Source organism: Pseudomonas sp. GW821-FHT07G10, assembly GCF_059418545.1.
On record NZ_JBWKQB010000025.1, the window covers coordinates 1 to 95628 of the forward strand.

Annotated in this window: 90 protein-coding genes, 1 tRNA gene and 5 pseudogenes; 35 read left to right on the forward strand and 61 right to left on the reverse strand. The window is 57.6% G+C overall.

The genetic code is table 11. The features are described from left to right. Nucleotides 1–87: 87 nt before the first annotated feature. The 7 genes from tadA to treP all read right to left on the reverse strand — a co-directional run bounded on the left by tadA (nucleotide 88) and on the right by treP (nucleotide 9720). Nucleotides 88–585: a tRNA adenosine(34) deaminase TadA gene (tadA, locus tag AC07O1_RS23240; protein ID WP_495090270.1), complete on the reverse strand. Its 498-nt coding sequence runs from the start codon at nucleotides 583–585 to the stop codon at nucleotides 88–90. Then, nucleotides 585–1961 carry a multicopper oxidase family protein gene (locus tag AC07O1_RS23245; RefSeq protein ID WP_494991952.1) on the reverse strand — a complete coding sequence of 459 codons (1377 nt, stop codon included), beginning with the start codon at nucleotides 1959–1961 and terminating at the stop codon, nucleotides 585–587. The genes tadA and AC07O1_RS23245 overlap by 1 nt, the downstream gene beginning before the upstream one ends. Nucleotides 1962–2283: 322 nt before the next feature. Next, the gene (locus AC07O1_RS23250; RefSeq protein ID WP_495090271.1) at nucleotides 2284–2580 is read right to left on the reverse strand and encodes a PTS sugar transporter subunit IIB; all 297 of its coding nucleotides are present in this window, start codon (nucleotides 2578–2580) and stop codon (nucleotides 2284–2286) included. A gap of 2 nt (nucleotides 2581–2582) precedes the next feature. Beyond that, nucleotides 2583–5117 carry a phosphoenolpyruvate--protein phosphotransferase gene (ptsP, locus tag AC07O1_RS23255; RefSeq protein WP_495090272.1) on the reverse strand — a complete coding sequence of 845 codons (2535 nt, stop codon included), beginning with the start codon at nucleotides 5115–5117 and terminating at the stop codon, nucleotides 2583–2585. A 61-nt stretch (nucleotides 5118–5178) separates the two neighbouring features. Then, nucleotides 5179–6402, reverse strand: a complete 1224-nt coding sequence (locus tag AC07O1_RS23260) for a maltoporin (protein WP_495090273.1) — start codon at nucleotides 6400–6402, stop codon at nucleotides 5179–5181. Nucleotides 6403–6497: 95 nt separating this feature from the next. Further along, nucleotides 6498–8147, reverse strand: coding sequence for an alpha,alpha-phosphotrehalase (treC, locus tag AC07O1_RS23265; protein WP_495090274.1), 1650 nt, complete (start codon nucleotides 8145–8147; stop codon nucleotides 6498–6500). A gap of 130 nt (nucleotides 8148–8277) precedes the next feature. Further along, nucleotides 8278–9720: a PTS system trehalose-specific EIIBC component gene (treP, locus tag AC07O1_RS23270; RefSeq protein ID WP_495090275.1), complete on the reverse strand. Its 1443-nt coding sequence runs from the start codon at nucleotides 9718–9720 to the stop codon at nucleotides 8278–8280. Nucleotides 9721–9952: 232 nt separating this feature from the next. On the opposite strand from treP, the gene treR reads away from it, so the two are divergent. After that, on the forward strand, nucleotides 9953–10657 hold the full coding sequence (gene treR / locus AC07O1_RS23275) for a trehalose operon repressor (protein WP_494991946.1): 705 nt from the start codon (nucleotides 9953–9955) through the stop codon (nucleotides 10655–10657). Between the two features lie 10 nt (nucleotides 10658–10667). On the opposite strand, the gene AC07O1_RS23280 is transcribed toward treR, so the two are convergent. The 9 genes and pseudogenes from AC07O1_RS23280 to AC07O1_RS23320 form a co-directional block, all read right to left on the reverse strand. Then, nucleotides 10668–10808 (reverse strand): hypothetical protein, encoded by a 141-nt coding sequence (locus tag AC07O1_RS23280; protein WP_495090276.1) that lies wholly within the window; start codon nucleotides 10806–10808, stop codon nucleotides 10668–10670. Nucleotides 10809–10926: 118 nt separating this feature from the next. Further along, nucleotides 10927–11856, reverse strand: a complete 930-nt coding sequence (locus AC07O1_RS23285; protein WP_495012370.1) for a malate dehydrogenase — start codon at nucleotides 11854–11856, stop codon at nucleotides 10927–10929. A gap of 678 nt (nucleotides 11857–12534) precedes the next feature. Then, a complete protein-coding gene (gene repC / locus AC07O1_RS23290; protein ID WP_495090277.1) occupies nucleotides 12535–13485 on the reverse strand; it encodes a replication protein C, IncQ-type in 951 nt (316 codons plus the stop codon). Next, a complete protein-coding gene (locus tag AC07O1_RS23295; protein WP_495090278.1) occupies nucleotides 13466–13798 on the reverse strand; it encodes a hypothetical protein in 333 nt (110 codons plus the stop codon). Before AC07O1_RS23295 ends, repC begins: the two co-directional genes overlap by 20 nt. Then, a pseudogene (locus AC07O1_RS23300) lies at nucleotides 13770–14096 on the reverse strand (Arm DNA-binding domain-containing protein); the annotation flags it as partial. The pseudogene AC07O1_RS23300 and the gene AC07O1_RS23295, both read right to left, overlap by 29 nt. A 307-nt stretch (nucleotides 14097–14403) precedes the next feature. Then, nucleotides 14404–15981 carry a glutamine-hydrolyzing GMP synthase gene (gene guaA / locus AC07O1_RS23305; protein ID WP_495090279.1) on the reverse strand — a complete coding sequence of 526 codons (1578 nt, stop codon included), beginning with the start codon at nucleotides 15979–15981 and terminating at the stop codon, nucleotides 14404–14406. 96 nt (nucleotides 15982–16077) lie between these two features. Then, nucleotides 16078–17547, reverse strand: a complete 1470-nt coding sequence (gene guaB / locus AC07O1_RS23310; protein ID WP_495011128.1) for an IMP dehydrogenase — start codon at nucleotides 17545–17547, stop codon at nucleotides 16078–16080. A 176-nt stretch (nucleotides 17548–17723) separates the two neighbouring features. After that, the gene (locus tag AC07O1_RS23315; RefSeq protein ID WP_495011129.1) at nucleotides 17724–18272 is read right to left on the reverse strand and encodes a sugar ABC transporter ATPase; all 549 of its coding nucleotides are present in this window, start codon (nucleotides 18270–18272) and stop codon (nucleotides 17724–17726) included. A gap of 151 nt (nucleotides 18273–18423) precedes the next feature. Further along, nucleotides 18424–19191 carry a sulfite exporter TauE/SafE family protein gene (locus AC07O1_RS23320; RefSeq protein WP_495090280.1) on the reverse strand — a complete coding sequence of 256 codons (768 nt, stop codon included), beginning with the start codon at nucleotides 19189–19191 and terminating at the stop codon, nucleotides 18424–18426. A 101-nt stretch (nucleotides 19192–19292) separates the two neighbouring features. Between AC07O1_RS23320 and AC07O1_RS23325 the strand changes: the two genes are divergently transcribed. The 4 genes from AC07O1_RS23325 to leuA all read left to right on the forward strand — a co-directional run bounded on the left by AC07O1_RS23325 (nucleotide 19293) and on the right by leuA (nucleotide 24472). Continuing rightward, complete coding sequence (locus AC07O1_RS23325; RefSeq protein WP_495090281.1) at nucleotides 19293–20195, forward strand: LysR family transcriptional regulator; 903 nt, start codon at nucleotides 19293–19295, stop codon at nucleotides 20193–20195. 34 nt (nucleotides 20196–20229) lie between these two features. Continuing rightward, nucleotides 20230–21609 (forward strand): exodeoxyribonuclease VII large subunit, encoded by a 1380-nt coding sequence (xseA, locus tag AC07O1_RS23330; protein ID WP_494992143.1) that lies wholly within the window; start codon nucleotides 20230–20232, stop codon nucleotides 21607–21609. A 3-nt stretch (nucleotides 21610–21612) separates the two neighbouring features. Beyond that, nucleotides 21613–22434 carry a peptidoglycan DD-metalloendopeptidase family protein gene (locus AC07O1_RS23335; RefSeq protein ID WP_495090282.1) on the forward strand — a complete coding sequence of 274 codons (822 nt, stop codon included), beginning with the start codon at nucleotides 21613–21615 and terminating at the stop codon, nucleotides 22432–22434. 364 nt (nucleotides 22435–22798) lie between these two features. Next, entirely contained in the window at nucleotides 22799–24472 is a 1674-nt protein-coding gene (leuA, locus tag AC07O1_RS23340) for a 2-isopropylmalate synthase (protein ID WP_495090283.1), read from the forward strand. A 175-nt stretch (nucleotides 24473–24647) separates the two neighbouring features. On the opposite strand, the gene AC07O1_RS23345 is transcribed toward leuA, so the two are convergent. From AC07O1_RS23345 to trmJ, 21 genes are all read right to left on the reverse strand, one after another. After that, nucleotides 24648–25439, reverse strand: coding sequence for an amidohydrolase (locus AC07O1_RS23345; protein ID WP_495090284.1), 792 nt, complete (start codon nucleotides 25437–25439; stop codon nucleotides 24648–24650). Beyond that, nucleotides 25427–26575 (reverse strand): pyridoxal phosphate-dependent aminotransferase, encoded by a 1149-nt coding sequence (locus AC07O1_RS23350; protein ID WP_495024642.1) that lies wholly within the window; start codon nucleotides 26573–26575, stop codon nucleotides 25427–25429. Before AC07O1_RS23350 ends, AC07O1_RS23345 begins: the two co-directional genes overlap by 13 nt. 224 nt (nucleotides 26576–26799) lie before the next feature. Next, nucleotides 26800–28269, reverse strand: coding sequence for a ribosome biogenesis GTPase Der (gene der / locus AC07O1_RS23355; RefSeq protein WP_495011131.1), 1470 nt, complete (start codon nucleotides 28267–28269; stop codon nucleotides 26800–26802). Nucleotides 28270–28452: 183 nt separating this feature from the next. Continuing rightward, nucleotides 28453–29604 carry an outer membrane protein assembly factor BamB gene (gene bamB / locus AC07O1_RS23360; protein ID WP_495090330.1) on the reverse strand — a complete coding sequence of 384 codons (1152 nt, stop codon included), beginning with the start codon at nucleotides 29602–29604 and terminating at the stop codon, nucleotides 28453–28455. Continuing rightward, entirely contained in the window at nucleotides 29597–30238 is a 642-nt protein-coding gene (locus AC07O1_RS23365) for a tetratricopeptide repeat protein (RefSeq protein WP_494991934.1), read from the reverse strand. Before AC07O1_RS23365 ends, bamB begins: the two co-directional genes overlap by 8 nt. A gap of 40 nt (nucleotides 30239–30278) precedes the next feature. Then, complete coding sequence (gene hisS, locus AC07O1_RS23370; protein ID WP_495090285.1) at nucleotides 30279–31568, reverse strand: histidine--tRNA ligase; 1290 nt, start codon at nucleotides 31566–31568, stop codon at nucleotides 30279–30281. 23 nt (nucleotides 31569–31591) lie between these two features. Continuing rightward, the gene (gene ispG, locus AC07O1_RS23375) at nucleotides 31592–32701 is read right to left on the reverse strand and encodes a flavodoxin-dependent (E)-4-hydroxy-3-methylbut-2-enyl-diphosphate synthase (protein ID WP_494991932.1); all 1110 of its coding nucleotides are present in this window, start codon (nucleotides 32699–32701) and stop codon (nucleotides 31592–31594) included. A 3-nt stretch (nucleotides 32702–32704) separates the two neighbouring features. Next, on the reverse strand, nucleotides 32705–33718 hold the full coding sequence (locus tag AC07O1_RS23380) for a RodZ domain-containing protein (protein WP_495090286.1): 1014 nt from the start codon (nucleotides 33716–33718) through the stop codon (nucleotides 32705–32707). Continuing rightward, a complete protein-coding gene (pilW, locus tag AC07O1_RS23385; protein ID WP_495090287.1) occupies nucleotides 33718–34476 on the reverse strand; it encodes a type IV pilus biogenesis/stability protein PilW in 759 nt (252 codons plus the stop codon). The genes AC07O1_RS23380 and pilW overlap by 1 nt, the downstream gene beginning before the upstream one ends. Before the next feature lie 12 nt (nucleotides 34477–34488). Beyond that, nucleotides 34489–35637, reverse strand: a complete 1149-nt coding sequence (gene rlmN / locus AC07O1_RS23390; RefSeq protein ID WP_494991929.1) for a dual-specificity RNA methyltransferase RlmN — start codon at nucleotides 35635–35637, stop codon at nucleotides 34489–34491. 28 nt (nucleotides 35638–35665) lie between these two features. Continuing rightward, complete coding sequence (gene ndk, locus AC07O1_RS23395) at nucleotides 35666–36091, reverse strand: nucleoside-diphosphate kinase (protein WP_347901853.1); 426 nt, start codon at nucleotides 36089–36091, stop codon at nucleotides 35666–35668. A 90-nt stretch (nucleotides 36092–36181) separates the two neighbouring features. Further along, complete coding sequence (gene iscX / locus AC07O1_RS23400; protein ID WP_419118411.1) at nucleotides 36182–36382, reverse strand: Fe-S cluster assembly protein IscX; 201 nt, start codon at nucleotides 36380–36382, stop codon at nucleotides 36182–36184. A gap of 14 nt (nucleotides 36383–36396) precedes the next feature. Then, the gene (gene fdx, locus AC07O1_RS23405; RefSeq protein WP_493136123.1) at nucleotides 36397–36738 is read right to left on the reverse strand and encodes an ISC system 2Fe-2S type ferredoxin; all 342 of its coding nucleotides are present in this window, start codon (nucleotides 36736–36738) and stop codon (nucleotides 36397–36399) included. Nucleotides 36739–36741: 3 nt separating this feature from the next. Beyond that, the gene (gene hscA / locus AC07O1_RS23410; RefSeq protein ID WP_495090288.1) at nucleotides 36742–38604 is read right to left on the reverse strand and encodes a Fe-S protein assembly chaperone HscA; all 1863 of its coding nucleotides are present in this window, start codon (nucleotides 38602–38604) and stop codon (nucleotides 36742–36744) included. Nucleotides 38605–38655: 51 nt separating this feature from the next. After that, nucleotides 38656–39177, reverse strand: a complete 522-nt coding sequence (hscB, locus tag AC07O1_RS23415; protein ID WP_495090289.1) for a co-chaperone HscB — start codon at nucleotides 39175–39177, stop codon at nucleotides 38656–38658. An 8-nt stretch (nucleotides 39178–39185) separates the two neighbouring features. After that, complete coding sequence (iscA, locus tag AC07O1_RS23420) at nucleotides 39186–39509, reverse strand: iron-sulfur cluster assembly protein IscA (RefSeq protein WP_494991925.1); 324 nt, start codon at nucleotides 39507–39509, stop codon at nucleotides 39186–39188. A gap of 53 nt (nucleotides 39510–39562) precedes the next feature. After that, nucleotides 39563–39949 (reverse strand): Fe-S cluster assembly scaffold IscU, encoded by a 387-nt coding sequence (iscU, locus tag AC07O1_RS23425; RefSeq protein ID WP_003443374.1) that lies wholly within the window; start codon nucleotides 39947–39949, stop codon nucleotides 39563–39565. A gap of 96 nt (nucleotides 39950–40045) precedes the next feature. Next, nucleotides 40046–41260, reverse strand: a complete 1215-nt coding sequence (locus AC07O1_RS23430; protein WP_494991924.1) for an IscS subfamily cysteine desulfurase — start codon at nucleotides 41258–41260, stop codon at nucleotides 40046–40048. A gap of 50 nt (nucleotides 41261–41310) precedes the next feature. After that, a complete protein-coding gene (gene iscR / locus AC07O1_RS23435; protein ID WP_494991923.1) occupies nucleotides 41311–41802 on the reverse strand; it encodes a Fe-S cluster assembly transcriptional regulator IscR in 492 nt (163 codons plus the stop codon). A 207-nt stretch (nucleotides 41803–42009) separates the two neighbouring features. After that, the gene (gene cysE / locus AC07O1_RS23440) at nucleotides 42010–42786 is read right to left on the reverse strand and encodes a serine O-acetyltransferase (protein WP_494991922.1); all 777 of its coding nucleotides are present in this window, start codon (nucleotides 42784–42786) and stop codon (nucleotides 42010–42012) included. Between the two features lie 2 nt (nucleotides 42787–42788). Beyond that, a complete protein-coding gene (trmJ, locus tag AC07O1_RS23445) occupies nucleotides 42789–43559 on the reverse strand; it encodes a tRNA (cytosine(32)/uridine(32)-2'-O)-methyltransferase TrmJ (protein ID WP_495090290.1) in 771 nt (256 codons plus the stop codon). Nucleotides 43560–43864: 305 nt separating this feature from the next. On the opposite strand from trmJ, the gene suhB reads away from it, so the two are divergent. After that, nucleotides 43865–44680, forward strand: a complete 816-nt coding sequence (gene suhB / locus AC07O1_RS23450; protein WP_494991920.1) for a type III secretion system regulator SuhB — start codon at nucleotides 43865–43867, stop codon at nucleotides 44678–44680. A gap of 234 nt (nucleotides 44681–44914) precedes the next feature. Here the strand turns inward: suhB and AC07O1_RS23455 are convergent, their stop codons facing one another. The 6 genes from AC07O1_RS23455 to queA all read right to left on the reverse strand — a co-directional run bounded on the left by AC07O1_RS23455 (nucleotide 44915) and on the right by queA (nucleotide 51145). After that, nucleotides 44915–45463, reverse strand: a complete 549-nt coding sequence (locus tag AC07O1_RS23455) for a glycine zipper 2TM domain-containing protein (RefSeq protein ID WP_494991919.1) — start codon at nucleotides 45461–45463, stop codon at nucleotides 44915–44917. Nucleotides 45464–45583: 120 nt separating this feature from the next. Continuing rightward, nucleotides 45584–46498 (reverse strand): protein translocase subunit SecF, encoded by a 915-nt coding sequence (gene secF / locus AC07O1_RS23460; RefSeq protein ID WP_495090291.1) that lies wholly within the window; start codon nucleotides 46496–46498, stop codon nucleotides 45584–45586. A gap of 9 nt (nucleotides 46499–46507) precedes the next feature. After that, complete coding sequence (gene secD / locus AC07O1_RS23465) at nucleotides 46508–48376, reverse strand: protein translocase subunit SecD (RefSeq protein ID WP_495090292.1); 1869 nt, start codon at nucleotides 48374–48376, stop codon at nucleotides 46508–46510. Nucleotides 48377–48438: 62 nt separating this feature from the next. Further along, a complete protein-coding gene (gene yajC, locus AC07O1_RS23470) occupies nucleotides 48439–48777 on the reverse strand; it encodes a preprotein translocase subunit YajC (RefSeq protein ID WP_495011136.1) in 339 nt (112 codons plus the stop codon). A gap of 182 nt (nucleotides 48778–48959) precedes the next feature. After that, entirely contained in the window at nucleotides 48960–50075 is a 1116-nt protein-coding gene (gene tgt / locus AC07O1_RS23475) for a tRNA guanosine(34) transglycosylase Tgt (RefSeq protein ID WP_494992141.1), read from the reverse strand. Nucleotides 50076–50080: 5 nt separating this feature from the next. Then, the gene (gene queA, locus AC07O1_RS23480; RefSeq protein ID WP_495090293.1) at nucleotides 50081–51145 is read right to left on the reverse strand and encodes a tRNA preQ1(34) S-adenosylmethionine ribosyltransferase-isomerase QueA; all 1065 of its coding nucleotides are present in this window, start codon (nucleotides 51143–51145) and stop codon (nucleotides 50081–50083) included. A gap of 108 nt (nucleotides 51146–51253) precedes the next feature. Between queA and AC07O1_RS23485 the strand changes: the two genes are divergently transcribed. The 4 genes from AC07O1_RS23485 to AC07O1_RS23500 all read left to right on the forward strand — a co-directional run bounded on the left by AC07O1_RS23485 (nucleotide 51254) and on the right by AC07O1_RS23500 (nucleotide 53671). Beyond that, a tRNA-Leu gene (locus AC07O1_RS23485) sits at nucleotides 51254–51338 on the forward strand. Nucleotides 51339–51489: 151 nt separating this feature from the next. Continuing rightward, nucleotides 51490–51819, forward strand: coding sequence for a hypothetical protein (locus AC07O1_RS23490; protein ID WP_495090294.1), 330 nt, complete (start codon nucleotides 51490–51492; stop codon nucleotides 51817–51819). A 476-nt stretch (nucleotides 51820–52295) separates the two neighbouring features. Further along, on the forward strand, nucleotides 52296–52667 hold the full coding sequence (locus AC07O1_RS23495) for a DUF6124 family protein (RefSeq protein WP_495090295.1): 372 nt from the start codon (nucleotides 52296–52298) through the stop codon (nucleotides 52665–52667). 236 nt (nucleotides 52668–52903) lie between these two features. Then, nucleotides 52904–53671 carry a hypothetical protein gene (locus AC07O1_RS23500; RefSeq protein WP_495090296.1) on the forward strand — a complete coding sequence of 256 codons (768 nt, stop codon included), beginning with the start codon at nucleotides 52904–52906 and terminating at the stop codon, nucleotides 53669–53671. A gap of 828 nt (nucleotides 53672–54499) precedes the next feature. Here the strand turns inward: AC07O1_RS23500 and AC07O1_RS23505 are convergent. The 6 genes from AC07O1_RS23505 to AC07O1_RS23530 all read right to left on the reverse strand — a co-directional run bounded on the left by AC07O1_RS23505 (nucleotide 54500) and on the right by AC07O1_RS23530 (nucleotide 61169). Further along, entirely contained in the window at nucleotides 54500–55480 is a 981-nt protein-coding gene (locus AC07O1_RS23505) for a hypothetical protein (protein WP_495090297.1), read from the reverse strand. 599 nt (nucleotides 55481–56079) lie between these two features. Continuing rightward, nucleotides 56080–57336 carry a hypothetical protein gene (locus tag AC07O1_RS23510; RefSeq protein ID WP_495090298.1) on the reverse strand — a complete coding sequence of 419 codons (1257 nt, stop codon included), beginning with the start codon at nucleotides 57334–57336 and terminating at the stop codon, nucleotides 56080–56082. A gap of 498 nt (nucleotides 57337–57834) precedes the next feature. Further along, a complete protein-coding gene (locus tag AC07O1_RS23515) occupies nucleotides 57835–58944 on the reverse strand; it encodes an ImmA/IrrE family metallo-endopeptidase (protein ID WP_495090299.1) in 1110 nt (369 codons plus the stop codon). Between the two features lie 10 nt (nucleotides 58945–58954). Beyond that, entirely contained in the window at nucleotides 58955–59656 is a 702-nt protein-coding gene (locus AC07O1_RS23520) for a hypothetical protein (RefSeq protein ID WP_495090300.1), read from the reverse strand. Between the two features lie 674 nt (nucleotides 59657–60330). Then, nucleotides 60331–60963 (reverse strand): Fic family protein, encoded by a 633-nt coding sequence (locus tag AC07O1_RS23525; protein ID WP_495090301.1) that lies wholly within the window; start codon nucleotides 60961–60963, stop codon nucleotides 60331–60333. Then, nucleotides 60960–61169, reverse strand: a complete 210-nt coding sequence (locus tag AC07O1_RS23530; RefSeq protein ID WP_124355758.1) for a hypothetical protein — start codon at nucleotides 61167–61169, stop codon at nucleotides 60960–60962. The genes AC07O1_RS23525 and AC07O1_RS23530 overlap by 4 nt, the downstream gene beginning before the upstream one ends. Nucleotides 61170–62190: 1021 nt before the next feature. Here AC07O1_RS23530 and AC07O1_RS23535 point away from each other — a divergent pair. Both AC07O1_RS23535 and AC07O1_RS23540 read left to right on the forward strand, forming a co-directional pair. Further along, nucleotides 62191–62907 carry a hypothetical protein gene (locus tag AC07O1_RS23535; protein WP_495090302.1) on the forward strand — a complete coding sequence of 239 codons (717 nt, stop codon included), beginning with the start codon at nucleotides 62191–62193 and terminating at the stop codon, nucleotides 62905–62907. Nucleotides 62908–63162: 255 nt separating this feature from the next. Next, entirely contained in the window at nucleotides 63163–63492 is a 330-nt protein-coding gene (locus tag AC07O1_RS23540; protein ID WP_495090303.1) for a hypothetical protein, read from the forward strand. Between the two features lie 332 nt (nucleotides 63493–63824). Here the strand turns inward: AC07O1_RS23540 and AC07O1_RS23545 are convergent, their stop codons facing one another. Together AC07O1_RS23545 and AC07O1_RS23550 are read right to left on the reverse strand one after the other, a co-directional pair. Then, nucleotides 63825–64124 carry a PBECR2 nuclease fold domain-containing protein gene (locus AC07O1_RS23545; protein ID WP_495090304.1) on the reverse strand — a complete coding sequence of 100 codons (300 nt, stop codon included), beginning with the start codon at nucleotides 64122–64124 and terminating at the stop codon, nucleotides 63825–63827. A gap of 20 nt (nucleotides 64125–64144) precedes the next feature. Then, nucleotides 64145–64963: a helix-turn-helix domain-containing protein gene (locus AC07O1_RS23550; protein WP_495090305.1), complete on the reverse strand. Its 819-nt coding sequence runs from the start codon at nucleotides 64961–64963 to the stop codon at nucleotides 64145–64147. 171 nt (nucleotides 64964–65134) lie between these two features. Here AC07O1_RS23550 and AC07O1_RS23555 point away from each other — a divergent pair, with 171 nt between their 5' ends. From AC07O1_RS23555 to AC07O1_RS23565, 3 genes are all read left to right on the forward strand, one after another. Continuing rightward, the gene (locus AC07O1_RS23555; RefSeq protein WP_495090306.1) at nucleotides 65135–66583 is read left to right on the forward strand and encodes an alanine/glycine:cation symporter family protein; all 1449 of its coding nucleotides are present in this window, start codon (nucleotides 65135–65137) and stop codon (nucleotides 66581–66583) included. 163 nt (nucleotides 66584–66746) lie between these two features. Continuing rightward, the gene (locus tag AC07O1_RS23560; RefSeq protein ID WP_495090307.1) at nucleotides 66747–67733 is read left to right on the forward strand and encodes an asparaginase; all 987 of its coding nucleotides are present in this window, start codon (nucleotides 66747–66749) and stop codon (nucleotides 67731–67733) included. Between the two features lie 481 nt (nucleotides 67734–68214). Continuing rightward, nucleotides 68215–68586 (forward strand): DUF6124 family protein, encoded by a 372-nt coding sequence (locus AC07O1_RS23565; protein WP_495090308.1) that lies wholly within the window; start codon nucleotides 68215–68217, stop codon nucleotides 68584–68586. 95 nt (nucleotides 68587–68681) lie between these two features. On the opposite strand, the pseudogene AC07O1_RS23570 reads toward AC07O1_RS23565, so the two are convergent. Next, nucleotides 68682–68768 (reverse strand): annotated as a pseudogene (locus AC07O1_RS23570) (hypothetical protein); the annotation flags it as partial. Between the two features lie 170 nt (nucleotides 68769–68938). On the opposite strand from AC07O1_RS23570, the pseudogene AC07O1_RS23575 reads away from it, so the two are divergent. The 4 genes and pseudogenes from AC07O1_RS23575 to AC07O1_RS23590 form a co-directional block, all read left to right on the forward strand. Beyond that, nucleotides 68939–69075: pseudogene (locus AC07O1_RS23575) on the forward strand (IS5/IS1182 family transposase); the annotation flags it as partial. A gap of 217 nt (nucleotides 69076–69292) precedes the next feature. Further along, complete coding sequence (locus AC07O1_RS23580; RefSeq protein ID WP_495090309.1) at nucleotides 69293–70723, forward strand: acyltransferase family protein; 1431 nt, start codon at nucleotides 69293–69295, stop codon at nucleotides 70721–70723. A 92-nt stretch (nucleotides 70724–70815) separates the two neighbouring features. Beyond that, a pseudogene (locus AC07O1_RS23585) lies at nucleotides 70816–71247 on the forward strand (transposase); the annotation flags it as partial. An 84-nt stretch (nucleotides 71248–71331) separates the two neighbouring features. After that, nucleotides 71332–71739 carry a hypothetical protein gene (locus AC07O1_RS23590; RefSeq protein ID WP_495090310.1) on the forward strand — a complete coding sequence of 136 codons (408 nt, stop codon included), beginning with the start codon at nucleotides 71332–71334 and terminating at the stop codon, nucleotides 71737–71739. Nucleotides 71740–71935: 196 nt separating this feature from the next. On the opposite strand, the gene AC07O1_RS23595 is transcribed toward AC07O1_RS23590, so the two are convergent. Beyond that, entirely contained in the window at nucleotides 71936–72877 is a 942-nt protein-coding gene (locus AC07O1_RS23595; RefSeq protein ID WP_495090311.1) for a LysR family transcriptional regulator, read from the reverse strand. A gap of 175 nt (nucleotides 72878–73052) precedes the next feature. Here AC07O1_RS23595 and AC07O1_RS23600 point away from each other — a divergent pair. Both AC07O1_RS23600 and AC07O1_RS23605 read left to right on the forward strand, forming a co-directional pair. Further along, nucleotides 73053–73196, forward strand: a pseudogene (locus tag AC07O1_RS23600) (3-oxoacyl-ACP reductase); the annotation flags it as partial. A gap of 66 nt (nucleotides 73197–73262) precedes the next feature. Continuing rightward, complete coding sequence (locus AC07O1_RS23605) at nucleotides 73263–73469, forward strand: tautomerase family protein (RefSeq protein ID WP_494991900.1); 207 nt, start codon at nucleotides 73263–73265, stop codon at nucleotides 73467–73469. Between the two features lie 38 nt (nucleotides 73470–73507). On the opposite strand, the gene msrA is transcribed toward AC07O1_RS23605, so the two are convergent. The 3 genes from msrA to msrB form a co-directional block, all read right to left on the reverse strand. Continuing rightward, nucleotides 73508–74233, reverse strand: coding sequence for a peptide-methionine (S)-S-oxide reductase MsrA (msrA, locus tag AC07O1_RS23610; RefSeq protein ID WP_495090312.1), 726 nt, complete (start codon nucleotides 74231–74233; stop codon nucleotides 73508–73510). 106 nt (nucleotides 74234–74339) lie between these two features. After that, the gene (locus AC07O1_RS23615; RefSeq protein ID WP_495090313.1) at nucleotides 74340–76151 is read right to left on the reverse strand and encodes a cytochrome c biogenesis protein DipZ; all 1812 of its coding nucleotides are present in this window, start codon (nucleotides 76149–76151) and stop codon (nucleotides 74340–74342) included. Between the two features lie 43 nt (nucleotides 76152–76194). Next, nucleotides 76195–76713, reverse strand: a complete 519-nt coding sequence (msrB, locus tag AC07O1_RS23620; RefSeq protein ID WP_495011151.1) for a peptide-methionine (R)-S-oxide reductase MsrB — start codon at nucleotides 76711–76713, stop codon at nucleotides 76195–76197. Nucleotides 76714–76868: 155 nt separating this feature from the next. Between msrB and AC07O1_RS23625 the strand changes: the two genes are divergently transcribed. Both AC07O1_RS23625 and AC07O1_RS23630 read left to right on the forward strand, forming a co-directional pair. Next, nucleotides 76869–77585 (forward strand): response regulator transcription factor, encoded by a 717-nt coding sequence (locus tag AC07O1_RS23625; RefSeq protein ID WP_494991896.1) that lies wholly within the window; start codon nucleotides 76869–76871, stop codon nucleotides 77583–77585. Beyond that, nucleotides 77582–79108 (forward strand): sensor histidine kinase, encoded by a 1527-nt coding sequence (locus AC07O1_RS23630; protein ID WP_494991895.1) that lies wholly within the window; start codon nucleotides 77582–77584, stop codon nucleotides 79106–79108. The genes AC07O1_RS23625 and AC07O1_RS23630 overlap by 4 nt, the downstream gene beginning before the upstream one ends. Nucleotides 79109–79182: 74 nt before the next feature. Here the strand turns inward: AC07O1_RS23630 and AC07O1_RS23635 are convergent, their stop codons facing one another. Both AC07O1_RS23635 and AC07O1_RS23640 read right to left on the reverse strand, forming a co-directional pair. Beyond that, nucleotides 79183–80787: a 5-guanidino-2-oxopentanoate decarboxylase gene (locus AC07O1_RS23635; protein WP_495090314.1), complete on the reverse strand. Its 1605-nt coding sequence runs from the start codon at nucleotides 80785–80787 to the stop codon at nucleotides 79183–79185. Nucleotides 80788–80916: 129 nt separating this feature from the next. After that, nucleotides 80917–81837, reverse strand: coding sequence for a LysR substrate-binding domain-containing protein (locus tag AC07O1_RS23640; RefSeq protein WP_495090315.1), 921 nt, complete (start codon nucleotides 81835–81837; stop codon nucleotides 80917–80919). 220 nt (nucleotides 81838–82057) lie between these two features. On the opposite strand from AC07O1_RS23640, the gene AC07O1_RS23645 reads away from it, so the two are divergent. From AC07O1_RS23645 to AC07O1_RS23685, 9 genes are all read left to right on the forward strand, one after another. After that, complete coding sequence (locus AC07O1_RS23645) at nucleotides 82058–82852, forward strand: ABC transporter ATP-binding protein (RefSeq protein ID WP_495090316.1); 795 nt, start codon at nucleotides 82058–82060, stop codon at nucleotides 82850–82852. A gap of 49 nt (nucleotides 82853–82901) precedes the next feature. Then, entirely contained in the window at nucleotides 82902–83675 is a 774-nt protein-coding gene (locus tag AC07O1_RS23650; protein WP_495090317.1) for a transporter substrate-binding domain-containing protein, read from the forward strand. Between the two features lie 51 nt (nucleotides 83676–83726). After that, complete coding sequence (locus AC07O1_RS23655; RefSeq protein ID WP_495090318.1) at nucleotides 83727–84437, forward strand: ABC transporter permease; 711 nt, start codon at nucleotides 83727–83729, stop codon at nucleotides 84435–84437. Between the two features lie 24 nt (nucleotides 84438–84461). Next, complete coding sequence (locus AC07O1_RS23660) at nucleotides 84462–85151, forward strand: ABC transporter permease (RefSeq protein WP_495090319.1); 690 nt, start codon at nucleotides 84462–84464, stop codon at nucleotides 85149–85151. A gap of 52 nt (nucleotides 85152–85203) precedes the next feature. Continuing rightward, complete coding sequence (locus tag AC07O1_RS23665; protein ID WP_495090320.1) at nucleotides 85204–86385, forward strand: pyridoxal phosphate-dependent aminotransferase; 1182 nt, start codon at nucleotides 85204–85206, stop codon at nucleotides 86383–86385. A 61-nt stretch (nucleotides 86386–86446) separates the two neighbouring features. After that, nucleotides 86447–88192, forward strand: a complete 1746-nt coding sequence (locus AC07O1_RS23670) for an amidohydrolase (protein ID WP_495090321.1) — start codon at nucleotides 86447–86449, stop codon at nucleotides 88190–88192. Further along, nucleotides 88192–89115, forward strand: coding sequence for a CobW family GTP-binding protein (locus tag AC07O1_RS23675; protein ID WP_495090322.1), 924 nt, complete (start codon nucleotides 88192–88194; stop codon nucleotides 89113–89115). Before AC07O1_RS23670 ends, AC07O1_RS23675 begins: the two co-directional genes overlap by 1 nt. Nucleotides 89116–89384: 269 nt before the next feature. Beyond that, nucleotides 89385–89639, forward strand: coding sequence for a type II toxin-antitoxin system prevent-host-death family antitoxin (locus AC07O1_RS23680; RefSeq protein WP_494991892.1), 255 nt, complete (start codon nucleotides 89385–89387; stop codon nucleotides 89637–89639). Then, complete coding sequence (locus AC07O1_RS23685; protein WP_495090323.1) at nucleotides 89636–89890, forward strand: Txe/YoeB family addiction module toxin; 255 nt, start codon at nucleotides 89636–89638, stop codon at nucleotides 89888–89890. The genes AC07O1_RS23680 and AC07O1_RS23685 overlap by 4 nt, the downstream gene beginning before the upstream one ends. 9 nt (nucleotides 89891–89899) lie before the next feature. Here the strand turns inward: AC07O1_RS23685 and AC07O1_RS23690 are convergent, their stop codons facing one another. Continuing rightward, nucleotides 89900–90034, reverse strand: a complete 135-nt coding sequence (locus AC07O1_RS23690) for a hypothetical protein (protein WP_495090324.1) — start codon at nucleotides 90032–90034, stop codon at nucleotides 89900–89902. Here AC07O1_RS23690 and AC07O1_RS23695 point away from each other — a divergent pair. Both AC07O1_RS23695 and AC07O1_RS23700 read left to right on the forward strand, forming a co-directional pair. Next, nucleotides 90033–90536: a hypothetical protein gene (locus tag AC07O1_RS23695; RefSeq protein ID WP_495090325.1), complete on the forward strand. Its 504-nt coding sequence runs from the start codon at nucleotides 90033–90035 to the stop codon at nucleotides 90534–90536. The genes AC07O1_RS23690 and AC07O1_RS23695 overlap by 2 nt on opposite strands. Nucleotides 90537–90642: 106 nt before the next feature. Further along, on the forward strand, nucleotides 90643–91347 hold the full coding sequence (locus tag AC07O1_RS23700; protein WP_495090326.1) for a hypothetical protein: 705 nt from the start codon (nucleotides 90643–90645) through the stop codon (nucleotides 91345–91347). A 140-nt stretch (nucleotides 91348–91487) separates the two neighbouring features. On the opposite strand, the gene AC07O1_RS23705 is transcribed toward AC07O1_RS23700, so the two are convergent. After that, nucleotides 91488–92552 (reverse strand): hypothetical protein, encoded by a 1065-nt coding sequence (locus AC07O1_RS23705; protein WP_495090327.1) that lies wholly within the window; start codon nucleotides 92550–92552, stop codon nucleotides 91488–91490. A 1-nt stretch (nucleotide 92553) separates the two neighbouring features. After that, nucleotides 92554–93789 (reverse strand): MBOAT family O-acyltransferase, encoded by a 1236-nt coding sequence (locus tag AC07O1_RS23710; protein WP_495090328.1) that lies wholly within the window; start codon nucleotides 93787–93789, stop codon nucleotides 92554–92556. Nucleotides 93790–94365: 576 nt separating this feature from the next. On the opposite strand from AC07O1_RS23710, the gene AC07O1_RS23715 reads away from it, so the two are divergent. Then, on the forward strand, nucleotides 94366–95499 hold the full coding sequence (locus AC07O1_RS23715; RefSeq protein ID WP_495090329.1) for a hypothetical protein: 1134 nt from the start codon (nucleotides 94366–94368) through the stop codon (nucleotides 95497–95499). Nucleotides 95500–95628 lie beyond the last annotated feature (129 nt).

Consider the following 95628-nt stretch of genomic DNA (forward strand, 5'->3'; position numbering starts at 1 on the left):
CCCCCCCCCCCCCCCCCCCCCCCCCCCCCCCCCCCCCCCCCCCCCCCCCCCCCCCCCCCCCCCCCCGCTCCCACATTTGATTTGTGTTTAGTCTGCTGACTTGGCCCGACGCGCCTTGAAAAACTCGCTCAGGACCGTGCCACATTCTTCGGCCAGGACCCCACCTTCGAACAACACCCGATGGTTGAGGAAGTCCTGGCTGAAGAACTGCCCCTGGCTTTGCACAATCCCCGCCTTGGGCTCCAGCGCCCCGTACACCACCCGCGCAATTCGCGAATGCACGATCAAACCGGCGCACATGCTGCACGGCTCCAGCGTCACATACAGCGTGCTGCCCGGCAGACGGTAATTGCTCGCAGCCTGCGCCGCTGCACGGATCGCGACCATCTCGGCATGTGCGCTGGGGTCGCTGCCGCTGATCGGGCAATTGAAGCCGCGACCGATGATTTCACCGTCCTGCACCAGCACCGCGCCCACTGGCACTTCCCCGAGCGCGGCGCCTTCGGCGGCCAGGGCCAGGGCTTCGCGCATGAAGTCCTGATCACGGCTGCGATCAATGATTTTCGGTTGACGCATCTGGCGCATCAGGAGACCTCGATGGCGGCCATCAGACCGGTTTCCATATGGTCGATCACATGGCAGTGGAACATCCACACACCCGGATTATCCGCCACCAGCGCGACACGGGCGCGCTCGTTTTTACCCAGCAGGTAGGTGTCAGTGAAGTACGGAATGATCGTCTTGCGGTTCGAGGAAATGACCTTGAAGCTCATGCCGTGCAAATGGACCGGGTGCTGATACTGAGTCATGTTTTTCAATTCGAATATGTAGCTTTTGCCCTTCTTGAGCGTGGCAATCGGGCGGTCGGCGCAGGTCTTGTCGGTGATGTCCCAGGCCTTGCCGTTGATCTGCCACAGACTCGGCGGTTTGCCATTGTCCACGTTCACCGAGACCGAGCCAACCCACTCGAAGTTGAAGTTGAGTTTTTCGGCGTTGGCGATGTCTGGCTCGGAGATCGGATTGGCCGGCAGCGCCGGTGGCCATTGGGTCGGGGCATCAGTGTTGGCCACCGAACGGAAAGTGCCGATACGTACCGGCCCGTTGCGCAGGGAGAGCTCTTCGCCGGCTGGCGGTGCCTTGATCGCCAGGCAGATACGCATGCCAGGTCCCAGCCAGTATTCCTTGCCCAGCGGTCGAGGCTCGATGGGGTTGCCGTCCAGCGCGTAGATCTGCGCTTCGACGCCGGGAATGTTGATCCGATAGGTCAGGGTGTTGTCGAGGTTGAGCAAACGCACCCGCGTGACCTGCCCGGCCGGGAGGTCGACCACCGCCTGCGATACGCCGTTGATGGTCGCCAGCCGGCCGGCCGTCCCGCCACGTGCAGCTTCGCGGGGAACGCTGAAGGCAACGAACGCGCCCTCTTCGTCGACATGCCAGCTCTTCAGGCTCAGGGTCCGCTCGTACTTGAAACCGGTGGGTTCACGCTCTTCGACGATCAACGGCCCGACCAGCCCGCGGCCCAGCTCCTTGCTGCTGTTCACATGCGGGTGATACCAGAAGCTGCCGGCGTCCGGCGCACGGAATTTGTAATCGAAATATTCGCCGGGCAAGACCGGCAATTGCGAGACGTAGGGTACGCCGTCCATCTCCAGCGGCAGGCGAATGCCATGCCAATGAATGGTGGTGGCGACCGGCAAATGGTTGATGAAGCGCACCCGCAGCCACTCGCCCTGGCGCACTCGCAACTCGGTACCCGGCGCCGAGGGGCCAAAGGCCCACGCTTCGGTTTTGTGCCCGGCAACCAGTTCTACGTCCAGCGGGGCGGCGATCAGCTCGTAGTCGTGACCTGCATCGGCGTCAGCCATCTTCCCCAGCCAATAGCGCGACGCGCCACCAGCCCCGACGCCAACCACTACAAGACCGGCCAGACCACCGAGTATCTGTCGACGGGAAAAGGACATGGATTCAACTACCTCACGTATCAGCAGCGGGCCTGAGCCCGCAAAAAGGCGAATACGATACACCTGCAGATGAGAAACAGTAAGGGCGCAAAGGTTTGTGTCGTCTGACAGGACGCCTTCGCGGACAAGCCACGCTCCCACACTTGATCGCATTCCCCCTTTAAGACTGCGATCTAATGTGGGAGCGTGGCTTGCCCGCGATCGGCCGCGAAGCGGTCGTAAAACCGGTGAATGCGTTCTGTCTGACAAACCGCGGTGGTAGATTTCAGGACTGCTTCGCAGCCCGGCGGGAGCAAGCCCCGCCACAAAAGCCGTTCTGCGGTTACGCCTCTAACCCCACCACCAAATGCACAACCCCACCCGCCAACACCATCACCGCCGGGACACCGGCCGCACGCAAGGCCACCGGGTCCATTTGCGTGTCATCGTGCAGCTCCACCCGCACCCGCGTCAGGGCAATTCGTTGCCGGGATTTGAGGTTATTGGCACCACCCAATGCGGCCACGACTTCTGGCTCCAACGATGAAGAGCTCTGCGGATCAATAACAACCTTGGGCTGATCCACCACCAGATCCGGTGTCAGGGCTTTCCAGAACGCCCGCTGCATTTTCTCGAACATATTCAGTTCTCCAGAACCAATGAGGTGACGACTGCCGTCTGTTGATGCCCGTGCAAGGCTTCACGCACCTGCTCGGCGCTTTCCAGACTCAAGACCCGTTGAGCAATGGCCTGGCATTCCCTCAGGTCCACTTCGCGGATTGTCGCTTTGATCGCCGGAATCAACGGCACACTGACCGACAGCTCATCCACTCCCAGCCCCAGTAACAGCGGCACCGCCAGGGTCTCGGAGGCCAGTGCGCCGCACACCCCGACCCACTTGCCGTGGGCGTGAGCGGCTTTCACGGTGTTGGCGATCAGGCGCAGTACTGCCGGATGGAGACTGTCGGCCTGGCTGGCCAGCCGCGGATGATCACGGTCCATGGCCAGGGTGTATTGGGTCAGGTCATTGGTGCCGATGGAGAAGAAGTCCACTTCGGGAGCGAACAGATCGGCCATCAACGCCGCGGCTGGAACTTCGATCATGATGCCGAGCTTGGGCAATGCCTTGAGCCCCAGTGTCAGCGCTTCCTCTTCGAGCATCTGCCGGGCCTGGCGCAGCTCGGACAGCTGGGTGACCATCGGCAGCATGATGTGCAAACGGGCCAGCCCGGCGCAGGTCAGGATCGCTCTGAACTGCTCACGCAACAGCTCGGGACGCTCCAGGCACAGGCGAATCCCGCGCATGCCCAGGAACGGATTGGCCTCACTCTCCATCGGCACGTAGGCCAGCGGTTTGTCGCCGCCAACGTCCAGGGTGCGCACCACCAGATTGCGCTCCGTCCCCAACGCGCGGGCGATGGCACTGTAGGTGACCGCTTGTTCATCATGGCTTGGTGCACTGTTGCGCTCCAGATAGAGAAACTCCGAACGCAGCAGACCGACACCCTCACCGCCCAGCGTCACCGCCTGCTCAACCTCTGGCAGCGAAGCGACGTTGGCCGTCACCTCGAAGTGATGACCGTCACGGGTACAGGCTGCCAGTGAAGCGTGTTCGAGTTCGCGCTGACGCCGTAGCTGTTGCTGCTGACGTTTGGTCTGTAACTGTTCGATAGCCGACAGATCCGGGTCCAGGTGCAGCTCGCCCTTGTCGGCATCGAGCAAGACTTGAGTGCCGCTGGCAAGCTGCAGCACTTGCGCCGGTAACCCGCACAAGGCCGGCAGGCCAATGGCCCGGGCGAGAATCGCCACATGACTGGTGGCGCCGCCGCCCACGGTGACAAAGCCCAGCACCTTGCCGGTATCAAGGCCTGCGGTCTGCGAAGGCGTCAGTTGTTCAGCGATCAGGATCGCCTGCTCCGGCAAGACCCAGGCGTTGTCCTGCACACCGAGAATCAGTTTGAGCACCCGCTGGCCAACGTCCGCCAGGTCCAGAGCGCGCTCGGCCAGTAATGGACTGCCCAGGCTTTTGAACAGCTGCGAAGTCGTCTCGGTCGAACTGCGCCAGGCGAACGCGGCACTTTTCCCTTCAGCGATCAAGGCGTGGGCCTGCTCCAGCAAGCCTGGGTCTTCCAGTAATTCCTGATGCGCCTTGAAAATCTCCGCTTGCGCACTGCCTGTCGCGTTGTCGCGCAAGCGTTGCAATGCTTGCGCAGACTGGAGCAATGCACGCTCCAGATGCCTGCGCTCTTCGGCTTGATCCGAGCCTGACTCAACCACTTCAAGGGTCTGCTCCGCCACTTGGACTACCTGCCCGAACGCCGAGCCCGGCGAGGCACAGACGCCACGCAACAGCTTCGCCGAAGACGCTTCAACCAGCGTAACCGGCTCACTCATCGCCACCGCAACGACCGTTTCACCACAACCCGCCGCCAGCAACTCGGCCAGGGTCTTGATCGCCAGCTCGGCATCCTCGCCCACCGCACTGACCTGCAAGGTATCGCCCTGCGCGGTCTGCAACGCCATGATCGCCACCAGGGATTTGGCGTTGGCACTGGCCTGTTGTTTATGCAGACAAATGCTCGCCGAAAACCCCTTCGCCGCCTGGGCAAATACCGCCGCAGGACGTGCATGCAAACCGTTCAGGTTGGGCAGGGTCAGCGGTTTGGAGAACCGCGCTTCGCCCTCTTCCTGCGCCACACTGGTACGCGGATCGCCCAGGCTCAGGCGCAACACCGGCTGCGCGCATGCCACCAGACCGCTGTCCGGTGTCAGCAGACTGAAGGGCTCGCCGCTGACCACCAGCATCAAGGTCAGCAGGCTGCGGGCATGCAAGCCAACGTTGTCGGCGTCGAACTCGATCAATGCCTGCCCGGCCTCAACCCGCTGGCCCTCTTCCACCAACCTTTTGAAACCCTTGCCGGCAAGGTTCACCGTGTCCAGACCAATGTGCATCAACACCTGCACACCGCTGTCGTCGGTGATGCTGACCGCATGGCCACTCTGTTGCACATTGCTGACCACCCCGGCCAGCGGCGCGCAGAGGGTTTGCGACGTCGGATCGATGCACAGGCCGTCACCGATCAGACGGCTGGAAAACACCGGGTCCGGCACTTGATCGAGCGGCATCAGCACCCCGGACAAGGGCGCTAGCAGTTGCAAATGTTGGGTTGTGGCCATGACTTCACCTGCTGTTTTGTTCTTTTAAGTGCTGATGGAGCACGCGCCCCGACAGCATCGCTTATTTCCACCAGTACTCGACCTGCAAACCGACATTCGAGCCATGCAACGCCGTACCGAAAGCGCCGGTATCGGACAACGCCGAACCCGCCGCCAATTCGTTCGCCGCGCGTTTGGCTGCTTCGTTCCAGCTGGCATAGGTGTAATACAGGCGCACTTCCGGGCGCGCCCAGAAATCCGGGCCCTTGGGCGACCAGGTCGGGGCGAAGGTGAACTTGCTCAGTTTACGCGTGCCGCCGGGGGCCTCGACCTGATCGTGACCGAGTTCGGTGACCAGTTTGAACTGTTCAGTGATGGCATAGGCCGGACGAATGCCGAGGGAAATCCAGTTCTGATCGTTGCCGTCCGGGCGAATGTCTTTCTGATAGACCGCTTCGACCTGGCCACCGAAGCGCGGTGTCACTTGCCAGTCGAAGAATTCCACCACACGGTAGCTCTTGTTGCTGTCGTCGAGGCCGACATTGCCGGTATAGCCCAACCCGGTGCCAGGACCTTCGCCGTACTGGAATGCCAGTTTGTTCTTGCCGCCCAAAAAGTCTTTCTGTACATGCTGGGTGGTAATCGCCCAGCCACTGTGAGCGTCGCGACTACCCGGTTTGTCGATGTAGCTCAGGCCGAACTCCAGCTCACCACCGGGGTTGGTCTTGAACCCGGCGACGTTGAAGTCGTGCCGGCTGATGTAGTCCTTCTGGAACAGGTTGTCCTTGCGCGAGAAGGCGTAGCTGTACTTCAGATCGCCGATCAGTACGTCCTCGACCCCACCGCCCGTGGCGCTCTGGTTCCAGTAGTAGAAGTCGGAAATATGGATGTCATTACGCTTGTAGTAACGCCGACCGGCCCACAACGAACCGCCGTTCAGGCTGGGCATCTTCGACCACTGTGCATACATCTGCGGCATGCGCACCGAGCCGTTGTTGCCCTGGAACGTCAGGCTGCGATCGTATTGGTTAAACAGCGACGCCATGCCATCGACGCTGAGCACCGAACCGTCGTCGAGGGTAAACAAGTCCTGACGCAACTCCAGCTCCGCATACTGTTCGCATTCGTTGCCGAGCCGGTATTTCGACTGCGCGCCGGGCAATTGAAAGCACGACTGCGAACTGCTGTTGACCGAGGTCCCCACGCCGCTGCGCAAGTAACCGGCGAACTCCAGGGCCTGGGCCGAAAACGGCAATGCCAGGCATACGCACGATGCTGCAAGGCTGCGATTTATGGTTATTTTCATGAGCCACCCCATTATTTTTATTGTGTTTGCTCTGCAAAAGCGGCGCGCAACACTCCCCCGCTCGGCGCTCTGCGAGTTGTTTGAAACAGTGCTTGTCAGTGGTCGGTCAGGTGCAGGACGAACGACTCGTAAGGCCGCAAGAAGAGCTGTCGGCTGCGCGTTGGGCAGTTGCCATAGTTACTGATTACCAGGCGCTGCCCCATCCCGTCAGTGATCACCCCTTCCGGCAAATCAACTTCGCAGGCCGCGGCATAGAAGTTGTTCACCACCAGCAAGCGTTCACCGTCACCTTCGCGCAGGTAGGCCCAGACCTGGGTGTGGTCGGCCAGGAGCTGGCGATACACGCCGTCCTGAATCAGCGACTCGGTGCGGCGCAAAGCGATCAGTTGGCGGTAGTGATGCAGCACCGACGCCGGGTCGTCGAACTGCTGTTCGACGTTGATCAGCGCCGCGTTTTCCGGCACGCCGATCCAGGGCTCGGCAGTGCTGAAACCGGCGTGGGCTTGAGCGTTCCATTGCATCGGCGTCCGGCTGTTGTCCCGGGACTTCTGCATGATCGCCGCCATGTTTTCAGCCTCGGATTCACCGGCCTCACGCTTGAGGCGATAGATGTTCAGCGTCTCGACATCGCGGTACTGCTCAATGTGATCAAAACCCGGATTGGTCATGCCCAGCTCTTCACCCTGGTACACAAAAGGCGTGCCCTGAAGGAAGTGCAGCGCGGTGCCGAGCATCTTCGCCGAGACCACTCGGTGTTCACCGTCATCACCAAAACGCGAGACCACCCGCGGTTGATCGTGGTTACACCAGAACAGTGCATTCCAGCCACCGCCGGCCTGCATGCCGGTCTGCCAATCGGAGAGGATGCGTTTGAGATCGAGGAAATCGAAATCGGCGCGTATCCATTTCTGCTGGTTCGGGTAATCGACTTTCAAATGGTGAAAGTTGAAGGTCATCGACAACTCGTTCGAGTCGGGACGCGAATAACGAATGCAGTGTTCAAGGCTGGTGGAGGACATCTCACCAACATTGATCAGGTCGCTACCTTCGAAGACTTCGCGGTGCATTTCCTGCAAATAGTCGTGGACGTTCGGGCCATCGGTATAGAAGCGTCGACCGTCACTGTTGTCCTCGGGAAAGTCCGCCGGTTTCGAGATCAGATTGATCACGTCCAGACGGAACCCGCCCACACCTTTGTCACGCCAGAAGCGCATCAGCTTGAAGACTTCAGCACGGACCTGCGGGTTGTCCCAGTTGAGGTCGGCCTGGGTGTGGTCGAACAGGTGCAAAAAGTACTGCCCGGTTTGCGCCTCGTATTCCCAGGCCGAGCCGCCGAACTTGGACTCCCAGTTGTTCGGCTGATCGCGCCAGATATAAAAGTCGCGGTACGGATTATCGAGACTGCTGCGGGCCTGCTGGAACCACGTGTGTTCGATGGAGGTGTGGTTGACCACGATATCGAGCATCAACTTGATACCGCGTTTGCCCGCCTCGGCAATCAACAGCTCACAGTCAGTCATGGTCCCGTAGCTCGGGTCGATGGCGTAGTAATCGCTGATGTCGTAACCGTTGTCGCGCTGTGGCGACCGCAGGAACGGCGTGATCCACAGGCAGTCGACGCCCAACCATTTCAGGTAATCGAGCTTGGCGACCACACCGAGCAAATCGCCCGTAGCGTTGCCTGCGTGGCTGTGAAAACTCTTCGGGTAGATCTGGTAGATCACCGAGCGCTGCCAGTTCTGCATGGAGGATTCCTTCAATTGGTTTTGTACTGGCCCTGAGGGCCTCATCGCGAGCATCGGAACGCCGCCCGGCCCGCTCCCACATTGGAATGCGGTCAACTGTGGGAGCGAGCTTGCTCGCGATAGCGATCCATCAGGCGACTCGATACCCAGGCCGGACGATCTTCATGCTCAAGCCACAGGTCAAAACGAACGGTACGACCATGGCGATGACCATGCCGATCACAAACATCGGAATGAATTGCGGAATGATCGAAATGAACCCTGGCAGCCCGCCGACGCCAATCGCCGAGGCCTGGACCTTGTTCAGGGAAAGAAAGATGCCGCCCAGCGCCGAACCGGTCAGGGCGGCGTAGAACGGAAATTTGTAGCGCAGGTTGACGCCAAACATCGCCGGCTCAGTGATACCGAAGTAGGCGGAAATCGCCGAGGTCGAGGCCATGCTCCGATCCCGCGCATTACGGCTCATGTAGAACACCGCCAGCGCCGAACTGCCCTGGGCCAGGTTGGACATGACGATCATCGGCCAGATGAAGGTGCCGCCCTGAGTCGAGATCAACTGCAGGTCCACGGCGAGGAACATGTGGTGCATGCCAGTGATCACCAGCGGTGCATAGAGCAGACCGAATATCGCCCCGCCAACCATCGGCGCCAGGTCGAACAGGGTGACCACGCCTTCGGTGATCAAAATCCCCAGGTGACGGGTCACTGGGCCGATCACCGCCAGCGCCAACACCCCGGTCACGACGATGGTGGTAATCGGCACCACCAATAGTTGAATGGCATTCGGCACGCGTGCCCGCAGCCACTTTTCAATGACGCTCATGACGTAGGCGGCCATCAGGATCGGCAGGATCTGGCCCTGATAGCCGACCTTCTCGATCTTGAACCAACCGAATATATCGAAGTACGGCAGGCTCTGGCCGTCCAGCCCCGCTACCGCCTTGCCATAGTTCCAGGCATTGAGCAGATCGGGGTGCACCAGCATCAGGCCCAGCACGATGCCGAGGATTTCACTGCCGCCAAAACGCTTGGCCGCCGACCAGCCCACCAGCGCCGGGAGGAACACGAACGAGGTGTTGGCCATCAAATTGATCAGGCTCCAGACACCGTCCAGCGTCGGGTACGCCTCAAGCAGTGTCTTGCCGGCGATGAACATGCCTTTGGCGCCGATCAGGTTGTTCACGCCCATCAGCAGGCCGGCAATGATCAGTGCCGGCAGAATCGGCATGAACACATCGGAGAACACCCGCACCAGACGCTGCATGGCATTGGTCTTGTCGGCGCCCTTTTGTTTCACGTCGGCGATGGTCGACGCGGCGAGGCCGGTCTTTTGGCGTAGCGCGGCATAGACCTTCTCGACCTCGCCGGGACCGATGACCACCTGAAACAGGCCGCCGGTGAAAAACGAACCTTTGACCAGATCGATCTGGTTCAGCGTCGCGCTGTCGACCCGACTCGGGTCTTTGAGCGCCAGCCGCAGTCGGGTGACACAGTGCGCAGCTTGTTCGAGGTTGTCTGCACCACCGAGGCTCTGAAGGATCTCGCTGGCGATATTCGGATAATCGTGGCTCATGCTTTTTCTTCCACTTGGATTCTTGTTATTGGAGAGCGCTATTGGCAGTACGCCGAAGTGAAAAGTACTCGTCTGTACGAGTTAAAGCAACAACTCGTACAGACGAGTTACGATTTGTTTATCCTGAACCCGACCAGCGGTGAGTTTTCCTGTGCGATCCATCTACATGGACAAACCCCAACTCTGCCCTTAAGGTTCCAGACCTTGAGCGCAGCGGGCACAGAGCCATCCCATGAGTAAATACAACCAGATCTACACCGATCTGCTTGCCAGCATCACCACCGAACGTCTGGAACGTGGCGCGCGGCTGCCCTCTGAAACCGAATTGATGGACAGCTACCAGGCCAGTCGCGGCACTGTGCGCAAGGCCATAGAGCAACTTCAGGAACGCGGCTTCGCCCAGAAAATCCACGGCAAAGGCACCTTTGTTCTGTCGCCCAACCCGATCGAATTCCAATTGGGCGGAATTGTCAGTTTCCAGGAAACCTACCCGCGGCTGGGCAACGACGTCAGCACCGAGGTGGTCGAGTTCAGCCAGTTCCCCCTCGAAGGCGCCCTGCTCGAACACATCCAGGCGCAAGAAGGCAGCCTGATCACCCGTATCAAGCGCGTACGCCGAATCGACGGCAAGCGAGTGATCCTCGACATCAACCACTTTGTCGCCGATGTGATCCCAGGCCTGAATCGCGAGATCGCCGAGCACTCGATCTACGCCTTCATCGAGCAAACCCTGCAACTGCAAATCAGCTATGCCCAGCGGACCATCGAAGCGGTACCGCGCAGCAAGGATGACCAACAACACCTGGATCTTGAGGGCCAGAGCCATGTCATCGTGGTCAGCAACCAGACCTTTCTGCAGGACGGTCGCCAGTTCGAGTACACCGAATCACGGCATACGCTGGACAAGTTCTACTTCTCGGACGTTGCGCGGCGCTGAGAGGAGTGCGTCAAACCAGCGCCTGCCACTCGGCGCTCAGGGCCACAACCCGGCGTGACTCCTTGACGAGATTGACGCTTTGCGCGATCCGGGCGACGTCGATCACCGGTTGTTCGAGGCTGTAGCCGCCCTTTGCATCCAGCCAGCTCAATACCTCAGCCAGGTGCCAGACGGATGTCTTGCCCTCATTACACCAGGTAACACCATGACCCCGAGCGCCAGGGACCGGCGCTCCACTCCCCGTTGCGCCCCACCTCATATAACCCCGCTCACAAAGCATTCATTTCAGCAATATCGCGCACCACCTGATCTGCAGAGCGGTCGAACATCGCCTGCTCCTGCGCATCCAGAGACAACTCGATCACCCGCGCAACCCCATCCTCCGCCAGCACACAGGGGACACCCATGGCAATACCAGTTCGCCCGTACTCGCCCTCGAGAATCGCGACCGTCGGCAAAATGCGGTTTCGCCCATTGGCGATAGCATCCACCATCTGTGCAATTGCCACGCCCGGCGCATCGCAGGCGCTCCCCACCTTCTTCAAACCCAAAATCTCGCCGCCACCCTGACGTGTGCGCTCCACAATCTGCTCTATCTGCTGATTGGACAGGAAGTGAGACAGCGGCACCGAACCGACCGCACAGTATCGCATCAGCGGCACCATGCTATCGCCATGCCCTCCCAGCACCAGCGCCGTGATATCCCGAGCAGAAAACCCTGTCTCCTCGGCAATGAAACACTTCATGCGCGCTGTATCCAGTACCCCCGCCTGCCCGAACACCCTGTTGCGTCCCAGCCCACTGAGACACCAAGCCCGATAGGTCAGCACGTCGACCGGGTTCGACACCACCAACACCGTCGCCGCCGGAGCATGACGATTAATATCCAGCATGATGCTATCGAGAATTGGCAGATTGATACTCAATACATCCTGACGCGACTGACCAGGCTTGCGGGGCACACCCGCCGTAATCACCACTAGGTCAGAATCCTGCAGCAATTCGGCATTGGACCCGCCGTAAACCCTGGTATCAGAACCTGACTCAACTGCCGCCTGCCAGACGTCCAGCGCCTTGCCCTGTGCCAACTCACCCTGCACATCAATCAACATCAACTCACGACAGAACTCTTCCCGGGCGATGATCTGAGCCGCCGCCTCACCCACCATACCGGCACCCACAATTGATAGCTTGTTCACCTCACACCTCCCAGCGGCTCGCGCCACCAGCAACACGCCCGCCTATACAGAGAAGTATTACCCGCTAATGCTAAAAGACCACCCGAAGGTGGCCTGTATTTGTTTTACCTGCTTTTCGCCATTCCCATGGCGGCATTACTTTAGCCTCTGATAACCCCCATAGGCCGAGCCGTGCGGCCTTAGCGGACTGCTCCGGGTCTATCGCAGCCCTTTGCCATCGTCCGCAATGGGTCGTTCTTTGCCGGTCATGGCCACGCAGCGTGATGGTCAAATCCGATGCAAATGATTGGTCAGGTCGAGTGCCAATGGGTGGGCAGATCTGTGCAATTATCCATTTTGAGCAATTTCCGGGGTCTAAGAACCCTACCGCGCACCAAGCCCTTGAAAGCGCCGTTGATGGCTCTTCGGGTCTCCTGGTAAGCACAACGAACAATCCAGCCCACGGCCTTTCCTTTTGGTGTCCAAAGGCCGTAGGCCGATAAAGTTGCAAGTGATGGGCTGCGCCTCGAGGCGCGGCGCTTCGCGCGCAGAGTAGAAGCTTCTTAGAACTTCTTAGAGCGGAATTTCGCGAAAGGACTGGAAGCCAGACAGAGCACGATTTTGCGCCCATATTTGGCACGTGATTTATTTCCACCTAGGCCGGGGGTAGTTTCCACTTAGGCCGGGGGATGTTGCCACCTAAGCCGGGGCTTGAGTTAAGTCGTGATACTCGCTGGGCGTCTCACAACCTGAATACTGCTCGATTAGTGGCATACTCTTTGGTCGGCTGACCAACACTAGCCCACTGCTCATCTGTTCGATGGACCAGCCATAGCCGTCATGCAGGCTCCGCGTTTGATCCGCGATCTCGTGCAATGCCGCCCGTAACTGGTCGCGCTTCTTGCTACGGTCTGAGGCGGCGAATCTAGCCCAAGCCGCACCGCCCCAAACATGCGGTGCAATGGTATCGAGGTGTGCCCCATTTCCGTTACCCAACGCCCGACCTAGCCGGATATTCGAGCAAAGCCAGGCATGTAGAATTTTCGCCACTCCTGTCTCCAGCTCGTTGCGCTCGAACAGTGAGACTTTGACGTACTGTCCATGAAAAACTGCATCCGTTAAACGCGGGTTTGCTGCGATATGGATTTCACCGGTTTTATGGTTAAAGCTGACCGAGATCAGGTTGCAGCGCCGGTCCCATCCCGTTTGGTGGTTGATCTCCCGAACCTGTGTATTGGCTAGACGATTCAAGCTCTCTTTTGCCGCCTTCAGCGCCCGCCCACTCTCAGGGTCTTGATATCCAGCATCAATAAGTAGGCTTCGCAGGCTGGTGCGTTTGCTCGCCAACGGTGCTCCGTCATCGTGATTAAATTCCAATGCAAGGCGTAGCTGCTTATTGATTGGCCCGGCTGAGGTGCTTTCGATCACAAGCTTTGCAATGCCAAGCTGAGCCGTTAGGGCGTACAGAATTGACTGGTCATCGGCTCCAAGTTGCTCAAAACCCTGAAATCCGATCTCTAGCTTACCGAAGCGGCGCGGCTCGAGGAGCAAGCGTCCTCGTTTTTTACCCTTGGTAGGCACGAACAGCCCGTCAAAGACGTGGGCGGGGTCAAGTAGGGCGTAGGCTGGTTTAATATGTCGCTGCGACAAGCCGCGCCCTCTTGGCCTTGGGCTGTTTCTCCAGCACGGCGGGCTTCAGTACACCACCCTCATGCCGACGGAACCAACGCTCCTGAAAGGGTGTGCCGTAGTTGGCTTTGCTGACACCATAGCGGACAAAGCAGCCACGCTGACTGTCCTCGACTCCCCATTCCTCAGACTCGCCTTGCGTCATGCCGGACAGATACGATTGCCACCGGATGTTATCGACCAACACGGACGACCCTCGACTGGCCTGCTGCTGGTCGCCTGCGCCCATCATGACTGCGCCCTTACCCGCGTAGCCATTTCTCGGCCCACGCATCAAACGTTTCTGCACCCTTGGTACGAGCCTTAGCACGGGCCTTTTCTTTGGCTGGTGACTTACCGGCCGAAACCATCTTTTTAGCCTCACCCAAGCGCTCTCTAGCTTCCGCAAGTGTGATGCCGCCCACGCCATAGCGACCGAACGTAACGGTCTCCTGACGGCCGTTGATGGAGTAGTTGTAGCGAAATGAGATTGAACCCGCAGGGGTAACAGCCACGTAAAGTCCATCGCGGTCGTTAACTTTGTAGAGTTTTTCTTTCGGTTTGAGATTACGTAGCTTGGTATCGGTCAGCATGGCGCTCGCGGATTCCGTTCAAAAAATACCATGCTCGGAAAACACCCCAAGACCGCAAGGAAACCCAATGAAACCGGGCGGATGATGAGATTTGATACCATGCTGCCCCCTACAGAGACGACATGGTATCGAACACCGAGCATGGCATTGCGCTCAGTCAATGCCCCTTACCGTGCCACACAAACACGGTGCTTGGCGATGCACAGAGCTGCCAGAATTTGCCAGACCAAAAAAGCCGAAAGCCCGCATTTACGCGGGCTTCAGGGTGCTTCTTGCTACTTGGTGCCGGTCAGTGCCAGACGCCCAATCATTCCCACTCGATGGTCGCAGGCGGCTTGCTCGACACGTCGTAAGTGACGCGGGAGATGCCTTCGATTTCATTGATGATCCGGCCGCTGACGGTTTCCAGCAGCTCGTAAGGCAGGTGCGCCCAACGTGCGGTCATGAAGTCGATGGTTTCTACTGCACGCAGGGCCACGACCCAGGCGTAACGACGGCCGTCGCCGACCACGCCTACCGATTTCACCGGCTGGAACACTACGAAGGCCTGGCTGACTTTGTGGTACCAGTCGGCCTTGCGCAGCTCTTCGATGAAGATATGGTCCGCGCGACGCAGCAGGTCTGCGTATTCCTTCTTCACTTCACCCAGGATCCGCACACCCAGGCCCGGGCCCGGGAACGGGTGACGGTAGACCATGTCGTACGGCAGGCCGAGTTCCAGGCCCAGACGACGGACTTCGTCCTTGAACAGCTCGCGCAGGGGTTCAACCAGCTTGAGGTTCATTTCGTCCGGCAGGCCACCCACGTTGTGGTGCGACTTGATCACGTGAGCCTTGCCGCTTTTCGCGCCAGCCGACTCGATCACGTCCGGGTAGATGGTGCCCTGGGCCAGGTACTTGATGTTGTCCAGCTTGTTGGACTGGGCATCGAACACGTCAATGAACGTACGGCCGATGATCTTGCGTTTTTTCTCAGGGTCCGACTCGCCGGCCAGGTTGTTCAGGAACTGCTCTTCAGCGTTGGCGCGAATCACTTTGACGCCCATGTTCTCGGCGAACATGGCCATCACTTGCTCGCCTTCGTGCAGACGCAGCAGGCCGTTGTCGACGAAGACGCAGGTCAGTTGGTTGCCAATGGCTTTGTGCAGCAACGCGGCAACTACCGAGGAGTCAACGCCGCCGGACAGGCCGAGCAGTACGTTGTCGGTGCCGACCTGGGCGCGAATGTTGGCGATGGCGTCCTCAGCAATTTTCGAAGGCGTCCACAGGGCTTCGCAGCCGCAGATGTCGAGGATGAAACGCGAAAGGATGCGACCGCCCTGCTTGGTGTGGGTCACTTCCGGGTGGAACTGCACGCCGTAGTAGCCGCGGGTGTCGTCGGCCATGCCGGCGATCGGGCAGCTCGGGGTGCTGGCCAGAATGTGGAAGCCTTTCGGGATTTCGGTAACTTTGTCGCCGTGGCTCATCCACACATCGAGACCGAAGACGCCATCGGCATCGACATGGTCTTCGATGCCGTCCAGGACGCGGCTCTTGCCGACCACGTCGACACGGGCGTAACCGAACTCACGCAGCTCGGAGCCTTCAACCCGGCCGCCCAGTTGCTCGGCCATGGTCTGCATGCCGTAGCAGATACCGAAAACCGGTACGCCGAGGTCCCAGACCGCTTGTGGCGCGCGTGGGCTGTCGGCTTCGTGCACGGACTCCGGGCCACCGGCGAGGATGATCCCGCGCGGCGCGAATTCGCGGATCGCTTCGTCGTCCATGTCGAACGGATGCAGCTCGCAGTAAACGCCGATTTCACGCACGCGGCGGGCGATCAGCTGGGTGTACTGGGAACCGAAGTCGAGGATCAGGATGCGGTGAGCGTGAATGTCGAGGGCCATGATTCAGTCTCGTCTAAGTAATTCAAAAACAGTCTTGATTCAGAAACAACTCGGGGCTGAAAACAGCCCCGGTTACTTAACGTTTTGCTGGAAGCATCAACCTACGCGGTAGTTTGGCGCTTCTTTGGTGATCTGCACGTCGTGGACATGCGATTCAGCCATGCCGGCGCCGGTGATGCGCACGAACTCTGGCTTGGTACGCATTTCTTCGATGTTGGCGCTACCGGTATAACCCATGGAAGAACGCAGGCCGCCCATCAGCTGGTGGATGATGGCGCTCAGGGTGCCCTTGTACGGAACACGCCCTTCGATGCCTTCCGGAACCAGCTTCTCGGCACCCGCGGAGGAGTCCTGGAAGTAACGGTCGGAGGAGCCTTGAGCCTGGGACATGGCGCCCAGCGAACCCATGCCACGGTATGCCTTGTACGAACGGCCCTGGAACAGTTCGATCTCGCCTGGAGCTTCTTCGGTACCGGCGAACATCGAGCCCATCATCACGCAGGAAGCACCGGCAACGATGGCCTTGGACAGGTCACCGGAGAAACGGATGCCGCCGTCGGCGATCAGAGGGACGCCAGTGCCTTCAAGGGCAGCGGCGACGTTGGCGATGGCGCTGATTTGCGGCACACCAACACCGGCAACGATACGCGTGGTGCAGATCGAGCCAGGGCCGATACCGACCTTGACCGCGTCAGCGCCGGCTTCGGCCAGGGCCTTGGCAGCAGCGCCGGTGGCAATGTTGCCGCCGATCACCTGGACTTCGGGGAAGTTCTCTTTGACCCAGCGAACGCGGTCGATCACGCCTTTGGAGTGACCGTGGGCGGTGTCGACCACCACCACGTCAACGCCGGCAGCAACCAGTGCCGCGACGCGATCGCCGGTGTCTTTACCGGTACCGACCGCAGCGCCGACACGCAGACGACCCTGGTCGTCCTTGCTGGCCAGCGGGTAGGCCTTGGCTTTTTCGATGTCTTTGACGGTCATCATGCCTTTGAGGGCAAACTTGTCGTCGACGATCAGGACCTTTTCCAGGCGGTGCTTGTGCAGCAGCTCGCGGACTTCGTTCTTGTTGGCGCCTTCGCGAACGGTGACCAGACGCTCTTTCGGCGTCATGACTTCACGAACGGTAGCTTCCAGACGGGTTTCGAAACGCACGTCACGGGAGGTGACGATGCCGACCAGATCGCCATCGTGCAGCACCGGAACGCCGGAAATGTTGTGCATGCGGGTCAGTTCGAACAGATCACGTACCGTGGCGTCAGCCTCGATGGTGATCGGGTCCTTGACCACGCCGGCTTCGAACTTCTTGACCTTGCGCACTTCGGCAGCTTGCTGCTCGACGGTCATGTTCTTGTGAATGATGCCGATGCCGCCTTCCTGAGCCATGGCAATTGCCAGACGGGCTTCAGTGACGGTGTCCATAGCGGCGGAAACCAGTGGAATATTCAGCTCGATGCCACGGGTAAGACGGGTTTTGAGACTGACTTCGTTAGGAAGAACCTCGGAATAACCGGGCACTAAGAGAATGTCGTCGAAGGTCAGAGCTTCTTGGCTGATACGCAGCATCGCGGGGGCTCCCGAGCGGGAAAATGGAAGCGCGCCATTATACTCAGACACCCCCTTCGGCTCAATGTAAAACTCCGCCTATTATCGGCGGGGTGATGGGAGGGCCATTTGAAGACCGCAGCGTCTGCATCGCGAGCAAGCTTCACTCCAACAGGAGCGACTTTGTTCTAACCTGGTTAAAGCTCGACCTTGACCCAGGTCACCGGCTGATCAAGCCATTCGGCAAACTCATCGAGAAAGCTCTGTTTGAATCCCGCTTCGGCCCAGTTATTAAAGATGAAGCCCAGATTGGAAAAACCGCATTCCTGCAAAAACAGAAAGCCGTTGATGTCGTCTTCATGGCCACATTCCGGGCAGGTGAAGTTATCCGTGCGTCCGGGCATCCAGTCTTCCAGGCTGTCGAACAGGGCTTCACCCACTTCTTTTCGGCACTCAGCGCAGCCAGCTTCTTCGAGAAAGCCTTTGGCCGGTGTATAGATGCAGCGCTTGGTGATGATCTCCAGACCATTCACCGGCTCACCGAAAGGTAACGCCTCAGGGTGCAGCACCACGCTGCAAGCCCCCGGCGCAATCGCATGGGCCATGCGATTGCCCGTACGACCGCAGGTGGTCAGTTCTTCTTCGATGATGTTCTTGCGCACCAGCCAACGCACGATCGCCCGCGCTCGGGGTTCGTGCACCGGCAGTGTGGAAATTTTCGGGACGATGATGCTTTGGGAGTTCATGGTGGGGCCTGAAGCGTTGAATGAGATTTTTGCGTTGTCCGGTCAGCCGTCTCGCCGGCAAGTCTCCTGCATGAATCGATAAATCTGCAGGAGCAAGGCTTGCCCGCGAATGGATCTGGCGGCCGGCAGCTTAATCCCTGACACCATCAGGTCAAGTACTCAGATAACGAGTGATCAAGGCAATGCCGCTGGCCAGTACCAGCCAGGTCACCAGCCGCACAAAGGCGTCTCGGGACAGCTTCATGGTCAATCGGCGACCGATCAACAGTCCCAGCGCCATTGCTGGCAGTAAACACAGAGCCAACAACAGTAAGGGTAGTTCGGCATACACACCCGCGAGCGTAAACAGACTCAAACGCACCACCGTGCTGCAACTGATCAGCGCACTCTGGGTCGCCCGCGCGGCATCCTTCGGCAAACGGCTGTTCAAATAGATCGCATATAAAAAGCCGCCACTGCCAAACAACGCACCAAACAACCCGCCCACCGTGCCCATCGGGATCGACCACCCGGCAGCAAGCTGAGCGGGACGGATTTTCACCGACAGGCTGTAGATCGCATAAGCACTGATAAACAGCCCCATGAGCAGCAACAACACTTCGGCTTTGAGATTAAGCAGAAAAATCACCCCCAAGGTGCAACCCACGGCCATGCACGGCAGCAGCCTCAGTAACTCAGGCTTGACCACATTGCGTCGTGAAGGCAACAAATTGCCAAACGCCGCGACAAAATCCAGCAACACCAGCAGCGGCACAATCTTCGACAGCGGCATGAACAGAATCAATATCGGTCCCGCCACTAGCGCCGTGCCGAAGCCGGCGATGCCGAACACGATATAGGCCAGGGCTATGCCCAGCTCGATCACCAGCCAATCCACCGCGCCGAACGGCCATTGATTTAACAGTGCGACAACACTCATCGGTATGACTTCCTTGATCCTTTCAGAATGACTTTAGTCAGTGACGAGCCTTGCGACTAATATCTTCAAAGCCATCAACCCATCTCGAAAAGGCATGACTCGTGATTTCAACCCGTCAACTGCGCTATTTCGTCGAAATCGCCGAATGTGGCAGCTTTAGTGCCGCTGCCGAGCGTTTGTTCATTGCTCAATCGGCCTTGAGTCGACAAATCAAGGAACTGGAAGTCCAGCTGCAGACCCCGTTGTTCGAACGTACCGCTCGCCAACCACGCCTGACGGCTGCGGGTGAGGCTTTTTATCAGCGAGCCAGAAACCTTTTAAGCGAACTGAACAAGGCCAGTGAAATAGCGACTCAGATAGGCAACGGTCAACTCGGCACCTTGCGTCTGAGCCACTCCAGCACGGTGCCGATGAGCGGCCGCCTGCTGCAAGGTATCAGCAGCTATCTGGAACATTGCCCCGGCGTGTCCATGGACATCGTCAAACTCTCGTCCGACGCGCAACTCGAAGAACTGGCGGAGGGTCGGTTGGACATCGGTCTGTTGCGTCTGCCGGTATTACGCCAGCGAGAAGGGGTGCAGATTGCATCGCTCTATAGCGAGCGCCTGTTGCTCGCCGTACCACCCGACCATTCTTTGGCGATGAATACACCTGAGCAAGGCATCGATCTGTCTCAACTCAAGGACCAGGATTTTATCTCCATCCCCCATCCGCAACGTGGCGGGCTCAGCTATTTATCCGCTGAACTGTGCATGCGCCAGGGCTTTTTTCCCAAGGCCGCCCGCGTGGTGTCGCGCAAAACCACGCAGCTGCAATTGATCCAGGCCGGTTTCGGCATTGCCCTGCTACCTGAGTCGATGCAAGACATCGCACCGGCGAATATTCACTTCCTGCCCCTGGCCGACCCGGATTGCCAAAGCACCGTCGCCCTCGCCTATCGACAGAATCCGACGCCGTTGGTAGAACAATTCGTACAGCACTTCAGCAACGCCTTAGATTCGTAGAGATTGTCAGCCGAATGCCTTTAAACTGCGCCCCATGATTAAAGATCCCTTTGCAAGACTCGGCCTCGACCGTGAAGTCCTGACCGTCAGCCAGCTCAACGGCCGTGCACGGGTGTTGCTGGAAGACGTGTTCAGCAACATCTGGGTCGAAGGCGAAATCTCCAACCTCGCCCGCCCGGCCTCCGGTCACGTGTATTTCACCCTCAAGGACAGCGGTGCCCAGGTGCGTTGCGCGCTGTTCCGGCAGAATGCCGCGCGGGTTCGTCAGGTGTTGAAGGACGGCCTGGCGGTCAAGGTGCGCGGCAAGGTTTCGTTGTTCGAAGGCCGTGGCGACTATCAACTGATTCTCGACACTGTGGAGCCTGCCGGCGATGGCGCGTTGCGTCTGGCCTTCGATGCACTGAAGGAAAAACTCAGTGCCGAAGGCCTGTTCAGCGCCGAACGAAAAGTGCCGCTGCCTGCCCATCCACAACGCATCGGTATCATCAGCTCACCAACCGGCGCGGTGATACGCGACATCATCAGCGTATTCCGCCGCCGTGCCCCGCAAGTCCGGCTGACCCTGATCCCGACTGCCGTGCAGGGCCGTGAAGCCACGGCGCAGATCGTTCGCGCCCTGCAGCTGGCCGACGCCCGCGGCTTCGACGCGCTGATCCTGGCGCGCGGCGGCGGTTCGCTGGAAGACCTCTGGTGTTTCAACGAAGAAGCCGTCGCCCGTGCGGTGGATGCCTGCGTGACACCCATTGTCAGCGCCGTAGGCCATGAAACCGATGTGTCGATCAGCGACTTCGTCGCCGACGTCCGTGCGCCGACGCCTTCCGCCGCCGCTGAATTGCTGGCACCGGATTCCAGCGATCTACAACGCCGGGTCGAAAGCCTGCACCGCCGCCTGGTGATGCGTATCCGCGATCGGCTGATGCGCGACCGCCTGCGTCTGGAAGGCATGGCGCGTCGCTTGCGTCATCCCGGCGAACGCCTGCGCCAGCAAGCGCAACGTCTGGATGACCTGGACATGCGCATGCGCCGCGCTTTCGAGCGCAGCCTCAATATCCGTCGCGAGCGGCTGATCCGCCTGGAAACCCGCCTCGCCGGGCAGCATCCCGGTCGGCAGCTGGCCATGCTGCGCCAACGCCTCGAAAGCCTCGCCGAACGCTTGCCGCGTGCGATGCGCGAAGGTTTGAAGACCCGTCGCCTGCAACTGCAAAGCCAGATGCAAACACTGCATGTGGTCAGCCCGCTGGCGACCCTCAGCCGTGGTTACAGCATTTTGCTGGACGAGCGCGGCCAGGCCATACGCAGCGCCGCACAGACCCACACCGGTCAGCGCCTGAAGGCCCGGCTCGGCGAAGGTGAATTGCAGGTGCGCGTCGAAGACAATCACCTGACGCCTGTCACCCTTTCTTTACTGGATTGATCCATGCTGCGTTTTCTTGGCCCCCTGCTGTTACTTTGCTTGTCTTTCAACGCCCATGCCGACAGTTACATCACCCGTCTGCTGAACAAACCGGTGCCCGGTGGCGTCGCAGTCGTCGATCTCGGTCCTTCGGCTCAAGTGCCAAAAGCCAGCTATCAGGACAAACCGTTGCTGGTGATCAAGGAACAGAACAACTGGCTGGCGATTGTTGGCGTGCCTTTGACGGCCAAACCGGGCAGCCAGCAGATCAGTGCGGGCGGCCGCAGCCTGAGTTTCACCGTCGGCAACAAGCACTACCCGGAACAGCGCATCACCCTGAAAAACCAGCGGCAGGTCAATCCAGACCCGGCAGATCTGAAACGCATCGACGCTGAATTGGCCGAACAGATTCGCGCCTACCGCAGCTTCAGTCCGAACACACCGAGCAACCTGTTACTGGACAAACCGGTCGATGGCCCGCTTTCCAGCAAGTTTGGTGTGCGCCGTTTCTTCAACGGTGAGGAGCGCAATCCCCACGCCGGGCTGGACTTCGCCGTGCCCGCGGGCACACCGATCAAAACCCCGGCCGCCGGCAAGGTGATCCTGATCGGCAACTATTTCTTCAATGGCAATACAGTGTTCGTTGACCACGGCCAGGGCTTTATCAGCATGTTCTGCCATATGTCTAAAATCGACGTGAAGGTAGGCCAGCAACTGGCCCGCAGTAGCGTGGTTGGCAAAGTCGGCTCCACCGGCCGGGCGACCGGACCACATATGCATTGGAACGTAAGTTTGAATGACACCCGGGTTGATCCGGCGATCTTTATCGGTGCCTTCCAGCCGTAATCGCCGCCGATTCAGGGATCGTTCCCACGCAGAGCGTGGGAACGATCATTGCTGACCTTTTAACATCAACGCAATTAATCCAACGACAAGAACAATTTAGCGCCACAAAATCTCGAAACACGCCTCAAAAACAGAAATTATCTCAATTTTTTTCACCAGCTTGCCATCCTTCACCCCAATGGTTAGGGTTGAAGGCATGAAAACCTCTCACACCCTCATTCAGCGTCGTCAACACCGCAGCCTCTGCCTCGTCAGTGCACGACTGCCAGGGTGAATCGCGGTGCCTCGTCCCCTGCTTCATCCATAGAAAATTTGATTCAACGGCAGGCCGCCTCTTTTCGGCCAACTCAATAAGGATTTCCTGATGACCATGCTCAAAGACCCGTCTTCGAAATACCGCGCGTTCCCTACCATCAACTTGCCGGACCGCACCTGGCCATCGAAAACCATCACCTCCGCGCCGATCTGGTGCAGCTCCGACTTGCGCGACGGCAACCAGTCGTTGATCGAGCCGATGGACGCGGTCAAGAAGCTGCGCTTCTGGAAAACCCTGGTCGCCGTTGGCGTGAAGGAAATCGAAGCCTCCTTCCCTGCTGCTTCGCAAACCGATTTCGACTTCGTACGGACCCTGATCGAAGGTAACCACATCCCGGACGACACCACCATCCAGGTGCTGACCCAAGGCCGTGAAGACCTGATCGAGCGCACGTTCGAATCCCTGCGCGGCGCGAAAAAAGCCATCGTTCACTTGTACAACGCCACCAGCCCATCCTTCCGCAAGATTGTCTTCAATCAGGACAAGGAAGGGATCAAGGCAATCGCCGTGAACGCCGCCAAGCTGTTCGTCAAATACGCAGCCCGGCAGCCGGAAACCCAGTGGACCTTCGAATACTCGCCAGAGACCTTCAGCGCCACCGAGCTGGAGTTCTCCAAGGAAGTCTGCGACGCCGTGATCGAGGTCTGGAACCCGACGCCTGAAAACAAGGTGATCCTCAACCTGCCAGCCACCGTCGAATGCGCGACCCCGAACATCTATGCCGACCAGATCGAGTGGTTCGGTCGTCACATCCACCGCCGTGACAGCGTGGTGATCAGCCTGCACACCCACAACGACCGTGGCACTGGCGTTGCCGCCACCGAGCTGGGTCTGATGGCTGGTGCCGATCGCGTCGAAGGCTGCCTGTTCGGCAACGGTGAGCGTACCGGTAACGTCGACCTGGTGACTGTGGCGTTGAACCTCTACACCCAGGGCGTCGATCCCGAGCTGGACTTCTCCGACATCGACGGCGTGCGCAAAGTCGTTGAAGAGTGCAACCAGATCCCCGTGCACCCGCGTCACCCGTATGTCGGCGACCTGGTTCACACCGCATTCTCCGGCTCGCACCAGGACGCTATCCGCAAAGGCTTCACTCAACAAAAACCGGACACCCTCTGGGAAGTGCCGTACTTGCCGATCGACCCGGCCGACATCGGTCGCAGCTACGAGGCGGTGATCCGCGTCAACAGCCAGTCGGGCAAAGGCGGTATCGCTTACTTGCTGGAACAGGAATACGGGATCAACTTGCCGCGTCGCATGCAGATCGAGTTCAGCCAGGTGGTACAGCGTGAAACCGACCGCCTGGGCCTTGAAATGACTGCCCAGCAGATCCATGCCTTGCTCCACAGCGAGTACTTGCAGGCCAACCTGCCTTACGCGCTGGTCAGCCATCGTTTGCAGGAAGAGAACGGCCACAGCACAGTCGAGATCGAGGTTCACTGCGACGGAGAAACCCAACATTGGCGCGGCAAGGGTAATGGCGCCCTGGAAGCCCTGGTGGCCGGTCTGCCGATCGCCGTGGAGATCATGGACTACAACGAACACGCTATCGGCGCGGGCACCAATGCCAAGGCTGCGGCCTACATTGAACTGCGCGTGAACGGCGAACGTGCAGTACACGGTGTGGGCATCGATGAAAACATCACCACCGCCAGCTTCAAGGCCCTGTTCAGCGCGCTGAACCGCTCCCTGAGCCAGACACCAGCCCAAGAAGCGGCGTAACCAGTCGAAATACAAAAGGCCCCGGGGTTAACACCTCGGGGCCTTTTTGTTGGGCTGATCGTTCCCACCCTCCGCGTGGGAATGCCTCACTGGACGCTCCGTGTCCGCTCTGAATGTGACGCGCAGCGTCACGGGCTGCATTCCCACGCAGAGCGTGGGAACGATCTAGAAGCGCCTATGTGAGCTGAAAGGTATCCGCATCCAGGTTAGCCGGAAACCGCGTCCGGTAAGCCACCAGCTCTGCAGCGTTCAGGCAGACCTGAAACACCCCATCCGCCTCCCCGGCGCTGAGCAGGGTTTCGCCCTGGAAATCCAGCACCTGGCTGTCGCCGGTATAGGCGAAGCCTTTGCCATCGGTGCCAATCCGATTCACCGCTGCCACGTAGCAGAGGTTTTCGATGGCGCGCGCCGGCAACAGGCGGTTCCAGTGCTGACGCCGGGCGCCAGGCCAGTTGGCGGTGTACAGCAGCAAATCGGTGTCCTGAGCATCGCGGCTCCACACCGGGAAGCGCAGGTCATAGCAAATCAGCGGACGCACCCGCCAGCCTTTGAGCTCGAACTGCACCTGACGCTCGCCCGGCGTGAAGTGGTTGTGTTCCCCGGCCATACGGAACAAGTGGCGCTTGTCGTAATGCCAGACTTCACCGTCGGGACGCGCCCACAGCAAGCGATTGCGATGGCTGCCATCGGCGGCCTGGACAATCACGCTACCGGTGATCACCGCATCCAGCTTTTTTGCCTGGCTACGCAGCCACTTGCTGGTGGGACCGTTTTCCGGCTCGGCCAGGGCTTCGGACGCCATGGAAAAGCCAGTGGTGAACATTTCCGGCAGAATGATCAGGTCCGCGCCTTGGGCTTGTTCGAGTAGTTGCTCGAAATGCTCGAGGTTCGCCTGACGGTCATGCCAGGCCAGCGTTGTCTGAATCAGCGCTATGTTCAGATTTGGTAGTGCACTCAGATCACGCATAGTTTTTCCGCAGCCTGGCGCAGCGTCTCCTCGCGCTTGGCAAAACACAGACGTACCAGACGCTGCCCTTGCGGTGGGTTCTGGTAGAACACCGAGATCGGAATCGTCGCCACACCGTGCTCACGAGTCATCCATAGCGCCATATCGACGTCATTAAGGTCAGGGCGAATCCGCGAATAGTCCACCAACTGGAAATAGGTCCCGGCGACCCGAGTGAAACTGAACCGCGAAGGTGTCAGCAAGTCGCAGAACAGATCACGCTTGGCCTGATAGAAGCCCGGCAGTTCTTCGACATGCTCAGGGTGTTCGGCCATGTAATCGGCCAAGGCATATTGCAACGGCGTGACGCCGCAGAAACTGACGTACTGGTGCACCTTGCGCAGCTCAGCGGTCAAGGCGGGCGGGGCCACCACGTAGCCGGTTTTCCAGCCTGTGACGTGGTAAGTCTTGCCGAAGGAACTCACTACAAAGGCCCGCTGATACAGCTCTTCATGGGCCAGCACGCTGACGTGAGGCACACCGTCGAACACCAGATGCTCGTAGACCTCATCGCTGATCACATAAATATCGCGATCGCGGATCAGCGCCGCCAACTGGTCCAGCTCGGCGCGGGTAATCAGTGCGCCACTTGGGTTGTGCGGAGAGTTGAGGATGATCATCCGCGTACGTGGACTCAGCGCTTCGCCAAGCTTCTGCCAGTCGATGGCGAAGTCATCCAGGCCCAACTGAACGTGCACGCAACGACCGCCGGCCAGTTCCACCGACGGTTCATAACTGTCGTAGCACGGGTCGAAAACGATGACTTCGTCGCCGCTGCGGATCACCGCTTGAATGGCACAGAAAATCGCCTGAGTCGCGCCGGGAGTGATGGTCACTTCGCTGTCGGCGTCCACCGTGCAGCCATAGCTGCGGGCGATCTTGGCCGCGACTTGCTGGCGCAGCGCCGGCAGGCCGGTCATGGGTGAATACTGGTTGTGGCCACTGGCGATATGCCGGCCTACGGCATCACGCAGGGCCTGCGGACCGTCGAAATCGGGAAAACCCTGGGACAGATTGAGCGCGCCGGTTTCTACCGCGAGCTGTGACATGCGAGTAAAGATGGTGGTGCCGACATTCGGCAGCTTACTGGTGATCATGGGTAATTCCCTGCTGAACACCCGGCTCTACGGCGGCACGGGAGAGCCCGAGGATAGCCCAAACGGCAGGTATGAAAAAGGGCGCCATTGGCGCCCTCTTCTTTGATCGTTCCCACGCTCTGCGTGGGAATGCCGCCATGGACGCTCCGCGTCCAGGTGACGCGGAGCGTCACGAGATGCATTCCCACGCGGGAGCATGGGAACGATCATTTCACATAGCCCAATCAGCGTTTGTCTTTACGCTTCTTCTCGGCTTTCTTGTGGTGAGTCATCAAACGGCGCTTCTTGTTGACCTGGCGGTCGGTAAGCGTGTTCTTGTTGCCTTCGTACGGGTTCTCGCCACCTTTGAACTCGATCCGGATCGGCGTACCGACCAGTTTCAAGACACGGCGGTAAGTGTTTTCCAGATAACGGACGTAGGACTTCGGAACGCGCTCGACCTGGTTACCGTGGATCACGATGATCGGCGGGTTGGCTCCGCCCAGGTGGGCATAACGCAGTTTGATCCGACGGTTGTTGACCATCGGTGGCGCGTGTTCACCCACCGCATCTTCAAGAATCTGAGTCAGACGGTTGGTCGGCCAGCGGGTAACCGCGGACTTGAACGAGTTCTGCACCGACTGATAGAGGTTGCCCACGCCAGTGCCGTGCAAGGCCGAGATGAAGTGAATGTCGGCGAAGTCTACGAAGAACAACCGGCGTTGCAGCTCGATCTTCACGAACTCGCGTTCGCTCGGCTCCATGCCATCCCACTTGTTCAGTGCGATAACCAGCGCACGACCCGCTTCCAGCACGAAGCCCAGCAGGTTGAGGTCGTGGTCGACCACCCCTTCGCGGGCGTCCATGACGAAAACCACCACGTTGGCGTCTTTGATCGCCTGCAGGGTTTTCACCACGGAGAACTTTTCGACTTCCTCGTGGATCTTGCCGCGCTTGCGCACACCCGCGGTGTCGATCAGCGTGTACTTCTCTTCGTTACGCTCGAAGGGAATGTAGATACTGTCGCGCGTGGTGCCGGGCTCGTCATAAACGATAACCCGGTCTTCGCCGAGCATACGGTTGACCAACGTCGACTTGCCGACGTTCGGACGACCGATGATGGCGATCTTGATACCGTCTTTTTCGCTCGGACCTGGAATGCGCTTGGCTTCCTGACCTTCCTCGACGATTTCAGCTTCGCCCTCTTCCGGCTCTTCCTCATCTTTGGGGAATTCGCGCAGGCAGATTTCCAGCATCTGAGTGATGCCGCGGCCGTGAGCACCGGCGATCGGGATCGCGTCGCCCATGCCCAACGGGCTGAACTCGGCGCGGGCCAGCTCAGGATCGATGTTGTCGACCTTGTTGGCGACCACGTAGGAACGCTTGTTACGCTTGCGCAGGTGCTCGCCAATCATTTGGTCAGCAGCAGTGAAACCTGCGCGGGCGTCTACCAGGAACAGGACGACATCGGCTTCTTCAATGGCCAGCAGCGACTGCTCGGCCATTTTTTCGTCCATGCCATGCTCGTCACCGGAAATACCACCGGTGTCGACCAGAATGTAGGAGCGCCCTTGCCACTTTGCCTCACCGTATTGGCGATCACGGGTCAGACCGGACAGGTCGCCGACAATGGCGTCACGGGTCCTGGTCAGGCGGTTGAACAAGGTGGACTTGCCGACGTTCGGTCGGCCCACCAGGGCGATTACGGGAACCATGCGGCTCTCCACTTCGTTATTTCAGAAAATACAAAAGCCGCTGCTAGGCAGCGGCTGGTGCTCGTGTAGGAGCGAACTTGTTCGCGAAGAACGTCATAACACCGCGTTTATCCAGACTGTACGCGTTATCGTTGACGTCCTTCGCGAGCGAGCTCGCTCCTACCTATAGGTCCAGCATAGTTCTTACTTGATGGTCAGGGCTTCCAGCTTGCCACTGTTGCCATACACATAAATCGTGTCGCCCACCACCAGCGGACGAGCACGCAGGCCGTCGCTGTCGATGCGTTCACGGCCGACGAAACGGCCATCCACCTGGCTCAGCAGGTGCAGGTAGCCTTCCATGTCACCGACTGCAACGTAGCTGGAGAACACTTCCGGTGCCGACAGTTGACGGCGGGCCAGCGAGTCGTTGCTCCACAATGCAGTGGTGGAACGCTCGTCGACACCTTCAACGGTACCCGAAGACAGGCTCACGTAAACGCTGCCAAAGCCTTGAGCGACGCCTGCATAGCTGGAAGCATCACGCTGCCAGAGCGGACGACCGCTTTCCAGGTCCAGAGCCGCAACGCGACCTTGATAGCTGGCCACATACAGGGTGCCACCGGACAACAGCAGGCCGCCGTCGATGTCGACCACACGTTCGAGCTCCGAACGTCCTTGCGGAATCGCGATGCGTTGCTCCCAGATCGGCACACCGTTGCGAATATCAAGAGCAACGACTTTACCCGTCGACAAGCCGGCAATCGCCAGGCGATTGGTGACGATCGGCGCACTGGTGCCACGCAGGGTCAGGACCGCCGGGGTACTGTCGTAGAGCCAGCGTTGATTACCGGTAGCAGCGTCGAGGCCGATCAGACGGTCATCCTGAGTCTGGACCACAACCACATCACCGTTGGTGGCAGGCGGTGCGAGGACTTCACTGGTCACGCGAGCGCGCCATTTCTCTTCACCGGTGCTGGAATCCAGCGCTACCACCTGGCCTTTGAGCGTACCGATCAGGACCAGACCATAACCAACGCCAACGGCGCCGGAAACACGCAGATCAAGATTTTTCTTCCATTTGACGTCGCCATTGCTTCGATCCAGCGCCATCACCACGCCAGTTACATCGCCAGCATAGAGGGTGTCGCCGTCGATAGCCGGCACCAACATGTTGTAGGTATCGCCCTGGCCATTACCGATCGAACGGCTCCACTGCTTTTGCAGAACAACTTCTTCTTTGAAGTTGACCAGTTCAGCCGGTGGCAGTTCTTTTTTGCTGTTGCTGCTGCAACCCGCGGCCAGAATGGCCAGAGCCAGCAATGCTGCATGTTTCCAACGGATCACGTCACGCATCCCCTTTGGCCAGGTCGTCCAGCTTGATTTGTAAGCCATCGACCGCTGCTTCATCAGACAGCGCAGCCTTGGCCTTTTGATACGCAGCATGGGCTTCGTCGGTACGACCCAATTGGACCAGCAGGTCACCCTTGAGCTCTTCACGAGTGGCCAGGAATGCCTTGTCAGCATCGCCTTCGAGCAGCTTCAGCGCTTCGTCAGGCTTGTTCTGTGCTGCCAGCACCTGAGCCAGACGCTGACGCGCGATTTCGCCCAGGGCCGGGTTGGCCGGTTTGTCGGCGACAGCTTTGAGCTCGCTCGCCGCGTCGTCCAGCTTGCCGGTATCGACCGCGACTTTCGCCACGAACAGGCTGCCGTATTGCGCGTAGGCAGTGCCCGCGAACTCGCTGTTGAGCTTGCCGGCCAGATCCGCAACACGGGCCGCATCCGGCTTGCCATCAGGGGTCAGCGTGGTTTCCAGCAATTGCTGGTAGAGCATCGAGGCACCTTGCGACTGGTTGCTCTGATACTTATGAAACGCCTGCCAGCCGAACACGATGACCAGCGCCAACAGGCCGCCGGTCACTAGAGGTTTGCCGTTACGCTGCCACCAGTCTTTGAATTCCGCCAGATGTTCGTCTTCGGTACTCGACACCCCAATACTCCTTATTCGCTAAATCGGCTGTTTGACAGCTTCAACCCTGCACGACGCAGGTGGCCAGGTGAGCGGCAAGCGCATCCCAGGCAATGCTTTGTTGTTCGCCCTGGCCACGCAAGGGTTTGAAACCGACCACTTGCTGGGCCATTTCGTCGTCACCGAGGATCAATGCATACAGCGCACCGCTCTTGTCGGCCTTCTTGAACTGGCTTTTGAAGCTACCGGCGCCGGCGTTGATCTGCAGACGCAGGTTTGGCAATTGATCACGTACCCGCTCGCTCAATGCCAGCGCTGCGAGTTCAGCAGCTTCACCGAAGGCGCAAAGGTAGACATCAACCTGACGGGAGATTTCTTCCGGGATCTGCTCCAGGGTTTCGAGCAGCAGCACCAGACGCTCGATGCCCATGGCGAAACCAACGCCCGGGGTCGGCTTGCCGCCCATCTGCTCGACCAGACCGTCGTAACGGCCGCCCGCGCAGACAGTGCCCTGGGCACCGAGCTTGTCGGTGACCCATTCGAATACGGTTTTGCTGTAGTAATCCAGCCCGCGTACCAGCTTCGGGTTGATCACATAAGGAATGCCGGCAGCGTCCAGACGCGCCTTCAGGCCCGCGAAGTGAGTGCGGGACTCTTCGTCGAGGTAGTCAGCCATCTTCGGTGCATCGAGCAGTGCCGCCTGGGTATCGGCGTTCTTGGTATCCAGCACTCGCAGCGGGTTGGTTTTCAGACGGCGCTGGCTGTCTTCGTCCAGCTGGTCCAGACGTGCCGTCAGGTACTCGACCAGTGCTTCGCGGTAACGACCGCGAGATTCGCTGGTGCCCAGGCTGTTGAGTTCGAGCTTGACCGCGTCACGGATGCCCAGCTCGCCCCACAGGCGCCAGGTCAGCACGATCAGTTCGGCGTCGATGTCCGGACCATCAAGGTTGAAGACCTCGCAACCAATCTGGTGGAACTGGCGATAACGGCCTTTCTGCGGACGCTCGTGGCGGAACATCGGGCCGATGTACCAGAGTTTCTGCACCTGGCCACCGCCGGTGATGCCGTGCTCAAGCACAGCACGCACGCAGGCCGCTGTGCCTTCAGGGCGCAGGGTCAGAGAGTCGCCGTTGCGGTCGTCGAAGGTGTACATCTCTTTTTCGACGATGTCGGTCACTTCACCGATGGAGCGCTTGAACAGCTCGGTGAATTCAACGATCGGCATGCGGATCTGCTTGTAACCGTAGTTATCCAGCAGACGCGAGACGGTACCTTCGAAATGACGCCACAGGGGGGTCTGCTCGGGCAGGATGTCGTTCATGCCACGAATGGCTTGCAGAGACTTGCTCACTATAAATCCTTAAATTCGTTCGATCAGCCGCGGGCGATCAGCGCCGCGTCGGCTTCGACCTTTTCGGCCGCCTTCTGGCGGATCAGCCGTTCCAGCTCATCCACCAGATTGTCATTCGTCAATTTCTGCGCTGGCTTGCCGTCGATATAGATCAGGTTCGGTGTACCACCGGTCAGGCCGATGTGAGCCTCTTTGGCTTCGCCCGGACCGTTCACTACACAACCGATGACCGCAACATCCAGTGGCACCAGCAAGTCTTCAAGGCGCACTTCCAGTTCATTCATGGTTTTCACCACATCGAAGTTCTGCCGCGAACAGCTTGGGCAGGCGATGAAGTTGATACCACGGGACCGCAGGTGCAGGGATTTGAGAATGTCGTAGCCGACTTTCACTTCCTCTACCGGGTCGGCCGCCAACGAGATGCGAATAGTATCGCCAATCCCGTCGGCCAGCAGCATACCGAGGCCCACGGCAGATTTCACTGTGCCTGAACGCAAACCACCGGCTTCGGTGATACCCAGGTGCAGGGGTTGAATGATTTCCTTGGCCAGCAGGCGATAAGCCTCGACGGCCATGAACACATCGGAGGCTTTTACGCTGACTTTGAAATCCTTGTAGTTCAAGCGCTCAAGGTGCTCGACATGACGCAATGCAGACTCGACCAGCGCAGCAGGGGTCGGCTCGCCGTATTTCTTTTGCAGGTCTTTTTCCAGCGAGCCGGCGTTGACGCCGATACGGATCGGGATCCCGCGATCACGGGCGGCATCGACCACGGCACGCACACGGTCTTCACGACCAATGTTGCCCGGGTTGATTCGCAGGCAGTCGACACCGAGTTCGGCCACGCGCAGTGCAATCTTGTAGTCGAAGTGGATATCGGCGACCAAAGGCACTTTGACCAATTGCTTGATCCGGCCAAAGGCTTCGGCGGCGTCCATATCCGGCACGGAAATGCGCACGATATCGACGCCGGCAGCTTCCAGGCGATTGATCTGGGCTACGGTCGCTGCGACATCATTGGTGTCACTGTTGGTCATGCTCTGCACCGCGATGGGCGCATCGCCGCCCACGGGTACGGAGCCAACCCAGATTTTGCGGGACTCGCGACGTTTGATTGGAGATTCGCCGTGCATGACTTATTGACCTAACTTCAGGCGAGCAGTCTCGCCACTGGTGAACGGAGCGATATCGACCGCCTGGCCGTTGTAGCTGACCTGCGCCCCACGGGCATAGCCCAGACGCACGGAAAACGGTGGTTTACCGCTGACCTCGGCGGTCGAGCCTTTGCGCTTGAGACCGCTCAACAGCACTTTGCCGGTGCCGTCGGTAACCTGAGCCCAGCAATCGGAGGTAAATTGCAGCCGAACCTGACCGGTACCAGCAACTGGCGCCGTCGCGGCAGGCGCAGGCGCAGGCGCTGCAGGAACTACCGGTTTAGTCACAGGTGCAGCAGGAGCTGGCGTCGCAACAACCGGAACAGGTGCGGTGTGAGTTGCAGCGGTCGGTACGCTTGGCGCCACGACGACTGGAGCGCCTGGAGCCGGTGCAGCCGCATTGGCCTGGACTTCAGCCGGCGGCTGGCCCTCAGGCAAAGCGAGACTGGTCGAAGCTTCGGTTTGAGCTTCGACTACCGCTTGATCTTCCGGCTCGTCGAGCGGGTGAATCTGCGTGGTGCCATCGGCCCCTTCGACTTCGACGTGTTCCGGGGTGATTGCAATCAGGTCCTTGGTGCGCAAGGAGGTCTGATCCTGCCACCAGACAAAGCCGCCGCCGATCACGGCAATCAGCAACAGCAGGCTGACGATACGCAAAATGGTGTGGGAAACCCGTACAGGTTCTTCGATGCGACCCAGGCTGTGCACGCTGCTGCCTTGGGCGTCGGTACCGGAGTATTGGTCGAATTGCTGGACCAATACGGCCTGGTCCATGCCCAGCAACTTGGCGTAGGCACGAATATAGCCACGGGCAAAGGTATGCCCTGGCAACTTGTCGAAAGCACCCGTTTCCAGATTGCTCAATGAGCCTACGGTAAGGTTGAGCTTCAGAGCCACTTCCGCCAGCGACCAACCATTGCTTTCGCGGGCCTGACGCAAGGTCTCACCTGGGTTTACGCGAGTCGCTGCTACAACTTCGGGATGCGCCGCTTTCATCATTGCTCCGACAGGTATTGCTGATATTCCGGCGTACCGGGATAGAGTCGTTTTAATTGCAGGCCTGCACTTGCGGCCTTGTCGCGATCTTCGAACACTTTTGCCAGCCGAACGCCGAGCAATAGACTACGTGCATTTTGCTCGGCCAGCAGGCTAAAACGATCGTAGTAACCACGCGCGGGCACATAATGCCTGTCTTCGAATGACAACTCAGCCATTTCCAGCAATGCGCGGGGTTGTTGGCGGTTCAAACGCAGGGCTTTTTCCAGTTGCTGCCTGGCCAGATCACGCTGACCGAGCATTGAAGCAGTCATACCCAGGTTCTCGAAAACCCGCGAACGCTCAGGATAAAGCGTATCGGCAGCGGCTTGTTCGAAGCGCTGGTAAGCGTCTTCATAACGCTTTTCTTCAAAGAGAAAGCTGCCGTAATTGTTCAGGATACGCGCATCAGCGGGACGCGAGGACAATGCCTTGCGAAAATGCTGGTCAGCGAGTTCAGGCTCCATCTCGGCCTGGAACACCAGCCCCAGGGCCGCGTTCGCATCGGCGTCCGAGCCATCCAGATCCAGGGCTTTCTTCAACGGAGCTTTCGCTCGCTCGATCATCCCCTGCTGCAGATACCCAAGACCCAGCTGCACGTATGCCGCACGCGCCTCGTCCCGCCCCTTGCTCGTTTTCATCGGGCTGAAATCACCCGATGAAACACAACCAGCCGACAGACTGGCGAAAAGCACAAGCAGCGCGACGCGCAGAGACATAGAGATCCTCTCTTAAGTACGATTCGTAGCGCTTTGCGGCATATCAGACTCAGCGTTCAACTCACGCACAGCGATATAACGCTCGCTACGACGGGTGCGATCCAGCACCTGTCCTACCAACTGGCCACACGCGGCGTCGATGTCTTCGCCACGGGTGGTGCGCACGGTGACATTGAAGCCAGCGTGATGAAGTTGATCCTGGAAACGACGGATGGCGTTGTTGCTCGGCCGCTCGTAACCGGAATGGGGGAACGGGTTGAACGGGATCAGGTTGATCTTGCAAGGCGTGTCCTTGAGCAACTCGATCATTTCAACCGCATGCTCGACCTTGTCATTGATGTCCTTGAGCAAGGTGTACTCGATGGTCAGCACGCGCTTTTCGCCCAGGGACGACATGTAGCGGCGGCAGGACTCGAGGAGCATTTTCAGCGGATACTTCTTGTTGATCGGTACCAACTGGTTACGCAGCGCATCGTTCGGTGCGTGCAGGGACAACGCCAGGGAAACGTCGATGTGCTTGGACAGCTCATCGATCATCGGCACCACGCCCGAGGTCGACAGGGTCACACGGCGCTTGGAGATGCCGTAACCCAGGTCGTCCATCATCAGGTGCATGGCGGCAACGACGTTGTCGAAGTTCAGCAGCGGCTCACCCATGCCCATCATCACCACGTTGGTGATGGCACGGTCGGCGGTTGCCGGGATGCTGCCGAACGATTTATTGGCAATCCACACCTGGCCGATGACTTCGGCGGCGGTGAGGTTGCTGTTGAAACCTTGCTTGCCGGTGGAGCAGAAACTGCAATCCAGGGCACAGCCTGCCTGGGACGAAACGCACAGAGTGCCGCGTTTGCCCTGGGGAATGTACACGGTCTCGACGCAGCTGCCGGACGCCACGCGCACCACCCACTTACGGGTGCCGTCGCTGGAGATGTCCTCGCTGACCACTTCGGGGCCGCGAACTTCGGCAATAGCCTTGAGCTTGTCGCGCAAGGCCTTGCTGACGTTCGTCATGGCGTCGAAATCATCGACGCCAAGGTGGTGAATCCACTTCATTACCTGACCGGCACGGAAACGCTTCTCCCCGATTGAGTCGAAGAATTTTTCCATTTCCAGCTGAGTCAGACCCAGCAGGTTAGTTTTTGCAGTCGATGTAGTCATGGATTCACCTTCACTCATAAGCCAATGCTTAGCGAGTGGTTACTTCAGTAGCTGCGAAAAAGTACGAGATTTCGCGAGCGGCAGCGGCTTCGGAGTCCGAACCGTGCACCGCGTTGGCGTCGATGGAATCAGCGAAGTCGGCGCGGATGGTGCCGGCAGCAGCTTCTTTAGGGTTGGTAGCGCCCATCAGCTCACGGTTCAGAGCGATAGCGTTTTCGCCTTCCAGAACCTGAACGACAACCGGACCGGAGATCATGAAAGCAACCAGGTCGCCGAAGAAACCACGAGCGCTGTGCTCAGCGTAGAAGCCTTCAGCTTCAGCTTTGGACAGTTGCTTCATTTTCGAAGCTACAACGCGCAGGCCAGCTTTTTCGAAACGGGTGATGATCTCGCCAGTCACGTTTTTTGCAACTGCGTCAGGCTTGATGATGGAGAAAGTACGTTGAACAGCCATGGTGTAACTCCAGAAACGGTAATTTGCGAAAAATTAAACCCGCGAATTATACGCGGGTTTAGAGGGATTGCCTAACTGCGTAGGGTACGTTCAGTCTGCTTCTTCGATCCAGGCAGCCTGAATGGCCTCGAGCACTTTCTCGCCGCCATGCTTGGGATCGTCACTGAAATCCGGCAATTCCAGAACCCAGCGGTGCAGATCGACGAAGTTGACCGAAAGCGGATCAACATCCGGCTTGCTCTCAGCCAGCTGGATCGCGATTTCCAGTACATCAACCCATTTAAGACTCATGACGGTTCCTTGAATCAGTGCGGCGCTTCGGCTGCATGGTTAAGCGAGTATTTCGGAATTTCGACAGTCAGGTCTTCAGTCCCGACGATTGCCTGGCAGGTCAGACGCGACTGCGCTTCCAGACCCCAGGCCCGATCAAGATAGTCCTCTTCCAGCTCATCGGCCTCTTCCAGCGAGTCAAAACCTTCGCGGATGATGCAGTGACAGGTGGTGCAGGCACAGACGCCGCCGCAGGCGCTCTCGATCTCGATATGGTTGTCATGGGCCACTTCGAGGATGGACTTGCCGGTCTCAGCCTCTACAACCAAACCGTCCGGGCAATGCTCGGCGTGTGGCAGAAAAATGATCTGCGGCATCAGTTATTCCTCGATTTCATTCAGGTTGCGCCCCGCCAGAGCGGCTTTCACCGTCGAATCCAGGCGGCGGGCAGCAAAGGCATCGGTCACTTGCGACAGACGCTTGGTCTGCTGCTCGATGGCATAGCCATCGGTGCCTTGCATCAATTCAGTCAATTCTTGCATCTGCAATTCGATAACCATGCGCTCTTCGGCATCGAGCAGGCGCTCGCCGTCGACATCGAGGGCGCCCTGCACCGCTTCGATCAGGCGCTGGGCATCGACTTGCTGCTCACGCAGCACCCGGGCGACCTTATCGTCGTTGGCGTACTGGAACGAATCCTTGAGCATCCGGGCGATTTCGCCGTCGGTCAGGCCGTAGGACGGCTTGACCTGGATACTGGCTTCAACGCCCGAACCCAATTCACGGGCCGCAACGCTGAGCAAGCCGTCGGCATCGACCTGGAAGGTCACACGAATTTTCGCTGCGCCAGCGACCATGGCCGGAATGCCGCGCAATTCAAAACGCGCCAGGGAGCGGCAATCGCTGATCAGCTCGCGCTCACCCTGCAACACATGAATCATCATGGCCGACTGGCCATCTTTGTACGTCGTGAAGTCCTGAGCCCGCGCGACAGGGATGGTGGTGTTGCGTGGAATCACCTTCTCCATCAACCCGCCCATGGTTTCCAGCCCCAGGGACAGCGGAATCACATCAAGCAGCAACAGTTCGTCGCCATCACGCTTGTTGCCGGCCAGGGTATCGGCCTGGATCGCGGCGCCAATGGCCACTACTTGATCCGGATCGATCTCGGTCAACGGCTGACGAGCAAACATCTCGGCCACCGCATCACGAATACGCGGAACACGGGTAGAACCACCAACCATGACTACGGCCTGAACATCTTCCAGCTCAATACCCGAATCGCGAACAGCGCGTCGGCAAGCTTTCAGGCTCTGCGCAACCATCGGCTCGATCAGCGCATCGAACGCCTGACGGCTCAATTCGGCACGCCAGTCGCCGTAGACGACTTCGACCGAATCAGATTCCGTCAGCTTTTCCTTGGCGGCACAAGCGGTTTGCAACAGGTTGCGCTGAGCACCTGGATCGAGGTCGGCGGACAAGCCGGCCTGCCCGATAATCCAGCCGGCGATCGCGTGATCGAAGTCATCGCCACCCAGGGCGCTGTCGCCGCCAGTGGCCAGCACTTCGAAAACACCGCCAGTCAGACGCAAAATCGAAATATCGAAGGTACCGCCGCCCAGGTCATAGATCGCAACGACGCCTTCGGCGTGTTGATCCAGACCATAAGCCACCGCCGCAGCGGTAGGCTCGTTGAGCAGACGCAGAACATTCAGACCGGCCAGTTTGGCCGCATCCTTGGTTGCCTGACGCTGGGCATCGTCGAAATAGGCCGGAACGGTAATCACCGCGCCCACCAGCTCGCCGCCCAGAGCCAATTCGGCACGCTGACGCAGTACCTTGAGGATATCGGCGGAGACTTCGACCGGGCTTTTCGGCCCTTGCACCGTGTCGATGAACGGCATATGCGATTCGCCATCGACAAAGCGGTACGGCAATTGTTCGCCCAACAGCTTGACGTCGGACAGACCACGACCCATCAAGCGCTTGACCGACAACACGGTATTGAACGGGTCACTTGCAGCAGCCAGTTTGGCCGCCATGCCCACTTCAATGCGATCGGCGTGATAGCGAACGGCAGACGGCATTATTACCTGCCCGTCAGCGTCGGCCAGAGGTTCGGAAAGACCACTGCGCAATGCAGCGACCAGCGAATTGGTAGTGCCCAAGTCGATACCCACAGCCAGACGACGCTGGTGCGGTTGGGGACTTTGGCCGGGTTCGGCGATCTGCAGTAGGGCCATGCTTATCTGGACTTATCTGTATATCAGGCGTGCGACCGAGGCGGCACTGGGTTAATCGTCGAGGCGCTCTTCTAACTGGCGCACTTCGTAGGTGAGCTTGTCGAGGAATTGCATGCGCCGCATCAGGCGTTCGGCCTGTTCACGCTGCACTGCAACATTCCAGCAAGCCGCGAAGCTTTCGTTCAGTTCATCCTGAGCAACTTTCAAGCGACGCTTGAATACCGCAATCCCGGCCAGATCGGCACTGTCTTGCAGATCTTCGAGCTCTTCGCGCCATTGCATCTGCTGCAGAAGAAACTCGGGATCATGCACCGTGACCTCCAGCGGTAGCTCACGACCACCCATGGCGAGCAGGTATCGCGCGCGTTTCGGGGGACTCTTGAGCGTCTGGTAAGCCTCGTTGAGGCTCGCGGATTGCTCTAGCGCCAGCCGTTGCTCACGCTCGGAAGCGTCAGCGAAGCGGTCCGGATGAACGCCACGCGCCAACTCACGGTAGCGCGCAGCCAACTGGTCGAGATCCAGACGGAAACTCGGCTGCAGTTCAAATAAAGCGAAATGACAAAGAGTACCCACGACCAGCCTCAGATGTTGAAGCTTTCGCCGCAGCCACATTCACCGCGCACGTTGGGGTTATTGAACTTGAAGCCTTCGTTCAATCCTTCCTTGACGAAATCGAGCTCGGTGCCGTCCAGGTAAACCAGGCTTTTCGCGTCGATGATCACTTTAACGCCGTGACTTTCGAATACCTGATCTTCGGCGTCCGCCTTATCGACAAACTCCAGCACATAGGCAAGGCCGGAACAGCCCGTGGTGCGAACACCCAGACGAATCCCATCACCCTTGCCGCGCCCTTCAAGGGAGCGTCGTACGTGTTGAGCAGCCGCTTCTGTCATGCTGATAGCCATCGGGACTCCTTACTTGATACCAGGATCTTTGAAAACTGATCCCCGGAAAAAACTCAGATCAAGCCTTTCTTCTGCTTGTAATCGCGAACGGCAGCCTTGATGGCGTCTTCAGCGAGTACGGAGCAGTGAATTTTTACCGGCGGCAACGCCAGCTCTTCAGCCAGCTGAGTGTTCTTGATGGTCTCTGCTTCGTCCAGAGTCTTGCCTTTCATCCACTCGGTCGCCAGGGAGCTTGAGGCAATGGCCGAACCGCAACCATAAGTCTTGAACTTGGCGTCTTCGATGATGCCTTGTTCGTTGACCTTGATTTGCAGGCGCATTACGTCGCCGCATGCTGGAGCGCCAACCATGCCGGTGCCGACATCAGGATCTTCTGCGTCCATCTTGCCGACGTTGCGCGGGTTTTCGTAGTGGTCGATGACCTTTTCGCTGTAAGCCATGATTCTTAATCCTCACTCATCAGAGAGTCGCTCTTGAGGCTCTGTAAAAACGCGGTATTCGACAGGTTTACAGAGCCCGTTTGCGGCGACTTATATTCAGTGTGCCGCCCACTCGATTTTCGAAATGTCGACGCCATCTTTGTACATGTCCCACAGCGGCGACAGAGCGCGCAACTTGGTAACGGCCTCGCAAACTTTCTTCGCGGCGTAGTCGATTTCTTCTTCGGTGGTGAAACGGCCGAAGGTGAAACGGATCGAGCTGTGCGCCAGTTCGTCGTTGCGGCCCAGGGCGCGCAGAACGTACGAAGGCTCGAGGGACGCCGAGGTGCAGGCCGAACCGGAGGAAACTGCCAGATCCTTGAGTGCCATGATCAGCGACTCGCCTTCAACGTAGTTGAAGCTCAGGTTCAGGTTGTGCGGTACACGGGAAGTCATGCTGCCATTGATGTACAGCTCTTCCAGCTCTTCGACCTGCTTGAAGAAACGGTCGCTCAGGGCTTTGATTCGTACGTTTTCGGCAGCCATGTCTTCCTTGGCTACGCGGAACGCTTCGCCCATGCCAACAATCTGGTGAGTCGCCAGAGTGCCGGAACGCATGCCACGCTCGTGACCGCCCCCGTGCATGGTCGCTTCGATGCGAACACGCGGCTTGCGGCTCACGTACAGTGCGCCAATGCCTTTAGGGCCGTAGGTTTTGTGGGCAGAGAAGGACATCAGGTCGACTTTAAGCTTCGACAGGTCGATCTCGACCTTGCCGGTGGACTGCGCAGCGTCGACGTGGAACAGGATCCCTTTGGAACGGGTCAGTTCGCCGATGGCTGCGATGTCGTTGATGGTGCCAATTTCGTTGTTCACGTGCATGACCGACACCAGGATGGTGTCCTCACGCAGTGCAGCTTCAACCATTTCCGGAGTCACCAGACCATCTTCACGAGGCTCGATGTAGGTCACTTCGAAACCTTCACGCTCCAGTTGGCGCATGGTGTCGAGGACAGCCTTGTGTTCGATCTTGGTGGTGATCAGGTGCTTGCCTTTAGTGGCATAGAAATGCGCGACACCCTTGATTGCCAGGTTGTCGGACTCGGTGGCACCGGAGGTCCAGACGATTTCACGTGGGTCGGCGTTGACCAGGTCCGCGACCTGACGACGAGCGTTTTCCACGGACTCCTCGGCTTTCCAGCCGAATACGTGGGAACGGGACGCCGGGTTACCGAAGTTTCCGTCGACCAGCAGGCATTCACTCATCTTTTGTGCGACTCGCGGATCAACCGGGGTGGTCGCAGAGTAATCAAGATAAATCGGCAATTTCATGGACTATCTCCTAAATCAGGCTGGCTGGCGTGCCGCTAGCTCTTTGGCTGTCATTCGACGGCGGACGCTTCAATCTTGTCCAGACGTGACGCCTTGCCATTACAGCGGCGCTGGTCCTGACGCTGGGCTACTTCTTGCACCTCACGGCGAGTCACAAGGTCAGCCAAGCTGATACCGCTCAGAAATTCATGGATCTGCAGGCTCAGATCGCACCACAAGTGGTGGGTCAGACAGGTGTCGCCGGAATGGCAATCGCCCTGCCCCTGGCAACGGGTTGCATCGACCGATTCGTTCACCGCATCGATCACCTGAGCGACCTGGATCCCCTGCATGTCGCGGGACAGCTGATAGCCACCACCGGGACCACGAACACTGGACACCAGATTGCTACGGCGCAATTTGGCGAAGAGTTGCTCGAGGTAGGACAGGGAGATGCCTTGGCGCTCGGAGATATCGGCCAGGGACACCGGCCCGTTTTGCGCGTGCAACGCCAGGTCAAGCATGGCGGTTACGGCGTATCGGCCTTTTGTAGTCAGTCTCATGGACAGGTACCGCGGAGGTTCGGAATGGAGGCGAGTATGCAATTCCCGAGTATTCAAGTCAACTATAAGACCTAGTGAATTACTCGGGTTTACCCGCAAAAATAGCGCGCGAATGATAGCAAAGCCCGCAGCATAATGGCACGCCAGCGACACGCGGCATTTACCTGTAGCAGCTGGCGAAGCCTGCTGCTACAGAAAACCATGTGGTCAACTGGCCTTGCTTTCATCCTTGTTTTTTACACAGGCGAAGTCTTCTTCGCGCAGTTCGGGCAAGTCTTTGGCGCAGTAATTACTGCCCAGATCCTTGAGCGCACCACACATGCCTTCGAGACGACCGTCTACGGCCTGCAGGTGGTCGAGCAACTGACCAATGGCCCGCGCAATCGGGTCCGGCATGTCTTCGCTGACGCCATAAGCATCGAAGCCGAGTTTTTCCGCCATCGCCTTGCGCTTGGCTTCCTGCTCGTCATCGGACTTCATGATGATCCGCCCCGGTATGCCGACCACCGTTGCACCGGCCGGCACCGCCTTGGTCACCACCGCATTGGAACCCACCTTGGCTCCGGCACCGACCGTGAACGGCCCGAGAACCTTGGCGCCCGCCCCTACCACTACGCCGTCTTCCAGCGTCGGGTGGCGCTTGCCTTTATTCCAGCTGGTACCGCCGAGGGTCACACCCTGGTAAAGCGTGACGTCATTGCCGATCTCGGCGGTTTCGCCGATCACAATGCCCATGCCGTGGTCGATAAAGAAGCGCCGACCGACCCTGGCCCCCGGATGGATCTCGATCCCGGTCAACCAGCGACCGAAATTCGACACTACCCGCGCCAGCCACTTCCAGCCCATCCCCCACAACGCCGATGCCAGGCGGTGAATCCAGATCGCATGCATACCGGGATAGCAGGTCAGCACCTCAAACGCATTACGCGCCGCCGGGTCACGGTGGAAAACGCTCTGGATATCTTCACGCAAACGCTCGAACATCATTAATCCTTCCGCTTAAGAAGCTCACCACGGGCCGCTTTTTGGGTTTCCGTGAGGATGCCACGCAAAATATTCATTTCCGCCCGACTGACCGAGCTTCGTCCGTACAACCGACGCAGGCGCGCCATCAAGTGTCGCGGTTTTTCAGGATCGAGGAACTCAATGGCCACCAGGGTCTGCTCCAGGTGCTCATAGAATCGCTCCAACTCATCCATGGTCGCCAACTCGCCACTTTTGGTCGACGCCACTTCTTCCTTCGCGACCTTGCTCGGCTGGCCTTGCGCCGCCAGCCAGGACATGCGCACTTCATAGCTCAGCACCTGCACCGCCGCCCCCAGGTTCAGCGAGCTGAACTCAGGGTCCGATGGGATATGCACGTGATAATGACATCGCTGCAGCTCTTCGTTGGTCAGGCCGGAATCCTCACGACCGAACACCAGAGCAATCTCGGCGCCCTGCGCCGCTTCTTCGACCACCTTCACACCAGACTCGCGCGGATCGAGCAGCGGCCAGGGAATGCGGCGATCACGGGCGCTGGTGCCGAACACCAGATTGCAGCCGACCAAGGCCTCTTCCAAGGTGGTGACGACTTGCGCATTTTCAAGGATGTCCCCGGCACCCGAGGCCCGCGCATCAGCCTCGTGGTGCGGGAACAAGCGCGGCTCGACCAGCACCAGCCGCGACAGCCCCATGTTCTTCATGGCACGCGCAGCCCCTCCGATGTTCCCCGGATGGCTGGTATTGACCAGGACGACACGAATGTTCTGCAGCAAGGGAGGTGCTCTCTGACAGGGAAATGGGGAGCAAATCTTACAGAGCATCAGAGTGTCCCGCCTCAAAAATAACTGTTCACTTTTGACGGCGCTCAATGTCGGCATGCTGCGTTGCCGCTTCTCCCCATAGCAAGCCGTGAGTCGGCGTGGCGCCTTGCCTGCCAACATTGACCACTCGTCAAAATATGAACGTATTTGCGAGGCGGGACACACCGTTAAGCTATGAAAGCGAACGTCGACCTTCATCTGTAGAAAGTTTCTGATAGAATGCCCGGCTTTCTTTAACAACCTTAGGTGACACATCCATGCAGCCCATGCTGAATATCGCGCTGCGCGCCGCCCGCAGCGCCAGTGAATTGATTTTCCGCTCCATCGAGCGCCTGGATACCATCAAGGTCGACGAAAAAGACGCCAAGGACTACGTGTCCGAAGTGGATCGCGCTGCCGAGCAGAAGATCATCGACGCGTTGCGCAAGGCTTACCCGACTCACGCCATCCTCGGCGAAGAGACCGGTATGCACGCCGGTAGCGGCGAAGGTGAAGAATACCTGTGGATCATCGACCCACTGGACGGCACCACCAACTTCCTGCGCGGTGTTCCGCACTTCGCTGTCAGCATCGCCTGCAAATACCGTGGCCGCCTGGAACACGCAGTGGTTCTGGACCCGGTTCGCCAGGAAGAATTCACCGCCAGCCGTGGTCGCGGCGCTCAGCTCAACGGTCGTCGCCTGCGTGTCAGCGGTCGCACCAGCCTTGAAGGCGCCCTGCTGGGCACGGGCTTCCCGTTCCGTGATGACCAGATGGACAACCTCGACAACTACCTGGGCATGTTCCGCAGCCTGGTTGGCCAGACCGCCGGCATTCGCCGCGCCGGTGCCGCCAGCCTCGACCTGGCCTACGTTGCCGCCGGTCGCTACGACGCGTTCTGGGAGTCAGGCCTGTCCGAGTGGGACATGGCTGCAGGCGCCCTGCTGATCCAGGAAGCTGGCGGCCTGGTGAGCGACTTCACCGGTGGTCACGACTTCCTTGAAAAAGGCCATGTTGTTGCCGGCAACACCAAATGCTTCAAGGCTGTACTGACGGCCATCCAGCCGCACCTGCCGGCTTCGCTGAAACGCTAAGCACCAGGCACAAAAAAAGCACCCTTCGGGGTGCTTTTTTTATGGCCGGGATTTGGGTATTAAACTTGCAAACCACAACCCCTGCAGGAGCGAGCTTGCTCCGGGCGGCGTTCCGACGATGGACTCAAAGGCGACGCGTTTATTCAGAAAACGCGCGTTATCGGTAACGTCCATCGCGAGCAAGCTCGCTCCTACATTATTAGATCCCGAGCATTAGATCCCCAGCGCATTCGCTTACTGGGCTGGCTGGTTCTGACCGAGAATCAGCTGACCGTCTTTGTTGACCGGGATCTGGTTGCCTGGATCACGATCCATACGCACCTTGCCTTCCTTGCCATTCAACGAATACCTCACGTCATAACCTACGACCTTGTCGCTGATGTCATTGACCGTGTTGCAGCGGGTCTGAGTCGTGGTGTAGGTGTCCTTGTTCTGCATGTTTTCCTGGACCTTGTTGCCGGCATAACCGCCGCCAACTGCACCTGCGACGGTGGCGAGTTTCTTGCCATTACCGCCACCCACCATGTTGCCCAACAAACCACCGCCGACAGCACCGATCACCGTCCCCAGGATCTGGTGTTGATCCTTCACTGGCGCCTGCCGGGTCACGGCGACATCCCTGCAAACCTCACGTGGAGTCTTGATCTGTTGTTTGACCGGCTCAACAGCCAGCACTTGCGCATACTCAGGGCCGCTTTTAACCAGCTTATAGGTGGCAACAGCACCCCCGGCAGTAACACCGACAGCACCCAGTACCGCACCAACCAGTAACGACTTGTTCATCATGAACCTCCTGACCATCACAAGCGGGACATGCCCGCGCTTCTCCTAGCCTTGGAGCACAAAAAAAGGCGCGAGTTCAATACTCGCGCCTTTTGGATGGAGCCAGAGAGACAATTACCCTTATGGGCGGTCGTCGATTTCCTTCTCGGTATTAGCCGGAGGAATCAAATCCTCGGTGCTCAGGCTCAGCCAGATCAGCACCACGTTGGCGATGTATATCGACGAGTAAGTACCCGCCAGAACACCGATAAACAGGGCGATGGAGAAGCCGAACAGGTTGTCGCCACCAAAGAACAGCAGAGCGGTGATCGCCAGCAAGGTGGAGATCGACGTGGCCATGGTCCGCAGCAGGGTTTGCGTGGTCGAGATGTTGATGTTCTCGATCAGGCTGGCCTTGCGCAGCACACGGAAGTTCTCACGAACCCGGTCGAATACCACGATGGTGTCGTTGAGCGAGTAACCGATGATCGCCAGTACCGCCGCCAAAACCGTCAGGTCGAAGGTGACCTGGAAGAACGAGAGTATACCCACGGTCACGATCACGTCGTGGATCAGCGAGACAATGGCACCGACCGCGAACTTCCACTGAAAGCGGAAAGCCAGGTAGATCAGGATACCGCCCAGCGCCATCAGCATGCCGAGGCCGCCCTGGTCGCGCAGTTCTTCACCGACCTGCGGGCCGACGAACTCGACACGCTTGACCTGAGCCGGGTTTTCGCCGCCGACTTTCTGCAGCGCTTCAGCCACCTGGTGACCCAGTTGCGGGTCTTCGCCAGGCATGCGCACCAGCAGATCGGTGGTTGCACCGAAGTTCTGCACGATGGCTTCGTGATAACCGGCTGTAACCAGTTGCTCACGCACCTTGGTGACATCGGCCGGACGCTCGTAGGTCAGCTCGATGAGCGTACCGCCGGTGAAGTCCAGACCCCAGTTCATGCCCTTATGAAAGACACTGAACATTGCCAGTGCGGTAAGGAACAATGTGACGCCGAACGCAAAGTTGCGAACGCCCATGAAGTTGATTGTACGTAACATGGCAGCCCCTTAAATCCACAACTTCTTGAAGTCACGACCGCCGAAGATCAGGTTGACCATCGCGCGGGTCACCATGATGGCCGTGAACATCGAGGTAAAGATCCCGAGGGACATGGTCACGGCGAAACCCTTGACCGGGCCGGTGCCCATGGCAAAGAGAATCCCGCCGACCAACAGTGTTGTCAGGTTGGCGTCGAGAATCGCGGTGAATGCCCGGCCGAAGCCTTCGTTGATTGCCCGTTGCACGGTCATGCCGGCAGCGATCTCTTCACGTATCCGCGAGAAGATCAGTACGTTGGCGTCGACCGCCATACCCATGGTCAAAACGATACCGGCGATACCTGGCAGGGTCAGCGTCGCACCCAGCAAGGACATCAAGGCCAGCAGCATCACCATGTTCACCGCCAGTGCGACCGTGGCAATGACACCGAAGAAGCGGTAAATAGCCATGATGAACAGCGAAACGAACAGCATGCCCCACAGGGATGCATCGATACCTTTGGTGATGTTGTCAGCACCCAGGCTCGGACCGATAGTGCGTTCTTCAGCGAAGTACATCGGCGCCGCCAGACCACCGGCACGCAGCAACAGTGCCAGCTCGGAAGACTCGCCCTGACCGTTCAGGCCAGTGATGCGGAACTGCGCACCCAGTGGCGACTGAATGGTCGCCAGGCTGATGATCTTCTTCTCTTCCTTGAAACTCTGAACCGGCACGTCTTTCTCGACGCCGTTGACCACTTGCTTGACGTAAGTGGTGACCGGACGCTGTTCGATGAAGATCACCGCCATGCTGCGACCGACGTTGCTGCGAGTCGCACGACTCATCAGCTCGCCGCCGTGGCCATCCAGACGGATGTTCACTTCTGGTGTGCCATGCTCGCCGAAGCCCGCCTTGGCGTCAGTCACCTGGTCACCCGTGATGATCAGGCCACGCTCGATCAGCGCTGGAGGACGCTTGCCTTCACGGAACTCGAACTCCTCGGAAGTGGCTTTCGAAGCGCCAGGCTCAGCCGCCAGACGGAACTCAAGGTTAGCCGTCTTGCCGAGGATTCGCTTGGCTTCTGCAGTATCCTGCACGCCCGGCAGCTCAACCACGATACGGTTAGGCCCCTGGCGCTGAACGATAGGCTCGGCAACACCCAGCTCGTTGACGCGGTTACGTACCGTGGTCAAGTTCTGCTTGATGGAGTATTCACGGATTTCCGCCAGCTTGGCCGGGGTCATCGCCAGACGCAGCACCGGCTGACCATTGAGGTCGGCTGGAACAATGTCGAAATCTTTGAAATTCTTGCGAACCAGTGCACGGGCCTCTTCGCGGGAAGCATCATCACTGAAGCCCAGCTGAATGGCACCACCGAGTTGCGGCAGGCTGCGATAGCGCACGCGCTCTTTACGCAACAGGCTCTTGACGTCGCCTTCGTAGACTTTCAGGCGTGCATCGAGGGCTTTTTCCATGTCCACTTCCAGCAGGAAGTGCACACCACCAGACAAGTCAAGACCCAGCTTCATCGGGTGCGCGCCAAGGCTGCGCAGCCATTTTGGCGTGGTCTGTGCCAGGTTCAGTGCAACGACATAGTCATCACCCAACGCCTTGCGCACGATGTCTTTGGCTGGAAGCTGATCTTCCTGCCTGTTCAGACGCAACAGGCCGCCCTTGCCGTTCGCGGCCAGAGAAGAGGCCTTTACAGTGATCCCGGCATCGGCAAGCGCTTTGCTTACGCGATCCAGATCGGCCTGATTGACCTGCAGCGCAGTACTTGCGCCACTGACCTGAATGGCCGGATCGTCAGGATATAAATTGGGAGCGGAATAAATAGAGCCGATCGCCAGCACCGCCAGGATCAGTATGTATTTCCACAGAGGGTATTTGTTCAGCATCACGCCGCCCGCTTATGACGCGGGGCGCCTTGCGCGCCCCGTCGATTGGTAAAAGATGAAACTTAGATCGCTTTCAGCGTGCCTTTTGGCAGCGTGGCAGCGATAGCGCCTTTCTGGAACTTCAACTCTACCGAGTCGGAAACTTCGAGAACAACGAAATCATCAGCTACTTTGGTGATCTTGCCGGCGATACCGCCAGAGGTCACAACTTCGTCACCTTTTTGCAAGTTACCGAGCAGGTTCTTCTGCTCTTTGGCGCGCTTGGCTTGTGGACGCCAGATCATCAGATAGAAGATGACCAGGAAGCCGACCAGGAAAATCCACTCAAAACCGCCGCCCATCGGGCCAGCAGCGGCAGGTGCACCAGCATCCGCGAAAGCGGCAGGGATCAAAAAGCTCATACAGCACTCCAGTTGCAAAAATTGATCTTAAAACCGTCAAATATCGGCTGCGCTCGTCCATGCTGCGTTGAAAGCAGGCTCAGAATGCTCATTTACTGACGTAAACTCCGCTTTTTCGCCGGCTTTCGCCTTGTCTGAACTTCGACTGCCTAAATATTGAACAGGTTTTCGGGTCAGAAAACTTAGTCCAGAGGCGGAACAGGTAACCCGCGCTTGGCATAGAAGGCATCAACAAAGGCGGCCAATGTACCCTGTTGAATAGACTCGCGCAAACCAGCCATAAGCACCTGGTAATGGCGCAAATTGTGGATCGTATTCAACATGCTACCCAGCATTTCGCCGCACTTGTCCAGATGATGCAGGTAAGCGCGGGAGAAGTTCTGGCAGGTATAGCAATCGCAGGTCGGATCCAGCGGCGAATCATCATGACGATGGAACGCGTTGCGGATCTTCAGCACGCCAGTATCAATGAACAGATGCCCATTGCGGGCATTGCGGGTTGGCATCACGCAATCGAACATGTCCACACCGCGGCGCACACCCTCAACCAGATCTTCCGGTTTGCCAACACCCATAAGGTAACGAGGTTTGTCTGCGGGCATCAGGCCTGGCAGGTAATCCAGCACCTTGATCATTTCGTGCTTGGGCTCGCCCACCGACAAACCGCCAATGGCCAGGCCATCGAAGCCGATCTTGTCCAGGCCTTCCAGGGAGCGCATGCGCAGGTCCTGGTGCATACCGCCCTGAACGATACCGAACAGTGCAGCGGTATTGTCGGCATGGGCATTCTTCGAACGCTGAGCCCAGCGCAACGACAGCTCCATGGACACCCGAGCAACGTCTTCATCGGCCGGATACGGCGTGCATTCGTCGAAAATCATTACGATGTCCGAGCCCAGATCGCGCTGAACCTGCATCGACTCTTCCGGACCCATGAACACTTTCGCGCCATCGACCGGCGAGGCAAAGGTCACGCCCTCCTCCTTGATCTTGCGCATGGCGCCCAGGCTGAACACCTGGAAACCACCGGAGTCGGTCAGAATCGGGCCTTTCCACTGCATGAAGTCATGCAGGTCGCCGTGCTTCTTGATCACTTCAGTGCCAGGGCGCAGCCACAGGTGAAAAGTGTTGCCAAGGATGATTTCAGCACCGGTAGCGGAGATATCCCGCGGCAGCATGCCCTTGACCGTGCCATAAGTGCCGACCGGCATGAACGCTGGGGTTTCAACGGTACCGCGGGGAAAGGTCAGACGACCACGACGAGCCTTGCCATCAGTGGCGAGCAACTCAAAAGACATACGACTCATGCTTGATCCTCAGGGGCCAAACCCTTGGGGGCAGTTGGCGCAGGGTTACGGGTAATGAACATCGCATCACCGTAGCTGAAAAAGCGGTACCCATGTTCGACGGCTGTTGCATAGGCAGCCATGGTTTCGGGATAACCGGCGAACGCCGAAACCAGCATCAACAATGTGGATTCGGGCAAATGGAAGTTGGTCACCAGGGCATCGACCACATGGAACGGCCGGCCCGGGTAGATAAAGATATCGGTGTCGCCACTGAACGGCTTGAGCACACCATCGCGGGCAGCACTTTCCAGCGAACGCACGCTGGTGGTGCCAACCGCAATCACCCGCCCACCACGGGCGCGGCAAGCGGCGACTGCATCCACCACATCCTGACCGACTTCCAGCCATTCTTTGTGCATGTGGTGATCTTCGATACGCTCCACGCGCACCGGCTGAAAGGTCCCGGCACCGACGTGCAGGGTCACGAACGCGGTCTCGACGCCCTTGGCGGCAATTGCCTCCAGCAGCGGCTGATCAAAATGCAGCCCCGCCGTCGGCGCTGCCACCGCGCCCAGGCGCTCGGCGTAAACCGTCTGATAACGCTCGCGGTCCGAGCCTTCATCCGGGCGGTCTATATAAGGAGGCAACGGCATGTGCCCGACGCGATCGAGCAGCGGCAGCACTTCCTCGGCAAACCCCAGCTCGAACAGCGCGTCATGGCGCGCCAGCATCTCGGCTTCGCCACCACCGTCGATAAGGATCCTGGAACCTGGCTTGGGCGACTTGCTGGAGCGCACATGGGCCAGCACGCGATGACTGTCGAGCACCCGCTCGACCAGAATTTCCAGCTTGCCGCCGGAAGCTTTCTGGCCAAACAGCCGCGCCGGAATCACCCGGGTATTGTTGAACACCATCAAATCGCCCGGGCGCAAATGCTCAAGCAAATCAGTGAATTGACGGTGTGCGAGGGCGCCGCTGACCCCATCCAGGGTCAACAGGCGACTACCACGACGCTCGGCCAAAGGATGGCGAGCAATCAAGGAATCAGGGAGCTCGAAGGTAAAGTCAGCAACGCGCATGATGGGGTTCGTCTAGCAGGGCCGGAAAGTTTAGCGGAAATAGTAAAAATTCACCACGAAACGTGATTGACCAACGGTAATCTCATCTCTATACTTCGCCGCCATTGAGCCCTGATGGCGGAATTGGTAGACGCGGCGGATTCAAAATCCGTTTTCGAAAGGAGTGGGAGTTCGAGTCTCCCTCGGGGCACCAAAATTAAGAAAGGTCTTGCTTTGCAAGGCCTTTTTTTTCGCCCAAAGAAAAGCCACCACCGCCCCGTGCAGGAGCTGCCGAAGGCTGCGACTTTTGATCTTGCCCTTCCACACCTCCCGCACCACTGGGACATTTCAAAAGGATTCCCCTCATGGAATTGCCACTGGAAACCGTCGCCCTCTTCTCCCTCAAGCTGGCTTACGAGACGGAAGATCAAAGTCCGATCCTGCGCGACGATCTGATCATGAGCGATTACCAGCGCGATGTATTCGAGTTACTGGTGCGCCGGGGTGATGTCGAGGCTATCCAGCTTAAAATGGATCAATGCCTGGGTTTGGCGCTGAACGCTTTAGGCGGTGTTAATACACCGCTAGGTCGCGAGCTGAACAGGTTATCAGCTGATTTCGGCGGTGCTCAGACCATGGCGCAGCTTGATACCCCGCTGATCGCGCTCAAGGACTACCTGAAAGACATTCAGTGAATGATGGGGCCGCCCGAAACGACAAGGGTGGTGGCTGGGGTTTGATCGTTCCCACGCTCCGCGTGGTAACGCATCCCGTGACGCTCCGCGTCACAAATCGCCGCTTCACCCGACAACTCCCCCCAACCACAGCAACTTGATCCAACGACCTTCCGGCGTCATCCACTGACTACACCTCCTTGCGCCATTGCCTACAAATCCCCCAGAATCGCCCCGCTTGTGCGCCTTGCCCCACGCTACTAAGGTTCTCCAGTCGCTGCCCATCAGCGATCGGGTTTAGTCGCCCGGAGGTTGTCATTACGGTGTACAAGCATCATTCAGTCAGGCATTCCCTATCCCTGCACTTGATGGTGGCTGTGCGCAGGGCGCTTCGGCGCGCCGGTAATGGTGACTCCCCGGTCGACTAACCTGCGTACAGCCGCCACCCCTTCGTTTAGTCGCGAAGTGGTTGCGGCTCCACTCAAGGAGCACCAACCATGTTCAAAGTAACCCCCAACCCACCCGAAACCCCAAACGTTTCGCCCTACGAAACCCTCGATTCGAAAAATCTCCACCAAGCCGCGCACCGGGCCCTCGATCATTACCTGACCCCGCCGCTATCAGGCAAGCCGCGTTCCAGCGAAGAGCGTCCGCCCCAGTTTTTCACTGTCACCCCGGACATCAACCCCGAAGCCTTGATGGCCCACACCTACGAAACCTTCTGCTCGGCCAGCACCCTGACCCTGGACCTTTCCGAAGATCTGGAGGGCAAACACCGCAACCTCGCCCTGGCGATTTATAGCCTCATGGAGCTGGGGTTGTTGCTGGTCGAAAAAATGATGGATCGCGAGCATTCGGTGAAGGTGTAGCCAAGTGGAGCAAGCGCGCCCGCGTCGAGCGCGGGCGCACCAAAGTTGATGGGATTTGGGTTTGGGGCCAGTGGCGCCGAGCGGCAGGCAGGCAGGCAGGCAGGCAGGCAGGATGATTCTCAGATTTACTTTTCAAAAAGTTGACAAAGCCCACAAATAAATCTGTCCCCTTTCCCCCGGTAGCCTCTCATGAGCTCAATAGTGAACGTACTCAATTCTCTAGACGGAATATCCTTGTGGCAAAAATGAAAGATGACGAAATATTCAAACTCGCTCATGAACGATTGGAACACGTAGAGCTAATCTTTGAGCTACGTCATAAATTCAACGACCTTAAGCTTATACAGTCTGTAGGCGAGAATGGTTGGACGCATCCATGGCGCTATTTTGACGCACTGATGTACTACCTCTTGCTCACCTGTTTTGATATGTTGGGGCAGCCGGCTGAATGGGCACCTTTTTCAGAATGGCTTGTGTCCAAAACGAAGGCTGCTGAGCGTCAAGAGGCGTTAACTTCTCTTCCATCAAACCCGACCCCTATAGCAATTGCCCAGCACTTAAATACAGCGTATCAGTCGATCTATGGAGTAAAGACGTCGTTCCATAGTTTTGTACAAAATGTATTAACAGAAGATGAGCGCGCTGAGTTATATCACAATATTCAGATTGTTAGGGGAAGGAAGGGTGGAGAGCCTAATACTAGTTACCCAGCTCTCGGTCAAATAACTGACGAGAGAAAAAAACTGGAATTTTTATTCAACTTACGTAACAAGTTCACTCATAGCGCAGTGACGATGGGCTCACCGAATGCAGGTATCTTTCCGGAATCATACGAACCGATCGAGATCGACGGAAAACTTATGAAAGGATATATCGAAATTCATCGGGAAACGAAAAATGGCGAGTGGATAATCTACCAGGTGCGGGATTGGCCTTTTGTGCTACAGAGACTTGTCTCAACTGCATTGGCCAGACGAGAAAGTGAATCCCAAAAGGTACTATAAACCCAATTTACTGATGCCCGGTAAACAGCTGTGTGACAACTCATCTAGGCAGGGATGGGCCACATGAACAAAATCCAGTATGACGTCCACGATCTGAACCGAGCGAGGACGTTGAAACGTCCTGGATCTGAGCTACGTCCATACTTAGCACACACGATGGCCGTGTGGTTGCCTCGTGCGCTCAACGGCCGCTATGGGTCGGTGGTGACTGACTGCAATGGGTCGTTTTCAGCCCTTCGCGACAGGCAGAAAACGGCCGATTCTGTTGAAAAAAGTCGGCCATGGTTTGCGCAGCAGGAAAGTACGCGTCCGAGATTGAAATCTTTACTTGTGGCAGAGGCTTCCGGACTCAGATTTCACGTACCAGCGTGCAAAAAAGGCGTTTTCACCAGTCAATGATCAGGCAGTTTGGAGAGACCGACTTTTTCAACAGAATCGGCCAAAAGCTGCCACTCACGAAAAGCTGCTTTCGACCCATAGCTGCTAGCGGGGGAAGCGCGGAAGGTCAACGCGTGGCATTAGGTGACGCTCGCTGGTAAGGACTTTGCCACCAACCACGACGTACGAAGGGGACAATTTAGCATGCGTACTTTCGTTGGGCGCTTGAGGGCAGAGAGTGATGAAGATCACAGGTAAAGTCGAGATCGGGGCTCAACCAACCTGCCTTGACCACCGGCGAGGCGGTCATCGATGCCTCACTCTCCCAATTTCTCCGTGCGATCGGAATTGATCCTAGCAACTTGTGATCAATACTGGCCTTGGGACCACGATCGTGTGGAGTTCAAGGCCAGTTTCGACGAAGACCGCAGTTTGTGAATGCAGGCAGGTTTAGCGGAAATTGAAGAACTCTGGGTATGCCAGGTTAAGGAACGACTTGCAGAAGCCGGTAATGAAAGCATGCCCTTCCTCGAGCGTCATCGGCTCGACGGGATTGTCTTTGCCTTTCGGCATCAACCCATGGCGAGCGTCGTAGCCGACAACGTCGAAGTTGTTAGCATTGTTTGTGAAGCGCGACTTGGCTGTCTTCGCTACGGGAACACTGAAGCCCTTCTGCCTGGCTAGGGTCTCCATTGTTTCCATGACCTTGTAGTAGGTCGACCAGTTCCCAGGCTCGGAGAAGTACTTGAGCATCATGTAGATGTCTTCCTTTTCGGTCGCGAGGATCACAAGCACAAGGCGCGGCGAAACCAATGAGGCATCAGCAAGATGCTTCCGCCACTTACGGTGTGACATCCGTGGGGGGCGTCCGATGAGCCTCAACACGTTAGCCTTCGGCCGGAAAGAAATCGGGCTGTCCCGGTATCGGATTGTCCGAACGGATTGCTTCCACGCGTCGAGGCTGAAAAACTCGGTTGCGCTGTTAAATATCCCCAAGAGCTCGTACGTCAACTGCCAGACAACTTCCTCATCCCGCAGGCCCTCGAAATACAGCGTGTTGAAGTAGTAACGGTCGTTCGGGCAGTCATGCCAGTCATCGATCCCGCCCCAGATGCGGAAATAGTCTGACCTGCTCCCTGCATTAGCGAGTGCCTCGAGATCCTTGTGATTGCCTGTCAGCTCCACTGACCATTCGGCCTGTTTGCAGGGGGCCTCAAAGCCTGCTTTGTAATCGCTATAGCCCGCAGTTCCTTCCTCAAACGAGCGTTGATCGCTAAAGGCCTCTCCAAGGGATGCCTGGTACTGGCCGCCCTGAAAAATACGATCGGCCAACTCCAGGGCTTCAGATACAGGCATGCGGACCCCGTCACGCTCGACCCACTCTTCTTGGTCGCTAACTGTAGGAGTGTCGGTTTGGGGTTGAGTCATCATGTCACCACATACGGCTACGCACTTGATAGGTCGGGCCGCTGGCACCGTCAAATCCCCGATTTTGAGGGGCCGGGTCGCCGGCCGATCTTGCGGCAGCCTTGGCGCAGGCATACCCGGCACCAGTGCAAGCAGACAGCCGACTCATTTTTCAAGGCGCCTCAGGCCGCGACTGTGGGCCTGAGCAGGTGAAGACATCTTATGCCTGACTCTCGATGCTCTAGCCAGCACCATGGCTCAAGGCGGTTACGCTGCGCAAGATACGAGTCGGGTCGATTACTGCTGGTCGTGGATGACTGCTTTCGGCCGATTCTGTTGAAAAAGTCGCTCTGCCCAAACTGCCTGATCATTGACTGGTGAAAACGTCGTTTTTGCACGCTGCTACGTGAAATCCGAGTCTGGAAGACTCTGCCAAAAGTAAAGATTTCAATCTCGGACGCGTACTTTTCTGATGCGCAAACCATGGCCGACTTTTTCAACAGAATCGGCCAAAAGCTGACATTCATACACCCGATGATTGACCCTATTGCTCGAGCATTCACTCCCGCCAACGCCTTCGACTGCTACTCTTGGGTCTCACGAGCCGAACCGCAGTTAAACCGTCACTTGTTAATAATTAGGTACTCATAGTAATAAAGCGCCTTAATAAGATGATGTAAATAATGCATTTCGCGAAACTGAATTAGTATCATCCGCATAAAATTTAAAAAATTTATCTCTATCTTGTTTTCTTGGCGCAGCCCCTCTTTGCTAGGGTAGCAAGTGATCATCTGCGTTGAATCATCATACTCAAAGGTATAGTGAGCAATTGAATTTCTAATATCTGTATCCAATAGCCCCTCATCAAGCTTGTACCAACAGTCATCCAGGTATTTCAGTTTTTCGGAGAGAACTTTATTTGCGAATTTGTCGAGACTGGAAAGCGCCGGACCATCTTTGCTTGGTAAGAAAGAGTTATGGTCGCCACGATGAATTAGATTGTTTATTCCAGCCACCAAAGCTAATTGTCTCCCAACTATCTCCGATAGGTCCTTATACATATCTTTGCAGCTATCAAATCCTAGTTTGGAGATTTTTGCAGAGCTCTTCTTGCTCTCCTGACCTGTGCAGAAATCAAGAAATATGGCTGGTCGCAAATAAAGTTCAAGCTCAAAAATACGTCCATAAAGGCCTAGGCAGTCGCGCTGGAGACCATTAAGGAATCCTGTCTCTTTTATATAGTTATAAAACTCATCAAGCTTCTCACGGCTAGTTTGTGCAAGGTGAATTATTATTTCAGGGTAGCGACTGGTGACTTCGCGGACAGTTTCCTCCTCAAGAAAAGCCAGTGAAACCCTTGAAAGTACGGTATAAAGCAGAGCATTAATATCCTGAGGCGCTAAAGAATTGGTATGTTCCCCCTCCAAAAACTCTATTGCCTTTTTCCTGAAAAGTTCTTTATTGCTTCGAGGGTACAACTTAAGCAGCTGCTTAACTTCGTTAAATCTTTCGCCGAAATGATTCAAAAAGTCGAGTCTGATTCGAAATATTTCTACAGCTGGGATTTTATTGATACAGATTTTGTCTTTGTCGACCATTCCGCATGCTACCAAATATGGGGTTTTACCCATCACGTAGGTTTGGCTCCAGATTGGAAAATCCAAATGCAGATCAATGAAAAAGCGCTTTTTTTGTTCGAGAGAATCTCTTTCGAACGGTATTTCTTTGGCATTACGCAAGGCGCTACCAACCATATCTTTAATATCTATTTCAATAGCTACGCCACATCCTTCACACAGAAAAGATAGAGGTTGAAATCTTCTATTAGACATGCCTATGCGGCAATGAGTCTCAGCCCCACAGGTATCACAAGCGATCATTGTATTTATATTCATTGGGGGGGGGGTGCTTATCCTTAAAATTATCTAGAGCAGAAGAGATGAGTATCCAAGCCCTTGGAAAACACTTAACAGTACGGCCTGATTTGGAGATTTATTCAGAGATGAAGTGGTAGGTTTCTCAAAAAGATTGTTGAATCTCTGCAATTGACTAAACTAAGCCGAACGTATCAGGCACAAAGTGAAGTAAATACGCTTTCGTTGGTTATTTCGCTGGCCACATTCTGCCTCCCTGCCCGTAATTATTGGTTTTTACCACATCCTTGGATCGCCCCTCAATTATATGGCGTATCGGTCTCACTGGTTTTGGCTTGAATCGGCCCGGGTCTGCCCGTCTATTTTTGGCCGAGAGCTGCCCGCCGTGAACAGCTGCTTCTGGCCAGAAGCAGTTCGTAGTCTGTTCAAGATGAACCACAGTTCTGAAGCTATACGCATCTGATTGGCCCAACTCATCAATTCGGCCAGGGAAGCGATCCTCCGTTATATAAGCCTCAAGTTTGGAGAGCCCTTCTTAACTGCAGACCTATTAGTTACATTTCCTGAAACCACTGACAACCTTGTCAACTGGAAGGTTAAAGCATTAATTTCATCTATGCTTACACTCAAGCTTTCTGCAATTTCACGACGACCTTGCTTTCGGCTTTGCAAAGCGTCTAACACTTTAGTGAGTAACTGCGATGTCTCTCGCTCCATCGGCTCTGGTTCATTAGCCCGATATCCACTTTTAGCGATATCTATACAAAGACTGCGGTAATTCCACTCACTGACCAACCCCAATGAATTAAAACGGTATGCCATAGCTGCAAGCGACACACCCCAATAATGCTTGAGCTTCATCAGATACTTAATAGAGTAAGTGGGTGGCTGATTAGCGGCCACACTCTCCTTAGGCATTAGAAAGGCTGCAGCAAATGCATCAGCCTGGCGCTCCATTTCAGGTCCGTGGGCTTGGCCGTGCTGCATGGTGTAAACGTCGCGCACCAAATGGCCTAGCTCATGTGCCGCGTCAAAGCGGCTCCGCTCCGCGGACTTGATGGTGTTAAGGAAAACAAATGGCTTGCCCTCATACCACGTACAGAAAGCATCAACCTCTCGGGTTTCTTCGGCCAGCGAAAAGACACGAATACCTTTCGACTCAAGCAAGTGAATCATATTGGGAATGGGTGCATTACCTAGTCCCCATACGCGGCGGAGTGTGGCAGCTGCCTCTTCAGGCGCTAGATCGCTCAGGTCGGGTAACCCTGCCGAGGGAAGATTAAACCTTTCCTCTATCCAATGGTTGACTCTAAACGCGATGGCACCTACTGCAAATGTGCAAGCTTTCAACGCATCAGTCATTTTTGAAAGTTTACGAAAACTTACCGAATGTTCCCTCAACTCTGGCATATCTTCATCAATGAAAAAAAACTGCTGAGGGAAATTCAATAGTTTCGCGATTTTTTCCAAGGTCGCTGGCTCAGGATAAGAAGCACCACTTTCGTAGTTCTGTAGACTACGACTAGTGATACCTAACTCCTTTGCCAGCTGAGCTTTAGTGAAGCGTCTTCTCACCCTGGCAAATGTGATTTGCTTGGGATTTATTTCGGACATAGCTACTTACTCACAACATGCCTATTTTAGGCTCTACTTCCACCGAAATCTGAGAACTTGATTCATCTTTACGAATGGTGAAATCATCGGGATTATTAGAAACACTTCCTAAGAGTATACGGACACCCCAGTTAGTAATTTTTTTATTGCCGAACCCGGTCGGCAAAGACAATTCATATCGAATTTCCTTAAGCACCTTATCATAGTGATAAAGCAACGCCCAGACTTGGGTTTCTCTCTGATGTTCCTTGGCGAACTGGAACGAGACACTATTGAATAGCTCTAACTGACGATTATTTTTATAAACAAAGCCCTCAGCAACCGCTCCTTTCTCAGCTTGGTTCGTCGGCTCATCAATTCCATTCTTGCCGGTTTCGCTGTTGCCAGTCATGACCACGATGGAAATGCTCCGATCAGGCGAGCTGATGAAAGGGCAGTTCTGCTGTTCATGGATATGCCAGTGAGCTGTCGCCAATAAAGTGCGTAGGTCTTCAACAGTCTTCAACCATTGCTGAACGCCAGCCGCAGTCGGCGCGGACGCACGATTGGTCTCATTACGTCCTCGGAGACCGCCCGTAATGGCATCACGGAGCAGGACTGGGCCCAAGTCAGAATGCAGCTCCCGCAAACGTACATCCACGTCCGCGGGCTCATCAATAATCGTCGCTCGCCGAGTGAAAGCGTTTGAGGCCGTCAGTTCAAATGTGCTCATCGCCGCTCCGTACCTGTTTCCGAAAATGATCCCTCATGTTGAGGTATAAAAAGCGGAAACACAAGGACCGCTAGCCCAGAATACTTGGTAGTCCGCTCAAGGCCATTTACTGGCAAGATACCATCGTCCGCTTCCGCGATTGCTGCCTATCGGCGGCTCTCCCTCTGGCCAGTTTGGAGCGATCAATAGCCGCCGATTGCGCACAGCAATCTAAGGGTGAAAATTGCTCTCCAGCCCCATATCAGTCCCATATGGCCATTTTTTGGACGCCAAAAACCAAAACACCCAACGTTCTCTATTAAAATCAGTGAGTTGTGTTTTCTGAGTGTGGCGATGCAGGAGAAATTCGAACCCCATGCAAACTTAACAATCGGTTTATCGGCACTCTGATGCAACAGGCCGCTATTGGCCCAGAGTGTGTAAAAACGCTTCGTCAAAATTGAAGTGTGCGCGTCTACGTGAAATCTGAAATTTATCGGCACGTCAGGCAGATGTGGATTTCGCGTAGAAGCGCGATTTCCAGTCCGGTTTTGAGTATCTGTCGCGCTCAAAAACGTTTTTACACAGCCTCGGCCGTTTTCTGCCTGTCCACTGAAGATTGAAAACGACCTAAAGCTGACAATGGCGATATCTCCAGAGTGATTCTGGCCCGAAACGACAAAGCATTATGGAGGTTAATCCTGAGGGCTCTCAGCGGGGAGCTGTTGTGTACTGAGTTGCTCGGTGATGAGCTTGGACAACAGCTCATGCAGTGGGCTTAGGTCAAGCGGACCTTGGGTCAGAGACTCGTCTACACGCTGGAGTGCAACAACGTATTCATCCCGGTCGCGACAAATCAGCTCAGGAAGGATCGTAGTTCCTGGTAGCCAGCTACCGGACTTCACACACAGCACGAAATAGCAGGCAGCCCTAGCAGTTCGACCGTTGCCGTTGATGAACGGGTGAATGTGGTTCAGTCGCCAGAGCACGTATGCCGACAGTGCCACTGGGTCGGATTGCTCCCAGTTTCTGTTCACCATATTCACAAGGTCATCCATGAGCGCCTCGACACGGTAGTGGTCTGGGGGCGTATGTTTGCCTACGTAGACTTGGCAAGGGCGGTACTCGCCGGCATTCGTATGCAGGCAAGTAATCGCATGAAAATTCAATGCCTTGATGATATGGGTCGACAAGAAGGGGCGCTGCGTAGCCAATGCAGCGCCGACTATGGACTTCAGAAAGTCGTACTGCCGATTGCCATTGGAGACTTCTAGCTCTTGATAAATAGGGTGTTGCTCGGTGCCTCCACATAGCTCGAATAGGATCAACGTTTCGCCCCTTGGACCCCTTCCTGCTCAAGGATCAGCTTGCGAACCTGCTCGCGGGTGACGCCGTTCTTCGAGCCCACAGACCCGTAGACGAACGATACACGCTGTTCCAATACTTCCTCGGCCGTCTGCTTATGTTGCGCGGCCCCTTTGAGCGCAAGCAACAGATCTGGACTTGTATTCAAATCCAAGAAATTCTTCGCCACGTTGACCTCCTTTGCGCTGGTTGACCTATGAATTCGACACCGGCGCACGCCAGATGTCCTCTTTATTTATCGATCCCGCTGATGAAGAGCGCAAGAAAATTTACGTTCCCGGCTCCAGGCACTGACGCGGGGGGGCGAATAGTCGGTGTTGCTGATTGTAGCCTGTTCTCACGCTTTCCCTCTGTGCGTTTAGTACCTACCGTCGAATCTGTAACCCCCGATGAGCAACGACAAGGGCCTGCATCGTTCCCTTGGCGACCGGCTGAAAATGACCGATTGCGACCTAAGGTTTACCCAAATTTGTAAACGCCGCTGTAACACCTATTTGGCATGTAACACCCAATGCACGTGAAAGATTAACGGTGTGTAACGCCAATAAAACCCAATAAATTCAATTAGTTAATATCTATCGCAACACCTGTAACACCTGTAACACGTCTTTTCGAGCCCCACACCCCATAGGAGAGAGCGCCGCCAGCGAAAGCAATACTGGCTTTGTTTCGAGCGCTGGGGCGCCGAATTCCAGCACGCCAGTGAGGTGCCGTCTGCCAACAAAGAATAGGGAGATGCATCGACCGGGCACTGACCTTGCTTGGGACCCAGGGGATCTTCGATGGGTACGGGGTCGGAAACCCGCGGGATCTTGGTAGCAGGAGAACTCCCAGCTTAGTGAACAGGTGAACCCGGTGAACTGCCTGTTCACCTGTGCATTTGCCCTACGAAATGACCGATCAGAGACTACCGTTACCGTTCCGGTAACGATGCCCTCTTCTCTTCAAGAACCTTTCAATTTCAACGTTTGAATTTCAGTAAGCTGGAGCACCTTCCACTACCAAGATCCCGCGGGTTTCCGACCCCGTGTCGTGTGAATATCGTCAGGGTCCCCAGCGCCTTTCTGGCTGCAACCTTGGAAACCGAAATGGCCTGCTCGACCTTCAATAGCTCGAGGATCCAGTAATGCTGATTGACTGGCGGCAGCTCGACTATAATGGCCGACCGCCACCTAATGGAGAGAGTCCGATTGCCTTCGTTCATAGTCGAAGATTCGTTTGAGGTACGTCTGCGCCATGCAATATCGGTCGCTTGGAAGGTCTTTGCCAGGAAGGTGGGTGGCGAGCTCATTCCTATCAACAAAGAAGCCTCGATGCAGCTTCAATATGCGTATTTATTGAAGCAACTGCTCCCACTGATCCTGCACAACCCGGATGAGACAGCAGACATTGAGCTGGAAACCGGAGTCCGACTACCTGGTGGCTCCAGCAACATCGACATATTAGTCACTGGAGTCTCAGCGAAAGGCAGCATCAAAATCGCTATTGAGATGAAATGCTATCGCAACATCAGTTCCTCTGGAGGCCCTCGTGGGGCTCAAGATATTTTTCAGAAGGACGTGTATGAGGATCTGCAAATTCTTGAGCATTACATCGACGCCGGTGTCGCACACCGGGGCGTAGCGCTTGTGATGAATGACATGCCGTCTATCACTGAGCCAAAGGTGAAAAACGGAAAGTACTGGGCGTATGACATTTCACATGGCTTTACCTTCCCAGGCGGGACTATTAGCGTTCCTATTGGAGGGAAAGAGGTCTGCCTGACGTTGAAGCACTCTTACTCGTTCGAGTGGTCAAAATTTGGCAAGATTTGGTTCACCGAAATTGAGGGCATTGCTCATTCAGATGCAGATCAGGACTTTAGCGGTGCCAATTCAGAATCGGCTGGTATTAAAATAGACGCCTAACAGGTGCAGTAGAGATCACCGTGTATCCCTCTCTGTATCCCTAACTGTACAATCCGGCCGCAAGCCACGGATTATATAGAGCGCTCGAGTCTCCCTCGGCACCAAAATTAAGAAAGGTCTTGCTTTGCAAGGCCTTTTTTTTCGCCCAAAGAAAAGCCACCACCGCCCCGTGCAGGAGCTGCCGAAGCCTGCGACTTTTGATCTTGCCCTTCCACACCTCCCGCACCACTGGGACATTTCAAAAGGATTCCCCTCATGGAATTGCCACTGGAAACCGTCGCCCTCTTCTCCCTCAAGCTCGCTTACGAGACGGAAGATCAAAGTCCGATCCTGCGTGACGATCTGATCATGAGCGATTACCAGCGGGATGTATTCGAGTTACTGGTGCGCCGGGGTGATGTCGAGGCTATCCAGCTTAAAGTGGATCAATGCCTGGGGTTGGCGCTGAACGCTTTAGGCGGTGTTAATACACCTCTCGGTCGCGAGCTGAACAGGTTGTCAGCTGATTTCGGCGGTGCTCAGACCATGGCGCAGCTTGATATTCCGCTGATCGCGCTCAAGGACTACCTGAAAGACATTCAGTGAATGATGGGGCCGCCCGAGACGACAAGGGTGGTGGCCGGGGTGGCACAGAACACCGCTAGCCCGTCCGGAGTAGCTGAAAACCCCAATATTCATTGGGCCGCACTGATGGTGTTTTACACTTAAAATGATTGATGGAAGTGTCAACTTCGTTCGAGAATGACCGTGAGCGCGAAACCAGTTGCCTCCAGCGGCTATAACTGGCGTAGGAACCCCGTCGATGGCTGGACATCAGCGCAGGGTGAGACCTCCACACCCCTGCTTGAGGGTGTGTATATGAATATCAAGCAAAACTTTTAAGGGCAGCCCTCATGTGCTGCCCTTTTTCTTGCCCGTCACAAAAGTGTGTAGCGCTTGAACAACAACTCGCCGTGCCGGTGCTTGTTCAACGCCTTGGTATCGCTCTGCATGAAGTTCCACATCACCCGGCCCCCGACGAGGGACACGCTCACCAGCATTTGCCTCTTGGACTCATAGGCGCCAATGAAGGCCAGCCGATACGTCTCGTTTGTAAATGCCACCTTCCAGACTTCAAGTGGACCACAGAGAGTATCCATGGCCATTTTCACATAGCGCTCCCGGGCATCCATCCGTTTTTCCACGATGTGATAGATGCTGCTGCGCAGGATCGTCACCCCCCATATCCAATGAACTGTCACTCGATCTCGAACAGACCGTTGCGCACCGGCGTGGCGGCCAGGCGCTGGCGGATGTCCTCATCGATGCGCGCATCGTCCGGACGATAGAGCATCACCTGGCGGTAGGCGCTGACCCGGTTGATCTCCGGCCCCAGGTACTCCCAAACCACGCGGGTGCAGGCCGGAGTGCGCCGGTCGCCGCTGGAGACACCGGTCTTCAGGCCATTCAAGCGGGTGATGCGGCTCTTGAAGCTGGGGATGAGAATGGTCTGACTCATCTCGTTGACGGTCAGCGACTCGTAGTCGATGAGGAACAAGCGGTCCTGCAGGTGGAACGCCGCGCCCAAGTAGCGGCAGCGCACCCAGTCTTCCGCCTGCACGTCAGTGCTGCTGGAGCGCTCTTGGCGTTCCTGGCGCTCGAACAGGAAGTTGCCGCGCTCCTCGCGCAGATGCACCAGCGACAACAGGATGCTGCCAGGCACCGACATGCAATTGGCGTATTCAAAGTAGTAGCCGCAGTAGCGCGATAGGCTACTGGAGTGCTCACGCAGTGGTTGCAGCAGGCTGTAGAGCGGGTCATCGGTCGGACTCGAAGCGCTGTCCGTATTGCGCGCGCCGATGAGGCGGGTGAACTGCTCAGCCGGCAGGCCCAGTTCGTAGTCCTCGACCCCGAAGAAATCTCCGATGCGCCTGAGGTTGTAGGCAGTCGGCTGGCTCTGGCCACTGAGGTACTTGTTGAACTGCGCGCGGTTGATCGCCAGTTTGCGACAAACCTCGGCGATCGAGCGGTAATGGCTGCACAACAGCTTGAGATTGGTGCCCAGGTTGTTCGACATGCGCCGGCCTCCAGTGATGCGAGCTGCGCGAATATAGCATCAACTAGCATCAGATCAAGCAAACCTGCGAAATGGCCTGACCGCCGGCGCTGGCCCATCATGCTCGCCACACTCTCACGGCACTGTTGTCGTGCAGTCCATATTCGAACAATAAGAATCGAGGAATCCTCCATGCTCGAAGCGCTTAACGATTTCCTGTCCGGGAAACTGCTCATCGTGCTTATCGTCGGGTTGGGCAGCTACTTCACCCTACGCTCCCGCTTCGTCCAGTTCCGTCACTTCGTCCATATGTTCAGCGTGTTCAAGGACTCCCTGCGCAGCAGCTCCGGCCAGTTGAGCTCGTTTCAGGCACTGATGCTCAGCCTCGCTGGCCGTGTCGGTGCGGGCAATATTGCAGGCGTTGGCATCGCCGTGACCCTGGGCGGCCCCGGCGCAGTGTTCTGGATGTGGGTGACCGCACTGGTCGGCATGTCCAGCAGCTTCTTCGAGTGTTCCCTGGCCCAACTCTACAAGCGCAGTGATGGCAACGGCCTTTACCGTGGCGGCCCGGCCTACTACATCCAGCACGGCCTCGGCCAGCGCTGGCTGGGCATGGTCTTCGCCGCCCTGCTGCTGGTGACCTTCGGCTTCGCCTTCAACGGCCTGCAATCCCACGCAGTGACTCACTCGCTGGAAAACGCCTTCGCCTTCCCCGTACAGTACAGCGGCATCGCCCTGGCCGCGCTGCTGTGCCTGGTGTTCATTGGCGGCATCAAGCGCATTGCCGCAGTGGCCGACCTACTGGTGCCGGTCAAGACCCTGATCTACATCGCAGTGACCCTCTACGTGATCGTGCTGCAATTCGACCATGTACCGGGCATGCTTGTGACCATCGTAAAGAGTGCCTTCGGCCTCGATCCGGCCTTTGGTGGCCTGATCGGCAGCGCCATCGTGATGGGCGTGAAGCGCGGTGTATTCGCCAACGAAGCGGGCCTCGGTAGCGCACCCAACGTCGCCGCCGTGGCTGCCGTGCGCCATCCGGTGGCACAAGGCGTGGTGCAGGCGTTCAGCGTGTTCCTCGACACCTTTGTCATCTGCACCTGCACCGCCCTGCTGATCCTGCTCTCGGGCTTCTACACCCCGGGCTTCGAGGGTGACGGCATCGTCCTGACCCAGAACTCCCTGGCCGCAGTGGTCGGTGACTGGGGGCGGATCTTCGTCAGCGTGGCGCTGGCGCTCTTCGTGTTCACCTCAATCCTCTACAACTACTACCTCGGCGAGAACAGCTTGCAATACCTGTTCGGCCGCAGCCGTATTGCACTCATCGGCTACCGTGTCCTGGTGGTGGTGCTGATCCTCTGGGGCTCCATCCAGAACCTGTCTACGGTGTTCGCTTTTGCCGACATCACCATGACCTGCCTCGCCTTCGTCAACCTGATCGCACTGGCCCTGCTGTTCAAGGTCGGTCTGCGGTTGATGCGCGACTACGACGAACAGCGCCGCTCCGGGATCCAGACCCCAGTGTTCGATTCGGCGAAGTTCGCCGACCTCGACATCGACCGTGACGCCTGGCCCGCCGGGCAGGTCGCCGAGGCGCCCGTAGGACAACCTGTAGCGAGCCTGGTGCAAAGCCGCCGCTAACCCTTTAACAACGCTTCATAGGGTGCCGCTTTCCCGCTTGGCGCGGGGGAGTGGCATCGTCGCATCAGACAACAGTGCTCCCTGGCCCTGGCCTAATCCGCCAAAGCGATCCGCTGCATGCTGGCCCACCTGTTTCATCTCACGAGTTCCCAAGGACTACGGCATGAGCGCAGTCAAAAACCTTTTCGTACTCTATACCGGCGGCACCATCGGCATGCTGCAGACTCCTCAAGGGCTGGCCCCTGGTAGCGGTTTCGAAGCGCGTATGCGTGCGCATCCGGGAAACCAGGCGTCGGCCCTGAACTGGCAGTTTCACGACCTCCTGCCGCTGCTCGATAGCGCCAACATGAGCCAGGCCAACTGGCTGGCCATGCGTGACGTCATTGTCGATGCGGTGACCAATGGCGGCCATGACGCGGTGCTGCTGTTGCACGGCACCGACACCCTGGCCTACAGCGCTGCCGCACTGAGCTTCCTGCTGCTCGGCCTACCGGTGCCAGTGGTGCTGACCGGCGCCATGCTGCCCGCCGGCGCCGAGGGCAGCGATGCCTGGTCCAACCTGTGTGGCGCCATGCAGGCCCTGGAAGCGGGCATCGCGCCCGGGGTGCATCTGTATTTCAGTGGCGAGCTGATGCACGGCGCGCGGGTCAGCAAGCTGCGCAGCGATGCCTTTAACGCCTTCACCGTGCTGCCACGGCAACGTGATGGCGAACGCGCCGATGCGATCCCTTCGGCCCTGGACTACCTCCAGCCGCGCCAGCCGGTGAACCTCGCGGTGCTGCCGTTCTTCCCGGGCATCCAGGCTTGCCATGTGCAGGCCCTGCTCGATAGCGGCGTACGCGCGCTGCTGCTGGAGTGCTACGGCAGCGGCACCGGTCCCTCGGACAACGCCGAACTGCTGGCAGTCCTGCACGCAGCCCATGAGCGCGGCGTGGTGCTCGCGGCCATCAGCCAGTGCCCGCACGGCCATGTCGAGTTCGGCATCTATGCCGTCGGCAGCCTGCTCCTCGCCAGCGGCCTGGTTTGCGCGGGCGGCATGACCCGCGAGGCGGCGCTGGGCAAACTGTTCGCCCTGCTAGGCGCAGGTCTGGAGCAGGCCGAAGTGGAACGCTGGTTCGCCCTCGACCTGTGCGGTGAGCGGGTGGACTGAAAGATCGCGCCTCAGGATCGCGCTTAATGACCTGGTCCTCCCTGAAGTGGGGAGGCCGGCCAGAGGATTCTCAAGTTTATTTACCGCACACTGCGCTTCACCAATCGCCGCCGCACCCGACAACTCCCCCCAACCACAGCAACTTGATCCAACGACTTTCCGGCGTCATCCACTGACTACACCACCTTGCGCCATTGCCTACAAATCCCCCAGAATCGCCCCGCTTGTGCGCCTTGCCCCACGCCACTAAGGTTCTCCAGTCGCTGCCCATCAGCGATCGGGTTTAGTAGCCCGTGGAGGTATGAAAGGTGCATTGCGCTCCAGACAGTCAGGTTTCCCTATCCCTGTACTCAATGGTGGCTGTGCGCAGGGCGCCCTCGGGCGCGCCGGTTTCGTATCTCCCCGGTCTACTAACCTGCGTACAGCTGCCACCCCTTCGTTTAGTAGCGAGTCGGTGGCAGCTCCATTCAGGAGATCGTCAATGTTCAAAGTAACCCCCAACCCACCCGAAACCCCAAACGTTTCGCCCTACGAAACCCTCGATTCGAAAAATCTCCACCAAGCCGCGCATCGGGCCCTCGATCACTACCTGACCCCGCCGCTATCAGGCAAGCCGCGTTCCAGCGAAGAGCGTCCGCCCCAGTTTTTCACTGTCGCCCCGGACATCAACCCCGAAGCCTTGATCGCCCACACCTACGAAACCTTCTGCTCGGCCAGCACCCTGACCCTGGACCTTTCCGAAGAGCTGGAAGGCAAACACCGCAACCTCGCCCTGGCGATTTATAGCCTCATGGAGTTGGGGTTGTTGCTGGTCGAAAAAATGATGGATCGCGAGCATTCGGTGAAGGTGTAGGCAAGAGCAAGTGCGATCGCCCGAGATGACTGCACCACTCTGCAGGCCAGCATCGAAAAACGGGGCGCCTTCAACGTTGCAGACAAAATCCAATGCTAACGGCTATTTCGGAAGCTGCCAGGCGTCACGCCGACGTTCTTTTTGAACACCCGGATCATGTACAGAGGATCGAGATCAACGAGCCTGGCGAGGTCTTACCCTGCAGTTTTTAACTGCCGGGTTTTCCCTCTAACTCAACCTGATCAGTTGAACCCATCGACCCCGTTTCCTCAGCATGGGTACGGCCTGGGCCGTGTGATCAAGGCGCTAGAGGGAGCTGGCGTTCTAGCGCGCCGCGACAACGAGCGGAAAACGAAGAACTACCACCTATACGAAAGTGCGCTTTCGTGGTTTGGCGAAAACATCGCTCAGCAGACGACATTGTTCGCGTTGTCGAGTCTGTGGATGGCACGAAAGCGGTTGTTGAGTGCAGGAGAGGTGCTCCTGTAATGCGGACTCATCGCCCTGAAACAGCGCAATTAGAGGAAAAACCATGAGTTAAGAGCAGAAAAGGTCTGGTTTTCGACCGAGTAAACGTTTTTTTAACTTCAAACAGAGAGGGCATCAAAAACCGGGGGAACTTCAGACCTTCCTTAGTAGCAGCTCAGGCGATATTCATGTATAAAACGCGCCGATAAAACATTTCATGGAATGCCGAGCAGGAATAATGGAGAGAAACTTTACACCGCATAGCCTAGCCTACAACCCAGCTTTAGACGGACTGCGCGGCGTTGCTGTCTCCATTGTTTTTCTAACTCATTTACATATTTTTTCAGGGGGGAAATTCGGCGTCGACGTGTTTTTTGTACTCAGCGGATATTTGATCACTGAAGTTCTTAGCCATTCTCGGGAGAATAAAAACTTTCTCTGGGTCTTTTATTTTAAGCGTTTTTTAAGGTTATTTCCTCCGCTTGCCATTTTGTGTATCGTCGTAGCTGTCATCTGCGGAATTTCGGGCGGTCACAGCAACATATATAAAGATGTATTATCGTCAATTTTGTACTCGCAGTCGTGGACATCAGGATTCAAAGACGGGTTCAGCCACTACCTTGGGCATACCTGGTCTCTTTCTGTAGAAGAACAATTCTACCTTTTATGGCCGTTCGTGTGGATACTTGCGACACGTGCAGATGCAAAGACAACGCTCGTTATTTCCTTATTATTGCTCGCCCTTGCCATCGCGTATGAAATTTACATGAGCCAATTACCACTCTCTTATGACCGGATATATTTCTCAGCCGATACAAGGTTTCAAGCGATTTTGATTGGCGCCGTCGGATCTGTAGCCTGTAGAACACCAGGAGCTCAGAAGTTTCTAGAGCGTTTTATAGCGTCGATTCCACTTCTGCCAATGGTAGCGATCGGCTTGATTTGCAGTTCCTTGGGGTGGAGTATATATAGTAGTTTTATGGTATCAGTCTTCAGCCTGATGCTTATTCTACGACTGACAATGAAGAGTGGAACCATCGATGCAAAATTATTGAGCCTGCCTCCTCTCGTCAAGCTCGGCCAGATTTCGTATGGCTTTTACCTCTGGCACGTTCCGATATTGATACTACTCCAACATCATTTTGAACTTGGCTTCTGGTATGCCTTTATTATAGGATTGACGGCCTCTCTCCTGGTAAGCGTCGCTTCGTATGTGCTGGTCGAGCAACCCATACTCAAACTTCGAACCATAGCCTCACCTGAGACACAGTCTAAAGTCGGATTGTTGGCAGTGTCGGCATCCGTATTGTCGATTAGTATTGGACTTGTGTATTTCCAGTTTTCGGATATCGATAACTTTGTGCGGGGCACGAAACTCGAAGTGACAGCTTACGGCCCTAAAGTCTACCAAATGGGTGACAAAGGACCGCTACAACCGGATGGATCTCTTGTAATGTGGATGAGCCTAAACAGTCGGCCGGACATGAGGTCGAAATCGACGGTATCCGGGATAAAATCCATTACTGTGGTCGCGAATGACGGGATCAACATTGTTATTCCCCAGTCAGTTTTGGTAACCCCCGGAAAACATACGATCCAGGTCTTCACGTCGGATCAAAAGCTTCAACTACCGCCGATGGAACTTGATGTCATAGCTGCGCAGCAATAGATGATGTTGGCATCGGGGCACAAAGCCGGATGGTCATATTGACCGATGACCATGAAGCCTATTGTAGGTAGCAGACCCGCCGCGAACACTTCCTGATCGAGATGGATCAGGTGGTGCCCTGCAAGGGTTTGATTGCCTTGATCGAGCCGTATTATCCAAAGGGTGAAGGCGATCGTCCGGCGTATCAGTTGATGGCCATGTTGCGGGTTCATTTGATGCAGAACGGGTTCGGCTACAGCGACCCGACGATGGAAGAAGCGCTTTACGAAACCACGATCCTGCGCCAGTTTTCGAGTCTGCATCTGGATCGGATTCCCGATGCGGGTTACACCGGTGTGGACAAGCGTCCCGAACATCAGGATCGCAAGATGATCTGGTCGATTGCCGACCGGCCCAGCAGCTATAAAAAGCACGCGATGAAGAGCTTGATTGGTCGCCTGTGGCGCAAGATTGAATACGCGAAAGCGCAGATCAGAGCCAAGGTTGAACATCCGCTTCGAGTGATCAAGCGTCAGTTTGGTTATGTGGCGTGACATGCATCAGAGTAGATGGCGCGGGTTGAGTGAATAGCCACGCACTCGTTCGAACAACGTGAAATGGAGATTCAAATGAAAACTGACTGGAATCAGATCCGCGAAATGATGAACACCGTTATCGACAGCTGCGAGCAGATCGAAAACGCGGGTTACAGCGAGCAGCATCGCTCGGCCACTGTCGAGATCAAGGGCCAGGAATACTCGGTTCAGGAGTTTCTGATCAGCGCCTGGACGCTGCCGGAAAGCATTCGCTACATGATCATTCAGGAGCGCCACGATAAGGGCGTTGCCCTGCCCTATGTGCCTGAGGCCGCCCGCATATTGGTCGCCATGGCCCAGGCCTGCGGCGAGCTGATCGGCGCGCACGATGCTGCGCCCGCGCAGCAGGCCATCCGCGGTATGAATCATTGGTACAGCAACTACGCAGTACCGAATATCAAGGCGGCGATTGATAAGGCTAAAGCCGGGGCGGGCGAGTAGTTTCCACGCGCTCGTGCGACGGGATCTGCGCGAGCGCAAGACGATGCCAAGGGTTATGGCAGAGGAATGTCTACACCGTCAGATCAGATGGGCACTGTAGCGCCGCTATCGCGAGCAAGCTCGCTCCTACAGGGGCCGGGATAATCCGCAGGCGGGGCGGCGTAGAAAACGTTGTCGTCCTCGGGTGGGTGCGCGGTCAGGTCTGCAGATCGCCCTCGTGGGCATTCCATTGCGCCCGGTATTCCATCAGGAAGTCGACAAAGGCTCTGAGTCGCAAAGGCGTATGCCGTCCGCCAGGGTAGAGCAGCGTAAATGGTCGGGATCGTCCGTTGAACGCTTCAAGGACTTCGACCAACGAGCCTTCTGCCAACTCTTTTTCAACGATGAATTTGTAGGTCTGAAAGAGGCCCGCACCATGTTTGGCCAGCGTTACGCCGCCCAGGACATCGTCCGAACAGCTATAGCCGCCTTCAGTGAGTATCTCTTTGTCCTTGGCGTTTTCCTTGAACAACCAGGCAATGCGCCTACCGCTGCTGGGCAGCTCGAATTGAATGCACTCATGGTTGTGCAAGTCATCCAGGGTTTGCGGTCTACCCACGCGCTGCAAGTATTCGGGACTCGCCATCGTGACCAGTTGCGCGTCTTCCAGGTGCCGGGCGATCAATCCTGAGTCGGGCAGGACCCGGACCCTGATCGCCATGTCGTAGCCTTCTTCAATGAAGTCGACGTTACGATTGCTGATGTTTACATCAACCTTTACCGCCGGGAAGCGCGCTCGAAAGGCCGGCAGCAACGGCAAGATGCGGTGATGGCCGTAGGTGGTGGGCACGCTGATACGCAAGGTCCCGGAAGGTGTTTGCTGCTTGCCCATCACTTCACGCTGGGCTTCGACCAACTGGGCCAACGCCTGGCGGCATTGCTCGAAATACGCTCGACCACTTTCCGTCAGTTTTACGCTGCGGGTGGTTCGGGTGAAAAGGCGCACGCCCATGCGCGCCTCCATGCGCGACACCGAGCGGCTGACCGCCGCTGGTGTTACCCCGGCTACCGCTGCCGCGGTGGTGAAACTTCCTGATTCAGCCGCCAGGCAAAACAACTCGATGCTGCCCAGCAGAATGTCGTCGAACTGTCGCTTCATGATTGATTACGCCATGGTTCAAATGAAGTGCTCTGACTGGTATCTATCAAACAAAGGTAAATAAATACAGTTGTTTCACCAGAGCAGCTACTTGAAGGCAAGGACTCCGGGACACCCCGTGAATCCTTATTTTGAAGTTCCAGAACTGTTGTGATCAGCGGCGCATCGAGCGGCATTGGCCCCCTACAACATCAAGGTCAACGCCGTGGCTCCAGGCATTGGCGAAATTGCCGATGCTGTGCTTTACCTGACCAACGCGAACTTCACCACAGGCGTCGTTTTAGCCGTCGATGGCGCGATGAGCAGCGGCAAGTGGTAAACGCCAGGGGAGCCGCTACCGGCTCCCTGGTTCAGATCTTATCGATAACATCACAGGAGCACGATCATGCCTTTCGTCAGTGTGCGCATCACCCGAGACGGTGTTACCCAGCAGCAAAAAGCCCAGGTCATCGCCGAAATCACCGAAACCCTGGAGCGGGTGTTGGGCAAGCGTCCCGACCTGACCCATATCGTGATCGAGGAAATCGATACCGACAATTGGGGGTATGCCGGAATGACCACCACTGAATATCGCAAGAACCTGAAAACCTGACAGGGTAGGCGACAGCTCGTCCTTAAATGATTGGCCCGCTACCTCCCCGCCTTCACCAACACTGGTTTCTCTTGATAGCGCTCTGGATATAACTGTTTCAGCTGCGCCACCTTGGGCAGATCGTTGATCACGATGTAGGGATACGTCGGATGCTCGGTCAGGAAGTCCTGGTGGTAGGCCTCGGCCGGGTAGAAACCTTTGTAGGTTTCGAGCTTGGTAACGATGGGTTTATTGAACGAATGCGCTGCATCGAGCTGGGTGATATAGGCCTGGGCGACGCGTTGCTGTTCGCTGTTTTCCGGGAAGATCGCCGAGCGGTATTGAGTACCGGTGTCAGGGCCCTGGCGATTCAGTTCAGTCGGGTTATGGGCAACTGAGAAGTAGATCTGCAGCAAGGTGCCGTAGGTGACTTGGGCAGGGTCGAAGGTGACCTCGACGGATTCGGCGTGGCCGGTGTCGCCGTCACTGACGCGCTCGTATTGTGCGGTGTTGGCAGCGCCGCCGGCGTAACCGGAGACGGCTCGCTTCACGCCTTTGACGTGTTGGAACACGCCTTGTACACCCCAGAAGCAGCCACCGGCGAATACTGCGGTTTCGGTGCTGGATTTAGTCGCCGGCTCGTCCACGGCAGGCGGCGGGATCAGCACTGCGTCCTCTGTGGTGCCGAAGGAAAATGCAGAGCATTGGCCGATGAAGGTGGCGGCGGCAAGACCCAAAAGAGCCCGGCGCCAGATTGGGCGTGAAAGATTTAATGTGGTTTTCATGGTGCTGACTCCTTGATATATGGGTCCGGCGAGAGCCCTTCGCTGCATGTCACGGCGCCTTCGCGGGCGAGCCTCGCTCCTACGAAATCGGTGGTCGGACTTGCGATCAACCAAACGTAAACGCATACGCCGACACACCCGGATCGAGGAATTCAATGCTGAACGTTCGATCCGCCACATCGCCCGGTTGGCGTACCAACTGATAAAGCCGTTGCTCGGTCACGGTGCCGGTGCCGTCGGGGGCTACGTCGGTGCCGTGGGCAGCGCCAGGCATCTGGCCGTCGACGGTGACTTTGAAGCGCACCGGTTTGCCGTCAGCGCCGGGGCCCAGCACCAGGTGCAAATCCCGGGCATGGAAGCGGTAGACGATCCGGCCTGCCGGGGCTGCCAGCGTGGCCCGCTCGGCGCCGACGTTCCATTTGCCCTCCAGCCCCCAATCGTTGAGGGACGGTGCAGACGGCGAGCTGTAAGCCGTTACCTGATCAGGCGCCAGGCTGTCGGCCGGGACAAAATGTTCGGAGCGCTGGTAGCCAAGGTAGGTCTCCGGCGATTGTACTTCTTTCATGTCCGGGGCCAGCTGCACGCCCTGGGCGCTGGCATTGATCAGGCCATCGGCAACTTTCGCGGCACCGGCCTCGCGCAGCAATTGCTGAATCACCCGCTCCGACTCGGCGTAGTTGCCCTCACCAAAATGGTGATAGCGAATACGCCCCTGAGCATCGGCAAAGTAATGCGCCGGCCAGTATTCGTTGTTGAAGGCGCGCCAGATCTTGTAGTCGTTGTCGATGGCCACCGGGTAGTTGATGCCCAGATCCTTCATGGCTTTGGTCACGTTGCCCACGTCACGCTCGAAGGCGAATTCCGGGGCGTGCACGCCGATCACCACCAACCCTTGATCGCGATACTTCTCGGCCCAGGCTTTGACGTACGGCAACGTGCGCAAGCAATTGATGCAGGAGTAAGTCCAGAAATCCACCAACACCACTTTACCCTTCAAGGCCTGGGTGGTCAGTGGTGGCGAGTTGAGCCATTGCACGGCACCGTCGAGCGACGGCAGATTGCCTTCGATTGGCAACGCCGCAGCCTCTTTCGCCGCCATCTTCATGGCGCCGCCAGCGGCCATCATGCTCGAGCCCGGCTCAGCGTCCAGAGACTGAGGGATTTGCGCCTTCATAGCACCGCTGTTGGCCGGCGTTTTCCCGGCAAGACGGCCGACCAACGCCTGTTCGATACCGCCGGTGGAAGCCGTCGAGACCCGCGCCAGAATCCCGGTGTCCAGACCCAGGGCGATGGCCACGACGCCCGCCAGCATCGCTGCGCCCAAACCGCGGCGCACCCATTCACCGGCACCGATTGAGCGCTTCATCGCCGCGAAAACCTTACCACCAATCAGCAATGCACCGGCGAGCGAGGTCGCGGCACCTGCGGCGTAAGCCAGCAACAGCAAGGTAGTGCCGATGCTGGCCCCCTGCAGTGCTGCACCGGTCAGCACCAACCCGAGAATCGGTCCCGCGCACGGTGCCCAGAGCAGGCCGGTGGCGACGCCGATCAAGAACGAGGCGCCGGGACGTGGTCGCGCATCGGCGCCCGCAGCTTGCGACAGACGACCGCCGGCCGCCACCAGTGGCCGGGTCAGCCGCTCGGCGAGGTGCGGCAGCAACAGCGTCAGCCCGAATAGCGCAACGAACAGCAACGCGAGCCAGCGACCGTACTGATTGACTTGCACCACCCAACCGCCGCCGACCGCCGCCAGTGAGGCGACGAGCGCGAAGGTCAGGGCCATCCCCGCCAGCAGCGGCAAGCCACTGCGCAAAAACGGCTGCCCGGTGCGAGCGAAGACAAAGGGCAATACCGGCAGAATGCACGGGCTGACAATCGTCAGCACGCCACCGAGAAAAGAGAGGACCAGAAGCCACATAGTGTCGACCCGAATGAGGTGAGAGAAAAAGCATGCCCATGGCTTATGCCGATAATGGCTCGAAGGTCATCGCAAGGCCGTTCATGCAGTAGCGCAGACCGGTCGGTTTTGGCCCATCGTCGAAGACATGCCCCAGATGGCCGCCGCAACGCCGACAGTGGACTTCTTCGCGCAAGACGCCGAATGAACGGTCCTCGCGGGTCGCCACCGCATTGTTCAACGGTGCCCAGAAGCTCGGCCAACCGGTGCGGCTGTCGAACTTGGTGCTCGATGAAAACAACGGCAAGTCGCAACCGGCGCAGGCGAAGGTGCCTTCGCGGTGTTCATCGTTCAGCGGGCTGGTGTAGGCACGCTCGGTGCCTTCCTTGCGCAAAATGTCGTACTGCTCAGCGCTGAGCAGTGCCCGCCACTCGGCATCGGTATGGGTGACTTCAAAGGTTTCGCCAGCGCTGGCATCGCTGACCAGTGCCGAGCTTGCCGTAAACTTTGGTAATAAGCCGATGGCCAGCGCCGCAACGCCCAGGCCGCCACCCGCTATCAGGAACTGTCGCCGAGAAAACATGGCTCTCTCCAAAATATCGCAGTGTTTTGCATTGAAGACAGCCTAGGCTTGAGGTGGTCGCTAAATCCTCACGTGGAGTTAAACAATTCGTGATAACTCGGCTCACGGAAAAGCCGCACAATGCCAATCATTGCCTGGCGCAGGATTAAGTTTCGATGGATCAGCCCAAACGTGTCCTGGTGGTCGAGGACGATATGCACATCGCCGACCTGATCTCGCTGCATCTGCGCGATGAGCAGTTCGAGGTCGTGCACAGTGCCGATGGCAATGAAGGTTTGCGCCTGCTGGAGCAAGGCGGCTGGGACGCGCTGATCCTCGACCTGATGCTGCCCGGTGTCGATGGCCTGGAAATCTGCCGCCGCGCCCGCGCCATGGCTCGCTACACGCCGATCATCATCACCAGTGCGCGGTCGAGCGAACTGCACCGCATTCTTGGCCTGGAGCTGGGTGCCGACGATTACCTGGCCAAACCCTTTTCGATGCTGGAGCTGGTGGCGCGGGTCAAGGCACTGCTGCGACGGGTCGACGCAATGGCGCGCAACCTGAAAATGGACGCCGGCAGCCTGACCTCCGGCGGGCTGTTTATCGACCCGTTGACCCGCGATGTGTCACTCGACGGCCGGCACCTGGATCTCACCCCGCGCGAGTTCGACCTGCTGTATTTCTTCGCCCGCCAGCCCGGCAAAGTGTTTTCGCGCATGGACCTGCTCAATGCCGTATGGGGTTACAGCCACGAAGGCTACGAGCACACGGTCAACACCCACATCAATCGTTTGCGGGCCAAGATCGAGGCCGATCCGGCGCAACCGGTGCGGATCCTGACGGTGTGGGGCCGAGGTTATAAATTCGCGGCACCGGAGGATCAGCCATGAGACTGACCCTCACGCAGCGCCTGTCGGCGGTGTTCGCCCTGCTGTTGCTGGTGTGCTGCGGCACCTCGGCGTGGATGCAGGTGCGCTCCAACAAGATGCACGAACTTGAAGTGGTGCAAGGGCTGTCCCGCGATCTGGCCCAGCACATTGCCCACGACACCCAACTGATGGACGCCAACGGCCTGATGCCAAACGCCGTGCGCCAGCTGTTCAGCCAGTTGATGCTGGTCAATCCCAGCGTCGAGGTCTATCTGCTTGATGCCAGCGGGCGCATCGTCGGCAATGCCGCGCCAGAGGGACGAATGCGCCGCGAACAGGTCGATCTGGCGCCGGTGCATCGTTTGCTCAACGGCGACGCTTTGCCGATTCTCGGCGACGACCCGCGCAGTGTCGACGGACGCAAGGTGTTCAGCGCCGCGCCGTTACGGGTCAACGGTCAGCAAGCCGGCTACCTCTATGTGGTGCTGCTCAGCGAGGAACACGACCGCTTTGCCGAGCGCGGTGCCACCAGCGTGGCCCTCAATACCGCGCTCTGGTCGATTGGTCTGGTTGCGCTGCTGTGCCTGATTGCCGGTCTCACGGCGTTTGCCCTGATCACCCGCCCCTTGCGCCGGTTGACCGAGACCGTTGCCCATTTCGACATCGACGGCGCCCCCGTTGTCCCTCCTTCACCGCCTGCATCAGACAAGCCGGAAAAGACCGCCAGCCATGACGAAATCGCCATGCTCGACGCGGCGTTCCGGCAAATGCAAACCCGCCTGGGCGAACAATGGCGCTCGCTGACGCGCCAGGATCAGGAGCGTCGGGAGCTGGTGGCGAATATCTCCCACGACCTGCGTACACCGCTGGCGTCGTTGCATGGTTATCTCGAAACCCTGTCACTCAAGGACGCCTCGCTGACCCCGGAGGAGCGGCGCCGCTACTTGGGCATCGCCCTGGATCAGAGCCGCAAGGTTGGCGGTCTGGCGCAATCGCTGCTGGACCTGGTGCGCCTGGAGCATGGCTTCGTGCAGCCGGTACTGGAACGATTTTCGCTGACAGATCTGGTGCAGGACGTCTTCCAGAAATTCGAACTCACTGCCGAGGCGCGACAGACTGCGCTGAAAGCCAACTTCGCCCCTAGCGGGTTGGCCGTGTGTGCCGACCTCGGCCTGATCGAACGCGTGTTGACCAACCTGCTGGACAACGCGTTGCGCCATACGCCGATCAATGGAGACGTCGAAGTCAGCCTTGTGCCCCAAGGTTCATTCGTAGACGTGACGATCAGCGACAGCGGCCCGGGCATCGCTGCGCAATTGCGTGAAGGGTTGTTCCTGCGCCCGTTCAACATCGGTGGCGCACGGCGTGATGGCGGGCTGGGCTTGCGCATCGTGCACCGGATCCTGCAACTGCATGGTCGCGAGATCCGGTTGATCGATGTTCCCGGGCGGGGCGCGACCTTCCGCTTCTCGCTGCCGGTGGATGAGGAAACAGCGGCTCAGTTGGCGATTCGGTCGATGAATTTGAACTCGCCGGGGAAGTAGAGCGCGCAAGACATAGTGAGTAGTGAGGCTTGCCCCGGTACCGGTCAGTTAAGCTGCTACGGGGAATGTGCGCCCTACGACGCCAGGTACACCGCCGCATCCAGCTCAATCATCACCGGCTCCTTGGTGGTCGCCATTTTCAGCAACAACGTGCGCAATGCCTCCGGCCCCTGCGGCGCATGGTGGTCGATGTGGAAACTGCGGGCCATGGCGGCGAAGTCCGGGGTCATGATGTCTACACCCAGTGGCGGGATCTCGCGGGCCTGCATGTAGTCGCGGATTTCGGCGTAGCACTGGTTGTTCCACAGCACCATGATGATGCCCACTCCCGCTTCTCGCGCAGCAATCAATTCAGCGCAGGAAAACTGCAAACCGCCATCCCCCACTAACGCGACAACTGCACGCTCAGGCTTGGCCAGCTTGGCGCCAATCGCCGCAGGCAAGCCGTAACCAAGGGTGCCATAACCACTGCCGGCGTTGAACCAGCTGTTGGGTTTCGGCGACTGGTAGCCCACCGCGCCCTGATACACCGGTTGCGTGGAATCGCCGACGATCAGCGGATCGACCAGGCTGTCACGCAGCAGGTCGAGCAGCCCTTGCAACCCCTGTTGTTTGGCCGTCCAGCTATCGCGTTCGCACTGGTTGACGCGCTGCACACTGTCCAGCGCCCAACGGCCACTTTGAACCGGCGCCGCAACATTGGCCAATAGCGCAAGCAAGCCCTCGCGGGCATCGCCGACCAATCCGACGTGAGCTCGCTGCACGCCCATGACCTGCATCGGATCGATGTCCAGACGAATCAACGACGCCTTGAATTTCAGTGGCCCGAGGCCGAAAAAATCGTAGTCCGTCTCACCCAGTTCAGTACCGACGGCGAGGATCACATCGGCCTCGTCGAACAGCGACCGACCATGGGCCGACGACTGCACACCGTCGAGCAGCAACGGATGGCCGACCGGCAACAAGCCCCGGGCATTCGTCGTCAACGCCACCGGCGCTTGCAGGCGCTCGGCCAGTTGCTGCAGGACTTCGGCACAGTCACGCGCTCCGCCACCGGCCAGAATCAACGGGCGTCGTGCTTCGTTCAGTAGCTTCAGTGCCGCGTGCAACGAGGCCGGCGCCGGGGCCGGAGCACCGGGCAGGCTGCGTGGCATCAGGTTGAGGTCATCGGCGGACATGTCCAGCACGTCCAGCGGGATTTCGATGTGCACCGGCCGCGGTCGGGCGCATTTGAAAATGGCGAAGGCACGGGCCAGCAGTTCAGGCAGCTCCGCTGGCGATTGCAGTGTGTGGCTGAAAGCACAGACGCCGGCGACCATCGCCCGCTGGTCCGGCAGTTCGTGCAGATGCCCGTGACCGAGACGCAGGTACTCGCGGCGGTTGGTGGTGGAGATCACCAGCATCGGCACCGAGTCCGCATACGCCTGGCCCATGGCCGTGAGGATGTTGGTCATGCCGGGCCCGGTGATGATGAAGCACACCCCTGGTTTGCCGCTGGCGCGGGCATAGCCGTCGGCCATGAACCCGGCCCCCTGCTCGTGACGCGGGCTGATGTGCCGCAGACGGCTGCCATGCAGCCCCCGGTACAGTTCGACGGTATGCACCCCGGGAATCCCGAACACGGTGTCTACCCCGTAACCTTCAAGCAAGCGAACCAGCGACTGGGCACAGGTGGTCATTTATCACTCCTCTTATTGTTCTGCGCCGAAGGTCATCGAGCGAATCGGCAGGTATTCATTCGCAGGACAGTAGTGCCGAGGAGCGCCTTGCAACAATCAATAAATTTCACAGCGATTGAACAATAAAATTCACGTTTTCAGCGGGCGACGCACTTCCGAGCGCAGCCCGACGATGCCACCCAGCTGCGACTTGACCCAATCGCTGAACGCCTGCACCACCGGGCGCTCGACTTTCTGCTGATCGGCGACCAGGTAATAACCGCGGTTGGATTCGATTTCGGTTTCGAACGGACGCACTAACAGCCCTTTGGCCAGCGCCTCGCCACTGATCAGGTTATCGCCCATGGCAATCCCTTGCCCTGCGATGCAAGCCGACTGCACGAAATGCGCGTCGGCAAACACAATTCCCCGTTGCACGTCGACGTTCGGCGCGCCAGCGGCGGCCAGCCAGACTCGCCAGTCGGAGTAATCGATCATGTGCAGCAGTGGCGCACCGATCAGGTTTTCCGGGGCTTTCAAACCGCCCATGGTGTTGACCAGACGCGGACTGCACACCGGGAAAAACCGCAGCGAAACGATTTTCTGCACGTGCTGGTTCGGCCAGTCGCCCATGCCGTAGGCGATGAACAGATCGGCCGTGTTGTCACTGGTGTCATCCGGGGTACGCGGCGAGACCAGGTGCAGTTCGACCTGTGGATAAAGCTCCTGGAACTCCGCGATATGGGTACACAACCAATACGTCGCAAACCCTGCCGGGCTGCTGATACACAGCCGCCCGCTGACCTGTTGACCATCGAAGCGCTGGCCCGCTTCAAGGATATTGGCCAGCAGCAAATGGATGTCCCGAGCGTAGCGCTCGCCCTGCCAGGTGATGCGAATATTTCGCCCGGTGCGCTCGGTCAAGGCGAAGCCAAGGGTCTGCTCCAGACTCTTGATCTGGTGGCTGATGGCGCTGGGCGTGAGGTTCAGCTCGCTGGCAGCGTCGGACACGCTGCCCAGCCGGGCCACTGCATCCAGCGCCCGCAAAGCGGTCATGGAAGGGAAACGCATAGGTTGGGATCACACAAGTAGAGATGCCTTTCACGATAACGGGAATCGTCCGACAGACATAGCCAGCAGAACTGCCGGCTCGTCGGGCAACAGTTGAATTTAATTTCACGGTTGCACAAAAAATGCTCGATTGACCCTCATGCGCCATTGGCTATTCTCGGCAGCCACCACGGCCCGTCTGTGATGCCCGGCACCACTACAAAAACAAGAGGGACGACCCTTGCACTTGCAGTCCAACTCCGTAAATCCGGTGGTCGCGATTGACGCTCTGCACAAGAGCTACGCCGCTCACCATGTCCTCAAAGGCATTTCCCTGCGTGCCAACGAAGGTGAAGTGGTTTCCCTGATCGGCTCCAGCGGCTCCGGCAAAAGCACTCTGCTGCGCTGCATCAACCTGCTGGAGATTCCGTGCAGCGGCAGCCTGCGCATCAATGGTGAAGAAGTGCGCCTGAAGAAAGACCGCGCCGGTAATCCGCTGATTGCCGACCCCGAGCAAGTGGCGCGTCTGCGTACCCGGCTGAGCATGGTCTTTCAGAGCTTCAACCTGTGGCCGCACCGCACGGTTCTGGAGAACGTCATCGAAGCGCCGGTCTACGTGTTGGGTGAGGATCGCAAGGACGCTATTGCCCACGCAGAGCATCTGCTGGAGAGAGTCGGTCTGGCGGACAAACGTCACGCTTTTCCTTCATTCCTTTCCGGCGGTCAGCAGCAACGCGTGGCCATCGCTCGCGCCTTGGCGATGCGCCCGCAAGTGCTGTTGATGGATGAACCAACCTCCGCCCTGGACCCGGAACTGGTGGGCGAAGTGTTGAAGGTGATTCAGGGCATCGCCGAAGAAGGTCGGACGATGATTCTGGTCACCCACGAAATGGCCTTCGCCAAAGACGTGTCGAGCAAGGTGATGTTTCTCCATCAAGGCCTGGTGGAAGAACAAGGCACGCCGCAACAAATCTTCCTGAACCCCAACAGTGAACGCTGTCGCCAGTTCGTGATGGCGCAGGAAAACCGCACCTGATTGACCGCTTCAATCCTTGAAAACAATAACTTCGATAAAGGGTAAAGCCATGAAAAAAATCCTCAAGACCCTCGCCGGTGGCTGCTTGTTCGCGGTGCTCGCACAGCATGCTGTCGCTGCAGAAAAAATCGTTTTCGGCATCGCCCAGGAACCCTACCCGCCGTTTTCCATGAAGAGTGGCAATGGCGACTGGAACGGCTTCGAACCGGAGCTGATCAAGGCGCTGTGCGAGCACATGCAGGCTGAATGTCCGCTCAAGGAAGTGTCCTGGGACGGGCTGATTCCGGCCCTGCAGTCGAGCCAGATCGACGTGATCCTCAACTCCATGAGCATCACCGCCGAGCGCGAAAAAGTTATCGATTTTTCCCAGCCGTACTATCAGACCCCGGCCATGTGGGTAGCCGATCAAAACCTGGAACTGATCACCACGCCTGAAGGCCTCAAAGGCAAAGTGATTGGCGTGCAGGGCTCGACCTCCAACGCGACCTTCGTCAAGGAGTACTACGCCAAGGGTTCGACCCTGCGCTACTACAACACCCAGGACGACATGACCTCCGACCTGCAAAGCGGCCGGATCGACGTGATGCTGGCCGACGCGTTGACGATCGAGCCGTTTATCAAAACCCCGGCAGGTGCCGGTCTGGCCGACAAAGGTCTGGCCCCCAAGGATCCACTGTTCGGCTCGGGTATCGGTGCAGGCATCCGCAAGGGTGATACGGCCCTCAAAGACAAGATCAACATCGCGCTGGCCTCCCTGAAAGCAGACGGCACTTACGACAAGATCCGCAGCCGCTTCTTCAGTGTCGACATCTCTGCAAAATAAGCCGCCCAGTAAACCGCACGGCTCAAGCGCTTCTTTTCGACTGGATACGCCATGATTTCTTTGTCCGAGATAACCCAGCTGTTCGTCGCCGACGGCTGGCTCAACGCCCTGATGCACGGTGCCGTGGTGACCCTGCAGATTTCCGCGGGGGCCTTTGTGCTGGGTTTGAGCATTGGCCTGGTGGTGGCAATGATCAAGCTCAAAGGCCCGCGCTGGCTGGTTCGCCTGGCTAACGCCTACACCACGCTGTACCGCGCCGTGCCGGAGTTGCTGTTGATTCTGTTGCTGTACTACGCCGGCACCGACCTGTTGAACATAGCGATGGCGGCGATGGACAGACCCGTTGTCACGGTCAACGGCTTCGTGGCGGCGGTGCTGGTGTTGGGGATCGTTCAGGGCGCCTATTCGGCAGAGATTATTCGTGGTGCGATCCTGGCCATTCCCTTTGGCCAGATCGAAGCGGCGCGTTCATTCGGCATCGAGCGCTGGTTACTGATGCGCCGGGTGCTGCTACCGAGCATGTTGCCGTATGCCATGGCCGGTTTGTCCAACCTCTGGCTGGTGCTGGTCAAGGACAGTGCGTTGATCAGCATCGTCGGCTACAGCGAACTGCTCTCAGTGGGCAAACAGGCTGCCGGGTCGACCAAGCATTACCTGGTGTTCTACCTCGCGGTCGCAGCGGTCTATTTCATCATCACCCTGGTGTCCAACGGGGCCTTCCGGCTGTTCGAGCGGCGTATCAATCGCTGGATGCCGCAGTAGTCGCAGTAGTAAGGAGCGCACGTCATGGATTTTTCCTGGATCAATAGTTTTGCCGGCGAGCTGCTGCATGGCCTCGGCATCACCCTGAAGCTGCTCGGGATTTCCGGTTTCTTCGGTTTTATTCTCGCGGTGCTGGTGGCGCTGGGGCGGCTGTCGCCCAACCCGCTGATCAGCGGCAGCATGCGCGCCTACACCAGCGTGTTTCGCGGTACGCCGCTGCTGGTGCAGATCTACATCCTGTATTACGGCGTCGGCAGCCTGTTCGCCGCGTACCCGCCGATTCGCGGGAGTTTTATCTGGCCGTACCTGCGTGAAGGTTTCTGGTACGTGGCGCTGGCCTTGATTTTGTGCGTCGGCGCCTACGTTGGCGAAGTGTTGCGCGGCGCCCTGCGTGCGGTGCCTCGCGGTGAACTGGAAGCGGCCCGCGCCTATGGAATGAAGCGCTTTTTGGTCTTGCGCCGCGTGTGGTTGCCCCGCGCCTTGCAAATGGTTCGACCCACCCTGGTCGGTGAATCGGTGCTGCTGCTCAAGGCCACCGCGCTGGCCTCGACCGTAGCCGTCACCGACCTGCTGGGCGCCGCCAACCTGGTACGAGCCCAGACCTTGCGGGTTTACGAACCGTTGCTGGCGGTCGCGGTGGTCTACATCGTTCTGGCTTTTGTGATCGAACATGGCTTCTCGCGCCTGGGCAAAGTCCCTCAGCGCCAGGCTTGAACCTACCCTATTTCAGTTGACGCTGGCGGTCATCACCAGCGAGGAGAACACAATGCGTTATTCACCTTTTGTCGAGCGCATTAGCGGCGAGTCGGTCAGCGCCTGGGACATTCATTACGCGGCCATCGAAGCCCGCGGTCGCGGCGAGGATGTGATTGTCCTCAGCATCGGTGACCCGGACTTTGCCACCGACAGCGCGATTTGCGAGACCGCGGTCCAGGCCTTGCGCCAGGGCGACACTCACTACACCCACGTCCTCGGCCGACCGCTGCTGCGTGAAGCGATTGCCGCCAAGCAAAGCGTGCTGCAAGGCATCCCGGTAAAAGCCGAAAACGTCGCCCTGGTGGCGGGCGCGCAGAACGGCTTGTTCGCCACCGCGTTGTGCCTGTTCAGCCAGGGTGACGAAGTGCTGGTGCCGGAGCCGATGTACCTGACGTACGAAGCCTGCATGCACGCTTCAGGCGCACGCATCGCGACCATCGAACAACCGGCGTCCAATGGCTTTCGCTTGACCAAGGCTGCACTGGAAGCGGCGATCACGGACAAGACTCGCGGCATCGCCCTGGCGACACCGTGCAATCCGACCGGCAACGTCTATAGCCGTGAGGAACTGGAAGCTGTGGCCGAAGTCGCCCTGCGTCATGACTTGTGGGTGATTTCCGATGAGGTCTACGGCCAGATCACTTATGACCACCCACACCTGAGCATAGCTTCACTGCCGGGTATGGCCGAGCGCACCGTGGTGCTCAACAGCCTGTCGAAAAGCCATGCCATGACTGGCTGGCGCGTCGGCTGGGTGGTCGCCCCGCCAACCTTGATCGGCCACCTGGATAACCTGCTGCTGTGCATGCTTTACGGCTTGCCGGGATTCATTCAGGAAGCCGCACTCAAGGCACTGGAACTGGATGAGCCAGTGGTCAGCCATGCGTGTGAAATCTATCGGCGCCGGCGCGATCTGGTGGTCGCGGGCTTGCGCGGAGTCGCCGAACTGGATTGCCGTGTACCGCAAGCCGGCATGTTCATGCTGGTGGATGTGCGGCGTACCGGGCTCTCGAGCATGGACTTCGCCTGGCAGCTGTTCCGCCAGACCGGCGTGTCGGTGCTCGATGCCGAGGCCTTCGGTGCGAGCGCCAAAGGGTTTGTGCGGATCTCGTTCACCGTGGCTGATGACACGCTCAAAGACGCCTGCCAACGCATCGCCGGTTTTGTCGAGTCGCTGCGCGCTAACCAATAAACACTGAAGACCTGTAATGCCCGCCATTCACCAGCCGGCAATGATCAAGAGGTTTACTCCCGTGACCGCTTCAGACCAATTCAATTCGACCCATTCCGTTGTCGATCAGTACGCCGAACTGGTGCTGCACAACGGCCGTTTCTACACCCTCGACCCGGCACAACCCTGGGCCGAGGCCGTGGCCATTCGTGACGGTCGCTTCATCGCAGTGGGCAGGCTCGAGTCGCTGCAATCGCTGATCGGCCCGCACACCCGGCAACATGACCTGGACGGTGCCTTCTGCATGCCCGGCCTGCACGACATGCACACCCACCCGGATCTGGCGCTGGCACCGCGTTACAGCGACGAACTGGATGTCGGCATCGAAGACCCGACGCCCGAGCAACTGGTCGCGGCGATCCACGCCTACGCCGATGCTCATCCCGGCGACGGCTGGATCTACGGCCAATACTGGGTGCGTTACACCTTCCGCGAAGCCGGCCTGACGCCGGGCCGCGAGTGGCTCGACAGCGTGATGCCGGATCGTCCGGTGGCCCTGCTCGACCGCATGTGGGGCACCATGATGGTTAACTCCAGGGCCCTGGAACTGGCCGGCATCGACCAACACACCGCCGACCCGCGCAACGGTTACATGGAACGTGACGAACTGAGCGGCGAACCCAATGGCCTGTTGATTGATGGCGCGTACGCCTTGATTCACGCCGCGATGCCACCGACTCCGGTGGACGTGCTGCGCCGTGCCTATCGCGATGGCGTACATTTCCAGACCTCCCGCGGCGTGACCGCGACCAAGTACGTGCATGTCTGCGAACGGCGTCTGGAAGCCCTCAAGGAACTGGATGACGCCGGCGAACTGACCCTGCGCGTAGAGGCAGCGATCAGTTGGCAGGACGACATCTTCCCGGTCCGCCGCCGCTGGGAATTGCTCAGCGGTGAACGGCATTACTATCGCAGCGCCCGACTGAATGCCAACGCGGTGAAATTCCACTTCGACGGCACCGTAGAACCTAAATCGTCTTACCTGATGACCCCTTGGTCGCAAGATTCGAGCTGGCGCGGCAAGCTCAACCTGACCCCGGAACACATCACCGACATGGTGGTGGACATGGACCGTCGAGGCCTGCGAGTGATCGCCCACTGCACCGGCGACGGCGCCTCCGACGTGTTCCTCGATGCGGTCGCCGAAGCTCGACGCCGCAACGGTTACAGCGGCATTCGCCATCAGTGCGCCCACAGCACCCTGCTGCATCCGGGCAACCTCAAGCGTTTCAAGGAACTGAACGTGATTGCCGAGTTTTCCCCGGCAGCCTGGTACCCGACGCCCTTCGCCAGCGGCGCGCGGTCCGGCTACGGTCAGGAACGCCTCAAGCGCATCTATGACTTCAAGGGCGTGCTGGCCGCTGGCGGCATCGCGGTCATGGGCACCGACTGGCCCGTGGCCTCGATCGATCCGTGGTTGGCGCTGGAAACCATGGTTACCCGGCAGAACCCGTGGAACCAGGAACCCGACTGTTTCGGTGAACCGATCACCCTTGAACAGGCGCTGCAAGTCGCGACCCTCAACGGCGCCCACGCCATGGGCCTGGAACATCTGACCGGCAGTCTGGAAGTCGGCAAGTCCGCCGACCTGATCGTGCTCGACCGCGACCTGTTCGCCGAAGCGCCGCGCAACTACATCCATCGCACTCAGGTGCAACTGACTTTCGTTGAAGGCCGGCCGGTGTACGACCGCGAGTCAAGGTTCAGTGACACACCGTTGAAAGCCGTCTGGCAAGGTCAGCCACCGATGATCGAGGGACAGGCCTGATGAACCTCCCAAGCATTCCGGTGACCGTGGTCGCCGGGTTCCTCGGTGCCGGCAAAACCACCCTGCTCAACCGCATGGTCCAGCGTGCCGACAGCGGACGCCTGGCGGTGATCGTCAATGATTTTGGCGAGTTGAACATCGATGCCGCGATCATTGCCGAAGTCACCGACGCGGTGTACAGCCTGCAAAACGGCTGCATCTGCTGCACCGTGCAGGAAGACCTGCTGGCGCAATTGGTCAGCCTCTCGCAGCTGCAGCCGCGACTGGAACGGATCGTCATCGAATGCAGTGGCGTGTCCGATCCGCAACGCATCGTGCAGACCCTGGGTTATCCACAACTGCGTGCGCACTTGCATCTGGATGCCGTCATCACGCTGGTCGACGCCACGGGCTATAGCGCACTGGAAGGCGAATTCGCCCGACTGTCCAGAGCGCAGGTGGCCTGTGCCGATCTGGTGTTACTGAATAAATCCGACCTGGTCGATTCGACCGAAGTGGACAGCATCCGCGCGTCCCTCGGCAGCCGCGCGCCGGTGTTCGACACCGTACAAGCGCAACTGCCCGACGCGTTGCTACTGTCAGATCGCAGCAATCGCGTCGGCCTGAAGATCACGCCGTTGCCGGAGCACCATGACCAGCTGTTCGAAAGCTGGGTCTGGAACAGCCCGCACCCGCTGCCGCCCAAAGCTCTGCGCGAATGGCTGGCCAGGCTTCCCAAAGATATCTTCCGCCTCAAGGGGCTGGTGCAACTGCAAGGTAACGAACAGCCTTATTGGCTGCAACATGTCGGTGCCCGCAGCCAGTTCAGCCTGGCCACCGGACAAACGCCGGAACACGCTGTACAAATGGTGTTCATCGCCCGCCGCGGCTGTGGCCTTCGTGAAACATTGGAAGCGGGGTTGGCGGATATTCAGGCAGTGTGAACGACGCAGGAACCTCATGGCCGCTGTGGCTGGCGGCATATCCCGCAACAATCTGATCTACGCCAGCCCCTTATATCTTTCGCACACCGTACTACGCTGGGTTTCATCGTCTTGAAGCGCGTCTTTGAGCCTCTTTTTGAATTCCACGAAGTCCCCTTATGAAAGATCAGACCAGTCCCGCTTCCCCGGCAGAACGACCGCTCATAGGGAGCACCTTGCCAACATGTACGTATTTCTGTACGTTTAAATCATTGAGCGAGGACCCCGTCATGCAAACCATCAATTACACCAATGCCCGTGCGCACCTGTCTGAAACCATGGATCGAGTAAACGAAGATCGCGTTCCGCTGCTGGTGACACGCCAAAAAGGCGAACCGGTCGTCATGATTTCTCTGGCCGAATTCAACGCCCTCGAAGAAACCGCTTACCTGCTCCGCTCCCCCGCCAACGCCGAGCGCTTGATCAAATCGATCAACAGCCTTCGCGCCGGTAAAGCCAAAGCCAGGCAACTGATTGAAGAATGAAGATTCTCTTTACCCCTGAAGGCTGGGATGACTACCTCTGGTTCCAGCAGAACGATAAGGCCGGACTCAAGCGTATCAACCTTTTGATCAAAGCGATCCAGCGTGATCCTTTCGACGGACTCGGCAAACCTGAACCCCTCAAACATAACCTCAGCGGGTTTTGGTCGCGTCGGATTACGACCGAACATCGATTGGTCTATGGGGTAGAAGACGATGAGATCCAGATACTGATGTGCCGATATCACTACTGAACCCAAACATCAGATTTCAGGCATTCTCCACTCGGCGACGCGAACAGTCGCCACCTTACTGAACGTCCACGCAAGGAAGCTGACGATGAAAACCTGTAGCGCCTTCTCGATCTCCCTTCGCTCAGCGCCCTGGGGATAACTCATGCTCGATATCCTGCAAGGCACGCCGCTGTGGGTTTTCGCTGTTTATCTGCTGCTCTGTTATTACGGGTTCAAGGCCTGCTCGAGCAGCAGGGAAAGCAGGATATCGTTGCTGATTACCCCATTGATTCTGGTTATCTGGTCGCTGTTTTCGCTGAATCACACCGCCTTGTCGACGGCTTTCTGGATGGGCGGCGTGGCCCTTGGCAGCCTGGTGGCGATGGGCATGTTCTCTCGCAACGGTGCCGTACTGGAGGCTGATGGCAACGGGCTGATCGTCCCCGGAACCCTGAAGATCCTGCTTATCTCCCAGCTGTTCTTCGCCGTGAAGTACTACACCGGCTATCAGGATGCCGTTCACCCTGAGTTGACGGCGACTACGCAAATGCTGGCACTGACTGGAGTGGCTTCGGGGTTCACGGTCGGTCTGTTTTGCGGGCGGGCGATCACCTTGTATCGGGCGTTGTTATCACTGCAAGCGCGATCCTGGCAGCACAGCCGTTAAAAACCGTCACTCAGGCATGGTTCCTTGACGCCGCTGCACACGCGCCCTGAAAATGCCCGGCGCGTTTCCCGTCTCAAACCTTGTTAAATGAAGTAGTGAAATTTCAATGCCCGAATCCAACACCGATGAATCCGTAATCACCTTGTCGTCCAAAGTGGAATACGAAAACGCCATCAATCTTTCGCAGCATGTGCCGCAGGCCAAGACCATTAGTGAAATGGTGCTCGATGCGTTTCACACCTCGAAGGAAAGCGACCAGATTCGTGACTTACGCATTGCGATTCGCCAGGCACATGACCAGTTTGACGACGACAAAGCCTACGAACTGATGGGTGAGCTGAAACAGCTTAAAGACGCAGAGGCCGCCGACATCGCCGCTCTGGAAGACTTGAGCAGCAAATTTTCCATCAGCCGGATTCTGTCCAGCTTCAAAGACGATCCTGAGTTCCAGGAGCTGGTGTATGGCCTGGCGCTGAAAGTGTTGAACCAGACCCATCAAGCGGTCAGCAACCCCAGCAGCGGCAAAACCAAAACGGCTCGCGCCAAGAAAGAAATCGAAGTGTTCTCCATCAGCAAGGACGGCGTGAGCGTCACCCTGCCCCTGCGCACACCTCGCTCCAAGCCGAACATGGACCGTGAAGCCTTCGAATTCCTCGGTTTTGCGTTTGTCGGTGAAGGCGATCAAGCGGAACTGGAAAACGAAACCTTCATGGATAACGAAGGTGCCAAACAGCCCGCTACCCGGAAAAGCATCATCACTGCCCTTCAGCAGCAGACGGCGTTCGACGGTTACAGCATCGCTCAGCAGTAACACCGGAAGATCAAAAGATCGCGGCCTGCGGCAGCTCCTGCGCCGGTCGCGTTCCCCAGCGGAATCGAAGGATAGAGGCCGGTCCTGTAAATACCGTCTTACCCCTCACCGGTAAACCGCAAACTCGCAGCTCATGACGGTCAGAGTCGTGATGCCTCTGCCTCAGACGAGCAGGCCTGCGAGTCGGGAACACAGAAAAGTTGCTCGAACAGCAATTTAGTCACACGATCATTGCCCTTCGCCCCCAAGTGATCATGATCTGCAATTTCATCATCCATGAAGCGTGCTTCATTCATATACAACGTCCGAGTGCCTGTCTGTTTTTCCAACTCGTGATTAATCAGCAAGTGTTCGACAGGCGCGGCTTCAATAATGAAAACCGGGGTTTTCCCTGCGACACGAACACTATCAGCCAACTCGCGTAGAAAATTCACGACTTGCGTTTGAAAGGCTGTCTGTCGTCTATCCAGCCAATGCACTTCAGCCTGTCTCGCTGGATAACCATCGGGGATTATCAAGCCGTCGCCATTGTGGAAAACAGCCACCCAACGTCTACTGTAGCGTAATAGCATTAACCCTCTCGGATCATTACAGACATCAGGGCCATGTAATACCTCAAGCTGCTTCAGTGACTGATCAGCCTCATCACGGCATGGGGAATAGTGAACATTGGTAAAGGTTTCACTAAAAAAAGCATTGATGGGCAAGGGCTTCAGCCATTGAGCCAACGACAAGGATTTCAAGCACGCAGGCGCATGCCTGGCATAGAACACCAGGTCAGTGCCCGTCCAGTGATTTGGACAGCCAAGAGGAGCAAAAAGGATATCGGCGGGAATACTGATGACCACCGTCTTTCCCGCAACCTCGGAGGCCTGCTGCACCATGGAGGGGAACTCCCAAGGCATCAGGCCTGGAGCCCCCATATTGAATGTCTTGTGACCATGCGTATTGAAATAGTCAGTGTTGAAATGGTTTTGCACCCTGGAAGAGCCCACCAGTACAACTTCGGGCGCTGGCGTCTGCGCTTCCAGCAAAAGCCCCTTCCAGACTTTGCTTTCCTGCCAATAACCTTGCCCGATCAAAAACTTCGCGAACACAACAGTGAACAGGTTAGCCAGCACCACCACCATAATGGTCGCGACCAACGTCCAGCCAATGGTGCGGCGTAAACGGGCATGAACAGAAGAACTCGGGCGTGTGGTCATGTCAGTAGTTGTAGTAGTTGAAAGGGCTGGATGCATTGGACAGCACGCGTAGCATGGTCAGCCCCAGCAGCAAGGCAAGGATCAGCCCCCAGCCCACGCCAGGCGCAGCCAGGAGCCGGCCGGCAATTCGAACGCCAGGCAACTTGGGTTTGAGCCCCTGGCGCAGGAAGTTGGTCGAGTCGAGTACGGGACGATAGCGCCCCATTATCTCCACCGAGTTCGGCGCAAACAGGCAGATACCCCACGCGAAAAAAATCAGCAGGAGCGCCTCAATGGTGCCCGGCAGAACAGACAGCGCACTTGCCGGAGTCCCTCCCAGAATCATCACAATGCCGTCCGCCCAGGTTTGATGGAAATTCGACGGCAGAATGACCGGTTGAGCAGGCCCTCCGAATCCGGCCAAAGCACGCAACGTCAGCCAGGCCCCCTGAATGGTGTGTGTTTGGAAAACGCAGCCCAGACCGATCAACATCAGTTGCGTCTGCCCCCAGCTTATGAAGCGCCGTCCTTGGGACAGATTGCGCGGAGCCGGTGTGCGCAACACCAGACGACGCGCATGCTGGCAGGTCACGATAAGACCATGCAGGGCTCCCCATAGTAGAAAGTTCAAGGTTGCACCATGCCAGAATCCGGCGATGATCATGGTCAGGGGCAATGCCGCCAGATGGCGACGCACCACCAGCCGACGCCCCGCCAAAGGCCGGAATACATGATCGCGAATGAACTGGGTAACGGTAATGTTCCAGCGATTCCAGAACTCATCCATGCTCACGGCTTTCAGGGGCGAGTAGAAATTCATCGGCAAACGAATTCCGACGATCAACGCCAACCCGCAGGCCATGTCGGAGTAGCCGGAAAAGTCGAAATAGAAATTGAGAAATCCTGCCAACGCCGCGATCCAGGCGTAAAGAAAGTCCAGCGCCTGTCCGCTGTCGGCAATACCGAAAAGGCGGTGTGAATAACTGCCCAAGGGGTCGGCGAGCAGCACTTTCTTGCTCAGCCCGATAATGAACAAGCTGCTTCCGGCGAACAGGTTGGCGGAACGCAACGCAAAAGTACTGGGTTGGTTGAGCTGCTGGATCATGTCTCGATGGCGCACCAGCGGGCCGGCCACGAGATGCGGGAAGAAGCAAATGACAAAGGTGTAGTCGGCACCCTTGGCCCGGGCATTGTTGCGATAAAGCGAAACCAGGTAGGCGATTTGCTGGAAGGTAAAAAACGAGATACCCAAGGGCAAGGGCCGCTCTGCAGGAACTGGAACCTCTGGCCAAAATGTACTGACCAACCCCATGCAAACCGGACCGACCTTGAACCAAAGGAGCAATAGTAGATTGGCGACTATGCCTAGCCCAAGTAAAAGACGTCGTTGAGTACCCTGCGCCCGGAAAAGCCAACCGGCCAGCAACCAGTTGGCGAACAGGGACGATAGCAGTACAGGAACATCCGATGGATTCCATATGCAGTAGAAACCCAGCGAGGCAAAAATCAGCAAGTACTTTGATGCCTGAAACCCAAATCGATGAAGGTTCAGAGTCATCAGCAGGACAACACCGGCAAGTACCATGAAAGGCAGGCTATTGAACAACATATCAAGTCCCGGAAGTCAGAAAATCGGCGCTGTAAAACCGGCACTGATACCACTTGTCTTTTCCCGTTTCCGGGGGATAAAAGCAAATAGCCATTACTGCAAATTTCCCGTACAAGATCCCATAGATTGTCGAACAATCAAACAGCTTAAATCCCCTAATACATAAATGTGCCGTGCGCGCCCTCTTCCTCGAAAACGTAGCACTCTAAAGATCAGGAACATTACATGGACAGTACTAAGCAGGGTGACAATTCCCGCGCATTTTTCGACTACCTGCGCAAGCAGGTTCTTCCGATTCGTCCTTCTCAGTACGATCTGTCAAATACCTGTAACCTGGTCTGCGAAGGCTGCCTTTTCTTCGCCGGTTCCGACTATGAAGGGCATGTTCCGGTTACCGACCTTGATCAAATTGATCGATTCTTTGCCGCGGAAGCAAAGCGTGGAATCAATTATGCCGAGGTAGCCGGAGCCGAGCCGTCTCTGGTCGAAAGCAAACTTGTCGTGATGTCCCGACATATTCCAAAGGGAGTCATCTATACCAACGGCACCCGCAAGCTCACCCGCGAGCTGAACTATCGCCTGCAGATATCGCTCTGGGGCTTGCCCGAGGAAAGCGCCAAACTGAGGGGCGCGAACATATTCGCCAAGCAGGTGCGAAATTACGGTAATGACCCACGGGCCATCTTCGTCTTTACCGTTACCCGTCAAAACCTCCAAAGCATCCCGGCCATCGCGCGAATGTGCGCTGATGAAGGGCTGCGCCTTAGCTTCAACCATTACAGCCCGACGACTGACTACCTCACCCGACTGGGTAATGAGCAACTTGATCGTTCAGACTATTTTCGCTTCAGCCATAGCGACGATAACCTGCTACTTGACGCTCAAGATCTGGCTCTGTCACAGGTTTTAATTGGCGAAGCGATGGAAAACTTCCCCCAGACCATTCTCTACGACCGCAATTTCAATAAGTGGGTGCATAACGCCGACGGTCTTTATGACATCGACCCCGATACCGGCATCGCGACCAACTGTGCTGCCCGTGTAACACCTCATTACCGACATTTCCACGTCGATCTGCAAGACGCTGGTGAGGTCAAATGCTGCACGCCAAACATAGACTGCAGAGCTTGTCGGCTGTATGCCCAATCCCTGGGAAGCGCTTTGCAGCGACAAACCCGACGCGCACGCCAAGGGCCAGACTTTGACGCCTGGATGGGACTTTGGAGACTCTGGCATCTTTTATTCTGGGGCGATCTGCCAGCAGCCTTCGACAACACCTGGACACCCGCCAACAGTCGCTTCCTGGCAGTACACCAACTCGAAAACACCCCCATGCCGGATGTCAGTTCAGCGCAGTAAAGCACCTCAAGCGTTATCCTCAATGCACGCCTGAATGCCGGTGCCGGCACACTGTCTAGTCCTGAAATAGGTTTACACCTGTTTCACTCTAACGCCCGATGCACCGCATCGGGCGTTTTGTATTTTAAA

Excerpts from the sequence above, each read along its gene's own strand:
- tadA (WP_495090270.1), bottom strand. The coding sequence starts at position 585 with ATGCGCCAGATGCGTCAACCGAAAATCATTGATCGCAGCCGTGATCAG.
- AC07O1_RS23245 (WP_494991952.1), bottom strand. The coding sequence starts at position 1,961 with ATGTCCTTTTCCCGTCGACAGATACTCGGTGGTCTGGCCGGTCTTGTA.
- AC07O1_RS23250 (WP_495090271.1), bottom strand. The coding sequence starts at position 2,580 with ATGTTCGAGAAAATGCAGCGGGCGTTCTGGAAAGCCCTGACACCGGAT.
- ptsP (WP_495090272.1), bottom strand. The coding sequence starts at position 5,117 with ATGGCCACAACCCAACATTTGCAACTGCTAGCGCCCTTGTCCGGGGTG.
- AC07O1_RS23260 (WP_495090273.1), bottom strand. The coding sequence starts at position 6,402 with ATGAAAATAACCATAAATCGCAGCCTTGCAGCATCGTGCGTATGCCTG.
- treC (WP_495090274.1), bottom strand. The coding sequence starts at position 8,147 with ATGCAGAACTGGCAGCGCTCGGTGATCTACCAGATCTACCCGAAGAGT.
- treP (WP_495090275.1), bottom strand. The coding sequence starts at position 9,720 with ATGAGCCACGATTATCCGAATATCGCCAGCGAGATCCTTCAGAGCCTC.
- treR (WP_494991946.1), top strand. The coding sequence starts at position 9,953 with ATGAGTAAATACAACCAGATCTACACCGATCTGCTTGCCAGCATCACC.
- AC07O1_RS23295 (WP_495090278.1), bottom strand. The coding sequence starts at position 13,798 with ATGCGTGGGCCGAGAAATGGCTACGCGGGTAAGGGCGCAGTCATGATG.
- guaA (WP_495090279.1), bottom strand. The coding sequence starts at position 15,981 with ATGGCCCTCGACATTCACGCTCACCGCATCCTGATCCTCGACTTCGGT.
- guaB (WP_495011128.1), bottom strand. The coding sequence starts at position 17,547 with ATGCTGCGTATCAGCCAAGAAGCTCTGACCTTCGACGACATTCTCTTA.
- AC07O1_RS23315 (WP_495011129.1), bottom strand. The coding sequence starts at position 18,272 with ATGAACTCCCAAAGCATCATCGTCCCGAAAATTTCCACACTGCCGGTG.
- AC07O1_RS23320 (WP_495090280.1), bottom strand. The coding sequence starts at position 19,191 with ATGAGTGTTGTCGCACTGTTAAATCAATGGCCGTTCGGCGCGGTGGAT.
- xseA (WP_494992143.1), top strand. The coding sequence starts at position 20,230 with ATGATTAAAGATCCCTTTGCAAGACTCGGCCTCGACCGTGAAGTCCTG.
- AC07O1_RS23335 (WP_495090282.1), top strand. The coding sequence starts at position 21,613 with ATGCTGCGTTTTCTTGGCCCCCTGCTGTTACTTTGCTTGTCTTTCAAC.
- leuA (WP_495090283.1), top strand. The coding sequence starts at position 22,799 with ATGACCATGCTCAAAGACCCGTCTTCGAAATACCGCGCGTTCCCTACC.
- AC07O1_RS23345 (WP_495090284.1), bottom strand. The coding sequence starts at position 25,439 with ATGCGTGATCTGAGTGCACTACCAAATCTGAACATAGCGCTGATTCAG.
- AC07O1_RS23350 (WP_495024642.1), bottom strand. The coding sequence starts at position 26,575 with ATGATCACCAGTAAGCTGCCGAATGTCGGCACCACCATCTTTACTCGC.
- der (WP_495011131.1), bottom strand. The coding sequence starts at position 28,269 with ATGGTTCCCGTAATCGCCCTGGTGGGCCGACCGAACGTCGGCAAGTCC.
- bamB (WP_495090330.1), bottom strand. The coding sequence starts at position 29,604 with ATGCGTGACGTGATCCGTTGGAAACATGCAGCATTGCTGGCTCTGGCC.
- ispG (WP_494991932.1), bottom strand. The coding sequence starts at position 32,701 with ATGCACGGCGAATCTCCAATCAAACGTCGCGAGTCCCGCAAAATCTGG.
- AC07O1_RS23380 (WP_495090286.1), bottom strand. The coding sequence starts at position 33,718 with ATGAAAGCGGCGCATCCCGAAGTTGTAGCAGCGACTCGCGTAAACCCA.
- pilW (WP_495090287.1), bottom strand. The coding sequence starts at position 34,476 with ATGTCTCTGCGCGTCGCGCTGCTTGTGCTTTTCGCCAGTCTGTCGGCT.
- rlmN (WP_494991929.1), bottom strand. The coding sequence starts at position 35,637 with ATGACTACATCGACTGCAAAAACTAACCTGCTGGGTCTGACTCAGCTG.
- ndk (WP_347901853.1), bottom strand. The coding sequence starts at position 36,091 with ATGGCTGTTCAACGTACTTTCTCCATCATCAAGCCTGACGCAGTTGCA.
- iscX (WP_419118411.1), bottom strand. The coding sequence starts at position 36,382 with ATGAGTCTTAAATGGGTTGATGTACTGGAAATCGCGATCCAGCTGGCT.
- fdx (WP_493136123.1), bottom strand. The coding sequence starts at position 36,738 with ATGCCGCAGATCATTTTTCTGCCACACGCCGAGCATTGCCCGGACGGT.
- hscA (WP_495090288.1), bottom strand. The coding sequence starts at position 38,604 with ATGGCCCTACTGCAGATCGCCGAACCCGGCCAAAGTCCCCAACCGCAC.
- iscA (WP_494991925.1), bottom strand. The coding sequence starts at position 39,509 with ATGGCTATCAGCATGACAGAAGCGGCTGCTCAACACGTACGACGCTCC.
- iscU (WP_003443374.1), bottom strand. The coding sequence starts at position 39,949 with ATGGCTTACAGCGAAAAGGTCATCGACCACTACGAAAACCCGCGCAAC.
- AC07O1_RS23430 (WP_494991924.1), bottom strand. The coding sequence starts at position 41,260 with ATGAAATTGCCGATTTATCTTGATTACTCTGCGACCACCCCGGTTGAT.
- iscR (WP_494991923.1), bottom strand. The coding sequence starts at position 41,802 with ATGAGACTGACTACAAAAGGCCGATACGCCGTAACCGCCATGCTTGAC.
- cysE (WP_494991922.1), bottom strand. The coding sequence starts at position 42,786 with ATGTTCGAGCGTTTGCGTGAAGATATCCAGAGCGTTTTCCACCGTGAC.
- suhB (WP_494991920.1), top strand. The coding sequence starts at position 43,865 with ATGCAGCCCATGCTGAATATCGCGCTGCGCGCCGCCCGCAGCGCCAGT.
- AC07O1_RS23455 (WP_494991919.1), bottom strand. The coding sequence starts at position 45,463 with ATGAACAAGTCGTTACTGGTTGGTGCGGTACTGGGTGCTGTCGGTGTT.
- secF (WP_495090291.1), bottom strand. The coding sequence starts at position 46,498 with ATGTTACGTACAATCAACTTCATGGGCGTTCGCAACTTTGCGTTCGGC.
- secD (WP_495090292.1), bottom strand. The coding sequence starts at position 48,376 with ATGCTGAACAAATACCCTCTGTGGAAATACATACTGATCCTGGCGGTG.
- yajC (WP_495011136.1), bottom strand. The coding sequence starts at position 48,777 with ATGAGCTTTTTGATCCCTGCCGCTTTCGCGGATGCTGGTGCACCTGCC.
- tgt (WP_494992141.1), bottom strand. The coding sequence starts at position 50,075 with ATGTCTTTTGAGTTGCTCGCCACTGATGGCAAGGCTCGTCGTGGTCGT.
- queA (WP_495090293.1), bottom strand. The coding sequence starts at position 51,145 with ATGCGCGTTGCTGACTTTACCTTCGAGCTCCCTGATTCCTTGATTGCT.
- AC07O1_RS23490 (WP_495090294.1), top strand. The coding sequence starts at position 51,490 with ATGGAATTGCCACTGGAAACCGTCGCCCTCTTCTCCCTCAAGCTGGCT.
- AC07O1_RS23495 (WP_495090295.1), top strand. The coding sequence starts at position 52,296 with ATGTTCAAAGTAACCCCCAACCCACCCGAAACCCCAAACGTTTCGCCC.
- AC07O1_RS23505 (WP_495090297.1), bottom strand. The coding sequence starts at position 55,480 with ATGATGACTCAACCCCAAACCGACACTCCTACAGTTAGCGACCAAGAA.
- AC07O1_RS23510 (WP_495090298.1), bottom strand. The coding sequence starts at position 57,336 with ATGATCGCTTGTGATACCTGTGGGGCTGAGACTCATTGCCGCATAGGC.
- AC07O1_RS23515 (WP_495090299.1), bottom strand. The coding sequence starts at position 58,944 with ATGTCCGAAATAAATCCCAAGCAAATCACATTTGCCAGGGTGAGAAGA.
- AC07O1_RS23520 (WP_495090300.1), bottom strand. The coding sequence starts at position 59,656 with ATGAGCACATTTGAACTGACGGCCTCAAACGCTTTCACTCGGCGAGCG.
- AC07O1_RS23540 (WP_495090303.1), top strand. The coding sequence starts at position 63,163 with ATGGAATTGCCACTGGAAACCGTCGCCCTCTTCTCCCTCAAGCTCGCT.
- AC07O1_RS23550 (WP_495090305.1), bottom strand. The coding sequence starts at position 64,963 with ATGTCGAACAACCTGGGCACCAATCTCAAGCTGTTGTGCAGCCATTAC.
- AC07O1_RS23555 (WP_495090306.1), top strand. The coding sequence starts at position 65,135 with ATGCTCGAAGCGCTTAACGATTTCCTGTCCGGGAAACTGCTCATCGTG.
- AC07O1_RS23560 (WP_495090307.1), top strand. The coding sequence starts at position 66,747 with ATGAGCGCAGTCAAAAACCTTTTCGTACTCTATACCGGCGGCACCATC.
- AC07O1_RS23565 (WP_495090308.1), top strand. The coding sequence starts at position 68,215 with ATGTTCAAAGTAACCCCCAACCCACCCGAAACCCCAAACGTTTCGCCC.
- AC07O1_RS23580 (WP_495090309.1), top strand. The coding sequence starts at position 69,293 with ATGGAGAGAAACTTTACACCGCATAGCCTAGCCTACAACCCAGCTTTA.
- AC07O1_RS23590 (WP_495090310.1), top strand. The coding sequence starts at position 71,332 with ATGAAAACTGACTGGAATCAGATCCGCGAAATGATGAACACCGTTATC.
- AC07O1_RS23595 (WP_495090311.1), bottom strand. The coding sequence starts at position 72,877 with ATGAAGCGACAGTTCGACGACATTCTGCTGGGCAGCATCGAGTTGTTT.
- AC07O1_RS23605 (WP_494991900.1), top strand. The coding sequence starts at position 73,263 with ATGCCTTTCGTCAGTGTGCGCATCACCCGAGACGGTGTTACCCAGCAG.
- msrA (WP_495090312.1), bottom strand. The coding sequence starts at position 74,233 with ATGAAAACCACATTAAATCTTTCACGCCCAATCTGGCGCCGGGCTCTT.
- AC07O1_RS23615 (WP_495090313.1), bottom strand. The coding sequence starts at position 76,151 with ATGTGGCTTCTGGTCCTCTCTTTTCTCGGTGGCGTGCTGACGATTGTC.
- msrB (WP_495011151.1), bottom strand. The coding sequence starts at position 76,713 with ATGTTTTCTCGGCGACAGTTCCTGATAGCGGGTGGCGGCCTGGGCGTT.
- AC07O1_RS23625 (WP_494991896.1), top strand. The coding sequence starts at position 76,869 with ATGGATCAGCCCAAACGTGTCCTGGTGGTCGAGGACGATATGCACATC.
- AC07O1_RS23630 (WP_494991895.1), top strand. The coding sequence starts at position 77,582 with ATGAGACTGACCCTCACGCAGCGCCTGTCGGCGGTGTTCGCCCTGCTG.
- AC07O1_RS23635 (WP_495090314.1), bottom strand. The coding sequence starts at position 80,787 with ATGACCACCTGTGCCCAGTCGCTGGTTCGCTTGCTTGAAGGTTACGGG.
- AC07O1_RS23640 (WP_495090315.1), bottom strand. The coding sequence starts at position 81,837 with ATGCGTTTCCCTTCCATGACCGCTTTGCGGGCGCTGGATGCAGTGGCC.
- AC07O1_RS23650 (WP_495090317.1), top strand. The coding sequence starts at position 82,902 with ATGAAAAAAATCCTCAAGACCCTCGCCGGTGGCTGCTTGTTCGCGGTG.
- AC07O1_RS23655 (WP_495090318.1), top strand. The coding sequence starts at position 83,727 with ATGATTTCTTTGTCCGAGATAACCCAGCTGTTCGTCGCCGACGGCTGG.
- AC07O1_RS23660 (WP_495090319.1), top strand. The coding sequence starts at position 84,462 with ATGGATTTTTCCTGGATCAATAGTTTTGCCGGCGAGCTGCTGCATGGC.
- AC07O1_RS23665 (WP_495090320.1), top strand. The coding sequence starts at position 85,204 with ATGCGTTATTCACCTTTTGTCGAGCGCATTAGCGGCGAGTCGGTCAGC.
- AC07O1_RS23675 (WP_495090322.1), top strand. The coding sequence starts at position 88,192 with ATGAACCTCCCAAGCATTCCGGTGACCGTGGTCGCCGGGTTCCTCGGT.
- AC07O1_RS23680 (WP_494991892.1), top strand. The coding sequence starts at position 89,385 with ATGCAAACCATCAATTACACCAATGCCCGTGCGCACCTGTCTGAAACC.
- AC07O1_RS23685 (WP_495090323.1), top strand. The coding sequence starts at position 89,636 with ATGAAGATTCTCTTTACCCCTGAAGGCTGGGATGACTACCTCTGGTTC.
- AC07O1_RS23695 (WP_495090325.1), top strand. The coding sequence starts at position 90,033 with ATGCTCGATATCCTGCAAGGCACGCCGCTGTGGGTTTTCGCTGTTTAT.
- AC07O1_RS23690 (WP_495090324.1), bottom strand. The coding sequence starts at position 90,034 with ATGAGTTATCCCCAGGGCGCTGAGCGAAGGGAGATCGAGAAGGCGCTA.
- AC07O1_RS23700 (WP_495090326.1), top strand. The coding sequence starts at position 90,643 with ATGCCCGAATCCAACACCGATGAATCCGTAATCACCTTGTCGTCCAAA.
- AC07O1_RS23705 (WP_495090327.1), bottom strand. The coding sequence starts at position 92,552 with ATGACCACACGCCCGAGTTCTTCTGTTCATGCCCGTTTACGCCGCACC.
- AC07O1_RS23715 (WP_495090329.1), top strand. The coding sequence starts at position 94,366 with ATGGACAGTACTAAGCAGGGTGACAATTCCCGCGCATTTTTCGACTAC.